Raw genomic sequence first — 115343 nt, 5'->3', positions numbered from 1 at the left:
TGTCCTTTTTCTTTAAAAAAATCTAAAAACATTTGACGTACTTGAGCTGAAGTTAAAGTTTTCATCATAAATCCTCCTTTTTTATTCCTCAATCTTCACACAAACGAAAAAACATCCCGCCCTATGCAAGCAAAAAACTACTTACACAGGGACGAGATGCTCTCGCGGTACCACCCTGATTATAGACATATGCGTCTATCACCTTCACATCCGATAACGCCGGAAGAGAGCGGCAGTGTTTATCTGCACTCGGGACTAGCTTCCGTTAAAGGTCTGATAAGGCTTTTCTCAGCAAACAAAGCCTCTCTCTGCAACAGCTTTTTAACGTACTCGGGTCCGTCATTGAATTCAATATGTATGAATCGAAATTATTATAGACAACTCGGCTCGTCTTGTCAATGAACGCTTCGTCTCATGTGAATATATTGCACAACGATGACCCTGATAATGGCTGCGGACGGCACGGCTAAAATCATTCCAATCAAGCCAAACAGCTCACCTCCAGCGAGTAGCACCAGCATGATCACGACAGGATGCATATGCAGGCTTCTCCCGACAATGATCGGACTCAGTACATTGCTTTCTAAAAATTGAAGCACGGCTACTGTAATTAGCACAATGATCACTGACTTCACTGAGATGGTAAAAGCGATGAAGACAGCTGGAATCGCTCCAATAATCGGGCCAAAATACGGAATGACATTCGTTGCGCCGATTAACATACCTAGTACAAGCGGATATGGAATATGGAACAGCCAAAGAACAATGGCAGCAGCTCCCCCAATTAAAGAACAGACAAGCAATTGCCCTCTAATATAATCCCCAAGTGAGTCATCCACTGCTTTCACAAAGGCATGTCCCCTTTTTCGAAAGCTTGGCGGGGTTAAATACCATGCTGCCCGCTTCATCGTGTTCATATCTTTTACCATATAAAAGACAAGAAAAGGAATAAGTGCAGCAACTAAGGCGTAATCAAGCAGTACTTTACAGCTTAGAATCATCCGCTCTGCCCCATTTGCGGCATACGTTTCAGATTGGACAATAAAACGATCCAGCCGTTCATGCAGTCCATCAGGCCAGTGGCTTGTATGACGATGAACATGTGATAAAGCACCATTATACGTTTCGGCAAGCATGGGAATTTGCTCCGACAATTCATTTAACTGAGCGATTAAAACCGGTGCCCCTTTATACACAGCCAAACCAATGCCGCCAAAAAACAGCACATATATCAATAAGAGACTGACCGTCCTCGGCAAACCTCGCTTATGTAGTCTTTCAACAATTGGATAAAGAAGATAAGAAATAAAAATAGCGATAAGAAGCGGGATCAAAACCGCTTTGAGCAATAAAAAAATAGGCATCCATAACTCGTCGAGCTGAACCAAAATGAGTAAAGACGCAAGGACAAGCAGTACACCTGCAGCATATATTAGAAACTCGATCGGACGTTTCTTCACCTTTTTCACCTCTCTTCTTATTGTTTAACCAACTTCTGCAATTATCCATGTAAATAAAATTTGTCCTAACTTTGTTAAAAATGAATACACATGAAACATACGGCTCCATCCAAAGTCACTGTTTGCTGTAAAATCTCGTTAGAAAATATTCCATTATTTTCTTATTTTTGCCTCATTTATGCTAGAATCCGCTTTAGCTCAATCTTTAGAAGAGGAGGTTCTTCATGATCACATTCGAAGAAGTCAACAAGCATTACGGCCAGTTCCATGTACTTAAGGACATTAACCTACATATTCAAAAAGGTGAGGTTGTTGTGATCATCGGTCCTTCAGGGTCTGGAAAAAGCACGATGCTCAGGTGTATCAATCGTCTTGAAAGCATTGATGAAGGAAAAGTCCTTGTCAATCAAGTGTCTGTTCAGCATCCGAAAACCAACATCAATCTCATCAGGCAAAATATCGGGATGGTGTTTCAGCACTTCCATCTTTATCCGCATAAGACGGTGCTTGAAAACATTATGCTTGCGCCGATGAAGGTTAAAAAAGTGAGCAAAGAAGAAGCAAAGGAAACAGCTGAATTTTATTTAAATAAAGTTGGCATTCCTGAAAAAGCAGACACCTACCCTTCTAGACTCTCAGGAGGACAGCAGCAGCGTGTGGCAATCGCAAGGGGACTTGCAATGAAACCTGAGGTCATGCTTTTCGATGAACCAACATCAGCTCTTGATCCAGAGATGATCGGTGAGGTGCTAGATGTGATGAAACAGCTGGCAAGGGAAGGAATGACAATGGTCGTTGTCACACACGAGATGGGGTTTGCCCGTGAAGTCGCGGACCGCATTGTGTTTATTGATGAAGGAAGAATTCTTGAAGAATCTACACCAGCTGCCTTTTATGAAAAACCGCGCGAGAAACGCGCTCAGCTCTTTTTAAGCCGTATTTTAAATCACTAGGGGGAATGAATTTGATGAAAAAAATGAAACGCTTTGGCCTATTACTGTTGATGACTTGCTGTATGATCGCTCTCGCTGCCTGCGGCTCTGCCGAGAAAGGCTCAACCGATGCAAAACAAAGCAGCTCATTAGAAGCCATTAAGAAAGACAAAAAAATCGTTTTCGGTGTAAAAAACGATACTCGTTTATTCGGTCTAAAAAATCCTAGTAGCGGGGATATTGAAGGGTTTGATATCGATATCGCAAAAGCGATCACTAAAGAAATGCTCGGTGATGAAGGAAAAGCAGAATTTAAAGAAGTGACATCTAAAACAAGAATTCCTTTACTGCAAAAAGGAGATATTCATGCCATTGTTGCCACAATGACGATCACAGAAGAGCGTAAAAAAGAGGTCAATTTCTCAGATGTTTACTTTGAAGCAGGACAATCACTGCTTGTGAAAAAAGGCAGCGACATTCAATCGATTGATGATCTTAAAAAAGGTACGAAGGTGCTTGCAGTGAAAGGGTCGACTTCTTCTCAAAACATTCGCGAAAAAGCACCAGAAGCATCCGTTTTGGAGTTTGAAAATTATCAAGAAGCCTTTACAGCCTTAAAATCAAATCAAGGGCAAGTTCTGACAACTGATAATGCAATTTTATTTGGCATGGCAGACGAAGATTCAAATTATGAAGTCGTTGGCGGAACATTTACCGATGAGCCTTATGGCATCGCTGTGAAAAAAGGCGATGAAGAATTGACAGAAGCCATTAATAAAGCGTTAAAGGCATTAAAAGACAATGGAGAGTATGACAAGATTCATAAAAAATGGATCAAAGAATAATCAATTGACTCGATCAACCTCAACACCCTCAGGAGAGCCGCTCGCTTGCCGGCTCCTCTGTTGATTAGGAAGGAAGTGAACTGATTGCTGCGGTTTTCCATTTTAACTGAGAACTTCCATCTTTATTTAGAAGGGTTTAAATATACGATTGGTGCAAGTGTCATTGCGTTGATTGGAAGCTTTTTCATCGGTACACTCATTGCCATTATGAGAATTGCGCCACTAAGGCCGCTCAACTGGTTAGGGACGGCTTATGTGGAATTTATTCGGAATATTCCGTTATTATTGATCACCTTTGTGTTCTTTTTTGGTTTACCGGTACTTGGCATTGTGGCAGATGGCTTTACAGCAGGAACCATTGCCCTCTCCATTTATACGTCTGCTTTTATCGCTGAAGCCATTCGTGCAGGTATACAAGCTGTACCGCTTGGACAAATGGAAGCTGCTAGAGCTTCTGGTCTGTCATATGGCGGAACGATGCGATATATTATTTTGCCGCAGGCCATCAAAATTGTCATTCCACCACTTGGGAATCAATTTATCAACCTTGTGAAAAACTCGTCTATTTTAGGTGTCATTGCAGGGTTTGATCTGATGTACCAAGGAGACCTTATCGCTTCGAGAACGTTTGTGACATTTGATGTATACATTTTTGTTGCCATGTTCTATCTTCTATTGACCATTCCGCTTAGTCTAGGCGTTGGTTATTTAGAAAAAAGATTAGCCCGAAGCCACTAGAAAGGAGGAAACACAATGGATTTTATAGGTGCCTACCAGCCCGATCATCTCGCCTTTTTACTTGAAGGATTTGCTGTCACCTTAAAAGTGGCTTTTATCTCCATCATTTTAAGCTTTATCATCGGATTAGTCGTTGGCACATTGAGGTTCGCACAAATCCCTACTTTATCAAAGGTGCTTGCGGTCATTGTTGAAACTGTTCGGAACCTACCGCTTTTGCTGATCATCTTTTTTACGTATTTCGCCCTTCCTGAAATCGGTATTAAGCTGAGCATCACGGCCTCTGCCATTGCGGCTTTAACCGTGTTTGAATCCGCCATGCTGTCAGAAATCATTCGCAGTGGGTTAAAATCAATTGATAAGGGACAAATCGAAGCGGCCAGATCCTCTGGTTTAACCTATATTCAAACATTAAAAATGATTATCATGCCACAGGCGTTACGCCGAATGGTACCGCCGATTGTCAGTCAATTTATTTCTCTTTTAAAAGATACATCGCTTGCCGTTGTGATTGCCCTTCCAGAGTTATTGCATCACGCGCAGATTTTAAATGGTCAAAGCCAATCTTATTTACTTCCTATTTTCCTCTTGGCGGCCATGATGTATTTTGTTGTCAACTTCAGCTTGTCTATACTTGCACGGAGATTAGAGTACAGGCAGGCATAAAAAAAGGACATCCGCTCATGGTGGATGTCCCTTTTTGTTTAAAGCATTCGCATAACTCGTTTTCTCATCTTTTTCATATCCCGCTTAGATGGCATATCATATCGACTTGCAAAGTGATATGCGAGTGCACCTGCACCAAGCGTTAATAGTGAAGAAGTCATTTTGCCCATTCGAAATTCCCCCTTAACACTTATAGTTGAATTGAACGTTCATCGTCACTAAACAGGTCGTCTAAACTGCTTAGTGTACCGTCTTCCTCCACTTGGTGAGTAGATATTTTGCCTTTTGACAGTGTCAATTCAATAAAACAGCCCCAGCAATAATATTGATTGACCCCAATTTTTCCGATGTCTTTACATTTGCAATTTGGGCAAATGAGCATATTAAGCACCTCTTTACGTTCGGTTTAGAACAAGTGCTTCCTTTTGAACATCCATCAAGGTTCCGGCAGCATGCAGCTGCTTTCGAATCCCTGATAGCTCTGTAAAGAAGCCGTCCGAGAGTTCATATGCTACGATTGTGCCCGAATTCATGCAAAAGTATACATCTTCCAAAACACCTAATGTTTCACCATCTGGCGTATGGATCATTTTCTTTTTTAATTTCGAAAAGAAGAAGGATGGGGCGGAGGTATCTATTTCGACTCCCTTCTGGCAGCTCACATATAGACCTTTGTCTGTCAGTTTGTCGCCAGCTGAGAATGGAATGAAAGCACAGTCTTTCTTTTTCCCATCTAATACATATCCTCCGCAGCTGCCGCCGGCTAAAAAGCAAATATCTTTGATCGATCCAAGTGAATGAGACAGCTCGTCTGTATAGATCGTCAGTCCTTCAAGCTCTCGACATGTTCTCAAAATGTGATCAACCACCTTTTCGGAACAGTCTTATCGTGTGCGTTTCCTCTATGACTCATACGAAGAAATGGCTTCCATGAAGGAAGCCATCAGCGTGTAGACAAACCCTCGCATTCGGTGTCAGTCCTGCGTGCTGGTGCTCACGAATGTCAAATTCGTTCCGCGCCAGTACTCGTCCTTCCTAGGGCTGCAAAGGTTTTCTTTCACGCTGAAAAAAACAAAGGGCTAAAATCAAGTTCATTTTAGCCCTTTGTTTAACAATATGATGGCTTCCATGGAAGCCATTTACTCTTGCATAAAATCAAACGGAGTGATTCCCTCCATGCCAATATTGGCATCGTGTACGCTGAAAGGAAGTTCTTTTTGGAGGGCTGCTAGCTCAGCATCCATGACTTCTTCCGTTTCAGTAAGACGCATAGTTAAAGACGTTTGTCTGAGGGAGTCTTCATTATTTTTTACGCCCCACTCTAATGCTGATTCCTCACCGCACAAAATTAAAAACTTTTTACTTCGTGTAATGGCAGTGTAAAGCAAATTTCTTCGAAGCATTCGATAATAACTTCTCACGACTGGCAGCACCACGATTGGGAATTCACTGCCCTGGGATTTATGAATCGAGCAACAATAAGCGTGTGTAAATTGATGAAAATCTTTTTTCGTAAACGTGATTTCATTTCCATCAAAGGAGATAACCGCCATATCTTCTTTTTCAGTGTTTTCTTTCGCATAAAAGATCGAGACAATTTCTCCAATATCTCCATTAAAAATGTTATTCTCGGGCTGATTGACAAGCTGAAGTACCTTATCACCTGTCCGGTAGACGACATCACCAAATGGAATTTCTCTTCCTTTTGGCTTTTTAGGATTCAAAATTTGCTGGAGCATTTTATTCAGTTCATTAATGCCTGCTTTTCCTTTATACATCGGGGCAAGCACTTGAATGTCCTTTGCTGAATAACCCTTTTGAGCAGCATTGCTGACCACTTTCTCGATGACTTCTTTCATTTGGTCACTAGAGCATTGAATAAAGGATCGATCCTTCGAGCGTGCAGTAATATCCTTTGGCAAAACACCATTTTTCATATCATGCGCAAGCTCAACAATTGTTGAACCATCTGCCTGCCGATAAATATCAGTTAGTGTAACTGCCGGTATAACTTGTGACGCAAGCAGGTCTCTTAACACTTGACCAGGTCCGACAGATGGAAGTTGATGTTCGTCTCCAACCATAATGACTTGAATATGATCTGGGATCGCCTTAAACAAATGGTTCGCCAGCCAAATATCCAGCATACTCGATTCATCAATGATGACAAGCTTTCCTTCAATCGGCTGGTCTTCATCATGTGAGAAGCCTTCTGATCCATTCCAGCCTAGCAGCCGGTGAATGGTCACAGCAGGAAGTCCAGTGGATTCTGTCATTCGTTTCGCAGCACGTCCAGTTGGTGCGGCAAGCACGAACGGAAATGCTTCATCTTTTTTATAATCACCCGGGTCAAGAGATACGCCGTGAAGATCGCTGTAAAGCTCGACAATCCCTTTAATGACCGTCGTTTTCCCTGTACCCGGCCCGCCTGTTAAGAGCAGCATCGGGGACATGAGTGCCTTTTGAATGGCTTCTTTTTGGGTCGGTGCATACTGGACACCCAGCCGTTCCTCCAATTCACCAAGTGCGAGCAGAAATTCTGATTCAGGAAATTGATCTGCATATTCTGTTTGAGAGACAATTTTTTGAATGCGTTTTGCCACACTTTGTTCCGCATAAAAGAGCGAAGGATGGTAACAGCGATCATCTTCAATGATCATGTCTTTCCCTTCACCAAGTGCAATGATCTGATTGGCAACGTCCATTTCAGTCACTTTGTAGTCATTGCCTGTTTGATTCAGCAATTTACGGGTTTCGATGATCAGATCTTTCGTTTGTATGTACGTATGACCGTCTTGCAGGCTTGCTGTCTCAACGGTATACAAAAGGGCTGCACGAATGCGGTCTGGATCATTTCCAGATATCCCTGTTCTAGCGCCGAGTTCATCTGCTTTAATAAATCCAATCCCCTCTACGTCTTTGACGAGCTGATAAGGATTTTCTTCAATTTTCTGCAACGTTTCACTCTCGTACACTTGGTAAATCTTCATGCTAAGCTGAGGACCAAAGCCATATTGATTCAGGCTGATCATAATTTGCTCAAGCCCTTGATGCTCTTGAAGTGCGGCAGCCAGCTTATCAGCCTTCTTTTTTGACAGGCGAGGGACGTCATACAACACAGACGGATCACGCATAATTTGATGAAGCGTCTGATTGCCAAGCTTGCCGACGATTTCTTCCGCCGTCTTTTTCCCAATCCCTTCAAACAAGTCACTAGAGAGATAATGAATGATGCCTTGCTTTGTTGTAGGGACTTCCTTTTGAAAATGAGTGGCTTGAAACTGCTCGCCAAACTTTGGATGACTTGTGACCTTGCCATAGAAGGTGTAGGTTTCCTCCTCATGAAGCGCTGGGAAGTAGCCTGTGACAGATGCTGTTTTTTCCTCTAAATTCTCTGATGTTTCAATGACTTTTACTTTTAACACCGAGTATAAATTACTTTCGTTATGGAAAATAACGGCTTGAACCGTCCCTTTTAAAAACGGTTCGTCTTCAAGCTTCATTTGATCTGGATGTTCCTGCACAGGTCTTCCCTCCTTCCGGTTATTCTGCCTCTTGAATCAGCTTTTGCGCATGCAATGCAAGCATATGATCAGGCTGCACGTCAATGGCTTTTCCTAGCATTTCAAGCGCTTCGTCCTTTTTCTCTAAATACGCATACGCAACGCCTGCATTATAAAAGGCGTCTGCATGCTGCGGATCTCGCGTAATCACTTCAGTAAAGACTGCGACCGCTTCCTCCAGCAGATGTTCATTCGCTAAGCACATGCCAAATTGAAATCTTGCTTCGTTATCTTCTTCGTTTAGCTCAACTGCACGCTGAAGATAAGGCATCGCAAGCTTTGGCTGCTCTAATTTCATCAGTGTCTGCCCTAACATATAAAACAAATCACTGTTTTCCATTCCAGCTTGTAGCGCTTGCTCAAAATAGTCTTTCGCTTTCATAAAGTCTTCTTTCATCGTATAGACATTTCCTGCTCCGTAATAGGCTGCAGCTGCTGTATGATCAAGTTCAATGGCTTTTTGAAAGAAGTTCAAAGCACGTTCAAATTCATGAACACTTGAAAGTAAATTCGCAAAGTTAATATATGGAACCGGGTCCTTTGGGCTTTCTTCAATGGCTTTCGTAAAAGCTTCAGCTGCCTGTTCGATGTTCCCTTGATTTAAAGCTTCAATACCGATTTCGTTATGATTCATTCGCTCTCTTCATCCTTTCATTAAAAAACCTCAACAGCGACGTTGAGGTTTTTAACACATGTTACACATACGACAGCTTTTGGCCATCTTTAAAGACATCGTCAATGGTCCCGCCGCCAAGACATTCTTCGCCATCATAAAAAACAACAGCTTGTCCTGGAGTGACAGCACGAACGGGTTCATCAAAGATCACCATTGCTTCCTGCTCACCTGTCATTTTGACTTTTACATGATGGTCTTCTTGACGGTATCGGAATTTTGCTGTGCATGTGAGTTCACCGTTTTCGCCGACAATATGAGGACGAGTCCAGCTGATGTTCACAGCTGAAATACTTTCAGAGTATAAAAGCGGGTTGTGGAAGCCTTGTTCAACAAATAAGATATTTTTCTCTAAGTCCTTCCCAACAACGAACCACGGATCACCGCTTCCGCCAATGCCAAGTCCTTGGCGTTGACCGATCGTGTAATACATCAGTCCATCATGTTCACCTTTTACTTCTCCGTCCATTGTCTGCATCACACCGGGCTGTGCAGGCAAATATTGGCTAAGGAACGTTTTAAAGTTTCTTTCCCCAATAAAGCAGATGCCCGTAGAATCTTTTTTCGTTGCTGTTGCGAGCTCTGCTTCTTTCGCTAATTCACGCACTCTTTTTTTCTCTAAATCGCCGATTGGGAACAACACTTTATCAAGCTGTTCTTGAGTCAGCTGATTCAAGAAATAAGTTTGGTCTTTGTTTGTATCAAGACCTCTTAGCATTTTGACTTCATCGCCGGTTCTGTCGACACGGGCATAGTGGCCCGTTGCCAAATAATCCGCTCCAAGCGACAATGCATGCTCAAGAAATGCTTTGAACTTAATTTCTTTGTTACACATGACATCTGGGTTCGGCGTTCTGCCTGCTTTATATTCATCAAGAAAATATTGAAACACTTTGTCCCAATACTGTTTCTCGAAATTCACTGCATAATATGGGATTCCAATCTGGTTACAAACACGAATGACATCCTCATAGTCCTCCGTTGCTGTACATACACCATTTTCATCTGTGTCATCCCAGTTTTTCATAAATATGCCGATTACATCATAGCCTTGCTCCTTTAACATGAGCGCAGCAACTGATGAATCGACGCCTCCGGACATACCGACCACAACTCTTGTGTCTTCAGGTCTTTTTGTCATCTTCATCAACTCCAATTTCAATGAAACAACGTGCGCGTTTCGTTCTTCAGGTGCCTAGCTGTTTCATTTTTCACACACGAACAAAAGGGAGCATTTATTTGGCTAGGCGTTTCACGACAGCCGCTATCTTACGCGCCGCCTGCTTCACATGTTCCTCTTCATTTCCAAGACCGAAGCTTATTCTGACTGAGGATGTCAGCTCTTTTGCTTCTTCACCATACATGGCGCTTAATACGTGCGAAGGAAGGACAGATCCAGCCGTACATGCTGACCCGCTTGAAACAGCAATCCCTTCCATATCTAAGTTCACAAGTAACGATTCAATAGAAACGCCCGGGAAGTGGACATTTAAAATATGCGGCAATGTCTCTTTCGGATGTCCATTGATAGAGAAATTGAGTGATTCCTCTTCGAATACTTGCAACATCGCTTCTTTGAGCTTACCATAATGCACTGCTTTTTCTCTTCTATTTTGCTTTGTTAATTGAACTGCTTCTGCAAGTCCAATGATCCCCGCCACATTTTCAGTGCCAGCACGGCGTTTTCTTTCTTGTTCTCCTCCGAATAACTGCGGAGAGAGCTTCACACGTTCGTTGACGTATAAAAAGCCTGTTCCCATCGGACCATTTAGTTTATGGCCAGAAGCAGATAAGAGATCAATATGAAGATCTTGTACATCAATTGACACTGTTCCAAATGCCTGTACAGCGTCTGTATGAAAATGAGCAGCGTGATCATGCAAAAGTTGACCAATTTCTTTGATTGGCTGGATCACACCTGTTTCATTATTGCCGTACATGATGGTCACCAGAATTGTATCGTCTCTTAATGCTTGTTTTAATTGGTCAAGATAAATCAATCCAGTGTGATCCACATCTAAATACGTCACATCAAAACCAAGCTTCTCTAAGCGTTCGCATGTATGCAGCACTGCATGATGCTCAGTTTTTGTTGTGATGATATGTTTTCCTTCATGCTGCCTTGCCATTGCCACACCTGTAATGGCCAAGTTGTCTGCCTCTGTTCCCCCGCTTGTGAGGATGATCTCCTGCTGCTTACAGTGTAATTCTCCTGCAATGACTTCCCTTGCTTCATCGAGCCACTTTCTTGCCTCGCGTCCATATGAATGAATACTAGAGGGATTGCCAAATATCTCTGTAAAGTAAGGCATCATCTTGTCCACAATTCGCTGATCCATCGGCGTTGTGGCTGCATGATCTAAATAGATACGTTCCATTTCCGGTACACCTCTGATCTAAATATAGAACATATACGCCTCTTGATCCTCGTCATCTTTATAGCTTGCCAAGTCTTCAAGAGTTGTATTGTCTAGTACGTCTTTTACTGCATCACGAATACGAATCCAAAGTGCACGCTTTGCTGGCTCTTCGTTTTCGATCACTTCAACAGGACTAATAGGTCCTTCTAATACTCGAATAATATCACCGGCTGTAATCTCGTTTGGCTCATGGGCAAGCACATAGCCACCATACGCTCCGCGGATACTTTTCACAAGACGAGCATTGCGAAGTGGTGATACAAGCTGCTCTAAATAATGCTCAGACAAATCATTGTTTTGAGCGATTGATTTTAATGATGTAGGGCCTTCGCCATGTTTTTTGGCTAATTCGATCATGATCGTCAGACCATATCTGCCTTTAGTAGAAATTTTCAAGTTAAACACCTCTGCGTTTTCTATTTCTATGTCATCAATTTTTTTCTGATTTCATATACGCTTATATAGACCAAAAGCAATTATATCATACTTTTAGCCAACTTTCATTTGCGGGTTCTGAGCTCAAAACGAGGACGCATCCCTTTTCTATTTGAAGAAATTTCGGTACTCTATACAAACAAGACATTGCTTTAGGAGAGATAATCATGAAACCTTTAGCGTATCGGATGCGCCCAAGTCATATTGGAGACATTATTGGGCAGGAGCATCTCGTTGGAGAAGGTCAAATTATTAGACGAATGGTCGAGGCGAAACATTTGTCCTCGATGATTTTATACGGGCCGCCGGGAATCGGCAAAACATCCATTGCAACTGCAATCGCTGGCAGTACAAGCATTGCCTTCCGTACATTGAATGCGGTGATTCATAACAAAAAAGATATGGAAGCTGTCGCCGCTGAAGCGAAAATGAGTGGTCAAGTCATCTTGATTTTAGACGAAGTCCACAGACTCGATAAAGGGAAGCAGGATTTCCTTCTTCCGTATTTAGAAAATGGCATGATTATTTTAATTGGCGCGACAACAGCTAATCCGTATCATGCGATCAACCCAGCCATCCGTAGCCGGACACAAATATTTGAGCTGAAGCCGCTGGAAACAGAGCAAATCAAAGCTGCATTATCTCGAGCTTTACAGGATGAACATCGCGGGCTTGGCGGTTATTCGGTCAAAGTTGATGAGGAGGCAATGAATCATTTTGCAAATGGATGCGGAGGAGATGTGCGTTCCGCTTTAAATGCGCTTGAACTAGCCGTCTTATCGACAAAAGCGGATGAATCTGGACAGATCACGATCACTCTAGCTGCAGCAGAAGAATGTTTACAAAAAAAGAGCTTCTCGCATGATAAAAACGGTGATGCCCATTATGATGTCCTCTCGGCTTTTCAAAAATCCATCAGAGGATCTGACGCAGATGCGGCGCTACATTACCTTGCAAGACTCATTGAAGCGGGAGACCTTGAAAGCATTTCGAGACGATTACTTGTGATGGCTTATGAAGATATTGGCTTAGCCAGTCCGCAGGCAGGGCCACGTGTGTTAAGCGCTGTTCAAACAGCTGAGAGAGTTGGTTTCCCAGAAGCACGAATTCCACTCGCTAATGCCGTGATTGAACTGTGTCTTTCTCCAAAGTCAAACTCCGCTTACCAAGCGATTGATGCGGCATTGCATGATATTCGCACGGGGAAAATCGGTGAAGTTCCCGTTCATTTAAAAGATGCCCACTATAAAGGGGCAGCAGCACTTGGAAGAGGCGCCGATTACTTATATCCGCACGATTATGAAAATGGCTGGGTGAAGCAGCAATATTTACCTGACCCGCTGAAAAACAAGCAATATTATGAACCAAAGCAAACTGGAAAATTTGAAGGTGCGCTAAAGCAAGTGTATGAAAATTTAAGAAGGCAAAAATAAAAACAGCCCCCTGCTCTAAGCAGGCGGGCTGTTTATTTATCTTTCACACGTGTAATCGGAATGTCTTTTAACAGTTTCATAATGACATGACCACCCATGATCAGGCCAGCCACAGATGGAACAAACGCATTGGATGATGGCGGCATTTGTGCCTTACGAATTTTCGCTTCATCATTTCCAACTTCTTTTCTCACATCTTCACGAATGACAATCGGACTTTCATCAGAGAAAATAACTTCAATTCCCTTACGAATGCCTTCCTTCCGCAGGCGTGTTCTAACGACTTTCGCAATTGGGTCTGTATGTGTTTTCGAGATGTCATCAATTTTAAAACGTGTCGGATCTGTTTTATTTGCAGCACCCATACTCGAAATAATGTTCACATCGCGTTTCAGGCACTCTTTCATTAAATGAATTTTATAATGAATTGTATCTGATGCATCAATGACATAATCAAGTGGATACTCAAAGAATTGTTCATATGTTTCTTCTGTATAGAACATTTTGAGCGCAACAACTTCACATTCTGGGTTAATGTCAGCAATTCTTGCCTGCATTAAGTCAACTTTAGGCTGACCAACCGTTGATAGCAAAGCTGGCAGCTGCCTATTTACATTTGTAATATCAATATCATCTTTATCAACAAGAACAATACGGCCAACACCTGAACGAGCAAGGGCTTCTACTGCAAAAGAACCTACGCCGCCTACTCCAAGCACTGCAACTGTACTGTTTTTTAATATATTTAAGCCTTCCTTGCCAATGGCAAGCTCGTTTCTTGAAAACTGATGTAACAAGTGCCTCACTCCACCTTTATTTAAAATGAATCGAAAGAATCATATCATATTCAGCGTTCTCCGTCATCCTTCTCAAATAGAAAAAAACACAAAAAAGTCCCGATCACGCCGCCAGCTTCTCCTTCGTTTTGAACCCCGCACCATGCAGGTGGGTGCTTTCTTCCTCACTTTATAAGTCCTCAGAAGAGGCATTTATGCAGAAAGGAAAGGCAAGCTCCCGTAGAAAAAAATGTTCGGTCAAAACTAGGTAACCACCGTACGTATCAGGACTTTATTTATTGGTTGATGAAAGCATATCATAGGCATGTCCCTTTTTCAAGCGTTTACATGCCTATAAACATGCGCCTATTTTACTGTTTTACTTTTGTTTTAATAGCCAAACTCAGTTCATCTAGCTGCGCTGCGCTTACAGTGCCAGGAGCATCTGTGAGAACACAGCTTGCACTTGCCGTTTTCGGAAACGCAATGGTATCTCTTAGGTTAGATCGGCCGGCAAGCAGCATCACTAAGCGGTCAAGTCCAAGCGCAATTCCGCCGTGCGGAGGCACACCATGCTCAAATGCATCAAGAAGGAAGCCGAACTGATCGTACGCTTCTTCTTTAGAAAAGCCAAGTAAACCAAACATTTTCTCTTGAATGTCCTTTTCAAAAATACGAATAGAACCTCCGCCAAGCTCATAGCCGTTCAGCACAAGATCATACGCTTGAGCTTTCATATCTTCTGGACTTGTTTCAATTAATTCAAGATCATCCCGAACTGGCATTGTGAAAGGATGATGGGCAGCATAGAAGCGGCCTTCTTCTTCATCCTTTTCAAGCAGCGGCCAATCGACAACCCATAAGAAATTGAAGACAGATTCATCGATGAGTTTAAGCTCTTTGCCAAGTTTTAAGCGAAGTGCGCCAAGCGCATCATGGACAACAGACGTCTTATCTGCAACAAAGAGTAAAAGGTCGCCTTCTTCAACTTGAAGCTGTTCTTTTAATTCTGCTTGTTTTGACTCATCAAAGAATTTAGCGATTGGTCCTTTTAACTCTGTCCCTTCAGCTTTTAGCCAAGCAAGACCTTTTGCACCATAGTTCGCTGCAAATGCACCAAGTGCATCGATGTCTTTTCTTGAGTAGTTTGCTGCAGCCCCTTTGACATTAATGGCTTTGACAGCTCCGCCATTGTTTACAGCACCGCTGAAGACTTTGAAATCTGAGTCTTTTACCGTGTCTGAAATGTTGACAAGCTTCATGTCAAATCGGGTATCTGGCTTGTCAGAACCATAGGAATTCATCGCTTCATCGTACGTCATACGAGGTAATGGCAATGTCAGGTCAACACCTTTGACATCTTTCATCACCTTTGCCATCATCTCTTCAGCAAGCGTCATGATGTCTTCTTGGCTCATAAAGGACATTTCAATATCGACTTGTGTAAATTCCGGCTGACGGTCAGCACGCAAGTCTTCATCTCTAAAGCAACGAGCGATTTGATAGTAGCGGTCCATCCCAGACACCATGAGCAATTGCTTAAATAATTGCGGAGACTGCGGCAGCGCATAGAATTCTCCTTCGTGTACACGGCTTGGCACAAGATAGTCACGCGCACCTTCTGGCGTACTTTTTGTTAAAATTGGCGTTTCAATGTCTAGAAAGCCGTGATCATCTAAGAAATGGCGGAATGCTTTTGTGACTTCATGTCGCATTTTCATCGTTTCAAACATCGCAGGACGGCGAAGATCTAGGTAGCGGTATTTTAAGCGCACATCTTCTGATACCTCATCTGCTTGATCAGAAATTACAAATGGAGGCGTCTTGGCTTCATTTAAAACAGTGACTGTGTCAACTTGAATTTCAATTTTGCCTGTTTTTAAATTTGGGTTGATCGTGGCTTCTTCTCTTGCGACCACTGTCCCTTTAATATCAAGGACATATTCATTCCGAATCGATTCTGCTGTCTCAAGAGCCTCTTTTGATTGGTCTGGATGAAAGACAACTTGCACAATGCCTGTACGATCACGCAGGTCAATAAAGATTAATCCGCCAAGGTCACGACGTTTTTGTACCCATCCTTTTAATACAACGGTTTGACCGATTTGGTCTTCTGTTACTTCTCCACAATAAAAAGTTCTACCAAACACAAACATTCCACTCCTTCTTTACGCTTTCTGGTGGGCTTTCATCATTTGAATCAGCTCATCAAGCTTCACTTCAATTTGTTCACCCGTTGTCGTATCTTTTACGTTTACAATTTGCTGCGCTAGCTCATCTTCACCAAGAACTGCAATAAACTTGGCTTTCAAGCGGTCTGCCGCTTTAAATTGTGCTTTTAGCTTTTTCCCTGTATAGTCCATTTCACTTGAAATGCCTTCTTTTCTTAGGCGATTCAATAAGCCAACAGCATAATCTTTTGCTTGATCTCCTAATGCCGCAATATATAAATCAATGCCGTCTTGAACAGGAAGCTCGATCTTCTCTGCATCAATCGCTGATAGGAAACGTTCAATACTCATCGCAAAGCCGATACCTGGTGATTCAGGACCGCCAATTCCTTCAACAAGTCCATCATAACGGCCGCCGCCGGCTAATGTTGTGATCGCACCAAAGCCTTCTGCATTACTCATAATCTCAAAGGCAGTGTGATTGTAATAATCAAGACCGCGCACTAAGTTCGGATCGACGACATATTCAATGCCTAGATCGGTTAAGTATTGTTTTACTTTTTCAAAATAAGTCCGTGATTCTTCATTTAAGTAATCTTGAATGGATGGTGCCGTTGCCATCAGTTCGTGGTCGCGGTCCTTTTTACAATCAAGAATACGCAATGGATTTTGATGCAAACGAATTTGGCAGTCATGACAGAATTCATCAATTCTTGGTTCAAAGTGCTCGACAAGTGCTTGACGGTAATCTGCACGGCTTTCTTTGTCACCAAGGCTGTTAATGACGAGTTTTAAGTTGGAAAGACCCGCTTTCTCATACACACTCATCGCTAATGAAATGACCTCTGCATCAATGGCAGGATCTTTTGAACCGATCGCTTCAATTCCGAATTGATAAAATTGACGATATCTTCCCGTTTGCGGACGCTCATAGCGGAACATTGGTCCAATGTAGTACAGCTTTGTAGGCTGTGCAGGCTGTGCAAACAGTTTATTTTCAACATAAGAACGGACAGTTGAAGCTGTTCCTTCTGGGCGAAGTGTGATGCTACGTCCTTTTTTGTCTTCAAATGTGTACATCTCTTTTTGAACGATATCTGTTGACTCACCTACTCCTCGTGCAAACAGTTCCGTATGCTCAAAAATCGGTGTGCGGATTTCTTTGTATTGAAAGGCTGCACATGTATCTCTCGCAATTCGTTCAACATACTGCCAGCGTTCTGATTCTCCCGGTAAAATATCCTGTGTGCCTCTTGGAATATTAAAACTCATTTTTCGTCCTCCTACGACCATCATTCATTTTTTATGTGGACATATAAAAAACCCCCGCCTCTACTATGTGTATAGTAGGGACGAGAGTTATACCCGTGGTGCCACCCTAGTTGGAACATGATCTAGCCATGTTCCCGCTCAAATCCTTAACGCAGATTCACGTTCTCCGCCTAATGACTCATTTTTTGAGTGTTCAGCAGGAAACCTACAGAGTGTTCTTTCGTGATAAATGCCATGCGGATTCGCTTTCAGCCTAAGGCGATTCCTCTCTGCTCACGCAATTTACCCTACTATTCTCTATCATCAGTTCCACATTTTAAATTTTCAAGTGTGTTGATTTATATTATAATAAGGTCGGTGCTGCCACTCTGTCAACCCTTGCCGTGTCTCTTTTTCTTTTCCAGCTCTTCTTTTGACGTGCATCCGTATTCAGATGCCGTTTCTTCAAGGAAACCTGGTTGATCCATTTCGTCGTGCTGCCAGCGGTCGATATCACGATGTCCATTATATTGCACTCGTCCTAATTTTCTGCTTAATCTCATGTTTGTACATCCTTTTATCACATTTTTATCTAGTATAAACAGATTGATTCAATTTTATTAGGGAAACTGCAAGGAATTCATCCATTACATAACGAATTAACATTCATCGGTTTTACAAGGGAGGGGAAAACACCGTTTTGAATCTGAAAACACACCATCACATGATGTTGCTGCTCACCTGTTTTGTCCTCATTGCCAGCACTTGGCCAATGACACATGCGACGGCTCAAACAGATCAAGCTGTCGTTGCAACAGATGAAATCAATGTGCGAACCGGACCTGGTTTAAGCTACGGGATCGCAGCAGTTGTGAAACGAGGAGAAAGCTACCCGATTCTCACTGAACAAGGAGAATGGGTACAGATCGGTCTATCGAACGGACAAAAAGGCTGGGTCGTCTCATGGCTGATTACTAAGTCATCTGATGCACAAAAGCCTGCTAAGCAAAAGACGCAAGGTCAAAGTACGCAAGGAAGCAGTTCAATTACGTCAACAGCCTCTGACCTTCGCATTCGGACAGGCCCAGGGACTTCCTATCAAGTCATTGGCACTTTCCCGCAGGGCGCTTCCGCTAAAAAGCTGGACACAAGCGGCGAATGGACAAAAATATCGTACAAACAAGCGGAAGGCTGGGTCCACTCTGATTATATTTCTGGCGGACAAAACGCTTCTTCATCCAGTTCAGCTGAGCCCGCTCGTTCCAAACAGTCCGGCACAGTTGGCGTATCAAGCTTGAATGTTCGAAAATCGGCGGCACCAAACGCACAAGTGGCCGCTTCACTTTCCCGCAACACTCAAGTCACCATTTTACGGGAGCAAAATGGCTGGTATGAAATCGAAGCAAAAGGCGTTAAAGGCTGGGTTGCAAGTTATTATATTGTCTCAAGCCAAGGAACAAGTGCAGCACCTGAAAAGAATTCATCCTCTTCGTCATCTCATCAGAAAGCGTACATCGTTTATGATGGAACGAATATTAGAAAAAGCGCTTCTACCTCTGCTGGTATTGCAGAAAGAGCAACAAAAGGAGCTGCTTATCAAATTGTTCGTACGCAAGGTGACTGGTACGAGGTGACATTATCAAACGGCGGAACAGGCTACGTGGCGAGCTGGGTCGTTCAAACAAAGAAAAATAGCAGCGAAGCACCAAGACCTCAGCAGGATTCATCGTCTGGCACTGGATCTTTAAAAGGCAAAACAATTGTTCTTGATCCTGGGCATGGCGGAAAAGACAGCGGCACGATCGGCGCAGACGGTGCATTTGAAAAGAATATCACGATCAAAACCGCGCATTTGCTGGCGGGTAAGTTAAGAGCTTCTGGAGCAAATGTCTATTTAACAAGAAGTGATGATACATTCATCAGCCTTCAATCGAGGGTTGCCACTTCACATTACCGAAATGCAGATGCATTTATTAGTCTTCATTATGATAGTTTTATGGACCCAAGTATCAGAGGGAGCACCGCATATTATTATCAGGCATCCAAAGATCAACGTCTGGCGACAAGCGTTCATACGGAAGTCGCAAAACGATCACAGATCCCTGATAAAGGAGTCAAATTTGGAGATTATTTTGTTTTAAGAGAAAACAAGCGCCCTTCCCTTTTATATGAACTCGGCTATTTAAGCAATCCTCAAGAAGAAGCGATCATTTATAGCGCCTCTTACCAAGAACGAGTGACAGAAGGAATGACAGAAGGATTAAAACAATATTTCCGATAGAAAAAAGAGGCCGCTGCGCCTCTTTTTTGTTTGATCGCAAAAGAAAAAGACTCTAAACAAACTCTCAGCAAGAGTTTATCTACAGTCTAATGTCTTTCTATTCTTTGCTGTCCATCAACATGGTGACAGGCCCCGAATTGGTCAATGAGACGTCCATCATCGCCCCAAAACGTCCTGTTTCAACATGGATGCCTTTTTCTCTAAGCGTTTCATTGAAGCATTCGTAAAGTGAATTCGCCACATCCGGTTTGGCAGCTTTCATAAAGTTCGGCCGTCTGCCTTTTCTCGTATCACCATAAAGGGTAAATTGAGACACAGACAGTACACTTCCTTTTACATCTAACAAAGAATGATTCATTTTCCCGTTTTCATCTTCAAAAATACGCAAGTGTGCGAGCTTTTCAGCTAAGTAATGCACATCTTCTTCTGTGTCTTCATGTGTAACCCCAACGAGCACCATATAGCCTTCATTGATGGCACCTGTGATCTCTTCTTCTACTTTCACAGATGCACTCGTCACACGCTGAACAACAAGCCTCATAGACGATATACTTCCTTTCTAATTCATAAATCGGCGAACTGAGTAAATGTCTTTGATTTGTTTGATACGTTCCACTACTTTATGCAAATGATTAATATTTTGGATAAAAATAGCCATATGGATCGTCGCCACTTTGTTCCGATCAGACTTACCAGAAACCGACGAGATGTTCGTTTTGGTTTCGTTGACTGCTTGAAGCACTTCATTAAGTAAGCCGCGCCTGTCATATCCTAATATTTCAATTTCCACATTGTATTCTTTACGGTTTCGAGCAGGCTGTTCATGCTCCCACTCAACCGGGATTAACCGTTCCTGCGCTTCTCCTGTCTTCACGTTCGGACAGTCATCACGGTGAACAGATACGCCACGTCCTTTTGTAATAAAGCCAACAATGCTATCACCAGGAACAGGATTACAACACTTAGATAAACGGACAAGCAAGTTATCAATGCCTTTCACTCGCACGCCAGCTTCCCGTTTTTTCCCGTGATATGGTTTTGACTCTACAGACACTTCTTGAACGGTTTTCTCTTGTTCTTCCTGATCTCTTTGTTTTCTTTCTTTTTCCGTTAAACGATTCGCCACTTGGAGTGCCGTAATTCCGTTATAACCAACAGCTGCATACATGTCCTCTTCATTTGAGAAATTAAATTTATCGGCCACTTTTTGCAGATTTTCAGCGGTCAAAATGTCTTTAACATCGAACTCAAGGTTTTTGATTTCTTTCTCCACAAGTTCTCGGCCTTTTTCGACATTTTCTTCACGGCGCTGTTTCTTGAAAAACTGTCTGATCTTGTGCTTCGCTTGGGAGGTTTGGGCAAGTTTGACCCAATCCTGGCTTGGTCCATAGCTATGCTTAGATGTCAGAATTTCAATAATGTCACCTGTTTTTAGCTTATGATCAAGTGTGACCATTTTACCGTTGACCTTGGCTCCGATTGTTTTATTCCCAATTTCCGAATGAATCCGGTACGAGAAATCAATTGGAACTGAACCAGACGGTAGCTCAATGACGTCTCCTTTTGGTGTAAATACAAACACCATATCAGAGAAAAGATCAATTTTTAACGATTCCATAAATTCTTCCGCATCTGTAGATTCATTTTGGAATTCAAGGATTTCTCTAAACCAAGACAGCTTCTTCTGGAAAACGGCTTCTTCCGTCGATTCTGCTGACTCTTTGCCTTCTTTATACGCCCAGTGTGCCGCAATTCCGTATTCCGCAATTTCGTGCATTTCCACTGTACGAATCTGAACTTCAAGCGGGTCCCCTTTTGGACCAATCACCGTTGTATGAAGAGACTGATACATGTTCGGCTTTGGCATCGCAATATAATCCTTAAATCTGCCTGGCATCGGCTTCCAGCATGTATGGATAATACCAAGTACCGCATAGCAGTCTTTAATGCTGTCAACCAAAATACGTACAGCCAGCAAATCATATATTTCATTAAATTGCTTATTTTGCATGACCATTTTTCGATAAATACTATAAATATGTTTCGGTCTGCCGGAGAATTCAGCCTTAATGTTCACCTCAGACACGCGGTCTTTTACTTCATTGACAACCTCGTCCAAGTATTCCTCACGTTCCGCTCGTTTGCGCTTCATGAGATTCACAATCCGGTAGTATTGCTGCGGATTTAAATAGCGGAGGGCTGTATCTTCAAGCTCCCACTTAATCTTTGAAATCCCTAATCTGTGCGCAAGCGGTGCAAAGATCTCAAGGGTTTCATTTGAAATTCTTCGCTGCTTTTCCTGCGGAAGATGTTTGAGTGTTCTCATGTTGTGAAGGCGGTCTGCCAGCTTAATTAAGATGACGCGAATATCCTGCGCCATTGCAACAAACATTTTACGATGGTTTTCAGCCTGCTGTTCTTCTTGTGATTTATATTTAATCTTTCCGAGCTTTGTCACACCATCAACAAGCATGGCCACTTCTTCATTAAAATGCTCTTTTAAATCTTCTAATGTCACATCCGTGTCTTCGACAACATCATGCAGGAAGCCGCCAGCAATGGTCGAAGGGTCCATTTCAAGATCAACAAGAATTCCCGCCACTTGAATCGGATGGATAATATAGGGCTCACCGGATTTCCGGTATTGCTCCTTGTGAGCATTTTCAGCATATTCGTATGCACGCTCTATAAATTGAATATGTTCAGCGGACAGGTATTCTCTTGCCTTATCAATGACCTGCTGCGCCGTTAAAACTTGTTCGTTCGCCATGGAATCACCTTTTTAAATGAAAACTGTATTGTAGTTTATTATCAAGAAAAATTCGATAGATGTAAAGAGAAGAAGTCCGCTAAAAGATTTTTGATAGGAAAAAAGCACCCTTCTTACTGAGTGCTTTTTGCGTAAAACTCCATTAGTATTGCATTAACGTCAAGATGTCGTAACCGTCAAGCTTCTTTCTGCCATCAAGATACGTCAGCTCAATTAAAAATGCAATCCCTGCCACAACGCCGCCTAATTCCTCAACCAGCTTGATGGATGCTTCAATCGTTCCACCTGTCGCAAGCAAATCATCTGTGATCAGTACACGCTGACCAGGACGAATTGCATCTTTATGAATCGTTAATACATCTTTACCGTATTCCAAACCGTAATCGACTTTGATGACTTCACGAGGAAGCTTTCCTTCTTTACGAACCGGGGCAAAACCTACACCAAGTGCGTATGCTACAGGGCAGCCAATAATGAATCCACGCGCTTCAGGTCCAACAATGAGATCAATGTCTCTTTCCTTCGCGTATTCAACGATTTGATCCGTTGCATAACGGTACACTTCGCCTTTATCCATTAACGTTGTAATATCTTTAAATTGTACACCTTCCTTTGGGTAGTCAGGTACAACTGTCACATATTGTTTTAAATCCATCTTTTCCTTTTCCTCCTCGTACGTCAAAGCACAGGTGAGACTTCGCTCATCATGCTATTCAGCCATTCCTTCAGCTCTTTGGCTGAGGAATATGTTAGTGTTTGATCGAGTTCCATCAATCGTTGTTTTGCTGTATAAGACGATGATGCGGTTAAATCTTTTTTAGGGGCATCACGCACTATTGACAGCACACCATTCTCTATTTTAACAAAACCGAGTTCAAAAAACACCTTTGTCATAAAAATGATTGTATCTTTTGTCCAACCTCTATGTTTGGCAAGCTCCATGCCTTGTTCTTTAATAGGAAAACTTCCCCGTTTGAACAAGAACCCATAAAACCATTTGAATTGATCACGGCTCGGGAATGAGGACATAAAGTGATCTTCTTTCCGCTGAAACACCGTATAAATTCTTGCTGGTTGTTGATTTTCTAAAAGCAGCTTGAGCAAGTGTTCGTCGGCAGGAACATCGGCAAAGATCACATACTTTTCCTGCACATTAAACGTGGATACATTTTCTGCATCAATAAGGTGAATCGGAATATCCACCAGCTCCGATTGCTTTTTTGTTTCTTCGTCAAAACAGAAGACCATCGTTTTTGCTGGATCAAGTGTTGATACTTTCTTTTCCCAATCTTTTTTCCCGCGTAAATCAAACAGCTGCCATTCATCGACTCTAGCGTCTTTTAGCATGAGCTGAGGTTTCTTTCGGTTATTCCATTCATTAATCGAGACCTCGCCAACGACAGAGATTTGACTCCCTGGGACAAGTTCTTCTTTTAGTTTGCCTTGATGAAAACCGACACAGTCGAGCAGCTTGTCTTCGTCTTTTAGTGACATTTTAATGTGATTTTGATTGGCCCCGATCGTTCGGATGTCTTCAAGCTGGGCGTCTTCAATCATAATGAACGGCTTAGGATTCTGCATGCCAAACGGGGACAGCAGTCCCACTTCTTCAATGGCTTGCACCGTCATTTCGTCCACTTTACATACTGCATCGACCCGTTGAATTGGAATAAAATCTTCTTCTGTCAACGTTTCATTTGCATATTGATTCAATCTTTCCCTAAGTAAAGGAACATCATCCGCTTGAAGTGTCATTCCTGCTGCCATCGGGTGTCCACCGAAATGCGGCAGGATGTCACGGCACTTGCTCAAATGGAAAAATAAATCAAAGCCAGGAATACTTCGGGCTGACCCTTTCGCCATCTGCGTTTCTTCATCTATTCCAAGCACAATCGCCGGACGAGAAAATGTATCCGTCAATTTTGAGGCAACAATGCCGACAACGCCTGGATTCCAGCCAGCTTTTGCTACGACGATAGCAGACTGGTCAGCACCTGTCTCTTCGACCATTTGAATGGCTTCTTCCGTGATCGTACTCACAATTTTCTGCCGTTCTTTGTTCAATTCTTGTACAAAACGAGCGAGTTCTTCTGCTTCATCCATATCCTCAGTCATGAGAAGATGAACAGCCGGATCTGCCTGCTCAATTCGTCCAACAGCATTCAGCCTTGGCGCAATTTGAAAGCCGACTGTTTCCTCATTTGCTTCTTCAAGAGTGGCGCCTGCTTCTTTTAATAACGCTTTTAACCCAGGCCGTCTAGACTGTCGAAGCTGCATAAGACCTTTTTTGGCAATCCATCTATTTTCATCATGCAGCGGGACAAGATCCGCAATGGTACCGATTGCAGCAAGATCTAATAATTCTACTGGGAGTTTACCGAGGAGTGCATGTGCCACTTTAAACGCAACACCGACACCCGCCAGCTCTTTAAACGGATACTCACACCCAGGCTGCTTAGGATGTACAATCGCAAGTGCCTCAGGCAGTTCCTCGCTTGGTTCATGGTGATCTGTGATGATCAGGTCTAATCCTATTTCTTTTGCAATACGTGCTTCATTTACAGCAGCGATCCCTGTATCCACAGTGATGACAAGCGATGCTCCTTGCTCTTTGATATATCGGAAAGCCTGTTCGTTTGGCCCATATCCTTCTTTAAATCGATCTGGAATATAAAAGTCTACCTTCGCAGATCGTTCTTTAAGTGTATGTAAAAGTACAGAAGTACTTGTCACACCATCTGCATCATAATCTCCGAAGATCACAATCGATTCCTGCTCTTCGATCGCTTTGTTGATGCGCTCTACTGCTTCTTTCATTCCTTTTAATAAGAATGGATCATGAAATTCGGCTTTTTGATCAAATAAAAAAGACCTCGCTTCTTCTACTTCTTCGAGCCCTCTTTGTACAAGAAGTGATGCAGTCAGCGCTGAAATATTCAGATTTTCAGAGAGTGATTTCACTTTTTCTTCGCTAGGATGTTCATATTCCCAACGCATTTTGGATAATAACATAAATTCACCCCTCAACCACACTATTATACTAGAGTGGACTGAGGGGTTTCAATTTTTATTTTATGAAATTGTACTGGAAGATTATTTTTCCTTCCGGTCAAAAGACGCTGGCTGTTCTTTTAAAGGTGTGACATTCGTTTTCTTTTGAACGTCTTTGTCTACCTTTTTTGGAGAAGCAGTAGGGGCAGTCACAGTGGCTGCACGTTCAGCTTTTAATGCTTTTAATTCACGTTTCAGTTTCACAATTTGGAAAATCCCCGCAAAAGCCACAATGAGTCCGCCCATCAGAACAGAACCGATAATGACAAGGATCAGCGGCCATTCAGCCGTTCCAAATAAGTAGTCTACCTGTACAGGCCGCACGTTAATAACAGCAAATACTGAGACAATTAATACGAAAATAAATGCGAGTATGATGGTCCATTGTTGTTTATTCATCTACAAATCCCCCAAGCTTTTTCTTTTATTCTTCCCTCTTTCTTGTCCTTTTTAAACACCGAAAGAACATGGTGGAAGGTTTTCTATCAGCATGGGCGCTTAGCTGCTGAGTTTTTCTTTAATAAGTCTCTTTAATTCTTTTCTTTCTCCAGAGATGACAAGGGTGTCTCCTTCTTCAATCACCGTATCTGGTCCTGGATTTAAAATTTTCTCATGTGATTTTCTTACAATGGCGATGACTGTTACTTGATAGTTTTGGCGAACACTCAGGTCTCCGATCGTCTGGTTAACAGCCGGTGCGTTCTTTTCAATCTTAAACCATTCAATGATGAGTTCATCAATGGCCACCTCCACTGTCTCAAGCGCTTTTGGTTTATAGACCATGCCGCCTAAAATAGCCGAGATTTGTCTTGCTTCTTCATCGCTAAGCAAGATACCAGAAATACATTCTTCGTGATCATCTTCTTGAAAATGATACATCTCTCTTCTGCCGTCATCATGTGTGATAATGGCAAGTTTCTCATTATTTCTTGTGATCATTTCGGCTTTGTGACCGATACCTGGCAGTTCAGTTTCCCGAACCTTCATAACAGCCCCTCCAATGAATAAAAGCCAAATGCCCCAAACGGACACTTGCTTTCTATACTGATCTAAACGTATGTCATTATAGCAAAAGACCATTTCAAGATCAATGAAACCCGAAATGTTTTTACATATCATCTTATTGTTGTGACGATGACAAGTATGATGCATGAAAAAAAGACTGCCAAGCTGGCAGTCTTTCTTGTTTAAATATCTTGTTCTGTGTCGATTTTAGCCGGCTTTTTCAGCTCACGACCTTTCCATATCAGCCAAATTTGTGCCGCAATGTAAAGGGATGAATACACCCCTGTTAATAGGCCGACAAGTAAGGCGATGGAGAAGTTTGTAATAGATGCTGAACCGAAAATGAGAAGTGCAATCACCACTACAAGTACGGTAAGCACAGTGTTCACAGAACGCGTAAAGGTTTGCTGTAAACTTAAATTCACAATGTACGATAAATCTTCGATCGTTTTCGGTTTGCGTTTCTTCATTTGCTCACGCACCCTGTCGAAGGTGACAATCGTGTCATTGATTGAGTACCCGATGACCGTGAGTATCGCTGCAATGAAGGTGACATCCACCTCTAAGCGCGTAATACTAAAGAAGGCAACGATAAAGAACGCATCGTAAAGCAGAGAGACAATGGCTGCAATCGCCATTTTATACTCAAATCGGACGGATACATATAAGATAATCCCGATAGAAGCAATGATGACAGCGTATAATGCGTTACGCGCAAGCTCTTTTCCGACCGTCGGAGACACTGTACTTACGTTAGGCTCCGTTCCGTATTTATCTTTGAAGTAATCTTTCACTTCAGCAATTTTTTCTTTATTCGGAACACCGACAAATCGAGCTGCTGCTTGATTTTCTTTTTGACCCGATAACACAACACTGTCTGTCTCAAGGTCTAGCTTTTTAAAATCTTGCTCCACCTGTTCTGTTGACAGTTTATGGTCACTTTGAATATCAACTCTAGTACCACTTGCAAAGTCAATACCTGCATTGAGCTTGAAGATTGACAGCACAATGATTCCAGCAATGGTAATGGCTGCTGAGAAAATCATAAAGCCTTTACGTTTGCTAACGAAATCCCATTTATCAAATGGTGTTTTCGGTTCAGTATTTTCAGTTGTTTCATGAATATCAATAATGTCTTTCTGACGAACCCCAAACCAGCCTTTTCTGCGGTCGAGATAACGGCTTTCTACAAGTAATCCAAGAAGGAATCTTGATAGGAAGACAGCCGTGATAAAGCTTGTCAAAATCGATAGGATAAGCATGGTTGCAAATCCTTTGACAGAGCTTGTTCCAAAGAAGAACAGAACCCCTCCGGCAATAATACTTGTTAAGTTTGCATCAAAGATCGTGGCAAATGATCTGCGGTTACCCGATCTGAAAGCAGAACGGACAGATTTACCGAGCTTGAGCTCTTCTTTAATCCGCTCATACGTAATAATGTTGGCATCGACAGCCATCCCTACCCCAAGAATCAATGCCGCGATTCCAGGCAGTGTCATGACCGCACCCATCCAGTCAAAGACTTGCAGTGTGATATAGATATAAGCTGACAGTGTAATGACAGCAACAAGACCTGGTAATCGGTAATAAAACAGCATGAATAAGAAGATAAATGCGATTCCTACAATTCCTGCGAAGACTGTTTCGTTTAGTGCTTGCTCACCAAACTGTGCACTCACAGATGTTGAATATTTTTCGGTTAATTTTACTGGCAATGCGCCGGCATTTAAAATGCTCGCAAGGTCTTTTGCCTCTTGAACCGTAAAGTTTCCTTCGATTTGTACGTCACTGCTGTTAATTTCTTGGTTTACATTCGGCGCAGATACATACTTATGATTTGATTTAGAGACTTCTTTTTTGAAGGAATCTCCCTTATGATAATCAAGCCAAATGACAAGCTGATTGTTTGGTGCCATCGCCGCTACTTTTTTTGTCACGTCACCAAACTTTTTCGCATCCTTTAGTTTGACCGTCACGATCGGCTCATTCGTTTGATTGAATGTTTGTTTTGCACCATTTTCAACAAGATCAGATCCGTTTAGAAGCTCTTTGTCATTCGTATCTCTGAAGGAAAGCTGTGCTTCAGTCGATAGAATCTCCCGTGCTCTGTTTTGATCTTTTACACCCGCAAGCTGTACGCGGATACGGTTGTTTCCTTCAATCGAAATGTTCGGCTCACTGACCCCAAGCACGTTGGCTCTTCGGTTTAAAGCCTCTACTGTACTGACGAGAACACCATTTGTGATCTTGTCTTCTTTTTTCACTGGGTGTACATCATACAGAACTTCAAATCCACCCTGTAAGTCCAGCCCTAGCGTCATATCTTTCGCAACGGGCTTCGTTAATAAGCCCACACCAGTTCCGATTAACAGAACCACTAAGAAAAACGCAAGTATGCGCCCTTTTTTCATTATGTATTTCCTCCTTAAACACCTGAATCCATTTAGATGGCTTATTTCAACAGTTCGTCCAGCATATTCTTGCCATCTTCACTGTCCAAAAAAGCAGACGTTTTAAACGACTGAACGGTTGCATAGTTCATAAATTCGCCAATTTTCACAGATAAAATATCTGCAACCATTTCATGAATCGGATACTCTTGTTTTTTCTTCCACTTCTTATTCTCTAAGTATGACCATAATTCCTCTAAATCTACATCTTTATAGCCCAAAACGATGAATTCTTCAAGCTTACTGAACAGAAAAGGCTTTAAATGGTCTTTGTATATAGCAGCCGGATGTTGTGTCAATGTGAGGCTCCCCCTTTTCAGTTTTTTATCGAGAGACTTGTCATGCTTGGACGATATACACGCATATCTTATTGTATATGATTCTATGTCGTTTGAGAAGGCAGGTGATCTGTGATTTGACGAAGCAAACGTTTTTAAAAGGGACGATTATTTTAATTTTAGCAGGTTTTATTACAAGAATATTGGGTTTTGTCAATCGAATTGTGATTGCAAGGTTCATTGGTGAAGAAGGCGTAGGGCTTTATATGATGGCAGCGCCTACCTTTTTTCTCGCCGTGACGCTGACACAATTCGGACTTCCTGTTGCGATTAGTAAGCTAGTCGCAGAAGCAGAAGCCCGTGGTGACAAACAGAAAACAAAACGCATTCTAGTGATGTCCCTTGCGATAACAGGAACACTCAGCCTGATTTTCACGCCGCTTTTTTTATGGTTTGCCCCTATTATGGCGGAAAATATGCTGACAGATCCTAGAACGGTCTATCCTCTGCTTGCCATTACACCAGTCGTACCCGTTATTGCGATCTCAAGTGTGTTAAGGGGCTATTTCCAAGGAAGACAGCAAATGAGCCCGCTTGCGATGTCGCAAGTACTAGAACAGGTCGCAAGAATTTCACTCGTAGCAGTATGTACAACAGCGTTCCTGCCTTATGGAATTGAATACGCAGCAGCAGGCGCCATGATTTCATCTGTCATTGGGGAAATGATTTCACTTGCTTACTTACTGATTGCCTTTCGTTATAAAAAGACCATCCGTATCCGAAAACGTTTTTTCAAGGCAATTCATGATGGGAAGGACACGTTTAAACAGCTCATGAGTATTGCCCTGCCAACGACAGGCAGCCGTTTCATCGGCAATATCTCTTGGTTTTTAGAACCGATTGTCGTCGCGCAAAGCCTTGCGATTGCCGGTTATGCAGCTGTGGAAGCAACAAGGCAGTACGGAGAATTGACAGGACTTGCGCTCACCCTTTTGACACTTCCTAGTTTTATCACGTATTCTCTCTCCACCGCACTAGTTCCAGCGATTAGTGAGGGGATGGAACAGAACAAACGCAAAACGGTCGAATACCGACTCAAGCAGGCGATGCGCCTTTGTTTATTAAGCGGGGGTATTTCATGTATTATCCTTTTCGTGTATGCAGAAAATTTAACCCTCTTCATGTATGGTTCATCTCATGCCGCTGTCTATGTAAAATTCATGGCCCCCTTCTTTTTGCTCTATTACTTTCAAGGGCCGTTGCAGGCTGTCCTTCAAGCATTAAATTTAGCGGGGGCAGCGATGACCAACAGTTTGATAGGTGCTGTTGTGAAAACAGGTATGATCTTTGTTCTTGCTTCACAGCCAAGCTTTGGCATTATGGGCGCAGCGCTTGCGATACTCATAGGCATCGTTCTTGTCACGTTGCTCCATGCGGCAACTGTCGGTAAAGTGCTGCCTATTCATTTACCATTAAAAGAATATGGACTTTGCGTCCTTGTGATCATCGGTACTGGGGCGGTCAGCTTATGGATGAAACATCAAGCGAGCGGACTCTTTTCCGCACCTTTAGAGCTTGTCATGATGATCGTTTTGACGTGCATGCTGTATCTCATTCTATTAATCTGTCTTGGGCTAGTGAAACGAGAAGAGCTACGCCGCATCCCGTTTATTGGGAAGCTGCTTTAGCTCATTCTTTCTTGATCACTTCATCTTTCAAATCAATATAAAAATCCTTCTGATTAAAGCTACAGTAGGAGATCTGCTCGATGTCATCATAGCCTCTTTTGGCAAGCTCCTTTATCAGCCACTGTTCATCATGGTTGATCTGCTTAAGATGATCATGCTGAACCACACCGTCTGCAATAAGAGGGAGCTCAAGCGCTGCATGTTTGCGCTTGTTTTCTTTTTCAACAACGGCGAGCTTCCCTGAAGGCTCTAAGATGGCATATGAGACATCCTGGATACTATCGATGTTATTTTCTCTTAATTGAATCAGCAAATCATCAAAATTGTATCGCTGTTTTCTCATCGCACCCTCATCTATTTTTCCGTTGATGATGAGCAGGGCTGGCTTACCGTCGAGAAAACGCCGGACACCTTGAAATTTTAATGACAAATAGGCAAGGGTGATTTGAATGAAGGTTAACAGCAGGATCGGCCATACTGTATGTAACATGTGATCCTCTACTTCTTCTATGGCGAGCACCGCAATTTCAGCGATCATCATAAAAATAACAAGATCTAAAATACTCAGTTCCCCAATCTCCCTTTTGCCCATTAAACGAAAGATAAACCAAATGAGAAAATATAAAATGATCGTTCTCATGGAGATAATTAAGATGTCCTGCATATGATGTAACCCCTCCTTCTCCACCATAGCTTGTGTCAAAACACTTTATTTATGTAGAAAAGAAAGCCTCGGTTTTTATCACGAGAAACATGTCTATTTTTTCTTCTCCGTGAATACATTTTAGTAAAAGACAAGCTTCGGTCAATTGGAGAGGAGACGAATCACATGCAGGAAACGAAACAAATAGGAAAAGGCATTTTATCTGGCTTAATTGCTATTTTTGTCGTGATGATTGTCACAAGCTTACTTGTATCACTGATGCTTACCTTCACAAGTATGCAGGAATCATCGTTTAAATGGATGATCATGATCTTGTCCTTTGCGGCACTTTTTCTAGGAGGAATGATTTCTGGAGGGAAAGCAAAGGAACGGGGCTGGCTCATTGGCGCCATGACCTCTTTTATCTTTTCACTCACTGTTTTTTTATTTCAATATTTAGGGTTTGGAGAAACCTTTTCACCAGAACAATTCATCTATCATGCAGCCTTTTTGGGAATTTGTATGCTAGGGGGAATGATTGGCGTTAATCTTCGGGGCAAATAAAAAAAGAGCGAATGATATCGCTCTTTTTTTATCGCTATGTATTGGAGGATTAACCTTTGTCAGCTAATTCTCTAATAGCACGTCGGTCAAAAGTTAAACGGTTGTTTTCGCTTGTTTTGATGACCACTTTTGATTCATCAATGTAGTCGATTTCACCGTGTAAACCACCGATTGTGACAATTTTATCGCCTTTTGATAAAGATTGCTGCATCTGACGCACAGCTTTTTGTTGCTTTTGCTGTGGACGGATTAACAAGAAGTAAAGCACAGCAAACATGACAACAATCATAATGATTGAACCCATACCACCATCCATTCTATCTCACCCCTTTCTAAAGCATTGTAAAGCTTTTCGTTTATGCGTTAAAAGTTTTTCGCATTCGGTTTGTTAAAGCCATAACGCTCAAAAAACTCTTCTCTAAAATCACCTAAACGATCCTCACGGATAGCTTCTCTCACTTGCTCCATTAATTTTAACAGAAAATGAAGATTATGATAAGTTGTTAATCGAATTCCGAACGTCTCATTTGTACGGATCAAATGTCTAATATAAGCGCGTGTGTAATTTTTACATGTGTAGCAGTCGCAGTTTTCATCGATTGGTCTGAAATCACGCTCATATTTAGCATTTTTCACAACAAGACGTCCTTCGCTTGTCATGAGCGTACCGTTTCTGGCAATTCGCGTCGGCAGTACACAGTCAAACATATCGACACCGCGAATCGCACCGTCAATTAATGAATCTGGCGAGCCGACACCCATTAAGTACCTTGGCTTGTCTGCCGGTAAATATGGCGTTGTAAACTCCAGCACACGGTTCATCACATCTTTTGGTTCACCAACAGATAAACCTCCAATGGCGTAGCCTGGGAAATCAAGTGAAACAAGATCTTTTGCACTTTGTTTACGAAGCTCTTCGTATTCTCCGCCCTGCACAATGCCAAACAGCCCTTGATCCTCTGGACGCTGGTGCGCTGTTAAGCAGCGCTCTGCCCATCTGCTTGTCCGCTCTACAGAACGTTTCATATAATCGTACTCTGCTGGATACGGAGGGCATTCGTCAAATGCCATCATAATATCTGAGCCGAGCGCATTTTGAATCTCCATCGCTTTTTCAGGAGAAAGGAACAACTTATCTCCATTTAAGTGATTACGGAAGTGAACGCCTTCTTCTTCAATTTTTCTAAATTCACTTAAAGAAAACACTTGGAAACCGCCTGAATCTGTTAGAATCGCTCGATCCCAGTTCATAAATTTGTGCAGGCCGCCTGCTTCTTTGACAATGTCATGCCCCGGGCGCAGCCATAGATGATACGTATTGCTTAAAATGATGCCTGCTTCCATTGCTTTTAACTCTTCAGGCGCCATTGTTTTCACTGTAGCCAGTGTACCAACTGGCATAAATACAGGTGTTTCAAAGGAGCCGTGCGGTGTATGAACGCGTCCAAGACGTGCACCTGTTTGTTTGCATGATTTAATGAACTCATAACGTATCGGTAATTGCGACAAAAATGAGCCCTCCTGTCTTTGTTGTATGATGTTATTGAATCAGCATGGCATCGCCAAAACTGAAGAATCGGTATTCCTCTTTTACAGCCTCATTGTACGCTTTTAGGACGTGTTCTCGTCCAGCTAATGCACTGACAAGCATAATTAAAGACGATTTTGGCAAGTGGAAATTCGTGATCATGCCATCAATTGCCTTAAATGTGTAGCCTGGATAAATAAAAATCGACGTCCAGCCGCTTGACGCTTTGAATTCACCATCATAAGCACTTGCAATGGTTTCAAGCGTTCTTGTCGAAGTTGTTCCGACTGAAATAATCCGTCCGCCTTCTTTGCGCACGCGATTAAGTTCTTCTGCCGTTTCTTCATTCATTTCGTAAAACTCTGCGTGCATTTCATGTTCTTCAATGCGTTCAGCACTGACCGGTCGAAATGTGCCAAGCCCTACATGGAGCGTAATAAACGCAATATGCACTCCTTTTGCTTTCAGTGCATCCAGCAGTTCATTTGTAAAGTGAAGACCGGCAGTAGGCGCAGCAGCCGAACCAACCTCTTTGGAATAAACGGTTTGATAACGCTCACGATCGTCAAGCTGCTCTTTAATGTACGGAGGCAGCGGCATTTCACCTAAGGATTCAAGTACTTCATAAAAAATGCCTGTATACTGAAACTCAACTTTTCTTCCGCCATGTTCCAGTTCTTCTGTACATACCGCTTTTAATCGTCCATCACCAAATGTAATGACTGTTCCGTTTTTCACACGTTTTGCTGGTTTCACGAGCGTTTCCCATTTGTCTCCTTCTTCTTGTTTCAAAAGAAGCAGCTCCACTTTAGCACCCGTATCCTCTTTCGTTCCAAACAGACGTGCAGGCAATACACGTGTATTGTTTAAAACGAGACAATCACCCTTTTGAAAGTAATCTGTGATTTGCGAGAATGTATCATGTGTGATGCCACCTGTTTGTTTATTTAAGACCATCAGTCTTGATGCATCTCGTTTTTCAAGCGGCACTTGTGCAATCAATCTTTCTGGTAAATCAAAATCAAATAGTTCTAACTTCATTTCCTTCACCTATTCTGTAGTTAACTAGTTAACGTTATTTCATCCGTCCGAAGACATTGAGTAAAATGGTTAGGACGATGCTAATGACAATGCATGTAATCACAGGAAAAAAGAACGTTACGTTCCCTTTTTTCACGAAAATATCGCCTGGAAGTTTCCCAACCAATTGAAACACTAAACCTGCGGCAAAAAGGACACCACCTAAAATCATCAACATTTTAGGGAATTCAGTCACGAATCGGAACCTCCATATGAAAATGTTCATACGCTTCTCTTGTGACGACCCGCCCTCTTGGTGTTCTTTGCAGAAAACCAATTTGCAGTAAATACGGTTCGTACACATCTTCAATCGTATGTGATTCTTCTCCAATTGTCGCTGAGATCGTATCAAGTCCAACAGGACCGCCTCTAAATTTTTCAATCATACTTAAAAGCAGCTTATGATCGATATGATCAAGTCCGAGTCTGTCAACTTGCAGACGCTCAAGAGCATCTTCTGCAATTTCTTGTGTGATCGCATGATTTCCAAGCACCTGCGCAAAATCTCTCACTCTTCTGAGCAGACGATTGGCGACCCTCGGTGTGCCTCTAGATCTTCTTGCAATCTCTTCAGCTGAACGAATGTCGATCCCAATCTCAAACAGCTCGGCTGTTCTTGCTACAATGTGAGCCAAATCTCTTTGCTCATAGTATTCCAATCTTGCATGAACCCCAAACCTATCACGAAGCGGCGCTGTTAAAAGCCCAACACGGGTTGTAGCACCTACAAGCGTAAATGGCGGTAAATCAAGCCGCACAGAGCGTGCTGTATCTCCTTTTCCAATCACGATATCTAGACAAAAGTCCTCCATCGCTGGATATAGCACTTCCTCTATTGAACGCTGCAAGCGATGAATTTCATCAATAAACAGAACATCGCCAGGTTCAAGAGATGTTAAGATCGCCGCCAAATCGCCAGGGCGTTCAATCGCTGGTCCAGACGTTGTACGCAGCTGAACATTCATTTCATTGGCAATGATCGACGCAAGCGTTGTTTTTCCAAGTCCCGGCGGTCCATATAAAAGAACGTGATCCAGCGTTTCCTGCCTCATTCGGGCAGCTTCAATAAATACGCTGAGATTATCCTTTACTTTCTGCTGGCCAATATATTGACTAAGCGTCTGTGGACGCAGACTTTGCTCAATGGCTGATTCATGGTTGTCTGCTTCAGTTGAGACGAGCCGTTCATCCATGAGACATCACCCTATTTCAACATTTTTTGTAAAGCTTTTTTCACATATTGATCGGTTGTAAGATTCTTCTCTTCTTTTAATAAAGGAAGAACCTTTTTGATTTCACGATCACCATACCCAAGGACACTTAAGGCTTCAACCGCTTCATCTAAAGCGCTTTGCTGCGTTTCAATCTGGATATGATCCTCGTGGTTAAATAAGTTTCCTATCATTTCAGGCACCACATCTGCGAGCTTCCCTTTCAGATCTAGAATGATCTGACGTGCTGTTTTTTTGCCAACACCCGGGAATTTAATGAGGAAAGCTTCATCCTCTCGTTCGATCGCTGAAATGACAGCGCCAGGGTCACCGGAAGCAAGAATCGCAAGCGCACCCTTCGGTCCAATCCCTGTGACATTTAACAGTTTTGTGAACAACGCTTTTTCTTCTCGTGTTTGGAATCCATATAACGAAAAAGCGTCTTCCTTTATGTAATGATACGTATAAATCGTTTCTTGTTTTGTTACTCGATAGATAAACGGATTTGGGGTATAGACTTGATAGCCCACTCCGCCGTTTTCAATGACAACATATTGCGGGCACACATAATCAATGGTCCCTTTTACAAACTCTATCACCGTTTTCACCTCTTTGACTGTTCTCCATTGTAACATAAATCGAAGAGAAAACCGTAATAAAAGTTAACATACGTTCGCTCAGCCTTTTTTCATCGTCAACCCATGAAAAAGAGCTTGCGGTCTTCACACCAGCAAGCTGTCATACGATTAAAACGATTGTTCATTTCGGTAAGGTTTCATGACTTCAAGCACATGCTCAAATTCATCTTTTGTTCGAAACGGAATGCCTTGTGCAAGCTGCTGCTCTACATGACTTTCCAAGCGGGACGTATCAATTTGAAAAAAGAGATGAATAGGCTCCGCCCACCCGTCAGGCCTTCCATGAAACGTAGAAATCACGCCGTCTTCTGATAATCCGATATATCCATTTGCTTTACTCAAAGGCGATATATCGTCAATTTGCTTTCTAAAAAGGGCAAAATCCTCTCGCTGTTCTACCAATGTCCAGCCCTTATACTGGGCCCAAAATGTGTCTTTGTCTTCTAATGATGCCCGCTGTCTTTCAATACTTACATCGCCGTCTAGATAGACCTTTTCAAGCTGAACGTTGATGGTTTTTGACTCTTTTTGCAAGTGTTCTGCTGCTTCCATATCAACAGCGAAAAAGAGTACACTTGTCATGATAAGTCCTGTAACGAAATACTTTATTTTCACTTTCACTATTTACACCTCTTTAGAACATAAGATCGATGCATGACATATGTAGTTTGACCCATTTTGCTAAACATTAACCAAATCGATGTCTTGACACATATTGAGCGTCTTTCGTTGTATCCTTCGTGCGTAAATGTTATGTTTTATACAATCCATTGCTCTACCGAATTACATGGTTTTTTCATCATTCGTTTTTCAGCCGCATAAACTGAAACCAAAGAAGGTGAAGTCAATGTCAGATGTCAAAAGATTAGCCGAATCGATTCAGTATCAAGAAGAAAAGCGTTTTAATAAGCTCGTCTTTAAACCGGCTGAGCTTGAGCTGTGCGGCAAAGGAAGAAGTGCCTATGTATTTTCATACAAAAAAGACGGCAAAAAAATGGCGTTAAAAGTCTTTTTTCCTTCTTATCGAAACATCGCCCGCAAAGAGGCTGCAATTTATGAAAAACTTTCCGGCTCCTCCTATTATCCTGAGATTTACGAGTCTGGGGATCAGTATATTTTAATGGAATATATTAAAGGTTATACTTTCTATGAATGCCTGACAAAAGGAATTCCGATCAAAAAACAAATGATTGAACAAGTAGATGATGCATTGGAAGAAGCACGCGCGAAAGGTTTAAATCCTTCTGATATTCATCTGCGGAATTTAATTTTAACAAAGGATGGCCGCGTCAGGGTCATTGACGTCGCCCGCTTCACGCAAACGAAAACATGTCATCAATGGGATGATTTAAAAGCTGCATACGCCTATTATCAAAAACCTTTTTTCCCTAAAAAAGCGCCGCGTCTATGGCTTGAAGTGATTGCCTATTTGTATAAGAAAAACTGGCTGTCTCGAGGTCAGCTGAACAATCGAAATGATTTTACTGCATAATGAAAGCCGCTCTCTTTGAGCGGCTTTCTGTTTTATTCTGTTTCTACATGGATACTATTCACATTTAATAGGTTAATGATTTCATTATTCAGCTTAAACCAATGATTGGCTTCCTCAATTTTTTTATACACATCATAGGTAGCTGGACGTTTCAGCTCGAAATCGAGCACTTCCCCATTGTTCATATGAAATGTTACCTTAAATACTTTCATCATAAGATCACCTTCCACTCTGTCTTGTTCACTAACCGAATCGGTCAGCTCTTTTCATTCATTCTCTATTCAATCCGTTTCCCCTGCTTCTTTCCTTCTAAACACAAGAAGTTTAAATTTTGTTTAAATTCGCACAACATATCTATCTAGATACGCTTCAAAAGAAGTATATTGAATGAAAAGGAGGCTGTCTTTATGAAACAAAAGAAAAAACGAACATCTCCAGAAAGACAAACAGTTCTATTTCATTTAACAGATGCCCTCATCCCAAGTGTTGAAACGATGGCGATTGCAGTAAGAGCATTTTTGCACCTCGTAAGAAAAGCCATTTCAGCCGTTTTATAAAACCCCGCACTAGAGGAGTGCGAGGTTTTTTTTAGGATTGATAGATTTGGCTGCCTTGATTGATAAACTCTTTTGCCTTCTTCTCCATCTCTCTTTTCACTTCTTCTGATTGGTTGCGGATGTCATGGGATATTTTCATACTGCAAAACTTTGGTCCACACATGGAACAAAAATGAGCGGTTTTAGCACCTTCAGCAGGCAATGTTTCATCATGGAATGCCAGCGCTCGTTCTGGGTCAAGTGACAGGTGAAATTGATCCCGCCATCTGAATTCAAATCTCGCTTTTGATAAGGCATCATCACGCTTTTGAGCAGCAGGATGTCCTTTTGCTACATCAGCTACATGTGCGGCAATTTTATAGGCGATGACGCCTTCTCTTACATCTTCTTTGTTCGGCAGACCTAAATGCTCTTTTGGTGTCACATAGCACAGCATGGCGGTTCCGTACCAGCCGATCATCGCCGCACCGATCGCGGATGTAATATGATCATATCCCGGTGCAATATCTGTTGTTAGAGGACCTAACGTATAAAAAGGTGCCTCTTTGCATATCTCCATCTGCTTATCGACATTCTCTTTGATTTTATCCATTGGAACATGACCAGGTCCTTCAATCATGACCTGTACATCATGTTTCCAAGCGATCTCTGTCAATTCCCCTAACGTTTCCAGCTCTGCAAACTGCGCTTCGTCATTTGCGTCCGCAATGGATCCAGGTCTGAGCCCGTCCCCAAGCGAAAAGGCAATGTCATACGTTTTCATGATTTCACAAATTTCTTCAAAATGGGTATACAGAAAGTTCTCTTGATGATGAGCGAGACACCATCTTGCCATAATGGCTCCGCCTCTTGAAACAATTCCAGTGACCCGGTCGACTGTGAGCGGAATATACCTTAAGAGGACGCCCGCATGAATGGTGAAATAGTCAACCCCTTGCTCTGCCTGTTCAATTAATGTGTCTCGGTATACTTCCCACGTCAAATTTTCTGCGATTCCATTCACTTTTTCAAGTGCCTGATAAATTGGAACCGTTCCTACTGGGACTGGGCAATTGCGGATAATCCATTCTCTCGTTGTGTGAATGTCCTTTCCTGTAGACAGATCCATCATCGTATCTGCCCCCCATCTAATTGCCCATGTCATCTTCTCTACCTCTTCTTCAATGGACGATGTCACAGCTGAATTGCCAATATTCGCATTAATTTTCACGTGAAAATTCTTCCCGATGATCATCGGCTCACTTTCAGGATGGTTGATATTCGCTGGAATGACCGCTCTTCCACTAGCCACTTCCTCTCTAACAAACTCAGGACTTAGCTGTTCTCTCAAAGCGATAAACTCCATTTCAGGCGTAATGATCCCCTTTTTTGCATAATGCATTTGCGTCACACAAGCACCTTGTTTCCCGCGGAGCGGCACATGATGAAAATCTGTATGGGCAGCTTGAAAGGATTCTTTCCCATTCAAGCGATATCCATTATCTTCTGGCTTTACTTGACGCCCTTCATAACTTTCAGTATCTTCTCTTTCCTTAATCCATGCTGATCTCAGGCGCTTTAATCCCTTTGTGACATCAATATGAGCCTCCTCATCTGTATACGGTCCACTTGTATCGTACACACGAATCGGTTCATTTTGGATATCACCTGCTTGTGTCACTGTATTTGTGAGCACGATTTCTCTTTTTGGCACCAAAATGTCAGGTCTCGAGCCTTGTTCATATACCTTTCGACTGCCTTCAAAGTTTGATAATAAAGATTGCGTTGATGGAACATTTGTCTTTTCATTCATTTGCTGTTCTCTCCTTCTTTTCGTGTGACCGGTCAGGATGGAATCAGCACCAGCAAAAAACCAGATTCTATGTAAAGAACCTGGTTTGTCGTCAGAAAAAAACATGTATGCCATTCATATGGCACATGTATCATCTTCAACTTCCCCACGCTGGTACGAGCCAGATCAGGTCCAAAGGGTTAAGAAGCTTGTCTTCTCTCTCAGCCCGCATTTCCGGGCACCCCTAGTCACTTATATTGATTTCCACAACAGTGTAGCATAGCTGAGAAATGAAAAAAAGAAGTTTTAGGAAAATAGTTCCTTTCCCCTACAATGAATACACGATCTTCACGATATACATCTTTCTATACACGATTTATCTCTCTCATTTCGATTAAATCAGAAATAATCATTGATCCTTTTCTCCTAATATGTATAATTAATCTAAACGGAGAATTTTTATACAAACATGATTCAAAGGAAGTTCTAGTCGATTGCAAACATTTCTTACATTTATCGTCGTTGGATTCTCAATTGCTCTACCTGTTGGAGCGATCACGGTTGAAATGACAAAGCAGGGATTAAAAAACGGATTCTTTCATGGATTAACTGTAGGCGCTGGTGGTATGACCATCGATATATTGCTCATCTTGGCTTTATATGCTGGATTTGCTCAATTTTTATCTTTGCCCTTTATCCAAATTCCGCTCTGGCTGATCGGTGCCATCTTTTTAATGATTCTTGCCTACGATTCGATTAAAAATGCGAATCAAGACATCCATTTAGCAGGAGAAAAAGTGAATAAATCATTCACCAAAACATACCGAAATGGGTTGCTCGTCGCGGTATCCCCTGGAAACCTTGTGTTCTGGGTATCTGTGTTTGGTGCTGTACTGGCAGATGCTTATACGAATACAAATTCATCTGAATTTATATTGGCTGCTGCGGGTATTTTGGCAGGGATTCTTCTTCATGACATCGGTCTTCTCACGATTGTTTCCCTAACAAGAAAAGTGATGAATCGAACAATGATTAAGTGGACATCCATTATTGCCGGTATTTTATTACTTGGATTTGGCTGTTATTTCTTTTATGAATTTTATATCGGGATCAAAGTTTATTTTTAAAGAAAGGCTAAAGTTCGTCATGAACTTTAGCCTTTTTTATTCCAGCCTATCGGGTCATGCCTGTCTGACCTGTTTCAAATTGCGTTTTTCTCATATCTCTGAAGCGTGTAAATGCGCCTTCGTCTTTAATGACTTGGACAGCTCTACCATCTGCATAACGATTCGCTGCTTCTTCTACTTGTGATACACCCTCTGATGTCAAGCGCCCATCTGTTTTAAGAGCAATATACACATTTTCATCCGTCACCATGACTTGTGAGTCTGTCACATGGTTCATTTTGTTCACTCGGTTGGCAATTTTTCTTGAACGCTGGATGTTCTCTTGTTTATCGTAGCCAGAGAACGACATTTGGTTATGATAGTTCATATCTCCATGACTGTAGCGTCCATCTCCACCAGTAAGTGGCATTCTCACTTGATCCTGTGTAGGGCGTGAACGATCATCAACATTCGTTGTATTTCTTCCATTCATTCCCTCCATAAGCTCAGAAACCGGTCCTTGATGATCTTGATTGTTGTCTGTTGCCTGTTGATTGGAGTGGTATCCAACTGGCTGGCCAGATTGATTATGACGTGTATCTACACCCGCATTGTTATTTGTACCACATGCCGTTAATCCAATAGGTAGAAGCACTAAGGCGATTGTTTTTTGCCATTTTTGTCTCAAACGAAAAACCCCCTGTACAAATTGAATCTCATGAGCGCAAAACAGGCTCTGTATTAGCATGTACAGTTGAGGACAAAAACAAGCTGTCAGTTATAAACAAAAAAAGGAACGATTGAGATCGTCCCTTGTGTCATTAATCTTCTTCGTCTTCTTCTGGTCTTGCAAAAACAGATGGGTTTTGATAAGGCTGCTGCATATAAGGCTGAGCTGGATAAGCACCCATTTGACCATATGGAACAGGATTTGGATAATGTCCAGGCCATGGCTGATGATGCTTCATCCCATCATCGCATCCGCAGTCTTCCTTGCCATATGCTTCATTTGGAGCGCTTGGATAAAAGCCTTGATTGACATTGGCATTCACATTCGCGCCTGCATTTGGATGCATATGGTGGTGCCAGTGATGCCCGTCGTTTGCATGATGCTCATGATTTTCACCGTAATAAGCCGGTGCTTGATACGCAGGATAATACGGCTGAGCCGCCGGGTAAGGGTACGGCATCATGTGATGGTGATAATACGGCTGTACCGGATAACAAAGGCCTGATCCCGGTAAAATAGGAGAAACGGGTACCATTTGTTGCGGATATGGATACATTGCTGGCATGTAATGACCATAACCATAATAAGGATCATATGACTCTTGATGATGGTGGTGATGCTCTTTATTTTCAGCCATGCCCCCTACTGCTGCCCCTCCAACATTCGGCATTTGCGGGAAATTAGGAAGGTTTGGGTAATTACTATGCTCCATTTCTTTTCCCTCCTCTTTTTGATGTGGGATATGAATGAATGGATCATATCCCTTTGCCACTTCATCTTTGAAATGATCCTTATTTTCATGATGAAAATGGTCCTTGTGATCTTTATGATCCTTTTTCTCATGAACATGATCTTTCTTTTCATGAACGTGATCTTTTTTCTCATGATGTTCTTTTTTGGGAGGAGGCGTGAATGGCTGGTAGAGATTCGTCTGATAATAGTTTACATCAACTTGTGGAAAAACTGGCTGCTCAATCTTTGGTACTGGTGGCACATAAGGTACCGGTTCATTCGGTTTTTCCTTCGGCTTCGTATCTTGAACTTGCACGACATCCTTTGGCTTTTCTTTTACATACGGGTGTTCTTTTGCTTTTGGCATTTCTTTTGCTTTGTGATGATCGGTTTTTACAGGAACACCACTAGATGGAATTTTGATTTTCATTCCTGGCATGATCAAATCTGGATTACTGAGCTGTGAATTTAATTTTTTCAATTCTTGAAAGTCGACTCCGTACTTCTTTGAAATTTTCCAAAGGGAGTCTCCTTTTTGCACAATATGAATTTTCAACGTTTTCCCCTCCTATGCAAAACGTGAACGTAGCGGTTATGTCAGAAGTACAATATGTTTCAACATAAATTTATGCCTATTTACAAGCCGATATGATAAAAACTTGTTTTCTGATAGGAGGGGACACTTCATTATTTAATGGTCAGCATCTTATTTAAAGCGAGCAATGCCTCTTTTGTCGTCTCTTCATCCACTTGAATCAAACCGACTGGCTCCCCTTTTTCAATGCTTTCAAGTGACCATAGTAGATGAGGCAGGTCAATACGGTTCATTGTCAAACATGGACACATATCTGGATTGAGGGATTCAATTTGTTTGTCAGGGTGCTGGTCAATGATGCGTTTCACTAAATTCATTTCTGTTCCAATGGCCCACTTGCTTCCTGCTGGTGCCTGCTTGATCGTATCAATAATAAATTTTGTTGAACCAGCTAGATCAGATGCCTTTACGACTTCATGCGTACACTCTGGATGAACAAGAATCTGTATGTCACGGTCACGTTTTCTCATTTGTTCAATATTCTCAATGGTAAATTTCTCATGAACAGAGCAATGACCTTTCCATAAAATCATTTTGATTCGATGAAGCGGTTGGTCGGTGATGAGCTTTTCTTCTATTTGATCCCAGACAGCCATTTCCTCTAGCGGAATCCCTAAATCATAGGCCGTGTTACGCCCTAAATGCTGATCAGGAAGAAAAAGAATCCGCTCTTTTTGGGTCAGCGCCCACTCCAATACTTTTTTAGCGTTTGAAGATGTGACAGTCGATCCGCCATGTTTGCCGACAAATGCTTTAATATCAGCCGTTGAGTTTACATAAGTCAGCGGAAGGATCGTATCTCCAAACAGCTCAGTGAGCTGATCCCACGCCCTGTCTGTTTGTTTCATATTCGCCATATCTGCCATTGAACAACCTGCTCTCATATCTGGCAAAAAGACGTGCTGATTCTTTTTTGATAACATATCGGCCGTTTCTGCCATAAAATGAACCCCGCAAAATACAATGTATTCTGCTTCGTGATTGTCAGCAGCAATTTGTGCAAGCTGCAATGAATCACCTGTCACATCAGCAAATTGGATGACTTCATCTTTTTGATAATGATGACCCGGTATAAAAAGCTTTGATCCAAAAGCGCGTTTAATCTCTAATACTCTCTCTTTCATTTCATCATAAGAGCGCTGTTTATATTCATCTGGCATCATGGCTGTATGCTGCGCTGCTAACACATCAAGCATGGACATGAGTCGTTCCCCCTTTATGGCTGAATTCCATATTCATACTAAAATCGAATGATGGAGCAGAATGTGTGAGAAATCCAAGTGAAATAAGGTCTACACCTGTCCCTCGGTAGTTAGCCACATTCTCTAACGTGATGCCGCCTGATGCCTCTGTCAATATAGTTTCAGGGGTCATTTGTTTAAAGCGCTTCACTTCGTCTGGAGAGCAGTTGTCAAACATGATGACATCTGCTTTGGCTTCAATGGCTTCCATCAGCTGTGCTTCTGATTCAATTTCCACTTCAATTTTCACCATATGACCGGCGTATGCTCTTGCTTTCTCCACAGCTTCCCTGATAGAACCACAAGCCGCAATATGATTATCTTTAATCATCACCCCATCGGATAAGCCGAAACGATGATTCTTTCCGCCTCCAACTTTTACTGCGTACTTCTCCAGCATGCGCAGACCGGGTGTCGTCTTTCTCGTATCACAAATCGTAATAGACGGATCAGCTAATCGCTCTACTGCTTCATGCGTTAGTGTAGCAATCCCTGTCATTCTTTGCAGGATATTCAACACCACCCGCTCCCCTTTCAGCAAGTCGTTGACGGGACCAGTTATTTGTGCCAGTACAGCCCCTTCATGAATCCAATCACCTTCCTGGAAAAACAGCTCAGTTTGAACTTGTTCATTCAGCAGTTTGTATCCCATATCAATGACTTGTGTCCCGGCCAATACGCCTGATTGTTTCGCCATGATGTAAGCTGTTCCTTTCTTGTCTCCAAAGATGGCATCAGCGGATACATCTCCAAACCCAATATCTTCTTTTAAAAAATGAGTGAGCATTTGCTTTAACTGTAAACGTTCCATTTGGCACCAATCCTTTCATTTTTTACGGTATAAATATGGCCCTGTTCATGTACAATCTGTTTTGCTCGCCACGAAGCATCGTGCCGATTTGGATAATCGGTGCGATAATGACCGCCCCTGCTTTCTGTTCGGAGTAATGCGGATTTGACAAGGCATATGGCTAAAGCCCATTGATTCGTTATTTCGATCTGTTCATTTGTGATATTCTTCACATTGATTTGCTGAAAAGAGACTTGTTCTAAATGATCGAGCAAAGTCTGTAAGCCTTTCTCATCTCTCACAATTGCGGCATATGCTGTCATCCATTTTCTGAGCTGAGCCTGTGACACCGTTGGGACAGACCATACTTCTTGAATGGAAAGAGCAGGGTTTTTATCTTGCTGGGCTTGCAACCGCTCAACATACCGTGCCGCCTTGTTTCCTAAAACGAGACCTTCTAAGAGCGAATTACTTGCCAGTCGATTGGCGCCGTGTAAACCTGTACAAGCTACTTCACCAATGGCGAAAAGTGATGGAACAGTTGTTTCTCCATGTTCATTCACCTTAATTCCACCCATTAAAAAGTGCATACCGGGTGAAACTGGCAGCCTTCCGCTTGCCATATCAACTCCCGCACGCTGACACATCGAAGCAATCGCAGGAAAACGTGCAGAAAAATGCGGAATATCACGGATGTTAAGATAAATGGAATGACCGAGTTGCTGCTCATGGAAAATGGTCCTTGCCACCACATCTCTAGGCGCTAAATCGCTCTGCGGGTGGATTCCTTTCATGATCCGCCTGCCTGATTCATCTTCTAAATAGGCGCCCTCTCCCCTGACTGCCTCTGATACGAGACCGATCGCTTTACCTGAAGTGGTCAAAAGGGTCGGATGGAATTGCACAAATTCGAGATCTACTAGCTGTGCCCCTGCGCGATAGGCCATCATCAGACCATCTCCTGTCACAGACGGATCATTTGTGTTTGTTTCATATAAGGATCCACAGCCGCCAGTGGATAATACAACTGCATCCGCGGTCATTGTATGTACATGACCTTTTTCGTCTTTCCACACAACACCGGTACATACCCCTTCATGAACTAATAGATCCATGACATGATGATTTTCGTATACATGAATGTGTGAGCCGAGCTTCCCTTTCAAAAACTGCACGAGGGTTTTTCCCGTTTGATCTCCTCCTGCATGCAGAATACGATGGGTCGTATGGGCTCCCTCTTTACCTAACTGCGGAATTCCCGTTTCATCTCGATCAAATGGGCAGCCCTCTTCTACGAGCTTCTTTACAAGATCTTTTCCATGATGGACGATCTCCTGTACAGTTTTGTCATCATTGTGACCACACCCCGCAGCTAAAGTGTCTTGCACATGCTGATCGACAGAATCATGTGCGGAAAAGGCTGCAGCGATTCCCCCTTGTGCGAGCATGGAATTACTAGAGGAAAATTGTTTTTTTGTCATCATGATGACTTGGCAGTTCTCTGAGATCGTATTCACAAAGGAAAGAGCCGCAATGCCCGACCCCACCACAATGACTTTTTTGATAGATGACACAATTGCCCCTCCTGTCATTTACACCTGTCTTGACACATATCATTACACAACACTACAATAAATACAAGAAAAAATTTTCACACAGGAGATGGATGGATTTGATTTATTTAGATTATGCAGCTTCTACACCTGTTTCTGAGGAATCACTGCATGTATTTCAGCAGTTGAGCAAAGAATGTTACGGAAATGCGAGCAGCCTGCATGATGCAGGAGGAAAAGCAAATGAAATCTTGGCTTACAGCAGACAATCACTTGCAGCGATTCTAGGGGGCGAACCTGATGGCATTTACTTTACAAGTGGCGGAACTGAATCCAATATCCTTGCGATTCAATCGATCATAAATGGGCTGCCTCCACATAAACAGCATGTCATTACCACATCAGTAGAGCACCCTTCCGTTCATCATGCGGTCAATGCCTTACAGCGTCTCGGTGTGAAGGTGACGGTCATAGAACCGAATCAAGAAGGAATTATCACAAAGGAGATTCTCAAACAGGCTCTATTGCCTGAAACCGGACTAGTATCCATCCAGCATGCCAACTCAGAAACTGGGATTATTCAGCCATTAGCTGAATTAGCAACGCTCTTAAAAGAAAGAGATATTCTTTTTCATACAGATGCAGTGCAGACATTCGGAAAAATGCATGTGTCGATTAAAGAACTTGGGGTTGATGCCCTCTCCATTTCGAGTCATAAAGTTTATGCACCTAAGGGCGCCGGTGCTGTCTATATGGGGGCACATGTCCCTTGGAAGCCTATATATCAAGATACTGTACAGGAAAATGGTCTACGCCCAGGGACAGTGAACGTTCCATGCATCGGTGCTTTTGTTGCCGCGAGCGAGCAAATCATGTTGAAAATAGATCAACAGCAGCAGCTGGATATTCAGCTTCGTGATTATTTTCTTCAGCAGCTAAAAAAACGGAAGCTGCCTGTCCGCATGCTGCAAGAAAGTGACCAGCGCCGCATGCTGTCTCATATTATTGGTTGTTTTTTTGAAGGGTTTGAAGGACAATATGTAATGTTAGCTTGTAACCGGCATGGGATTTGTATATCCACAGGAAGTGCATGCGCTTCTGGTTATCATCACCCTTCCCCTGCTGTAAAGGCATTACATGTATCAGATCGTGATGCCCTTCAATTCATTCGACTATCATTTGGACGAGGATCATCAAAGGATGACATCGATCAGCTTTTGCATACATTTGAAAGCTTGCAAAAGGAGAAGAAAGGAGCATAAACGTGGAACAAGAGAGAAAACTCATTGGCGAAGAAAGAAGAAACGCCATTTTAAAGTGGCTACAAGAGACTGATACACCACTCACCGGAAGTTTTTTAGCTAAAAAAGCCGCTGTCTCACGACAAGTCATTGTACAAGATATTTCATTACTCAAAGCAAAAAACGAACCCATTATTGCCACAAGCCAAGGCTATGTGTATATGGCGCAGCATACACCGGAAACTGAAATTGAACAGATTATCGCTTGCAAGCACGATCCTCATCTTACAGAAGAGGAGCTGACACTGATTGTAGACTACGGTGTAACGGTGAAAGACGTGATCATTGAGCACCCTGTCTACGGGGAGCTGACGGCCTCTATTCGAGTGAGTACGCGCAAACAAGTGGCTGACTTCGTTCATCATATTTCTAATACGGGCGCCTCCTACTTATCAGAGCTGACAGACGGCGTACACTTACATACCCTTACTTCATACAGCCAAAAGCAGCTTGACCAAGCCATTCAAGCGCTTGATGACGCTGGATTTCTCATTAAAGACTAAAAAAATAGTGTCCCCAAGAGGACACTATTTTTCATTCGTTAATTCATATGTTTGATAGCTGCCGAGTAGTTTCACTTCACAGCCAATCGCTTCTAATTCTTGAATGGCCCCAGGGACAAGTACATCATCCATCTCTTTTTCGATATCAATGATAAATAAATAGTGTCCAAGGCCTGTTTTTGTCGGACGCGATTCAATTTTGGACAAATTGAGATTCCGCCATGAAAAAGCTGATAACACGCGGTGCAATGCACCAGACTGATCATCCTTTGGCAGGCTGACAACAATGGTCGTTTTTGGCTTTGAAGAAAAACCAGAATTCATTGGGAACGATGCCTTCGCCTCTTTATGTAAAATAACAAAACGTGTATGATTGTGCGGATAATCATGAATGTCTTTTTTCGCAATCGTCAATCCGTACGTTTTTGCGGCGATTTCATTCGCAATCGCACCAACAGCTTCATCTGGATGCTCACTGATGTATTTTGCTGCATAGCCTGTTGATTCCACTGGCCGATGCGGGATATTAGGAAACTGTCTCTTCAAAAATTGATGACACTGCGCAATGGCGTGCGGATGTGACTGAATCACATCTAATGTCTCCCAGCTCTCCGCTCTCGATGGATGGACAAGCAGGTGCTGGCGAATCGGTGCTGTCATTTCGCCCACAATGGACAAAGCGTCCTCATGAATTAAATAATCAATTGTTAAGTTCACAGATCCTTCGAGTGCATTTTCAAGTGGAACGACCGCCAAATCTACTTCTCCCTTTGACACGGCATCCATACATTGCGGAATGGTTGCATAAGCCCGCTGCTCTGCATCTTTTGGAAAACAAGAACAGACAGCCAAATGAGTAAATGTGGCCTCTGGTCCAAAGTAACCTACCGTTAATTGCTTCATCTGCTATGATCTCTCCTTTTACGCCCCAGAACCTAGAATTTCAACTTTTTCGACAAATTCAAGTTTTCTTAATTGATTCATGACTGTATTGATATCATCTGCCATGCCGGCCGTACTGATCGACAGGGTAACATTCGCTCTTCCTTGCAGCGGAATCGTTTGGTGAATGGATAACACATTACAACCAGAGTCAGCCACAATTTGCAGCAGCCTAGACAAAGCCCCAGACCGATCCTCCAGGTGGAAAAACAATGTGATGATCTGCTCTTTGACCATTGTATAAAATGGAAAAACAGCATCTCGATATTTATAAAAAGCACTGCGGCTTAAATCCGCTTTTTGAACAGCATCGGCAACTGAATCCGCTTTTTTGCGATCGAGAAGCTTTTTGACTTCAAGCGTTTTTCGCATCGCATCCGGAAGTACATCCTCTCTTACTAAATAGAACGTTTCTTCTTTCACCTGTTTTCTCCCCTTTTAAAAACGGGAGAGCCCATGAACTGGACCCTCCTTTTGATCAATCGATAAATTCAAATTCAAATTCAAGCAGACGAATGATGTCTCCATCTTTTGCACCACGTTCACGCAGGGCATCATCAACGCCCATTCCGCGCAGCTGTCTAGAGAATCGTTTCACTGACTCGTCTCTTGAGAAATCTGTCATCTTAAACAGTCGCTCAAGTGCTTTACCAGTTAAGACAAACGTACCATCAGGATCTCTTGAGATCTCAAATGCTGCTTCTCCTTCATCAAACTTGTACATCACACGGTTATCAGAGAGCTCTTCTTCATTGTAGAGCGGGAATTCCGGTGTTGTTTCAAGCTGATTGGCGATTTCAAATAAGAGCTCACGAAGCCCTTCTCTTGTGATCGCACTAATTGGGAACACTTTATAGTCATCTGTTAATTTTTCTTTAAATGCCGCTAGATTGTCAGCTGCATCCGGCATGTCCATTTTGTTCGCTACAATGATTTGCGGACGCTCTGTCAATCTCATATTGTATTGCTCAAGCTCTTCGTTAATCGTCACGTAATCTTCGTATGGGTCACGCCCTTCAAGTCCAGACATATCAATGACATGGACAATGACACGTGTACGTTCAATGTGGCGTAAAAATTGATGACCTAAGCCAACACCTTCGTGCGCTCCTTCGATCAGTCCTGGCAGATCCGCCATGACAAAGCTTCGGTTATCGTCGGTTTCAACAACTCCGAGGTTTGGCACAAGCGTTGTAAAATGATAATCCGCAATTTTTGGTTTCGCAGAAGAGACAATCGAAAGCAGCGTTGACTTCCCGACACTTGGGAAACCAACAAGTCCAACATCTGCAAGTACTTTTAATTCTAAGATGACGTCACGTTCTTTACCTGGCTCACCGTTTTCAGACAGCTGTGGTGCAGGGTTTGCTGGTGTTGCGAAGCGTGAATTTCCACGTCCGCCACGTCCACCTTTGGCAATCACAGCCCGCTGTCCATGCTCTGTCAAGTCAGCTAGTACTTGTTCCGTCTCAGCATCTGTCACAACTGTACCCGGCGGAACTTTAACAATCATTTCTTCCGCATTTCGACCATGCTGGTTTTTACTCATTCCATGCTCACCGCGGTCCGCCTTGAAATGACGCTTATAACGAAAGTCCATTAACGTTCTGAGTCCTTCGTCTACTTCAAATACTACATCTGCACCATTTCCGCCGTCGCCGCCTGCTGGCCCGCCTTTTGGCACATATTTTTCACGACGGAACGCCACCATACCGTTTCCGCCGTCACCGCCTTTAACATACACTTTAACCTGATCTACAAACATAACTTCCTCCGTTTCTCTGCATCACATATCTCGTTCTTGCCTCAAACAAAGCTCAATCATGGACTCATGATTCGTCACATGAAATTGCGTTATACTCATACATGGATAGTTTGCGTCATGAAACGCATTTAACGCATCCAAACTTGTTAATTTTCCTTTGAAATCAAAATATAAGATCACATCATTCTCTTCATGATCCGTTTGGAAAGTGACCGTTAAATGATTTTCAGTTTTTTGGCAAACTGATTGATCGAATATCGAAAACAACTCCCGTGATACCGTTAGCAGCTGCGATTCATATGCTGATAAGTCTCGGGTTTCACCAAGCACTTCATATTCTAGGGTGATAAAATGCGACTCCCAATTAAAGGTTAGAAAGTAATAGGCCAATTGGGGAATTTTTAAATTTGAGAGTTTGGATTCATGCTGTGCTTCAATGACCATTTCTTCTATTATTTCAAACACTCGGTCATATTTTTCTAATGTCAAGTTGCCTTTGATTAACTGCAATTTATTCATCCAGTCGTGTCTTGAACGACTAAGCAGATGGATCAATTCATTCGTTAATGCAACGTGAGTTAATTTTTCGTTTTGTTTACTTGGTATCTCTTCCATTATCGCACTCCCAATCGTTTGGTCTCTCTTTTAGGAGTCTTATCATCAATATGTCTCCCTGAATTATAACAGAGAAGACAGCTTAGAAAAACACTAGTTATGTGAGGAAAGGTTGTTTTTTCTGATCGTATAGGAGAAAATGAGGCAAAGTCAGCAAACGTTCTTTGATATTTATGGAGTGCATCTTCTTTTATCATCTTCGGTACTGCTTGTAAAAGTGAAAAAAACTCCAGTCAATGACCGGAGTTTTTAGCAATTATTGTGCCGCAGGATATACGCTCACTTTTTTACGGTCACGACCGAAACGTTCGAATTTAACCGTTCCGTCGATTTTAGCGAAAAGAGTGTCGTCGCCTCCGCGTCCAACGTTTTCACCTGGATAGATTTTCGTTCCACGTTGACGATAAAGGATAGAACCACCAGTTACGAATTGACCATCAGCACGTTTAGCGCCTAAACGTTTAGACTCAGAGTCACGTCCGTTCTTTGTAGAACCTACCCCTTTTTTAGATGCGAAAAATTGAAGATCTAATCTAAGCATGAAGTTCACCTCCTATTTTTTTGTAGATTCTCACATAATCGTGATAATCTCGTTCAATTGTTTCTAAGGAAACGACCATGCCTTCTAAAAGCAACTGGGCTTTTTCAAAGGTGACTGGATCTGTATCAGCTGGCAGTTCAAAAGAGAAATACCCGCCTTCATCTCCAATATCAAGCAGTGGATCCATTCCTGTCAGTGCAATAATTGAATTGACTGACCCGAAAACAACAGCAGATACACCTGCACAAACGAGATCCTGACCTTTTTCAGCAAACTCGGCATGTCCAGTCATTTGAAAAGACGTAATGCTTTCATCTGCTGGCGACCGAGTAATGGTTGCTTTGATCATATCACTCACACGCCTTAAGCGTTGATTTTTTCGATAACAACTTTAGTGTAAGGTTGACGATGACCTTGTTTCTTGTGGTTGTTTTTCTTCGGTTTGTACTTGAACACAGTAATTTTCTTACCGCGACCTTGTTTTTCAACTTTAGCCGTTACTGTTGCTCCAGCAACTGAAGGGTTACCCACTTTGACAGTGTCTCCGCCGACAAACAATACGTTTTCGAAAGTAACTGTTTCACCTGCTTCAGCAGCTAGTTTTTCAACATAAACAGTTTGACCTTCTTCAACTTTTACTTGTTTACCACCAGTTTCGATAATTGCGTACATCTCTGCACCTCCTAATAAACTCAGACTCGCCGAATACAGGGGGCCAATAGGCACTTTACACCTGCTCCGCGCGGTTGTAGCACGGGTGCTACATATCCATAACATTAAAAAATATATCAAATTAGACGCTGAATGTCAATGTATTTTCACCATTAGTACGGTAAAAGAAGATCTTCCATGGAAGAGGTGGTTCTTCGATCTGAAAAATAAGCATGGAGCAATTCATTTTCATCGAGCTGGCTCATTTTCACACCATTCCGTTCGATAATAATGGGATGCTTACAGCCCCTTTGGAATCGCGCCATCACTTCATATATTTTCTCCTCAGCACCCGCTCTCAGTGGAATGAGTTTCTCTACCTTTTGCTCTTTTTTACCATAATAACGTTCTAGTAAAAAACGTACCCTGATATAATGCCGCTGCCGGTGTTCCATCACAAGCGAGTAGGCTAAAAAAGTGAGCAGGATCCAGCCGTTGAATTGCAGCGGAGCAAAACAGAGCAACCCTGCTGTCAAAAGACCGAAAAAAATGAGAGAGCCTTTTATTGCAAGGGCATGTGCCTGTTGAAAAGGGTAAAAAACAGATAAGAGCAAAAAGAATAATTTCCCGCCATCAAGTGGCCAAATGGGCAAAAGGTTCACTAGAAAAATCGCTACATTATAAAAAGTAAACATCGTAAAGACGTCATATGAGATAAGTGAGGCTTCCATGAGAAGCCAGGCGACGAGCTGGAGCGGGACATGCTGAAGCGGTCCGCATAAAATGACCGCCAGCTCTTCTTTTAGCGGACGGTTCCCGTGCTCTTCTACTTCTACCGCCCCGCCAAATGGCAGTAAAAAAATCCGCCGAATCCGCCAGTGATAATAACAAGCAGCCGCTGCATGTCCAAGCTCATGGACACAGACGATAATGAGCAGACAAAGCAGCGGCTTAATTTGACCTGATAGCATGGCAAATGCCATGACTATCCAAAGGAGCGGGTGAACATGGACCTTTGTCAGCATGAGCAGCCATCTATTCAAAGGTCATCACCTGAATGGGATCAATAAACTGTTCATTTTGCTTAATGGCAAAGTAATATGTCCCCTTGCCTTGTTCATCAAGCGCAATTTGACCAATTTTTTCCCCTTTATCGACAAAATCGTATAAAGCCACATCAGCTTCTTTTAGTTGGCCGTACCAGCTGTAGCTGTTATCTGCATGCTGCACCACGACGGTGAGCCCTGTATCACTTTTCTTTTTCACTTCTACGACATAGCCTTCTTTCATACTATCGATGGCTTCAGCAGATGTTTCAACTTTGACTCCGGCACCATTTTGCGTGAAGGATTCCTGTACTTTTCCAGAGGCAGGGACAGCCAGTTCTTGATTGGCTTGTACGTCCTTTTGCCCTTCTTTTCTATCGGTTAAAAAGGCAAGTGGGTTTCCGACAGTTTTCTCAAACCACCGGTTGGCGGCGGCAAATTGAAAATCTTGTTCAAAGGTTTGACTGATCATCGGCTTCAGCTGCTGAAAAGGCCCCGCCTGCCCTTTAAATGAAATAGCGGCAATCAGTACAAGAGAGGCAGAAAGTAAACATTTAAGCACAAACGTATTTGAATGAAATAACGGATGGCGAAATTTTTTCGTTTGGTGAGACGTTGACTCGTAGGAAGCCGAGCCAGAATGCTTTTCTTCTTCTGTTAACATGACCCATGGCGGAATATCATCTTTCTTCTTGAAAGCTGCCTTCTTAGGGGCAGCAGCTGGCTGCTTCATTTTGCGGCGCTGCGCTATTTTCTTTCGATACTCGTCCACTCTTTTCATAAGATCACCCTTTACATACAAACAGTTTGTACATTTTATGTGGCGACCTCATATGATATGCAACAAAAAGACCGATTCTCATCGAATCGGTCTCATCTCACGTGAATCATTATGCTCTTACACCGAAAAATGCTTTCAGCTTTGCAAACATCCCTTTGTTTTCTTCTTCAAAGGATTGAAGAGGAACAGATTCACCTAGTACGCGGCGAGCAATATTGCGATACGCAATGGAAACTTTATTTTTAGCATCCATGACAATCGGTTCACCATTGTTTGAAGCCTTAATGACATCATCATCATCGGCTACAATGCCGAGAAGATCAATTGATAAATGATGGACAACTTCATCCACATCCATCGAATCGCCATTTTTCGCCATGTGTGTACGAATGCGGTTCACAATCAAACGAGGCGGTTCAATATCCTCTTGTTCTAGCAAGCCGATAATTCGGTCTGCATCTCTCACAGCTGAAATTTCAGGTGTCGTGACCACAATCGCTTTGTCAGCACCTGATACAGCATTTTTAAAGCCTTGCTCAATTCCAGCAGGGCAATCAATGACAACATAATCAAAGTCTTGTTTCAATGATTGAATTAATTCTTTGATCTGCTCCGGCTCTACCGCCGTTTTATCGCTTGTTTGAGCAGCAGGTAAAAGATACAAAAGATCCTCGAACCGCTTATCCTTCACAAGCGCTTGGTGAATCTTGCATCTTCCTTCTACTACATCGACTAGATCATAAATAATGCGGTTTTCAAGCCCCATCACGACATCTAAATTCCGAAGGCCGATGTCGGTATCAACTAGACACACTTTTTTCCCTTGAATTGCTAGTGCTGTGCCTAAGTTTGCAGATGTTGTTGTTTTGCCAACGCCGCCTTTTCCTGAGGTAATCACAATAGCCTCGCCCAATTTCACATTCCTCCCTCAAGCCTTGTCAGATTAGGTCTTATATGAGCCAATTGCTGCAGGCGTTCAATGATCATATTGCCATCTATATCTAAATAAGCACATTCCATTTCATTTCCATCTTCTTTTTGATCCGGTGCACGGTTAAACACTTGTGCGATGCGAAGCTGGGTTGGAATCATATGAGATGCCGCAATCACAGCTTGTTTGTTTCCATTACATCCAGCATGCGCTACACCTTTTAATGCACCGAGCACAAAAATATTCCCCCCTGCACGAATGGTTCCGCCAGGGTTGACATCTCCTATTAATAAAAGATCCCCTTCGACATAAAGCACCTGTCCAGAGCGTACAATTTTTGCTACAGAAGTAATCTCAGCCTCTGCTTTTAAACGTCTCGCCTCTTCAGTTGACATGACGTCACTTTCAATAGAGTGAATGACGAGATGTTCATTTTCAGACACCGCTTCAGTTAAACGCGCCTCTTGATCCTCTGTTAAATATCGAAAACCAAGTTTAATATGCACATTGACTTTATGTCCTTCTCTTCCGTCTGTATATTGCTCAAGTAAAAGAACCTCTCGCAAGCCAGAAAGAAGGTCTTCAAACGAACAGTCATCATTTAACTGTAATGTTAATCCGTTTTTTGTACCTTTTATTGTCACATACTGCTGTTTTTGAGTTTTCAAGATGCTCACCTCAACAACATACTCATTTCGCCGTAATTGGACAAACTCCTGCTTTTATTCGTCGATCAGTCCTTGTTTCACATTGATGAAAAAGAGCCTAAGCGGCACAACAAGTATGAGAGACGCAGCAGTATTTAAAAGAATCGTTGGAATAAAGCGTTCGATGACATACGTATTAAAAGGCATAATACCTGGTTGAATCGTCGCTTGAACGCCGTACACATAAAACTCCATCACTGCAACAGCAATCATCGATAGAAAGACAACGACTAACATATTCGTTTGGAGGACTTTGAAGGCTTTTGCTAACAAATAGCAGAGCGCACCAAAGCCAAACATATGAACACCAAGTATACCTGTATACGAAATATCATATAAAAGTCCAAAGATAAATCCATAAATCACACCATATTTTTGATTCACAAAAGCTGTCATAAATACAAGTGCGAGTAAGATGAAATGAGGTGCTAAAATTTGATTGTCTGAAACAAATGGGAGCTTCACTAAATCGACAAAAATACTGTCAAATACGAAAATAAACAACATGACGAAAGCAAGAAGGACACGTTTCACGAGCCTTCCTCCTTCGTTAATTGAGATGCATCTGCCGTACTTGTGCTGCGATTCACAACAATCACGCGGTCTAAATTATTGAGTTCAGCAGCTGGTTCTACATAAATAATTTTTGTCAGTCCGTAATGGTCCGGCTCAATTTCGCTTACCTTCCCAATCGTCAAGCCCTGCGGGAATACGCCCCCTGCTCCAGATGTTTCAACAAGATCTCCTTTTTTGACATCCCCATCAGCATCGGATTTTAAAATGTTCATTGTCAGCATTTTTTTCTTGCTGTCATAACCGTTAATAATTCCATTGAGTTCTTCTTTGCCCTTTTTTGCAAAAATTTTCGTTGAAATTCTATTATTTTGATCTGTAGAGCTTAGCAACCTTACAGTCGACGTAAAATTGTTGAGCTTATCACTTTCAATTTTCCCAATTAACGCACCACTCTCATTGGTGACCGCCATATCTTTTTCAACGCCTTGTTTTTTCCCTTTATCAATCATGACAAAACTATCCCAAAGGGACGGGTTTCTCGCAATGACTGTTGAAAGAATGGGCGTGTAATCACGAATAGAGTTCACATATCCGAGCTGCTTGCGAAGCTTTTTGTTCTCATCTTCTAGTTCTTGAAGTTTCGCCTCATATTGGGTTTGTCCATCAAGTTTTTTTCGAAGACGCTCGTTTTCATCATATGTGTTCTTTAAATCTTGTACGTTCCCATAAATACCGGCAATAAATTGTGATGGTTTATGAAAGACACCTTGAAAAAAGCCTGTCGTATCCCCCACTAATTTTTCCGGCCATGAAGCACCTCTGCCGCTTTTCACTGAAAAACCAATCATGGCCACCAGTACGATGACACAGACAAGGAGCAACATTAATCTTTTATTCATAAAAAACTGCGGCATGTCTTACACCTCTTTATTTACGCCCAATTATCGATTATCTTTAGATTTTCCTTTGAACAAGTGAATATGTTCTAGTGCTTTCCCTGTTCCGATCGCCACACAGTCAAGCGGATCTTCAGCAATAATGACCGGCATTTTTGTTTCATCACTAATGACTTTGTCAAGATTACGTAGCAATGCACCGCCGCCTGTTAACACAATTCCACGGTCCATAATATCTGCTGCTAGCTCAGGTGGCGTTTTTTCAAGTGTCATTTTGACCGCATCGACAATTGTTTCCACCGTATCGCGAAGCGCTTTTGCAATTTCTTCTGCCGTAATAGAGATCGTTTTTGGCAGACCTGTTAAAAGGTCACGGCCGCGAATGTCCATCTCATCATGTACGTCAGGCTGCGCAGAACCGATTTCCATTTTAATTGCTTCTGACGTGCGATCACCAATCATAAGATTATACGTTTTACGAATGTAGCTGCTGATCGCATCATCCATCTCGTCTCCTGCAACACGGATCGATTGAGATGTCACAATACCGCCAAGTGAAATAATGGCTACTTCTGTTGTACCGCCGCCAATATCTACAACCATGCTTCCAGTTGGCTCCCATACAGGAAGGTTAGCACCGATTGCCGCAGCAAATGGCTCTTCAATAGGGTATGCGTCACGAGCACCAGCTTGTCTTGTTGCATCAATGACTGCACGCTCTTCTACTGCTGTAATACCAGATGGTACACACACCATCACGTACGGTTTACGAGCAAAAAGCCCTTTACCTTTTAATGCTTGATTAATGTAATATTTCATCATTGTTGCTGTCGTCTCGTAGTCTGCAATGACTCCGTCTTTCATTGGGCGCAGTGCCACAACATTACCAGGTGTACGACCGATCATGTTTCTAGCGTCATTTCCAACCGCCACTATAGACTTCGTATCAGTTTCCAAAGCTACGACCGAAGGTTCTCTCACAACAATGCCTTTTCCTTTAATAAAAACAAGCGTATTCGCTGTTCCAAGATCTATTCCAAGGTCTTTTGTACCAATTCCAAACATATGTATGTATCTTCCTTTCTTAAACCAAAATTCCCTTTAGGGAAAAACTCATAAACTCTATTATATCGTAAAACATTGAAAAAAAAAGTGTTACAAATACCCTTTTTCCTTCAAACTCACAAATTTTTGATCACCGATCACTAGATGATCAAGCAGCTGTATTCCAATCAGCTTCCCACATTCAAAAAGTCGCTGTGTGACTTCAATATCTTCCCTGCTGGGCGTCGGATCTCCAGATGGATGGTTGTGCACACATATAAATGAAGCGGCCGAACGTTTAAAGGCCTCTTTAAAAATTTCGCGCGGGTGAACAATCGACGAATTTAGACTTCCGATAAACACAGTATGTTTATGAAGAACTTGATTTTTGGTATTGAGATAAAGACAAACGAAATTCTCCTGCGTCAAAAATCTCATATCTTCCATCACAAAATTCGCACCATCCTCCGGCGTGCGGATCACATAACGATTGTCCGTCGTTTGATGGTGTAATCTAGTGCCGAGTTCTAAAGCAGCTAAAAGAGAGATCGCCTTCGCTTTTCCAACTCCTCGAATCTTTGACAATTCTTCAATCGAAGCTTCCTTCACAGAACGAAGACCACCAAATGTTTGTAAAAGTCTTGCGGACACTTGAAGAACTGATTCCTTTTTTGTGCCTGTTCTCAAAAGAATCGCGACAAGTTCATGGTTTGATAAGCTGCTTGGGCCATATTTGACAAATCGTTCGCGCGGCTTTTCATCATGAGGAAAATGCTTCAGCAGCATAGGGAAATGATTCAAGATCTACACTCCTTTTTTGATTCCTTCCCGTCATCAAAAAGGGGTGATACCAAATGTTTCAAGCACTCTGACTGTTTTAGCAATAGGGAGTCCTACAACGGAAAAATAATCACCGTCTATTTTTTGTACAAACAGGGCACCTTTTCCTTGAATGCCGTAGCTTCCAGCTTTATCAAGAGGCTCACCGGTTTCAATATAGCGGTCTATTTCATCTTGTGTAAGCGGCCAAAATGTCACGTCTGTCTGTTCATAAAATGTTTCTTTTCTATTCTCTGATTGAATCGTGACACCAGTCAAGACTTGATGTGTCTTACCTGACAATAATTGAAGCATTGAGGCTGCATCTTCCTTGTCTTTTGGCTTTCCAAGACATTTGCCATCAATTGCAACAATTGTATCTGCACCAATGATCACAGCTTTGGGATGTATTTTTTGAATATCATTTGCTTTTTGTTCTGCCAACCATTGGACGTTCTCAGCAGGAGAAAGGTTTCGATTTATTTCTTCTTTTAAATCACTTGCTTGAATGTCATAAGAAAACCCTGCTAAATCAAGCAATTCTTTTCTTCTAGGTGATTGAGATGCGAGTATTAACTGGTTCATGTTTGTTCATCCTTTCAGGGTTTAGCCTAAGAGGTAAGATACCCATTCATCCTATCAAATGAATATCTTACCGACAATTGACGAAAATGCAATTTTCATGTTCCTCCATCATTATGTTGGAAGCAAAAGAAAAAAACTAGTCATTTTTTGACTAGTTTGGCTGTTAAAAACATGATTTTACGTATTTAGTTGATCTAATAGCGCTTGCTGAGATTTCCAGCCATTTTCAGCAGATGGGTCATTTAAAAGCTGTACAGCTTTCAGCAAACTGCTTTTAGCTGGTGCATCGGTTGTTTTGGCATTTTCGAGTTCAGAAATCAGCTGAGTGACTTCTTTTTGATCCACATCATCTCCTGCAATCATCTTAGAGGATAAGACAGATGCCTTCTCTATTAAACCTGTCAGCTCATCCGGCACTTGAAACGAGAGCTCTTTTCCTCCCCATGCTTCAAAGTGCTGATCGATCAATTTTTTCCCAACGGCACTTGTCATCCCTTGTTCTGTGGCAAGTCCGGCAATCACATAATATCCATCATCCATTGATACCTTTTTACCTGCATATCCTGCCTCTTTTAAACTGTCCACTAAGTCATCTGCTCCTTTTTCAGAAGAAAACTTTCCAGCCTGCACCACAAAGGTTGAAAAATGACCTGATGCACTTTTTTCACCTTCATTGTCCTTTGACGTATCTGCAAGATCAGCCGGTGGCGCATCTCCCCCAGCTTTCGCCGAAGGTCCGCTTCCAGATGCTGAGACGCTGATATGATCGCCTCCTGATGGATTGGCAGACCCATCTTTACTTAAACTTAATGCAAATACACCGAGGCCTGTCCCTAGAACGACTGCAAACACAATCGTAGTCATCACTCGTTTGAAGGGACCGCGATTTTTACTGAACTTCTGGTCAAAAGAACCTTTTTTCTTTTGATAAGGTGTGACGACCTTTGGATCCGAATGGTAAATGTGATCAGCTGCATCGTCCCATTGAAAATCTTCTTCTTTCGGTTTGGACGGTTCCTCCTCGGAAGCGGCTGTCTCCTGTTCCGACTGCCTCTTTTCCTCCCAGTTCGAAAACGTCACTTGATCCTCTTGCTGTTTTTGAGGTTGATGCTCTTCTCCATGCAGCATTTCTTCCTTGCCATTAATATTGACCTTTAACCCTTGTTTTTTTGCCTGCCTTTTTTTCACTGTCATTCCCCGCTTTCTGACATTGTTTGTAAGAAAGACCTTTCTGTCCAATGAAATAGCGCGAATGTAACCCGTCCTTCTTTCTGTTTCACACTTTAACATAGCCAATAAAAAAAAGAACAAGACTTTTGTCGGCAGGTTCAAAAAGTGTTCGCCAATTTTCTCATCCAAAAAAATCGCGAATTGGGTTTAACAGATCACCACAAAAAAGATAAAGCCAGAAAGAACAAGCGATGGCAGGAACAAAAGGAAAGGGTTCATTTGCCTTGTAAGAAAACACCTTTGCGTAAACCATTCCCGTGACAGACGAAAGAAAAAGAATGATCAGAAACGGCTTAAATCCGAAGCAAAATGCAAGCACACCAAATAGTTTGACATCCGCTCCCCCCATACTATTTGGCTTGAAATGTTCTAAACTATAAAACAAAAGAAGACAAATAAGAAGGGATGCCGCTCCTTCCCGCCAAATAAAAAGCGGTTCTTGCGTGCGGTATATGACGAAAAGAGGAAAAAAGAAGAGAAAGAGCTCGTTTGGTACTCTCATATAAAAAAGATCGCTCACGACAGCAATCACGAATAAACTACATAGACTCACAAGAAAAAAGCCCTCAAAAGAGAAACCAGCATGTCTATAAACGAGTAAAAAAAGGCCGCCTGTCAACAGCTCAACCAGTGGATAAAGCAAAGAGAGCCGGGTTCCACAATGCTTACATGACCCTTTCAATACAACATAAGAAACAAGCGGGAGCATGTCGTGAAAAGAAAGCGGCTCTTTACAAGCTCCGCAGTGTGAACGAGGAAAAAGAATAGACCGCTTCATTGGAAGCCTCTCACCAACTAGGTGAAGAAATGACCCCATGACCATGCCTGTGAAAAACATAAAAAAATCGATCAAATTAGGTGACTCCTTCCGGAAATAGAATAGACCGGATTGTACCATAGCGATTCACCCTTGATCACCTTGCGAAAAAGTGAATTTCCCCCTCTCCTACATATCAAAAGAAAAAAGACGCACACTGCATAGAAGCAATTTGCGTCTTTTCCTTACTGTAAAATACGACTTCGTACATCTGAGATAAAATAAAGCGAACCTGTCACCAGAATCATTGCTGCAGGGTCAGCGCTTTTTTTCTGAATAAAGTCAAGCACTGTACGAGGGTCTTCATCAAACGATTTTGCTTTTAAATGGCTGCAAGCATAAAGCTTTTCCGCTGATTCAGCTCTTGGAAAGTCAAAGGAAACAAAATGAATCGATGAACTAATCCTTTCAAGCTTTTCGATCATTTGTTTGTAAGGTTTATCTTTTAACGCACTAAAACATACATGAACCTGTTTACTAGAAAAATGAGCTTGTACAGTTTCGATTAAACGGTCCATTCCTTCTTCGTTATGAGCACCATCTAAATAAACAAGAGGCTCATCTTGGATCTTTTCAAATCTTCCAGCCCACACCGCTTGCCGAATTCCTTCATACACTTGCTCATCTAGCACATGGATATATCCTTCTTGCTCCAGCCATTCGATCATTAGAACGGCAAGGGAGGCGTTCTGCATTTGATGCGTTCCGATTAACCCTGTCTCTAGCTGCGAGTACTCCCTTTTTGGGGTAGTGAATGTGAAACGTTCACCTGTTTCTGTCGGCTGCTGGTCCTTAAAGGTACAAGTATCATATAACGAGATAAACGGCGCATTCTTTTCTTCGGCTTTGTGTTGAATCACAGTAAGAGCATCCGCTTGATGAACGGCCGTGATCATCGGAATCCCAGTTTTAATAATGCCAGCTTTTTCTGCTGCAATCTGATCAAGTGTGTCGCCTAAAATGGCCATATGATCGTGACCAATCGACGTAATTGCTGTTAAGATGGGCGCTGCCACATTTGTAGAATCAAGTCTTCCGCCAAGCCCTGTTTCCAAGAGGACAAAGTCTACTTGGTGCACATGGGCAAAATAAGCAAACGCACATGCTGTAATGATCTCAAACTCTGTTGCTGCACCAAGCTCTGTATCATCTAATTCATCAACTAAAGGCTTGATTTCGTTCACCAAACTCAGCCACTCTTCGTCCAAAATCGGCTCCCCATTAACACTAATTCGTTCATTGAACGTTAAAATAAATGGTGAGGTGAAGGTTCCAACTGAATAGCCCGCTGACTGTAAAATGGATCGAGTAAATGCAATCGTTGATCCTTTTCCATTTGTTCCAGCTACATGCACCGCTTTTATTTTTTGTTCAGGATGGTCTAGTCTGTCCATCAGCCATTTCATTCGTTCAAGTCCCGGTTTGACACCGAAAGCGAGTCTGCTATGAATCCATTCAATGGCTTCATGATAGGTTGTAAACAATGTCATCTCTCATTTCATACGAAATTTTCAAAAAAGACGACTCCAATTCATTAGGAGCCGTCTTTTCACTCTTATGCTTTCAGCTCTTCAATACGCTTTTGAACAGCCTCGCGTTTTGCGACATAATCACGTTCTTTCGCACGCTCTTCTTCTACGACACTTTCAGGCGCTTTTTTCATAAAGCCTTCATTGCCAAGTTTTTTCTGTACGCGTTCAACTTCTTTTGTCAGTTTATCAAGCTCTTTTTGCAGACGGGCAATTTCCTCGTCTAAATTGATTAAACCTTCAAGCGGCAGAATGAGTTCTGCTCCAGAAATAACTGCTGTCATCGCTTTATCACTAGCTGGGACATCTGTGCCAATTTCAAGCACACTTGGATTCGTGAAGCGTTCAATATATGAACGGTTCTTCTCTAAACGTTCCTGTACATCAGATGTGGATGCTTTGATATATAGCTCGACTTGTTTGCTCATTGGTGTGTTGACTTCACTGCGAATGTTACGAACAGAACGAATCAGTTCAACAAGCAGCTTCATATCAGCAGAAGCTTGTTCGTTGGAAAGCTCCGGCTTCACTTCAGGCCATGCCGCTACAGTAATGGACTCACCTTCATGAGGTAGATGTTGCCAGATTTCTTCTGTTAAGAACGGCATAAACGGATGTAGAAGTCTCATCGTTTGATCTAATACATACGCAAGGATCGAACGAGTCGTTTTCTTCGCTGCTTCATCTTCTCCATAAAGCGGAAGTTTCGCCATTTCAATGTACCAATCACAGAAATCATCCCAAATGAAGTTGTATAAATGTCTGCCCACTTCACCAAATTCATACTTATCAGCAAGCTGTGTGACACTTTCAATCGTTTCATTTAAGCGTGTTAAAATCCATTGATCAGCAACTGATTTTTCTCCTGTTAAATCAAGCTCATCGTACGTTAAACCATCCATATTCATGAGAGCAAAACGGGATGCGTTCCAAATTTTGTTCGCAAAGTTCCAAGTGGATTCAACCTTTTCAAAGCTAAAACGTAAATCTTGACCCGGAGAGCTTCCAGTCGCTAAGAAATATCTCAATGAATCCGCTCCGTACTTGTCGATGACCTCCATTGGATCAATTCCGTTGCCAAGTGACTTACTCATTTTACGCCCTTGTTCATCGCGAATAAGACCGTGAATGAGGACATCTTTAAATGGTTTTTCTCCTGTGAATTCAAGACCTTGGAAGATCATACGGGATACCCAGAAGAAGATGATGTCATAGCCTGTAACAAGCAGGTTTGTTGGATAGTAGCGCTTGAAGTCTTCACTATCTGCATCCGGCCAGCCCATTGTAGAGAAAGGCCAAAGCGCTGAACTAAACCATGTATCAAGCACATCGTTATCCTGTTCCCAGTTCTCTATATCTTCTGGCGCTTCTAGTCCAACGTATACCTCTTTCGTTTCTTTATGGTACCAAGCTGGAATGCGGTGTCCCCACCATAGCTGACGAGAAATACACCAGTCACGGATATTTTCCATCCAGTGTAAATACGTCTTTTCAAATCGGTCTGGAACAAATTGAACTTGCTCATCACCTTTTTGCAGATTGATGGCTTCATCTGCAAGCGGCTGCATTTTCACAAACCATTGTGTTGATAAATATGGCTCCACTACAGCGCCACTGCGCTCACTGTGACCAACTGAATGCATGTGGTCCTCAATTTTGAACAAAATGCCTTCTTCTTGAAGATCTTTCACAAGCTGTTTACGACATTCGAAGCGGTCCATTCCTTTGTATTGAAGTGCGTTTCCATTCATTGTGCCATCTTCATTCATCACAAGAATGCGCTCTAGGTTATGACGGTTTCCAAGCTCGAAGTCATTCGGGTCATGAGCCGGCGTAATTTTTACAGCTCCTGATCCAAATTCCATATCGACATAGTCATCCCCGACGATTGGAATCTCTCGGCCTGTAATTGGTAAAACAACTGTTTTCCCAATCAAATGCTGATAGCGTTCATCTTCAGGATGTACAGCGACTGCCGTATCTCCCAGCATCGTTTCAGGTCTTGTTGTCGCAATTTCAATCGAACCGGATCCATCTGCAAGCGGATATCTCAAGTGATAAAACGCACCTTGCACATCTTTGTAGATGACTTCAATATCAGAAAGGGCCGTTTTTGTTGCTGGGTCCCAGTTAATGATGTATTCTCCGCGATAGATCAATCCTTTTTCATACAATTGAACAAACACTTGGCGGACTGCTTTATTCAAGCCTTCATCTAATGTAAAACGCTCACGCGAATAGTCTAGACCTAGACCCATTTTCGCCCACTGGCTGCGAATAAAATCGGCATACTCTTCTTTCCACTTCCACGTTTCTTCTACAAATTTTTCACGTCCGAGATCATAGCGGCTCACGCCTTCTTCGCGAAGCTTCGCCTCTACCTTTGCTTGTGTTGCAATACCCGCATGGTCCATTCCTGGTAGCCATAAAACATCATAGCCCTGCATCCGTTTCATACGAGTCACGATGTCTTGAAGGGTTGAATCCCAAGCATGCCCTAAGTGTAATTTTCCTGTCACGTTTGGTGGAGGAATGACGACTGTATATGGATCTTTCGTTTTGTCATTTTGTGCTTCGAAGAATTTCCCTTCAAGCCAGTACGTATAGCGGTCTTTTTCAATCGCATTTGGATCGTACTTTGTTGGCATTTCTTGATTATTTGTTTCCATTTGTGTTACCTCCACATTTTTTCGGCTGATGAAACATAAAAAAAGCCTTCTCATCCTTATAAAAGGACGAAAAAGCTTTTTCGCGGTACCACCTTTTTTCACGAAACACTTAGACGTGTCCCGTACTCTCTAAAGGATAACGGGGATCTCCCGAATTTCTCTACTACATGTTTCAAGAAATTAAGCTCACAGGCGACCTTCCAAACAAGTGCATCCTAGAAAACCTTTCAGCTATTGGTTTCCCTCTCTTTAGGGTCTTGCTCGTACTCTTCCTGATCCACGCTTACGATATATCACGTTCATCAGCTTATACTCATCTTTTATTAATATTACTAAATGCCTTTTGTTTTCGTCAATCATCTTTTCCGCTTTTCTTCTTCTTTATACAAATTGGGCAGGCACCCTTTGCCTCTTTGCCCATATGATAATAACAAAATAAAGAAGGAGGGCGTTTTATTTTGAAAAAGATCAATCCTTACACACTCCCCCCATGGCTTAGACAAATTCGGGCAGTTGCCTCCCAAGTCGTTCTCCCGATTGCCATATTTCAAGGCTTTCGCACGATCATTTTTCCCACAACATTTGACGTCCTCATCTTAGGAATTCTTATATTTCTCGCCTGTGCCTTTCACCTTGATTGGTTTTAAGAGAGCTGAAAGCTGCAGGCTCACTCTTATGTATAGGTCCCTCGCTAGACATTTCATAGCGCAACAGCAAACAACCTCGTCACTCTTCTGATGACGAGGCATTTTGTTCTTCTTCAAGGCGTCTAGCCTGCTCAATTTCGTGTATTTTCATGACGGTCGGCTCAGAATTTTTCATTTGCCAATACGCCCTTAACAGCTCCTGACAACTTTCCATCTCATCCTGTCCGCCTGCTTCATAGGCTTTCACCGTATCAAACAAACCCTGCGGATAAGCGAGGTAGCTCAAGAACAAATGAATCTCTTCCTCACGAAGTTTATTTCCCTTTTGATACGTATAAAACAAGGATGTGCATTCAGGACAAGGAGTAGGGTAGGTTTTGAATGTACGATAGTAAAAGGTCAAAAGGTCATAAATGGGGGCAGCCTTTTTGGACCGCTCAAAATTGGTGAAATGTCCTGTACCTACATCATTGTACAAAAAGTGATGGATCGACAATTGCCCATGGTTTAACACAATACGTGTCGTCTCTTGGTCTTTCATTTCCTCATGCCAATCCTCTAAACGTTCAAGTGCAAATTCACTTGCAGACATCGCTTCTGAAAAATACATAGCAGCAGCCAGCTCAAATGGCGACATATACCATGTTTGTTCTGCCCGCTCGATAAATCGTTCATACATGTCTTTCTCTGTTTCCCATTTGCTTTTCATTTGGGTGTAGTGAGCTTCTATTTCCTGCTCAGTAATGTCCATCATGACTTCTGTTCGTTTATGAAGTCTTGCAATCTCTTGAAATAAATATTCATGTTTATCGTCCTGCTCTTCTCTCTTTTCATTCGTCAGCCACGGCATAAGGTAATACGTGTACTGGCTTTCTCGTTGATTTGAGAAAAAGGAACCGCTCTTCGTGCGATAAATCGGCACAAAGGAGCGATAGCCTTTTGATTCTAGTTCAAGCATTTGCTCTGTAAATTGCATTTGTCGATGGGGTTTTACTCGCTTTAGTGCAAATACGCCCTGCTTTGTATACACTCTAACGACAGCTGGACTGACAGGTTCGATATATTCAGCCTCAAGCCCATATTCGTATAGGACAGATTGGATTTCATCCACGTTCTCTCACCACATTTTCTCGGTCCATCATCTCATACTATGTTTTGATATTCAGGAATATAAAGAATCTGCCCTTCTTCAAGCTCTGCATCCACCGACAATGAATTCGTTCGAAGGAGCTGCTGCACATTCAACTGATATCGCTCACAAATACGATCGACCGTATCTTCTTGCTGAACTATACATATTTTCATGCGAGAAAAATCTTCCTCCTCCTGCTTAGCGAACAGCTTCGTTAAATAAAGAGAATTCTCACTGCCAGACGCTTCTCTCTGGTCATGTTCAAACTCCTCAGCTTCTTGAGCTGATTCATACACCTTTGGTGCTTCACGTTCATATAATCGTTCGAACTGATAGCTGTCATCCCGCTCTTCCTGCGTCTGTTCCATCTGATAAGCAGGTGATTCAAAGGCTGGATAAGCTGGCGGCTCTTCTTCTTCCTTGCTCTCTGCTTCAGGGTCTTTCCTCACTTCCACCTCAAAGAACGTATCATCCCGCTCCTCTTCTTCTAACAGTTTAGGCGGGTCAAAGAATGGCGGCTCTTGTACTTGAGCTTCTGGGAAGGAACGATACCCAAGCGTCACGGCTTCTTCTTCCTCATATTCCTCCTCTTCTTCTGCTTCTTCCACCATCACCGTCTCGATGTCTATTTCATCCTCTTCTTGTTCAGTTCGCGCTTCATGTTGCAAAACGGCCTGCTGTTCTGCATTTTCTTCATGCTCTTCACGTGGCAGCATTTCTTGCTCTTCATACTCAGACTGCGCCTGATATTCATAAGTGACATCGCCATATTCCTCTTCAGCACGATGGACAAATTCATATGGCTCTTCTACAAGCGGTTCAGGCGTTCCTTCATCTAACAGACCTTCAATGGCCAAATCAGCCTGAATCGTGAGCAAACGGCTTTCTGTCAGCTGGTAATCAAATGCATCAATAAACACAAATACATCATTTAAATGACTAATTTTGTTCTTGGGGATCGTGATATCCACCGGAAATTGATGCAGCAGCTCAGCCGTTCCGTCCTCTCTTACCTTCACCTCATCAGCCTGCCTGTATGATGCATAGGAACTGGATTCACCCATTAGCTCCTCTTGATTTATGTTGTATTCTCCTGTTAGCTCGAGTGAACCTCTAATGGAAACATAATCATTCACTTCTTGAACGAGAATGTCAGGATCGAGAGAAATTGACAGCAACTCACTGACTTCCTGTCCGTTTTTGAAATAAATGGACTCTTCTACCGAAAACTGTAATCGATTGTTTTGAGACAAGTCGGTGTCCTCCTTTCATCTAATCCTTCAAAATAAAATTAGATGTCAATACAGGTGTATGAAAGAGGCGGTGAAAATATGATTGGTTTTATGCAAAGCAAAAAGCCGATATGTCTCCATATCGGCTTTTGGTTACTGAGCTAATTTTTGAAATACCTTTTCAACTGTCTCAATCGTATACTCGATGTCTTCATCCGTATGAGCAGTTGATAGGAACAGCCCTTCGAATTGTGAAGGTGGAAGGAAGATGCCGTGATCAGCCATTTCCTTGTAGAATTCAGCGAATAAAGCGAGGTCAGCTGTTTTCGCTGTATCGTAATTGACGACTTGTTCGTTTGTAAAGAAGAATCCAATCATGGAACCTGCACGGTTAAATGTTAATGGAATCCCATGTGCTTTCGCCGCTTTTGAAATACCTTCTTCCAAACGATCTCCTTTGCGTCTAAACTCTTCATAAGACTCAGGTGTCAGCTGTTTTAATGTTTCAAGACCTGCTGTCATCGCAAGCGGGTTACCGGATAACGTTCCTGCTTGATAAATCGGACCGCTTGGCGCAATTTGTCTCATAATGTCCGCTCTACCGCCATAAGCACCAACTGGCAGACCGCCTCCGATGACTTTACCAAGACATGTCAGATCAGGCGTAATGCCAAAATAGCCTTGGGCACAATGATAATCCACACGGAAGCCTGTCATGACCTCATCAAAAATGAGTAAAGAGCCATATTGCTCAGTGATGTCTCTCAATCCTTGCAAGAAACCTTCTTGCGGAGGGACAACCCCCATATTTCCTGCAACTGGTTCTACAATGACACCTGCAATGTCGTCTCCAAATTCTTCAAAAGCGACTTTGATGCTTTCTAAATCATTGTACGGAACGGTGATCGTATTGCTTGCTGTACCTTCAGGGACACCAGGGCTATCCGGAAGTCCAAGCGTTGCCACACCCGAACCAGCTTTAATAAGCAAAGAATCACCGTGGCCATGATAACAGCCTTCAAATTTCACAATTTTGTTTCTGCCTGTAAAACCACGTGCTAGACGAAGCGCACTCATCGTCGCCTCTGTTCCAGAGCTGACCATACGAATGACCTCAATAGAAGGAACTCGTTCTGATACAAGCTTAGCTAATTCATTTTCAACTAAAGTAGAAGCACCGAAGCTTGTACCATGTTCAGCTACTCGCTGAATGCTTTCAACCACACGGTCATTCGTATGCCCTAAAATAAGCGGTCCCCACGATAAGACATAATCAATATATTCATTTCCGTCAATATCGTATATTTTTGCGCCTTTTCCTCGCTCCATAAAAATCGGGTCTGTATTGACTGATTTAAATGCGCGCACAGGGCTGTTCACACCACCCGGCATTAACTGCTGCGCTTCTTTAAATGCTTGCTTTGACTTTTCATAGCTACGTCCCATTTCAATGTCCTCCTGTCTATCCGTTCTTTATTCTGAGAGCCATTTTGCTGCATCTTTTGCATGATACGTAATGATTAATTCTGCGCCTGCACGTTTCATGCTAGTCAGCATTTCAAGAACAAGCTCTTTTTCAGAAATCCAGCCATTTTGAGCTGCTGCTTTCACCATTGCATACTCTCCGCTCACATTGTACGCAACAACAGGAAGTGTAAATTCATTTTTCACATCACGCATGATATCTAAGTATGAAAGTGACGGCTTCACGATCAGGAAGTCAGCGCCTTCTTCTACATCAGACTGCGCTTCTCTCAGTGCTTCTAAGCGGTTTGCAGGGTCCATTTGATACGTTTTACGATCTCCAAACTGCGGTGTGCTATGCGCCGCATCACGAAACGGACCGTAAAAAGCACTTGCATATTTAACAGCATATGACATCACAGGCACATGAACAAAGCCGGCCTCATCAAGCGCCTCACGTATTGCGATAACAAAGCCATCCATCATGTTTGATGGAGCAATGATATCTGCACCTGCACGAGCCTGACTGACAGCGGTTTTCGCTAAGAGCTGAAGAGATTCATCATTTAAAATTTCTCCATCTTCAACGATTCCGCAATGTCCGTGATCTGTATATTGGCATAAGCAAGTATCAGCAATAACCACAAGCTCAGGGAAATGCTTTTTGATTTCAAGCGTTGCTCTTTGAACAATCCCATGATCGTGATAAGCTTCACTGCCTACATGGTCTTTATGGTCTGGTACCCCAAAAACAATGATAGATTTAATCCCAAGGTCAACAAGCTCTTGGACTTCTTCTTTCACAAGATCAACTGAAATGTGATAGACACCCGGCATTGAAGGGACTTCTTTCCGGACATTCTCTCCCTCTACAAAAAAGATGGGATAAATGAAATCAGAGGATCTTAAAAATGTTTCTCTCACCAATTCTCTCATTCCTGCGCTTGTACGCAATCTGCGGTGTCTGTTAAATTTCATCATTGGTTCAACTTCCTTTCAGATAAACGGCACATCAAATCAAGCATCCCGTCTATCGTATAAGTATCTGGGGTTTCAGAAGAAATCCCGTATTGAAGCAGCGCCTCTTGTGTAAGAGGACCGATGCTCACAAAACATGTGTCTGATGCAGCTAATCTATCGATATCAGCCTCCATGGCGTGCATAAAAGAATGAACAGTGGAGGAGCTTGTAAATGTAATAAAATCAAATGATTGCTCCATCATTGCCGACTTGAGTGCGATAATTCCGTCCTCATCCTTCACTGTTTCATATATAATCCACTCTTTTACGTCAATACCAAGCGGAACGAGGGTATTCTTCACCACATCTCGTGACAGGTGGCCTTTTGCTACAAAGACACATTCTTCGGGGTGTACATGTTCAATTAAAGCATCTGCCAGTTCTTCTGCTATAAAACGTTCTGGAACCACATCCACTTTTAGGCCGTGCTGCATCAGGTAGGCAGATGTTTTTTCACCTACAGCCGCCACTTTCAAGTGGGATAAGCTTTGATGTAATTGATGCTTCTCTATATAACTGAGAAAAAAAGACGCACCATTTACACTCGTAAACACAAGCCAATGGCTTGCTTCTAAGTCTTCTAAAAATGCCTTCGCTTTTTCTTTTGTCAGCGTTGGCTCAAACCTGATAAGAGAGGTTAAAACAGCATGGCCGTTCAGCGCTTCAATTTTCTGCTGAAACGCACCCGCTTGACGTTCATTTCGAGTGACAAGCACCGTCTGTCCGTAAAGCGATTTGGCTATCGTCATTGGGAAGACAGATCCTTTTTCACCTTGTCGATCAAATCCTTTGCTCCCTTATCAGCCATCTGCTTCGCACATGCTGTTCCGATTGTCTCAGGGTCAGTACCTGTTACGGTTTCTCGAATAATCGTATGCCCATCCGCAGATGCCACAAGACCTGTCAATTCAATTTCATCACGCTCATTCATCGTTGCGTAACCAGCGATCGGCACTTGACAGCTTCCATCCATTTGCTTAAGGAAGGCTCTTTCAGCAAGGACCGTTTTCTTTGTATACTCATTTGTGAATTGAGCTAACAGCTGCAAGAGCTCTTCGTCATCTCCGCGGCATTCTATCGACAATGCGCCCTGCCCCACAGCAGGAAGGCAAGTATCAGGAGATAAAAATTCCGACACGACTTCTTGACTCCAACCCATTCTAGACAATCCGGCAGCCGCTAGAATAATCGCATCATATTCTTCATTTTTCAGTTTTTCGAGTCTCGTATCAATGTTTCCACGGATCCATTTAATCTCAAGATCTGGTCTCTCCTGAAGAAGCTGAGCACTGCGCCGTAAGCTGCTCGTTCCCACAATCGCTCCCTTTGGTAGTTCATGAAGACGGAGATGATCCTTTGAAATCAATGCATCCCGCACATCTTCACGCTCAGGAATACAGCCGATGACTAAACCTTCTGGAAGAGAAGCCGGCATATCTTTCATGCTGTGTACTGCCATATCGATATCATGGTTCAGCATTGCTTGTTCAATCTCTTTAACAAACAGACCTTTTCCGCCAACCTTTGATAAGGTCACATCTAAAATTTGATCACCCTTTGTCACAATCTCTTTAATTTCAAAAGAATAAGAAGGGTTTAGTTCAGACAACTTTTGAATGACCCATTTTGTTTGTGTAATCGCAAGTTTGCTTCGTCTAGAACCTACTTTAATTGTACGCATTACGTCTTCCTCCCGACAATGCCCTTAAGACTCATCATTATTGAAACCAATGAAAGGTTGATAAGCTACCAAGCAGAAAATAATTGATCATCAGCACAAGAAATGAAGCGACATTCCATCGCGCCACGATTTTGCCCTGCATATTTCTCACCAGTCTAATGTATAAGTAAAAGCCGTATAAAAACAGCATAATAAACGAACCGAGCACCTTTGCATCTGTCCAGTACAACGTATCATACGAGATATATGCCCATATAATGCCAAGAATTAAACTAAGCAAGAGCATCGGCACGCCAATAATATTTAAGACATACGCCATGTGATCAAGCTTTGATAAGTCTTCAATTCTCAAAAGCCATTTTCCCCACTTTTTCTTTTTCAGCAAACGATATTGAAATAGATAGAGGAGTGAAAAAGCAAATGAAAGTGAAAAAGCGCCGTATGATAAAATGGCCATCGTAATATGAATGACGAGCAGCTCACTCGTCAGCTTTCCCGTCAGTTCGGCAGAATGAAGATCGGATGGTGTAAAGGTGTGAATCGCCATCATGGAAAAACCAATCACATTTGTAAAAAACACAATAAATTCAACACGTAATACTTTTGTCAAAACAAGTGACAATGTCACAAGCACCCACGTATAAAAATATAACCCCTCTGCTACATTCAACACAGGGAATCGGTCTGTTTCCATCATAATATAAAACATGTAGACTGTTTGCAGCAGCCAGACAATAGAAAGCAACCAGAAAGCCATTTTTCCAGCCTTCCGGTTGTGTTGAAGAAAATCTATGAAATAGAACAAGACACTGAGTGCATAGATCAAGATCGTCGCTTCACCTAGTCTCGCTACAATGGATTCCATCATCGCCTAATCACTCACTGGCAACTGTAGCAAGGCCTTGTGCCATATTTGTTTTAAACAGCTGAAATGCCCCTTGCTCCACCTGCATCGGCTCTGCCTTTTGCTCTTCATCTTCAACCTGTAAATCAAAGATTTCTTTAAAGAGTAAAAGTTTTTCCTCTGCATTCGGCTCCCCGGCAATTTCTTTGGCCTTTAAGATAGGATCTTTCAGCATTTGATTGATGATGCTTTTCGTATGTTTATTTAACAGCTTCATTTCACGATTTGTGAGGTTTGGAAGCTTTCGTTCGATGCTTTGCATCGTATCCGCTTGAATTGAGAGTGCTTTTTCTCTTAAAGCAGAAATCACAGGAACCACTCCGAGCGTATTAAGCCATTGCTTAAATTCCACAATTTCAGCTTCGATGAGAAGCTCCACCTCTTCAGCTACTGCACGTCGCTCTTTCAGGTTGGCTGCCACAATCCCCTCAAGGTCATCAATGTCATACAAAAAAGCACCTTCTACTTCAGAAATAGCTGGATCTAAATCACGCGGTACTGCAATATCCACCATGAATAGAGGTCTGCCTTTTCTCTGTTTGTTCGCTTTTTCGACCATTTCTTTTGTAATCACAAATTGTTTAGCCCCAGTAGAGCTAATTAAAATATCCGCTTCAGATAATGTCTTTTCTAATTGATTCAAGCTCTTAGGCTCTCCTGAAAAACGGCCGGCCAGTTCTTTGGCCTTTTCGAACGTTCGATTGATGACTGTTACCTGGCCAATCCCTTGACCTTGAAGGTTTTGAGCCGCCAGCTCGCCCATTTTACCCGCACCAAGAATAAGGACATGCTTATCAGAAAGACGTCCAAAGATTTTTTTGGCAAGTTCCACTGCCGCATAGCTGACAGATACAGCATTAGACGCAATATCTGTTTCCGCATGAGAGCGCTTCGCAACTGTTACCGCCTGCTTAAATAAATAATTGAAAACGGTACCAATGGTCTTCTCCTCTTGAGCAACTTTAAAGCTTGAGCGCACTTGACCGAGTATTTGTGTTTCACCAATGACCATAGAATCAAGTCCACAGGCAACCCGGAATAAATGCTCAACCGCTCCATCATTTTCATAAAACTTCAAATATGGAGAGACATCTTCTTTTTCTAAACCGAACCAATCTGCTAAAAATCTTTTTATATAAAACCGACCAGTATGAAGCTGATCTACAACTGCGTAGATCTCTGTTCGATTACATGTTGAGATGACGATATTCTCTAGAATGCTTTTTTCTTCTTTAAGCTTGGACATCGCTGTTCCGAGCTCGCTCGGTTCAAAGCTCAGCTGTTCCCGTATCTCAACAGGGGCTGTTTTATAATCTAAACCCACAACAAGAATATGCATAACTTCAGCTTGCACCCCCAACGCCCTGTCTAATTTATAATAATTACAATATAGAATTTATTATTTATAATGATTATAACATATATTCATTTTTAACTGGATAAAAATTGTGAACAGATTTCAAAAATGTTGTGATATAGTAGAAAAATGTTCGACATCGAATGCCATATCATCACTTCAAGCAATTTACCAGATTTGGCGCGTGCGGACAAATGATCTGCTTATAAGAAGGTGACATCTTTGAAGAAGAAATCTATTTTGCTACCGCTCACTTTGCTGGCTGTAGCGCTATATGCCATTCTCTCAGGAGATCAATTTGACATTTGGAAAGATCAGGAGAAATGGTATACACTTGTACTGCTTTTTGGCCTTGCTTTCTTATATCAAGGAAAGAAGGAGCAGGAAACCTCTCATGTGTTTATCGGTATGCTCATGACAGGCCTTGCGCTACACTTTATCCTTCAGCCGAAATTAGAACACTGGCCAGATACATTTACGATGATTGTGTTCATCATCGGCCTCGCACTTTTGATGAAATCATCACAGAAAAAGGAATATCAAATAGAAAGTGTTGTTCTCATCACACTCGGTCTATTCCTTTATTTCTTTCAACAAATTACGAAGCAACTTAGCACACTTTCCATCCCTACTTCCGGTTTTGAATTGTACTGGCCATATGTATTGATTGCCGTCAGTCTCCTCTTATTATTTTTAAAAAGGAAATAACTTATACAATAAAAAGGCATCTGCATATAGCAGATGCCTTTTTTTAGCTGTTAATCTTCGCAAGGATCGCATTCCAGGCTTCGTCTTTTCCCTTTTTTGTTTCAGAAGAGAAAAGGATTAATTCATCTGAAGGGTCAATGTCGAGTGTCTGTTTGACGACTTTCGCATGCTTTTCCCATTTGCCTTTTGGAATTTTATCGGCCTTTGTCGCAATAATGATCACAGGAACTCCATAATATTTAAGAAATTCATACATGTTCACATCATCTGCGGATGGCTTATGACGCAGATCCACAATTTGAACGACTGCTTTTAACTCTTCACGCATTGTAATATACGTTTCGATCATTCTCCCCCATGCTTCGCGCTCTGTTTTTGATACTTTCGCAAAGCCATAACCTGGGACGTCCACAAAATGGAGCATATCATTAATAATGTAAAAATTAAGCGTCTGGGTCTTTCCTGGTTTAGAAGACGTACGCGCTAAATTTTTCCGATTAATCAATGAGTTAATGAACGAGGACTTTCCAACATTTGATCGTCCAGCAAGTGCGATCTCAGGCAGTCCCCCGCTCGGGTACTGCTCTGGTTTCACCGCACTAATGACGATATCTGATTTTGTTACTTTCATCTTCCCTCTCCTACTAACGCTTTCTCAAGCACCTCATCTAAATGTGAAACCGGAATAAAAGTTAATCCTTCTCTCACACTTTCAGGAATATCATCAATATCCTTCTCATTGTCCTTTGGAAGAATAATCGTTTTCAGTCCTGCACGATGTGCGCCTAATGCTTTTTCTTTTAATCCGCCAATCGGAAGCACTCTTCCTCTTAACGTAATTTCTCCTGTCATGCCAACCTCTTTTGAAACAGGACGTCCTGTGAGTGCTGATACAAGAGCCGTCGCAATGGTAATACCAGCTGATGGCCCGTCCTTTGGAACCGCACCCTCTGGAACATGGATATGAATATCTTGCTTTTCATTAAATTGAGGATCAATGTTCAGTTCATCTGCTTTTGAACGGATATAACTGAATGCCGCCTGCGCAGATTCTCTCATGACATCACCGAGCTTACCTGTTAGCAAAAGCTTGCCTTTACCCGGCGAGAGTGAGACCTCAATGGACAAGGTGTCTCCGCCAACTGTGGTATATGCAAGGCCTGTGACAACGCCGACCTGATCGGTCGTTTCCGCCTGACCATAACGGTAAAGTCTTTTTCCGAGGAATTCAGATAAGTTCTTTTCCGTCACTGTGATGCGTTTGCGGTCTTCAGCCACAATTGCTCTTGCCGCTTTTCGGCAAATCGCCGCAAGCTGACGCTCTAATCCGCGGACTCCTGCTTCTCTCGTGTAATAGCGAATCATATCGTAAATCGCTGCTTCACGAAGCTGCAAGTTCCCTTTCTTTAATCCGTGCTCCTTTAGCTGCTTCGGCAGAAGGTGATCTTTCACAATTTCTGCTTTTTCAACTTCCGTATACCCTGCAATCGTGATAATCTCCATTCTATCACGAAGTGGACCCGGAATGGTTGCTAAATTGTTGGCAGTTGCGATAAATAAGACTTGAGACAAATCAAATGTCTCTTCAATATAGTGATCGCTAAAGTTATGATTTTGCTCTGGATCTAACACTTCAAGCATCGCAGAAGACGGATCTCCTCTAAAGTCAGAAGACATTTTATCAATTTCATCTAAAAGAAAGACCGGATTCATCGTGCCCGCCTTGCTCATCCCGCGAATGATACGGCCAGGCATCGCACCTACATAGGTTCTTCGATGACCACGGATCTCAGATTCATCACGTACACCGCCAAGAGAGATACGGATAAACTTTCGATCGAGTGATTTGGCAATGGATTTAGCAAGTGACGTCTTCCCTACCCCAGGAGGTCCTGCCAAGCAAAGAATCGGTCCCTTTAATGAATTTGTTAGTTTTTGAACAGCAAGATATTCGAGTACCCGCTCTTTTACTTTTTCAAGCCCGTGGTGCTCGTCATCTAAAATTTCGCTTGCAAGCTTTAAATCTAGACGATCTTCTGTATAAGTGCCCCACGGCAGATTGATCAACCAATCAATATAATTGCGAATGACAGAACTCTCAGCAGAGCTTGAAGGGATTTTTTCATAACGGTTCAGTTCTTTTAAAGCCGTTTCACGAACGGAATCTGGCATGCCGGACTCTTCAATTTTAGCCATAAGCGTACTGACTTCGCCTGTTTTCCCCTCTTTGTCTCCAAGCTCCTTTTGAATAGCTTTCATTTGTTCGCGCAAATAATATTCTTTTTGCGTTCGCTCCATTGAACGTTTGACACGCTGGCCAATTTTCTTTTCAATCTCTAGCACTTCTTTTTCATTGTGAATGAGACTGATGACCCGGTTCAACCGTTTTTTGACATCGACTGTTTCCAGCACTTCTTGCTTGTCTTTTAATTTCAAAGGCAGGTGGGAAGCGACGATATCCGCCATTCTTCCAGGTTCTTCAATATCCGTCACCGTTGCATATGTTTCAGCTGAGATTTTTTTTGAAATTTTTATGTACTGATCAAAGTGATCTAACAAAGTGCGCATGAGTGCTTCTGCTTCTGCGTCCTTTAATTCTTCTTCTGTCAACTCTTTAATATCGACTGACGTATAGTCTTCTAGCTCCATGTAGGATTCGATCTGCGCTCGATTTAAGCCTTCGACAAGCACACGGATCGTTCCATTTGGCAGCTTCAGCATTTGTTTAATTTTTGTGTAGGTGCCGACTTTGAAAATTTCCTCTTCACCTGGTTCATCTATTGAAATTTCCCGCTGTGTTGCTAGAAAAATCATATGATCGTTCATCATGGCCTGTTCTAATGCTTGAACAGACTTTTCGCGCCCAACGTCCAAATGCAAGACCATTGTTGGATAAACAAGCAAGCCTCGCAGCGGAAGGAGCGGAACATTCTTTTTGATTTCATCTGCCATGTTGATAGACACCTCCGTCACTAGTATGAATCATTATAATATACCTGTTTCAGTCTTGTACAATGTAAAAGACTTGAGAAATGATGATCTTACCGTAGTATACCCTTTCTTTTTATCTTGAAAAAGAAAAAAAGATCTATTTCACTAAAAAATCCCCATATGAGATGGGGATTAAACAGATTTCCTTTTCATTTCTTCTTCTAGTCCATCTTTCTTCTCATCTGGCGGATTGACCAAACACTGATCCAGCACTTCTTGGAAGTGCTTCACAGGCACAATCGTAACCCCTTCAATCTCTTTTAAGATCGACTGCTGATTGTCATAAGGGATGATCACTGTTTTGACACCTGCTTGTTTGGCTGCCTTGATTTTTGGTATGACACCGCCGATCGGCTTCACCTGACCTTGTAATCCAATCTCACCGGTCATCGCCGTTAAATGATCAATCGGGATTTGATGAATGGCTGAGAAAATGGCTGTGGCCATCGCAATTCCAGCAGACGGCCCATCAATCGGGGCACCCGCCGGAAAATTAATGTGGATATCATATTCATTTGTTCGTATGCCTAAGTTTCGAAGCACGGTTAATACATTTTCAACTGAGCCCTTCGCCATACTTTTCCGTCTGATCGATTTAGACTGATTGCCGATGCTTTCTTCTTCCGCAATACCTGTAATATTGATACTGCCTTTTTCAAGCGCTTTACAAATGTTCACTTCAATTTCAAGCAGAGCCCCGCTGTTCGGTCCATACACGGCAAGACCATTTACTACTCCTACCTTTGGCTTTTCCGGTACTTTTTGTTCATATCTTGGTGTCAGCTGGCTTGAATGAATGACCCATTCTACATCGGCGATCGTAATATCTTTTCGGTTTTCAGTGACAGCCATACCTGCGGCGATCTGTACCATGTTGACCGCTTCACGTCCATTTTTCACATAAGATGTTAACAGGTTCAGTCCTTCGTCACTTAATTCCTTCTGTATTTTCTCGACTGCTTTAGCTGCAACAATTTTCAGCTCATGCTGATCCAAATCCTTGAAGAAAATCTCCAAACATCTTGATCGAATAGCCGGAGGAATTTCGTCTGGTGTTCTTGTCGTGGCACCAATCAGTCGAAAATCAGCGGGTAACCCATTTTGAAAAATATCATGGATGTGATTCGGGATTTGCGTATTTTCTTCACTGTAATAAGCACTGTCTAAAAACACTTTTCGATCTTCTAGCACTTTGAGCATTTTGTTCATTTGAATCGGATGGAGTTCTCCAATTTCATCGATAAAGAGAACGCCGCCATGAGCATGTGTGACGGCTCCTTGTTTCGGCTGCGGAATGCCTGCCTGTCCCATGGCCCCAGCTCCTTGATAAATGGGATCATGTACGGAACCAATTAAGGGATCTGCGATGCCTCGTTCATCAAATCTTGCCGTTGTGGCATCAAGTTCAACAAATACTGCATCTTTTTTAAATGGTGAATCAGCGTGACGCTTCGCCTCTTCCATTACTAGACGAGCAGCAGCTGTTTTTCCAACACCAGGCGGCCCGTAGACGATGACATGTTGCGGGTTCGGTCCACACAGGGCAGCTTTAAGTGCACGTATACCGTCTTCCTGCCCTACAATATCTTGAAACCCCTTTGGCCGGACTCTCTCTGATAAAGGTTCACTCAGTTTAATGGATCGCATCTTTCTGAGTGCTTCCATTTCTTTCTTTGATTCTTTATCGATCGTCACCTTTTGTGTGCGCTGATTTTTCAGTAAGTTCCAAAAGTACAACCCGATGACGATACCAAAGAACAGTTGTATGAATAATACGATTCCTGTCCAGCTCAATCGGTGCTCCCTCCTTCATCTATCGTTATGTATTGGTTTCTGTCTGCTAGTATTTCCTAGAGCTGGACGGAATAAACACAACTTCCACGATAAATAAAAAACTCCTGAATCAAAAGATTCAGGAGTCATTCAAATGGGCTTATGCTGATGTTTTTGTATCTTTATTCACGACTGTACCGTCTTTTAAGACAAGACGAGGCGGCTCACCATCAGCAACCGTTTCACCAGTAATGACACATTTCTCAATATCATCACGAGATGGAAGATCAAACATCACATCAAGCATGATGCCTTCAATGATGGAGCGAAGACCACGAGCTCCTGTTTTACGCTCAATTGCTTTTTTCGCAATTTCGCTAAGAGCATCTTCTTCAAACTCAAGCTCAACATCATCAAGCTCAAGCATTTTTGTATATTGCTTAACGAGCGCATTTTTAGGCTTCGTCAAGATTTCTACAAGTGCTTTTTCATCTAACGGCTCTAGGCTTGCAATAACCGGAAGACGACCGATGAATTCTGGGATTAAACCGAAGCGAAGTAAGTCTTCTGGCAGAACTTTTGATAGAAGGACTTCTTTTTCAAGATCTTCAACTTTATTTTCCGCACCGAATCCAATGACTTTTTGACCTAGGCGGCGTTTAATGATTTGCTCAATGCCGTCAAAGGCTCCACCACAAATGAAGAGGATATTTGTTGTATCAATTTGAATGAATTCTTGATGAGGATGCTTACGTCCACCTTGAGGCGGTACACTAGCGACCGTTCCTTCAAGAATTTTCAAAAGGGCTTGCTGTACACCTTCCCCAGATACATCACGAGTGATAGAAGGGTTTTCTGATTTTCTTGCTACTTTATCGATCTCATCAATGTAGATAATGCCTTTTTCAGCTTTTTCTACATCATAATCTGCTGCTTGGATCAGCTTTAGTAAAATATTCTCTACGTCTTCCCCAACGTAACCTGCTTCCGTTAAAGACGTCGCATCTGCAATCGCAAATGGAACATTTAAAATACGTGCAAGCGTTTGAGCAAGTAATGTTTTACCGCTTCCTGTAGGTCCAATCATAGAAATGTTACTTTTCGAAAGCTCAACATCATCAATCTTACTGTTGGAATTAATCCGCTTGTAATGGTTATAAACCGCTACAGCTAAGGATTTCTTCGCATTCTCTTGTCCGATGACATATTCATCAAGAATTTCCCGGATTTCATGAGGTTTCGGAACATCCTTGAATTCAACTTCTTCCTCAGTACCGAGCTCTTCTTCAACTATTTCCGTGCAAAGCTCGATACATTCATCACATATATATACGCCAGGTCCTGCGACCAGTTTACGCACTTGATCTTGCGTTTTTCCGCAAAACGAGCATTTTAATTGACCTTTTTCCTCGTTGAATTTAAACATTCTTTCACCCCTTATTCTTCTTCACTTGCCTGTAGCTAACAGTCAGCTACCCTTCTGGGTCCAGTATGTATGCATTTTACCATACTTTCCTAAAAGACGGTAATGATGTGTTTGTAACACTGCACATTGAGATATGTATGACAGAAAGATGCGACTTACACTATCGTTTCCAAAAGAAGCGATGATAAGTCAAAAATTGTACAAAACAAGGCACGAGTCACTCGCGCCCTGTTTTATTATTATGCACCATATTAACGGTTTTCTACAAGAAAATCAATTGCTTTACGAACTTTTAAATCTTCTTTCATTGCTTCAGTAGAACCGATCGCTTGTTTGATATTTTCAACTGGCATGTTGTATGCTTCAGCCATTTTTGAAAGTTCTTCTTCCACTTCTTCATCAGACACTTGTAGGTCTTCTGCAGCAGCAATTGCTTCAAGAGTAAGATTAGATTTTACGCGTTTAGCAGCATCTTCTTTCATTTGCTCTTTTAGCGCATCTTCATCTTGTCCAGAGAACTGGAAGTAAAGCTCAAGGTTCATCCCTTGCATTTGAAGACGTTGTTCGAATTCTTTCATCATGCGGTCTAGCTCAGTGTCAACCATCGCTTGAGGAACGTCAACTTCCGCATTTTCAGAAGCTTTTGCTACTAGCTCTTCACGAAGTTTGCCTTCTGCTTCGTTTTCTTTTGCTTCTTCAAGACGTTTCTTCGTTTTTTCAGTTAATTCAGCAATCGTTTCTACTTCTTCATCAACATCTTTAGCGAACTCATCGTCAAGTGCTGGAAGTTCTTTTGCTTTGATTTCATGAATTTTCACTTTGAATACAGCTGGTTTACCTGCAAGGTCTTCAGCATGATATTCTTCTGGGAATGTCACTTCAACGTCTTTTTCTGCACCTGCTTCAAGACCAACCAATTGCTCTTCGAAACCAGGGATGAATGAACCAGAACCTACTTCAAGAGAGTAGTTCTCAGCTTTTCCACCTTCGAATGCTTCTCCATCAACGAATCCTTCGAAATCTAGAACAACTGTATCGCCGTTTTCGATTGCGCCTTCTTCTTTGACAACAAGCTCAGCTTGACGGTTTTGCATAGCTTTTAACTCTTCTTGGACATCTTCATCAGATACAGATGTGTCGTCTTTTTCTACGTTAAGACCTTTGTAGTCACCAAGTTTTACTTCTGGCTTCACTGTTACTTTTGCAGTGAAGATTAAGCTTTCGCCTTTTTCGATTTTCTCAACATCGATTTCAGGGCGGTCAACCGGCTCGATACCAGCTTCGTCGATTGCTTTCGGATATTCAACTGGAAGAAGAATATCTAGTGCATCTTGATAAAGAGATTCTACTCCAAAACGCTGCTCGAAAAGACCACGTGGTACTTTCCCTTTACGGAATCCAGGGATTGATACTTGCTTAACTACTTTCTTAAATGCATCATCAAGTGCTTTGTTAAATGTTTCAGCGTCAACTTCTACTGTTAAGACACCTTCGTTACCTTCTTGTTTTTCCCATTTTACTGACATGTGTGTTTCCCTCCAAAAATCTATTCAGATTGTGCGTTGTTACATTCTAAAGCATCATAAAGACTTCGTCCAATCAAAAACCACGCACTCCGCTAAAGAAGCGGTCTTATGTATACAACATTTGACTTGATTATACATAACGTCTTTCAACCGTTGGAATCTTACAACCGCACGATATATGCACAAATACAACCATTATATTATAACATAACAAGTCCGTCTTTCAACTAAATCGACAAATTACAAATAAGAAATTTCTTCAATATCTTTCAGCATTGTACAAGCTTCTCTCAGCTCTCGTTCGTTAAAATCATACAATAAATGCAATTCTTCGAGGTCAATCTCGATTCCATGCATTTCATAGCCGACTTTATGAAGTGCCGCAGCCCAAAGACTCGGATCCGTATATTTAGGAAGAAATGGATATAGCACAAATAAGTGCCGGCGCCATAACTCTTCAACTCCTTGGTAAAGGGTTGGGTTCTCATTACCGAGTGTGTCATCGAGCTTTCGAAGGACTTGCTGAAGCAGTGGCATTTGCTCTGGCTTGACAGCCTCAGAAGGAACAAGCGTTAATGAATCACCGAACTTCGTCACATGAACCGGCTTTGCCACATCATGATCTGACAGAAGTTGCAGGATCAATGATTTGACCAAAGGGTTTCCATCAGGCTTTTGTAGGATCGTATTTAATAGACCCATATGCGGCGTGATGTTTCGGTCTTTCAGCGAATGGATGAACTGCACCTGCTCTTCTGGCCGCTCGAGCATTTCATCTATATTGATTTCTCCGCTGCCTTCCTCTTCTTCGTCTAAAATCTCTTCTGGTGATTCAATCATCTTTCTGCTAAATTCAAGCAGCTTATAAAAATGCTCCGCACTTTCTGCTGGAAGGTGATTTTCTTCAAGGACAGCCTCAATTGTTTGTTTGACTTCCTCGTACTCTTTCAGCTGAATTAAGATGGTCATATATACTTGAAGCACAGTGAAATAGTGTCCATATCCTTCATGTAGCATCTTTTCACAGACTCGCTTTGCATCCTGCAGCTCACCAAGCTCTAGAAAACAAATCGCCATACCGAGATGAATATCGGATTCTTCATCGTCATCATACGATTTCGCTTCTGAAAATAAGTGAAGCGCCTCTTGATACTGTTTATCTTTTAATGCTGCCATTCCTTTTTCAATCAGTCTTTCTTTCAGACCAGGAAACAAAATGACATTATCTTTCTTCTTGTCATGTTTCATGCTTACGTTCCTTTCGGGCGCATATTTTTTATCAGTTTACCAACGAAGGTTAGTAAACACAAGTAACGAGAGGTTTTCATGCAAAAAAGAAGCCGTCACACCACGGGGACGGCTTCTCGTTGTTTATGCACGCAGCCAGCTGCTACGTTTTTCTTCAAATGCTTGAATCTCATCTTCTAGTAACAATGTTAATGAAATCTCATCATAGCCATTCAGGAGCATTTCTCTCCAGTGTGGATCTACATCGAAAGGAGTAACATTCCCTTCATGGTCTTGAATCTGTTGTTTTTCCAGATCAACTGTCATTTCATATCCTTTGTTTTCATATGATGCAGCAAACGTTTTCCACACATCATAATCAAGGCGGATTGGAAGCATCCCGTTTTTAAAACAGTTTTGATGAAAAATATCGGCGAAAGATGGGGCAATGACAATTTTGAAACCATAATCATCAAGTGCCCAAGGCGCATGTTCCCTTGATGATCCGCAGCCAAAGTTTTCGCCTGCGATCAAAATAGAGGCTCCTTCATAAATCGGCTGATTGAGTTCAAAATCTGGATTCGGACTGCCATCTGCTAAATATCGCCAGTCGAAGAAGGCAAATCGGCCATATCCTGTTCGTTCGATTCTTTTCAAAAACTGTTTCGGAATGATTTGATCTGTATCTACATTTATACGGTTAAGCACAGCGGCTTTTCCTTTATGAGTGACTAAAGGCTCCATCTATGACACAACTCCTTACACGACTGTTTTCTCTTGATTAAACTTCCTGACATCGACAAATCGGCCATGTATGGCTGCCATCGCAGCCATTGCCGGGCTGACTAGATGCGTTCTTGCACCCTTCCCTTGACGTCCCTCAAAGTTACGGTTTGATGTAGATGCACAGCGTTCACCTTCTGGCACCACATCGTTATTCATGCTGAGGCACATACTACAGCCAGATTCTCTCCATTCAAATCCTGCTTCTAGGAAAATTTCATGAAGACCTTCTTCTTCTGCTTGCAGTTTGACACTTTGTGAGCCAGGAACCACAATCGCTCTGACATGATCAGCTACTTTTTGTCCTTCAATCATAGAAGCGGCTTGGCGTAAATCAGTCATTCTTGAGTTCGTACATGAGCCAATAAACACATGCTCAATCGTAATATCTTCAATACGCTGATGCGGGTGAACCCCCATGTATTCATAAGCACGTTTTGCTTCTTTTTGGTCATCTTCTTGTGCAAAATCTTCAGGTCCTGGAATTGCCGCATCCACAGGGAGCACCATTCCTGGGTTAATTCCCCACGTGACCATTGGTGAAATATGATTTCCATCTAAAACAATGGTTTTATCATAGGTCGCACCCGGATCTGTTCTTAGTTCTTTCCATTCTTTGATCGCTGCTTCAAAATCTTCACCCTGCGGTGCGTATTTGCGTCCGCGGCAATATTCAAAGGTCACTTCATCAGGTGCGATCAATCCTGCTCTTGCGCCTGCTTCAATTGACATATTACAAACGGTCATCCGCTCATCCATTGACATGTTTCTGAATACTTCCCCAGTGTATTCAATGACATAACCTGAACCGAACTTCACGCCATGTGCGCCAATGACTGCTAAAATGACATCTTTGGCTGTTACCCCTTTTTGAAGCGTTCCGTCTACTCTAATTTCTAGTGTCTTCGGACGCTGCTGCCAAAGTGTTTGTGTGGAAAGCACATGCTCAACCTCACTTGTGCCAATCCCAAAGGCAAGTGCACCAAATGCGCCATGAGTAGATGTATGACTATCTCCACACACGATTGTTTTCCCCGGAAGTGTTAAACCAAGCTCTGGTCCAACGACATGAACAATTCCTTGGTCTACACTGTGAAGGTCAGCTAGACGGACCCCGAATTCAGCACAGTTGCGCTCTAGAGCACTGACTTGCTTCTTCGCAATCTCATCTTTGATCACAAATCGATTCACAGTCGGAATGTTGTGATCCATCGTCGCAAATGTGTTTTGTGGTCTTCGCACCTTGCGCCCTTTTTGTCTTAATCCTTCAAATGCTTGAGGTGACGTCACCTCATGCACCAAGTGCAGATCAATATATAAAAGGTCTGGTTTTCCCTCGCCATTTTTAACAACATGCTGATCCCATATTTTTTCGATGATTGTTCGAGGCATAACCCTTTTTCCTCCCTCTACCTAATTCAACAAGATTTCTATTTATACAATTGTTTTCGTACGTTGTTTGAGTGCATCTACAACGGCTTTCGTGATATCATCAGTTGTTTCATACGTTCCCTCTTTTGATGCTAGGTCCTTTGTTCGTTTGCCAGAGGCAAGAACAGCTTCCACAGCTGCTTCAATTGCGGCCGCTTCTTCTTCTAAAGCAAAGGATGTTCTAAGCAAGCTGGCTGCTGACAATATAGTAGCCAGAGGGTTTGCGACATTTTGCCCCGCAATATCGGGTGCTGAACCATGAATCGGCTCATATAAATGAAGGCCGGTGCTTGATAAACTAGCAGATGGCAGCATGCCGAGTGAGCCAGTAATCATAGATGCTTCGTCACTTAAAATGTCACCAAACATATTCTCTGTCACGATGACATCAAATTGAGCGGGCTTATAAATCAGCTGCATCGCGGCATTATCGACGAGCATGTGCTCATATGCGACATCTGGATATTGTGATGCAACTTCTTCTACCGCATCCCGCCATAGTTTACTCGAAGCGAGAACATTTGCTTTATCCACAGACGTTACTTTTTTCCGTCTCGTTAACGCCATGTCGAACGCTTCTTTTAATACACGAACAATCTCTTCCTTTGTATAAAGAAGTGTATCAACCGCAGCTTCTTTTCCTTCATCATCCGTGTAGCGCTCACTTGGTTCGCCAAAGTAGAGGCCTCCAGTTAATTCACGAACGATGACGAAATCTACTCCGCTAATGTGATCTTGTTTTAACGGTGAAGCCTCACTCAAGCTATCAAATACTTTGACAGGACGGATGTTCGCAAATAAGTCCAGCTGCTTGCGAATGGAGAGCAAGCCTTTTTCTGGGCGAAGTTCTGGCGGGTTTTGATCCCACTTTGGTCCGCCAACGGCTCCTAATAAAATCGCATCTGCGCTTTTGCAAACTTCTACTGTTTCTTTAGGGAGCGGATTGTTTTTTTCATCTATCGCTATACCGCCAATGAGAGCTGTTTCGAATTCAAATTCGTGTTGAAATTGAGCCGCTGTCTCTTTCAGGACAGCGACGGCTGATGTGACGACTTCCGGTCCGATTCCATCGCCGGGCAAAAGTGCAATTTTCTTTTTCATGAGTCCCTTCCTCCTTTCTTATGAGATGGCGTGATGTTTCTCAATTTCTATTAGGTTTGATTTAAAGATTAAATGTCTATTCACTGCATTGACGTAAGCTTTAGCCGATGCTTCCAGCACATCTTGCGCTACACCGCGTCCTGCTGTTTCTTTTCCTTCTATTGAAACAGTGACATATACTTCCGCTAGTGCGTCTCTGCCTTTTCCATTTGATTGAATACGATAGTCTAGCAAATGAATTCTTTCCTCCATACAGCGCTCAAGCGTGTTGTACACAGCTTCTACACTGCCTGCACCTGTAGCTGCTTCTTGAATGACTTCCTGCGTTTCTTGATTTTTAAGAGAGACTGTTGCTGTCGGCATTTGCTCTGTCCCATAATGAACTTGAAGACTTTCAAATTCATAGCCAATTTTCCGGTCTGCTACTTTTTCTTCTAATATAATAGAGATCAAATCATCATCTGTGATTTCTTTCTTCTTCTCTGTTAAGTTCTTAAAAGTTTCGAAGAACTTATTGATTTCTTCTTCAGTCAATTTAAAGCCGAGTGTTTTTAAGCGGTCTTTAAACGCGTGTCTTCCGGAGTGTTTACCAAGGACAAGCACATCTGTTGTGACGCCTACAAGCTCTGGAGAGATAATTTCATAGGTTGTTTTTTCTTTGAGGAATCCATCTTGGTGAATACCTGATTCATGAGCAAATGCATTGTTTCCAACGACTGCTTTATTACGCGGTACAATCATACCTGAGTATTTGCTCACTACATCACTTGTACGCTTAATTTCATTCAACTGAATGGTTGATTCGACTTGGTAAAAGTCTTTGCGAATATGAAGGGCAACTGCAATTTCTTCTAAAGCAGCATTCCCTGCGCGCTCTCCAATACCGTTGACAGCCGTTTCAATTTGATCTGCTCCATTTTCAATGGCAGCAAGTGAGTTCGCTACAGCCATTCCTAAATCATCATGACAGTGTGCTGACAAGATGACTTGATCGATATTTGGAACGTGTTCCTTCATATATTTAAAGATATTTCCGTACTCTTTTGGTGCTAGGTATCCAACAGTGTCAGGCAAGTTAATGACACTTGCGCCTGCGTCGATCACTTTTTCTACAATTTCTGCTAGGAAAGAAAGATCTGTCCGGCATGCATCTTCTGCTGACCACTGAACAACTGGGAAGCGCTCTTTCGCATATTTCACCATTGAAACAGCTTGTTCAACCACTTCTTCACGTGTTTTCTTTAGTTTATGCTTGAGGTGAATGTCAGAAGTCGCAATAAAGACGTGTATTCTTGGTTGAGCTCCATCTTTTAATGCGTCCCATGCAGCATCGATGTCACCTTTCACACATCGTGCAAGTCCTGCAACTGAACAGTTCTTAATCGTTCTTGCAATTTCTTGTACGCCTAAGAAATCCCCTCGGGATGAAGCGGGAAAACCCGCTTCAATGATATTAACCCCAAGGCGCTCAAGCTGCTTAGCAATGATTAGCTTTTCTTGTGCATTTAAGTTCACTCCTGGTGATTGCTCTCCATCTCGAAGTGTTGTGTCAAAAAAATTAATTTTTCGCACCGACGCTCACCGCTTCCTTTTTCTTTCCTTGTTTAACGAAAGGCATCATTTCACGAAGCTTTCTTCCGACGATTTCAATTTGGTGCTCATTTTCATTTGCATTGATCGCATTGAAACGTGGACGATTCACTTGGTTTTCAACAATCCATTCTTTTGCGAATGTTCCGTTTTGGATGTCAGTCAAGACTGCTTTCATTGATTCTTTTACTTTTGCATCCACAACGCGTGGTCCTGATACGAAGTCACCCCATTGCGCTGTATCAGAGATTGAATATCTCATACCTTCTAATCCTTCTTCATACATAAGGTCAACGATCAATTTCAGTTCATGCAGACACTCGAAGTATGCAAGCTCTGGCTGATAACCAGCTTCTGTTAATGTTTCAAAACCTGCTTTTACTAATGAAGTAAGACCTCCACAAAGAACTGCCTGCTCACCGAATAGATCCGTTTCTGTTTCTTCTTTAAATGTTGTTTCAAGAACGCCCGCTCTTGCTCCGCCGATTGCTTTTGCATAAGCAAGTGCTTTGTCTTTCGCTTGACCTGATACATCTTGATAGATAGCAAATAGTGCAGGTACACCAGCGCCTTGCTCATATGTTCTTCTTACAAGATGTCCTGGACCTTTTGGAGCCACAAGATACACATCTACGTCACTTGGAGGAACAATTTGATGGAAGTGAACGTTGAATCCGTGTGCGAATACAAGTGAATTACCTGCTTCTAATTGATCTTTGATTTCTTCATCATATACTTTCTTTTGCTGCTCATCTGGAAGTAATACCATGACGACATCTGCTTGTGCTGCTGCTTCTTTTACTGTGAATACTTGATGGCCGTCTTCTTGTGCTTTTGTATAAGATCCGCCTTTTCTCACACCGACAATCACATCTACGCCGCTCTCTTTTAAGTTCAATGCATGTGCATGACCTTGTGATCCGTAACCAATGATAGCTACCTTTTGACCATTTAATACGTTTTCTTGAATATCACCGTTATAATATACTTTTACCATTTGACTCTCTCCTTTTGTTTAGACAATTGAAATTGTTTTATTTGTTTGCGGCTTTTGCTGATTATCTCTCGCAAAGGCCGTGGTGCCAGTTCTGGCGACTTCTTTAATGCCGTATGGCTTAAGTAATTCAATGAGTGCTTCAATTTTTGAAGACTCACCTGTCACCTGAATGACGACACTCTCTCTGCTCACATCTACAATAGAAGCTCTAAAAGGTTCAATGACCCCTGTGATTTCCATTCTAGATGCTGGTGCAGATACGACTTTTATCAAAGCCAGCTCTCGCTGAACGATTGATTGGTTTGTAATATCCGTTACTTTGAGGACATCGATTTGTTTGTTCAGCTGTTTTGTCAGCTGTTCGATGTCTTTCTCCTGGTCTACATGGACGACGAACGTGATGCGTGATACATCTTGAATCTCAGAATGGCCGACCGTAATACTTTCAATATTGTAGTGTCTTTTCGTAAAAAGGCCTGTGATTCTGTTCAGTACGCCTGATCGATTTAATACAGTCAACACAATAATTCTTTTCAAGGTTTCACCCCCACCATCTCATGAAGTCCTTTCCCCGGTGCTACCATCGGGAATACTTTCTCATCTCTCGCTACATTGACATCGATGAAAACAGGCTCTCTAGAGGTTAAGGCTTCTTCGAGTTTTTCTTGCGCCTCTTCGTCTGATGAGATTCTGATCCCTTTAATGCCATAAGCTTCAGATAATTTCACGAAGTCTGGCTGCTCTGAAAATTTAGAATGTGAGTAGCGTTCTTCGTAAAAAATTTCTTGCCATTGTCTTACCATTCCAAGACTGTGATTATTCAGAACAATCACTTTCACTGGAAGGTTCAGCTCACGGATAACGGCAAGTTCTTGCAGGGTCATTTGAAAACCTCCGTCTCCTAAAATCGCCACAACCGTTGCCTCTTGATCAGCTAGCTGCGCGCCAATCGCTGCCGGTAAACCAAATCCCATTGTGCCAAGCCCACCAGATGTCACCCACTTATCGGCATTTTCAAATGGATAGAACTGTGCAGCCCACATTTGGTGCTGTCCGACATCAGTTGCCACAATGGCTTCACCTTTTGTAAATTGATGAATGTATTCGATCAGCTTTTGAGGTTTAAAACCTTCAGCTTCGTTTTCAACGTACCAGAGTGGATATTCTTCCTTCCACTGATTTAGCTGGCTCTTCCACTCGTCTGATTCACCTTGTTTCCCGTCCTGCTTGATCAGTTCTTGAAGCACTAGCTTACTGTCACCAACAACTGGGATATGGGTGTGAATGTTTTTACCAATTTCCGCTGGGTCGATATCAATATGAGCCACCTTCGCATGCTTTGCAAAATGATTGAGGTTGCCGGTTACCCTGTCATCAAATCTCGCTCCGATTGAAATGAGTAAGTCACATTGATGTAGTGCCATGTTCGCTGCATATGTGCCGTGCATACCCGCCATTCCTAGGAATAGAGGATGCTTTGCCGGGAATCCACCAAGCCCAAGCAATGTATGGGCGACAGGGATTTGCTGCTGCTCTACATATTGCCTTAATTCTTCCGACGCTTTGCCATGAAGAACGCCAGCTCCTGCTAGAATAACTGGTTTCTTTGCTCTGCTTACAGCTTCTACTAACTTGCGAATTTGCAAATAATTCGGCTCAATTTTCGGCTGATAACCAGGCAAATCGATTGGCTGATCGTATTCAAATGTCCCTTCAATACCAGCGACATCTTTTGGAATATCAATCAAGACTGGACCAGGTCTGCCGGTTGTTGCGATGTGAAATGCCTCTTTAATGACACCCGGTAACTCTTCTGGACGTCTCACTTGATAGCTGTGTTTTGTGATTGGCATTGTGATACCAAGTACATCTGCTTCTTGGAATGCATCTGATCCAATGACTGAGGTTGCCACCTGTCCAGTGAAGATAACCATAGGTAGTGAATCAATCATCGCATCTGCAATTCCTGTGACTAGGTTTGTTGCCCCCGGTCCTGATGTGGCAATAACAACGCCTGGTTTACCAGATACTCTTGCGTATCCCTCCGCTGCGTGAATCGCTCCTTGCTCATGTCTTGGCAGAACATGAAATAAACCAGAATCGTAAATTTTATCGTAGATTGGTAAAACGGCTCCGCCAGGATAACCAAAAATGACTTCTACTTTTTCTCTTTTGAGTGCTTCAATTAACATGAGTGCACCGTTCATCGTTTGTGGTGCATTTGATTTTTCCGTCTCCATTTGTACATTTGTCCCCATTTGATTTCCTCCTCTTTGTCTTGCTTCAGTCAAGTCCTTTCACCCTTTTCCATTCAAGATAGAGATATGAGACCATATAAAAAAGCCTTCTCACCCCACAATGACACTACTTTTCACTAGGTCAAAGGGGCGAAAAAGCTTTGTTTTTCGCGGTACCACCCTTGTTCACGGCAAATCATGCTGCCGTCTCATGGACATCTTTCATCCATTTTGGTAACGAGTGATGCAATGTCACTCGGTCTGCCCTACTATCATTTCAAGCAGACACTCAGAGGTGAGTTCACTTTAGAAAGTAACACCGGTTTCCAGCTAGCACCGGCTCTCTGTAGATACTGACTCTAAAGCTACTAGTCCTCTTCAACGTTTATCGATATCTATTTAGCTTGCGTGAATGTTCTCATCGGTAAAGACTACTTTTTCTCCTTCTTCAACGACTCGCTTGCGGAATTGTTCAAGAAGTTTGTTTGTGTGGAACCCTGGCTTTCCTTCGCCAATGATACGGCCGTCAACTTTTACAACAGCGATGACTTCGGCAGCGGTTCCTGTCAGGAAGACTTCTTCAGCTGTATACACATCATGTCTTGTGAAAGGTTCTTCTTTCACTTCGTAGCCTAAGTCTTCTGCAATCTCCATGATGGCATTTCTTGTGATGCCTTCAAGAGCGCCGATATAACCTGGCGGTGTATAGAGCTTACCTTTTTTATAAATAAACACATTGTCTGCAGAACCTTCTGCCACGTACCCTTGATCGTTCAGCATCAGCGCTTCACTCACACCGGCCATATGGGCTTCGATTCGGACAAGAATGTTATTCAAATAGTTTAATGATTTCACTTTTGGACTTAGTACGTCAGGACGATTTCGCCTTGTCGGTACTGTCACAATATCAATACCTGTTTCATATAGGTGCTTTGGAAAGATGGCCAGCGGCTCTACAATGATCACTGTGTTGGCTCTCCCGCAGTTGTTTGGATCTAAGCCAAGATCACCGGCTCCTCTTGAGACAACAAGGCGGATATAGGCATCTTTTAGGCCGTTCCTTTCAACTGTATGAATCATTTTTTCAGTGAGCTCCTCAAGTGAATATGGAATGTTCAGCATAATGGATCTAGCGGAATCATACAGGCGATCTAAGTGTTCTTTCATTCGAAAGATATTTCCGTTATATACACGTATTCCTTCGAACACACCGTCACCATATAAGAAGCCATGATCATAAACTGAAATTTTCGCATCCTCTTTTTTCACGAGTTCATCGTTTAAAAAGATCCACTGTTCCTTTTGGTCTTCCATCTTCAGTGAGCACCCTCTCTTTCAAACAAAAAGTAGTTGAATTTTCAGACACTTTATATTGAAGTGTCTCACGCTTACTCTGCGTGTCTGTTTGCTTTTGTTGAACCCATCTTACGCCGCTTTCCATACAGTGTCAACAGCATTTTTAAAATTATTAGACAATTTAGACTAATCAAAATAAAATGTATACGCTTACACCTTTGCTAGACAAGGAATGAAAAAACTTAAAATTTTTTGTATTTTTTCTTCAATTTATTTACTCTACATGAACGGTTTTCTTTTGAACAAGCTTTTGTAATATTTTTTCACACGGTTTTTGAAGAATATTGTGAGATTTCATTGCGTTTGTTTTTTCCTTCAGCATGCCTTTCTAAAGCGTTTTCCTATGAATTTGTGATAGAATGAGAGCATCTAATAGAAGGAGGGCAATACATGGCTAACATCAGAGGTTATATCGGAACGTATACAAAGGGAGACAGCAAAGGAATCTATTCTTTTACTTTAAATACGGACAAGCAGCAGATTGAACAAGTAGAAGTGGCTGCAGAACTTGAAAATCCTACATATTTAACTGTCTCAGATTCTCAAAAGTTTGTGTATGCTGTTGTGAAAGAAGGAGCACAGGGCGGTCTTGCTGCGTATCAAATTGATGCCGACACCGGCGCACTTCGTTTCATCAACCAAGAGCTTGCCGATGGGGCTTCTCCTTGTCACGTCAGCGTGGATAGCCAAACGAAAACGGCGTTTACGGCAAACTATCATAAAGGAACAGCAGAGATGTACGAAATTGATGCTGAAAACGGCTCAGTGATCCGCACGCTGTCACAGGCGCAACATGAAGGCACTGGACCAAACGAAGACCGTCAAGAAAAACCGCACACTCACTTTATGGGTTTGACACCTGATGAACAATTTGCAGTAGCTGTTGACCTTGGCACAGACGGAATTTATACGTATAAGAAAGAAAACGGCAAACTTGAGCTTGCCCATACATTTGAAACAAAACCAGGCAGCGGCCCTCGTCATATCACATTCCACCCAACGAAACCTGTGGCCTATGTCATGACAGAGCTCAGCTCAGAGGTCATTGTACTTCGTTACTTTGAAGATGGTCATTTCGAAGAGATCCAAACGATCGCAACCATTCCTAATGACTTCACAGAGAATAATCAAGGCAGCGCCATTCATGTGTCTTCTGACGGTCAATTTGTGTATGCAGGAAATCGTGGACATGACAGCATTGCCATTTTCAAAGCAGATGATGACGGCAAACTAAGCCTCGTTGACATTGCTTCATCTGAAGGAAATTGGCCTAGAGACTTTGTCCTTGATCCAACAGAAGAATTTCTCGTCGGCTCAAACCAAGAATCTAGCAACCTTGTGTTATACAAACGTGACAAAGAAACCGGTCGACTCACTGTCTTACAATCAGACATCACCGTTCCGCATCCGGTTTGTGTGAAATTTTTAGGATAATGAAAAAAGCCTCCGTTTAGGAGGCAATAGATTGTTGACAAAGGGCTAAAATGAACTTTATTTTAGCCCTTTGTCTTTTTTTCAGCGTAGTTGAAAACCCTTGAAGTCTAGGAAGAACGAGCACCGGAGCGCAGGACTGACAAAGAATGCGAGGGTTTGTCTACACGCTGAAGCCTCCGTTTAAGAGGCTTTTCTTTAAGCAGACGGCATACCGCCATCTTCAAGCTTTTGATCAATGAAAGACGTATCGCTTTTTTCACCGAACCATTTTCCCAGCCTGTCTTTCGCTTTTCCTTTGACATCGTCATCAATGTACATTGCCACTTGAAGCAGAGCAAATGTGATGGCGCCTAGATCATCTGTGTAGCCGATCCCCACCAATGTATCAGGGATCAGATCAATCGGAAGGATAAAGTACCCTAGCGCCCCAATAATGAGGGTCTTCGCTTTAACCGGTACTTCGGGTTTTTGCAATGTATAATAAAGTAATAACACAGCATAGACAAGAGAAACTCCAGCTTTTTGTGCCGTCTTTTTTAACTTTTCCCAAAAGGCATGATCATTAAAATGCTTCTTTGAACGCTTTAATAGTTCTTTTTTCTCAGAACGATTCATCGTATCGCCTCCATATTCAGCATAGCCCTTCCACCTTATTTATACAAGAAATCCACTCATTCGACAAACAAAAAGCAGCAGAAAGCTGCTGCGTTCTACTGCTCTTTGTAAAATTTTTCGATCGCCTTATCGATATATACCCATCCTTTATACGACACATGAATCGTATCCTTAAAGAAATATGGGTCATACTCATGAGAAGTCAAATCTGCGACTTCATACCCATTATCTCGAATTTGACGATTGATTTTTTGATAATAATCTGTACGTCCCTCTTTCGGAAAACCAGTGTAATCATACCATTTTCCGTTGACGGGAATCGTCACGAATAAAGGCTTCGCCCCTGCCTGTTTTAAAATATCCAGCATGATCTGGAAATCTTTATATTCAGGTGATGCTGCATAAGAATTGTCACGACGAGAATCCTTCATCTTTTTCATGATCGGCTTCAGCTTTCGATCAAACAATCTCTGATCAATATAAAACGGGTTGTCCCCTGCTTTTTCAGATCCTAAGACGCTTGCTTCTTTTTCAAGCTCAGTCCATGTTTTCCCTTTCACTGAAGGAGACGGACGATGCTTGCGCTCATGCCCAGACCCGATCGTATAGTACATGTCTTTCTTTTGAAGCATGCCATAATACATTTTTGCAATAGGAGAAATCGCGCCATAAGCGAATTTGTTCCCAGAAAGCTCTGCTTTAAAAAGCTCTGTGATGACCATGTCGTTCTTTACTGCCTTAAACTTCATGATTCTTTTGATAAGCTCTTTTTTCACAGCTGGATCAATTTCTTTATTATAAGCGAGATCAAGCGCCTGAAGCGCTGAATAGTTAGGAGCAAAGTGATTCTCGTCTGATCCCCCTTTGACAAACCACTGCGGGGACACGATAAACACAAGCTTTTTCCCTTTTAACTCATCCATATGCGCTGCAAAGTTCATGGCATGAATTAATGATTGCGATCCACCTTTTCCAACAAGATAAGGTGTAAACCCTTGAGGATTTTCATGAAAGAAATTCGAAGGGTGATATGGATCAAAACGGGATAGTTCAGAAGATCCATAGATCGGCAAATAAGTTGGATCTTTTAGCATTTCATCTTGTAAATAAAGCCCTTGGAACATCCCTGGATCTAATTCTGTGGCTGACTTTTGTAATTTGTCTTTTGGGATCAGATGTGAGAGCCATGCATTTGGTACAAGAAGAACACCAATGAATAGAACAGCCGCTAAAATAAGCGGCCCAAAAAAACGCTTTTTCATTACTTCATCTCTGCCAGCTGCTCAGCAATGTGATTCGGTGTATCCCACACATCACGATCAAACTCTGTGATCGGAACAGTAATTCCAAGTTGACTTTCAATTGCCATAAGTAGTTCTACTGTACCAAATGAATCTAGAAGACCTTCGTCAAAAATTGCAATCTCTGGATTTTCTTTCACAACGTCGTCCTGACAAACCTCTGCAATAATACCGTATACTTGATTTTTAAATTCCATAATTTTCTACTCCCTTAATCATTAATGATGAAATGGTTTTCCTGAAAAAATATAAAATCCGAAACAAATCACATGGAATGTAATGATGATCGACACAACCATTGTGACCTTATTATCCGGCCACCACTTGTGCTTTTTATTCCACTTCTCAAATAAATTGTAACCGGACATCACAACTGCATGGTATAGTCCGTAAATAATGTATTGAAGGGCGAGACCATGCCAAGCACCCATCAATAGAAAGAGGACAAAGTACCCAATATTTGATACAGCCATTCGGTTCTTGATCCACTTCTTCTTTGTCATAAAGAACACAAATCTCATAAACACATAATCTCTGAACCAGAAGGATAGCGACATGTGCCAGCGATTCCAGAAGTCTTTAATATTACGGCTGATAAACGGTTTATTAAAGTTTTCTGGTGATTTAATGCCCATGATATAACTCACACCTACAGCAAATGCTGTATATCCAGCAAAGTCAAAGAACAAATACATACTGTACGCATACATATACGTTAACTGTTGAACAAAGTGACTGCTGCTAATGTGATGAATATTCATGAGAATATACGTGTGAATGAGATAACCAATAATGAACTTATATAAGAACCCAATAAAAATTTTATGAATTCCGGCGTATAAAAGATCACTGTAAGCTTCCTTTTCAGGCGGTGTATCCATATCCTTTTCAAACCGGCGGTAACGATCAATTGGACCTGATGAAATCGTCGGGAAAAAGACAATGAAATAAACCAAACGGTGAATCGGGATTTTCTTTTTAATCAAGCCGTCTCTTGTCTCGATAATTAACTGAACACCTTTAAATGTTAAGTACGAGATCCCCAAAAAGCTCAGCCAGTTCATTGGCGGCGGTTGATGCGGCTGATGAGTTAAAAAGAACGGTAAAATCTTTGATAGCACAAGCGGCAAAATCGATGCCACCACTGCCATATAGAAGACAGACGCACGGTTCGCCTTCAGCCGGTACGCAAGGTATAGGCGGATGATCAAGACTTGCCACACTGTAAACAAGAACAGCAACAAAGCGCCATGTGCATCCTTTGAGAAAATAAGCGCGAGTGCCACAACCGTTGCAAACATGTTGTAGCCCTGCATTCTTTTGCCGCGTAGACCAAGAATCATCGTCGGCAAAAGAAGAATACCAATTAGAATGAAGAAAAAGAATGAACTAAACGGGATCATAGAAGAACCTCTTTCGCGATTCTTTTACGGTCAACCTTCCCGTTTGGCGTCATGTACAGCTGCTCAAGATAAACAAACTTTCTTGGAATCATGTACGCAGGAAGTGAATCCGCCATTTCTTTCTTAATCGCACTTGTCAGCTGATATTCTTTTTCAAAGGAATGCGCTGCTGGAACAATGGCTGCAATCAAGTACTCCACATGACCGTTTGGCTGGAATGGCACAATCACACAAGCATTGACATACGTTGTCTCGCTCACATGATATTCAATTTCTTCAAGCTCCATCCGGTATCCATGTAGCTTAATTTGATAGTCCAGACGACCGTGGCACGTAATCAAACCATCCTGCGCCACACCTGCGTCACCTGTGCGGTAAGCAGGGCGTCCTTCGTATTCAAAGAACACTTTATCCGTTAAGGCTTGTTCACCTAAGTAGCCTCTCGTGACGCTTGGCCCCACGATGACAATTTCCCCTTTTTCCCCATCAGGGAGTGTCTTGCCTTCTTCATCTAATATGACGATTTCTGTATCCGGTTTGGCATAACCCACTGGTAAAGAATCGTGCTGATCAAGAATCTCCTGCGTGACTTCAATCGATGTAATTGCAACAGTTGCTTCAGTTGGACCATAAGTATTAAAGACCTGCGCCTTAGGAAAACGCTCAAGAAGCGCGCTTGCTACAGAGACAGGAAGTGCCTCTCCGCAGAACAAGAAAACTTTCAACTCTGGTAAAAGCTCCCCTGTAAAGGAAGGATCCATTAAGCACATTTGGACAAAGGAAGGTGTTGATGTCCACACTTCAACGTCAGATTGACCAAGCGCTGCAAACATATCCTTTGGCTTATTCACAAGATCTTTCACTAAACAGTACAGCGTGCCGCCTGATTGAAGCGCTGGATATAGATCCATCACTGATAAGTCAAAAGAAAATGGCGCTTGATTTAAGAACGTGCGCCCCTCACCAATTGGGAAGTCGCGGCACATCCACTCTGTAAAACTTTCTAAATTATTGGCTGTTACCTGAACGCCTTTCGGTTTTCCTGTACTGCCAGACGTATAAATAATGTAGAAAACATCATCTTGTTGAACCCACTGCGTGGACGGCGGTGCTTCTTTTTCAAGTGCTAAAAGCGATGCCGCACTCTTCACTTCAATGTGTTCTTCTACACCTGGTACAGCCTGCTCATTTGCACAAATCAATAGACTGGCTTTTGAGCTTTCAATGATTGAGACGATGCGCTCGACAGGTATTGAGATGTCGACCGGAATATAAGGTCTGCCTGATTTCACAGTACCTAAAAAAGAAATCAGCATCTCTGGCTCCATATGACCGTAGACAATGACAGGTGCACTGTCAGTTGCGACTGGATCGATCGCACCAGCCATTTGGTCTGATAGACGCCAAAGCTCATCATATGTGATCGAAGCATGTTGAGAAACAAATGCTGGCTGTGTCGGTTTCGTTTGTTGGTATTCATGAATCGTGTGTAATAGTTTCATAGTTTAATCTCCAATTAAAAATCGTTGTAAATGAATGATCCCGTATTTGCTGTATGGAATCCGTAAATAAAGAACAATAATAGCAAAATAAGTAAGTAAAAGCTTGTATATCCTATCCATTTTACAGACTTATTTTCTGATAGCTTTTTGAATAGCATATTGATAACCTCTTTTCTTTTGACACTTATAAAGACGCATGGATCATCAAAAGAGTTTCATATCAAAACATAAAAATTTTAAGAATTGATGAAAAAAAGATGTCCAAAGTATGAACGTGTCTTCGGGCAAAGCTGTCTTATTGTAACAAAGATTTAATGTAATTGAAATGAAATGGAAGCTTAAATTTGCCTTAAAATTGGTGAAAACTGTCGAACAAACGTAAAAGCCACCTAGTTTGACTAGATGGCTTTGATGTTATTTACTTTTTATATTTATTCACTTCGAACATGAGAATGTTGTTGAATACCACATAGTCCTTTTTACTTTCAAAAGGACCTTTGTTGTTGTCATGCTCGTCAATTTCATAAAACCCTGGACCTTCGCCAGCATCACGTTTTTTGTACCATGATAGGAAGGCGTTGACTTCTTTCATTGAAAGGTCATACTCCTTTTGCAAACCATTGACCATTGTGATGATGAGAAGAGCATCGCCGTCTTCATCGGTTGCATTATCGTCTTTAGGCGGTGTGGTTGGTTCTGGGTCTTTGTCGCCTGGGGTTTCGGTGTTGTTTTCTTGAGGTAATGCTTCTTTTAGAGAGATTGATAAGACAGATTTAAATTTCTCTCTTGCACGAGGCACATCACCATTTGTGTTTTCTTCTCCCCCAATGATATAAAGGTTATCATTGACAATGGCAGCGGAGTGTCCCTTTCTATAAAAGGTTTTAGGTGTTTGAACACTATACCATGTTCCTAAAATTACATCATGTACCGATAATCTAGCAGTTCCACCTGTAAGTAAAACTTTATTATTGTAAACAGCTGTCGCATAATACCCCGCTGACCAACCACCTTGCTTTTTCATCCACCTATCTGTGTCAGGGTCGTATTCACCAACCATTTTATTTAAACCCTCTGTTCCCCCAGATAAATATAACTTACCATCTATCTCATTTAACGTTCCGGCAGTCACAATATAATCTAAAGAACTTTTCTTTTCCCACTTTTTCGTATCTGGGTCATAGCTGTATGTTTTCATTTGATAGTTACCTTCTTTTGCGACAACTAAAATTTTCCCTTTTACACTGCTCGCATATATTCTATATGGTGAGACTTTTGTTTCCAGTGGAATATCTTCAAGCTTTTCCCACGAATCATTTTTAGTATTATAAACTTCTACTGTCTTTACTACTCCATCTGTAGACATTCCACCTATGACATATATTTGGTCATTTAAAATTGCCGTAGCAGCCCCATATCTAGGAGTTGGCATTGATGTTTTACTTGACCATTCATTTTTCTCAGGATCATAAACAAAAGTTTGATCTGCACCTTGTCGTTGAGTTGGCCCCTGACCTCCTATGATATATATCTTGCCGTCAACTACTCCACTACTAGCACCAACACGTGCCTCGGGCAAATCTGCTTGATCTTTCCACTCTACTGTTTCCGCTTGTACCGAATGTAACGGATAAATTAATGACGAGATAAATAAGAAGAATATTAATCCTAATTTTTTCAAGAAAATCACTCCTTAAAATTGTGTACCCAACATTTATCGGTTTTTTCATGACTTTCTTCATACTTTTGTTATATTTTTAATAATTTAGCACTTTATTATCTAATACCGATTCACTAATCATTGTATGTTTATCTATTTTTCTTCCGTTCAAATTTTATTTATTTCAATTTTATGTCCTTCACGATTTCTATAAAGACACTATCATCAGAAACAAATAAAAAACCCATAGTTTCATGGGTTTTTCTCATCAGTTCATTATAAGAAAATCCGTCACAAGGCAAGCAGGTTCTCCGTTTTCATCCAGCCCCAAAAGCTTGGGTACATCCCGTCACCGAAGCCTGTTGTAAACATGGCAATGTCCACCTTGTCATGAAATCGGGCGACAAGCCAGTCCCATGTGTGCTTGTAGTTTTTCTCAAGCGCTTCTGCAAATTCCTCATAGAAATAAAAATCATTCTCCTCTTTATAGCGCTTATCCCCATAAGCTTGTAAATATAATGCAGCCTCAGCATCCATGAAACAGCCCATCCCCAGTATTTACACCGTAACCGTAAAACTCGTCTTCTTTCAAATGTTTGAGTTCCTGCCCCGCTCTTGTAGCAAGCTCCCATTCTATTGCTTGCTCGTTTGTAAACTTGATCATTGCATAGGCTATGCGTTCGTCTCCGCTTTCTAACCGCTTAACTAGAAGTAGAATAGGATATTTCCCTTGAGCAACCTTCCTCGTAAAAGATTGGTCACCTTCTGAAACAAAAGGATCACAGGCAACGATTTGACCGCTCGTGATCTCGATATAGCCTAACTGTTTTGAAAATAGTTGATCATCTTCTGAGCTGATAGATGTCTCTCGCGTTTCATATAATAGGTTTTTTGGGTTGATATTGTACAAGTAATCATTCCTTTCATTGTTTTTCTGTAGCGTTTGGGATTATGTAGTTTTCTCTGCTATGTCTTTTATTCCTGTTTTATTTTCCTAATTTAATCCTTCAAAAGAAAACCTGTAACGAGACAAGCGTCCTCTCCATTCTCATCAATCCCACAAAACCAGTAGAAAAGATCGCTAAATCAACTTTCTCCTGAAAGCACGCGACTAACCAGCTTCTTGTATCCTCATAACGTTTCTCCAATTCCTCATTACCCTTTTGGCTTTGTTCGGAAAGTATAAATGTCAGTCAAAGCATGATCATCTATAAAATAACCATTTCTAGTATCAACGCCGTAACCATAGAACTGCTCCCTCTATAAATCACCTTCTATCTGCCCGATAACGCAAGCTCACTTCACACTACTTTTGCTACTAAACTTTATAGTCACATATGCAAATACGTTCATCTTTATTTTTAATATTTAATAGCACTGAATACTTTCCTGATTAAATAGTTGTTTAAACGGTTCTATTTAAAATAAAATAAAAGAATAACAAGTAACTATTTATTAGTAGGAAGCTCTATCTCTCTAATATACTTACAATACATTTATTCTTCATCCTGAAAGGTTTAAAACTTTTTGAGATAAAAAAGCATTACTCAGTATCAAGAGCCACAATAAAAAGCATCATAAATGGAAATTACAGGAGTTATTTTTATTAGGCTTACATCGAATACAAAGAAAAACATCCTAGAAAGGTATAGAAATTATTTGAAAATCAGATTAATTTCTAGAAGTTCAATTTTAATACCATAACTTATTAACTATAATAACAAAATAACAATTTAACTAAATATATGTTGCATAGCAAAGCTAAAGGCTTACATAATAGAAATATACAAAAATATATTTGTAGAGGAGAATACAACATGGATAGATTAAAGCTCATGATTTTGAAAAATATCAAAGCATCATGAAAAAACAGCTAGGAGACAGGTATATCTTTCCTCAGCAGGTATTTCAGCATACCTTTATTGTACAAAATATTATTAGTTATGATGAAAATTTAGATGAGGTTATTTATATTCCCTATGTTGCTACTAACATTCATGATTTTTACATGAGTGGCTATCTTAAAGGTTTGTCAAATGGCTTAATTACATTGATGGAGGCTATAGTTTCTCATAATGATAAAGAAGGATTTGCTTTTCCATATCAGTATTACACAGATTCTCATCTGCTTTTTATAGCTTTCTGTAATGTCAGCATTATACATGCGTAATCATATTCCCTTATAAACCAATAAAAAAATACATCACAAGTAAATAAATGCAGACAATAGTCTGTGGAATGTAGTTGGCCAATATTAGAAAATATTGTATGAAGGAGGTGATACATTTTGCCCTTAGAAGAGAATCTTGGTTCCTTAATAAGAGAATACAGAAAAGAAAAAGGAATATCTCAAGAGAAATTAGCAGAGCTTTGTCAGTTAGACCGAACATACATAAGCCTGATTGAGAGAGGATTAAGAAGTCCAACTGTTAATACAATGATTAAGGTTACAAGGTCATTAGGATTAAATGTATCTGAATTCTTCAGCAAAATAGAAGAGATTGATAAAAATCTAACAGACAGGATGAAGAATAAGATGCATAGCTATATAGTAAGTGACAATGATGTGATTTATGAAGACACTTTAATTTTGACAAAAGAACAAATTGTGGAAGCAATTATGGCTACAAATGAAAATCTAAAAAAACTCCATCAAATAACAATTGAATCGGGTGTACAGGTTTTTGAAGCTTTAGGAATGAGAAATCTTAGTGGTTTTATTGGTGAATTTTTTGTAAGTAGCCTAGAATTAGTAGCAAATAAAAAGCTGTCAAAAAACCCACATCAAGATGGTTATCCTGACTTATTAATGACAGACTCAAGGGAGGCATATACATATTTTGAATCAATAGTTGATTATATTGATGGAAAAATGTACCCCAAACAAAAAAGTTTATTTAGTCCTTTTAAATATGGAGGATTAGAGGTTAAGGCAACATGTGGTTCTACTCCACCTGCAAAAAAAGTTCCAAAACCTTTAATTGGTGAACAAAGAATTGGTCTTTTAACTGGATTTGATTGGAAGGCACATCACAGAGAAACTAACAATCTTATCGGAATTTACTGGGATTTCCTACATGGTCTCCCTACAATTTGTGCAGTATTCTATAGAAATGACCTATCAGAAAATGACTGGGGGAATATTGTGAAACCTAAAGAAGGAGGGGGTAGGACTACAAGTGTATCAATTATGAATTCAAAGGGTGTTAAAAAAATGTGTGAAAATTGGATAGCAGTAATTGATAATGATGAATATACTTCAAAATTATCAAATTCAAAATGGATTGGATACAATGTTAAATAATTTGATCTATAAAGAGAGCCCAGTTTTGGGCTTCTCTTATAAAAATGTTAGTTGCTTATATGAATTCTTAAATCTATCATGAGCTCCTTTTTCAATAGAAATTAAGTTTCTACATATCAGGTCAATTAACTTTGGAGGGACACTTTCGCCAATAGAATCTCGAATAAGCCCAGTGTTGGCCATCTTTCCATTGATTTCAAAAGAATAATCATAGTCACTAATACTCTGTATAATTGTTGCTTCATAAATAGATAATACTCTATTCTGCTCAGGATGTAATTTATTATCAGAACATGCATATTGAAAATTTTGTGTTAAGGTACTCGCAGGCTCATCCCACTTCATCCTCTTGTAAGCACTTGTATAACCCTTCATCAACCGCTTTTCCCCAGTTTTATTGTCAAATACATATGGTCTAGGAAGTAAAGATCCGCACATTTCACAGTAGAGGGGTGTATCAGTATTGAATTTATTTATTCCATCTTTCTTATTTTTAGTAGCTCCATGCCTTCTATTCCCATCATACTCACACTCTGGATTAATACATTGATTGTTAAATGCTGTTTCTCCTTCTGGAGTGTGCTTAACCCAAGTATATTTCTTTTCGTCAAGTGTATTTACAAAATGCAATTCATGAAAATCTTTATCCTTTTCTTTGCCTTTCTGACCATCTAATTTTGGCAATCCAAATATAGCCTCTCTAACAGTCACCCATTTTTGCTTACCTTCTTCCCCTAATTGTGAATGTGTTGTTTGAGGAAGAAAACTCTTATTAATCCCAAAGAAGTCTTTTCCATTTTCTGACCGAGTAAAGATTGTAATTAGCCTTTTTCTATTTTGAGGGACCCCATAATCTGCTACATCAACAACTTCTGCAGTTCCAACATAATCCTCACCTAATCGAAACCTTATATAATCGATAATGTTTACCATTCTATCTCGCTCATCTAAAATAACAGTATTTCTCATCTGCGGAACATTTTCAAAAATAACCCACTTAGGTCTAAGTGCAGTTATTATATCTAAGGAAGGTATAATTAACCGATTCCTCTCATCTAACTTTGGTCTTAATCCTTTTCGAAACTCACTTAACAGTTTACCAGCACCATTGGGAGACATCCCTTGACAAGGAGGTGTCGCCATAACTAAAAATAACTCTTCTTCAAAGTTATCATTATAGTAATTTATAATATCATTTTTCAATTCATTTATGTCTCCAAGAAAATTACAGCTTTCAGTATGGTTAGCAGCAAAAAGTTTCATTCTATCTGGCAATAATTCGCAGTTTGCTACAGTATGAATGTTGTTTTTTCTTAAACCTAAATCCCCTATTCCCGATGAACTAAAAAGACTAATTGCATTCAATAATATCACCTCTAACATATTTATCAGAATTTCATTAAATAAACTTTGTTAACTAAGGATTTTAATACTTCTATTGAAAAACCCTGAAATTATAACATTTAGGTTGAGCATACTAAGTGTATATTTGTTTCTACATTGTGTAAAGAATTGAATTTGGATAGGCATTAATATTAAACATGGATTGATACTTTTTAATGTTCAGTTATATTCAATACCCCTTTCCCTAGCTATGCTGTACAGAGAGGCTCTACTGACCTTTGTTATCTCACATATTTCTTTTACAGTCTTTCCATTCTCAGCTCTATTAGCAAGCCAATCTAATGCTTGATTCATTGATTTATTCTTTTCAGTGTATTTCTTAGGCTTACCTTTATACTTTCCTTGAGCTCTGGCTAGTGCAATTCCTTCCCTCTGCCTCTCCAGTATTTCTTTTTCCCATTCAGCTACAGAGAGCAGGATATTTCTCAAAAGTTTAGATGTAGCTGTACCATCAAACAGCCCCATATTAAGTACATGGAGCTTTATGCCCCTCTCTGTAAGTTCCTCAAGAAGGGCAATACCCTCCTTTATATTTCTTGCAATCCTGTCAAGTTTAGTTACTACAAGGGTATCTCCTGTCTCAAGAATGGTCAACAGAGCCTGTAGACCTACTCTATTACCGTTTTTGCCTGTTGCCTTATCTTTATATATTTTATTTACTCCTACCTGAGTGAGAGCCTGTAACTGTACTTCTAGGCTCTGTTCTGCTGTTGATACCCTTGCATATCCATATTGTTTAGCCATGTAACCTCCTGCAGACCTATTAAAATAGACACTACACTACTAAACCAGTATAATCAATGTCAACCAAATTGTCTATTTTAAATAGAGTCTAAATAGACACATCATAATACTAAGAAATTGTTACTATCAACATCAGTAAAAGGAAAGAAACTCAAAAGATTACATCTGTCGAGTGAGCCTGTTTTACCTCCTACCTATGGCGCTACCCCCTATGAAAAGATGGGAGAACTGCACAGAAAATGCAAATAATAAAATTTACTTTATTTTATATTTATTTCCATACGATTTGCACCATTAATAAATAAAGAAAACCTTATACCGTTTAAAGCAGAGGCTCAAGATATTTATAGATATTCCCTTAGATTATCGGCAACATCCTCGACTTCTAAATCAAGATACTGAGTGGCAACAGCTAAATTAGAATGTCTCAGAGCTTTTTTAGATATTAAAGCACGATTAACCCTCTTATCTCATAGACTCTTGGCATATCCCCTTCTTAGAGCATAAGGATCACTGTTATTTAAGGCATATCTTTTAAAGTATTTGTGGAGTTGCTTGGAGATGACATTATTTGTAGACTTATTATCAAATGATGTCCCTTTGTAGCTGATGAACAGATAAGAGTTTTTCTCTGTCTATAATACTCTCTTATCTTGTTATTCTGCATAATTAATATTTTCAACAAATTCAGTAGTTCATCATCAAGAGGCAACCTTAAAAGTTTATGTTTTTTAAAATTGTGCTATTCATACAAAACAGCTTATTCCTAAAATCAATACGTTTTTCTTGAAGCTAACCCAATGTATTATTCTGACTCCACTTCTATAAAGAATTAGGACTGACACTGCATTATTAATGCAATGCCAAAACTTAGAATTAACCTAGCCATTATTGAAACACTTCACCAACATAGATTTGAGGCACTTTAGTCTGGTCAGTTTTGTCTCGCTAGATACACCTATTGAGTTGAGCCATGAATAGGTGGTATCTGTCTGTTGTAATACCCTCAAGGTACTTTAAATTTGCAGCTTTTCTAAACTGTGCCATGTAGTTTATATATAGCCAGGGATTGTTCTATCCCTGTAGCCACTACCACTAACTTTCATTTAGTGAATGATATTTCCCATTACATTGTCTAAGTCTCTACCATCTTCCTTATTTGATGCTGTTACTGTGATGGATGGCTCAGAGAACTTTTTAGTTAACTCAGTGAGCTTATCCTTTACCCCTATGCCTATTTCCTGTTTATAAAGGTTAATACCTGCTCCTACCTCAAAGATACCTTTCTTCTTTTCATATTATCTGCTCCAGTGAAATTAAATTTGGAGGCAATAGAAAATTGCAGGGGTATTATAGGGATAAAAAAAGAGATGCTTCCACAGTGTTCTAAATTGTGTTAGCATCCCTTATCTGGTCAAAAATTATATCATATTAAGTTTTAAACTGCTATATAATGACGTCCCAGGAGAGATTCGAACTCCCGACCGACGGCTTAGAAGGCCGTTGCTCTATCCTGCTGAGCTACTGGGACATGTTGTTATGTAGTGTGCTTTGGCGTATTACCTCAGCGACAAGATTTATTATATTACTATTGTTCTTTAAAGTCAACGGTTTTTCGAAAGTTTTTTCATAAGGGGGCAAATGCTGCACCCTTATGAAATACCTTCCAATGTGACAGTGTTTTCGAGGTCTTGTATGACGTGACCTTCGTCCGTGAAAAACTGTACGTTTGCTTCGCTTCCATCTAGTGTCAGTATAGCATAGCTGCGCTCTTTGCGCACTCTTGGCAGGTGCACGCTGCCTGGGTTAATGAGCAGTTTTCCTCTTAGCAGCTCACTGCCAGGGATGTGCGAGTGGCCAAAGCAGATAATGTCTGCGCCTAGCTCTTCTGCACGGTAGTAGACTTGGAGCAAGGATTGTTTGATGCCATGCAGATGTCCGTGAGTGAGAAATAGTTTTCCGCCTCCGTCGAGTGGGAGCAGGAGCTCTTCTTCAAAATCGCCCATAAAGTCACAATTTCCTTTGACGACTTTGTATCCTTCGAGTGCTGGGTGGTTCGTTTCGAGTTCTGAATCTCCGCAGTGAATCATCATGTCCACTTCAGCCGCATGCCGTTTGGCAATGGTTTGAAGTTCGTCTGTGAGTCCATGACTGTCACTAATGATGAGTATCTTCATGGCTTCATTCCCCCTTATTCATTTGCGTCTAGCAGTGATGAAAGCTTTTGAAGCGCGACCGCTCGATGGCTGATCTTGTTTTTCTCCTCTGGTGATAACTCGGCCATCGTCTGGTCTTTGTCTTTGACGATGAAAATTGGGTCGTATCCGAAGCCGTTTTCGCCGATCGGTTCTTCGGCGATGAAGCCTTCTACTGATCCTTCTACCGTTTGAGTCTCTTTGCCCGGTATACTGACAGCCAGGGCACATCTAAATCTAGCAGTGCGGTCTTCTTTTTCGATGCCTTGTAGCTCATTTAGCACCTTTTCCACGTTCTCGGCATCGTCTTTATGCTCGCCCGCGTACCTCGCTGAATAGACGCCAGGCTTTCCGCCAAGGTAATCAATCGACAGACCCGAATCGTCTGCAATCACCATTTCACCTGCTTTGGCTTGAATGGCCTCGGCTTTGATGATCGCATTTTCTTCAAAGGTATGTCCTGTTTCTTCGATCTCTTCCGTAAATCCGATGTCCGCTAGTGTTTTGACCGTGAATCCTTTTGGCTCAAGAATGGCTTTGAATTCTTTCGCTTTGCCCGCATTGTGCGTTGCGATGATGGCAGTTTTCATCTTGATCAAACCCTTCTCTTTATTCGATAACTTCTCCTGTCACTGCTTTTTGCTTTTCAATTAATTCTTTGATGCCTTTTTCGGCTAAATCAAGCAGTCCGTTTAGTTGTTCTCTTGAGAATGTCGCTTCTTCGCCAGTACCTTGAAGTTCAACAAAGCGTCCAGCACCTGTCATAATGACATTCATATCCACTTCAGCTGAAGAATCTTCTTCATAATTTAAATCTAACAGAAGTCCCTGTTTAGAATCAATTCCGACGGATATCGCAGCTAAATAATCAGTGATCGGATTTTCTTTCAAAACGCCTTCTGATCGAAGCTTTTGAATCGCTAGTGTCATGGCAACAAATGCACCTGTAATAGAAGCTGTGCGTGTTCCACCGTCTGCTTGAATAACATCACAATCAATCCAAATGGTGCGTTCACCAAGCTTTTCTAAATCAACGACTGCGCGTAGAGCTCGTCCAATTAAACGCTGGATCTCCATTGTACGTCCTGTGACTTTTCCTTTAGATGATTCTCTTATCGTTCTTTGAGCTGTTGCTCTTGGAAGCATGCTATATTCTGCTGTAATCCAGCCTTTTCCTTCTCCTCTTAAAAAAGGAGGTACGCGGTCCTCGATAGATGCGTTACAAATCACCTTCGTATTTCCCGCTGAGATTAAGACAGAGCCTTCTGGGTGCGTAATGTAGCCTGCCTGTATTTCAATTTTTCTTAATTCGTCGTATTGTCTTTCATCTAATCTCATGTTTTACCTCCGTTACAATATACATTCCACGCGGGTGTCAGCGGGGTTCTCCTATTAACTTTGACAACCTCGATCCGTTCTAATCGCTTGGAATAAAAAAGAGGCAGCGAATGTGCATGCCTCTTTTTCTCCATTATATCAATGTGTGACGTTAAAAACTACCTGTATTCACTTGTTCTGGTCTTGAAACTGGCTTTGTGAGCTCTGCTCCTTTTTCATTCACAAGCTCTGCCTTTCCGTTTACCTTCACAGACACGCTTTTCACATCTGGCAGCTCTGTTAATGTCAGCACAATGCTATCAAGAACTTTTTGTGATATGACCTTTTTCTTTTCATCTGCACTGCCAAAAATAGATTCATTGAAATCTAGTGTCACATGACCGTCTTTTACTTTCGGGACATCATTCAGCTTCACATCTTGATCAAAGTCTGTCAGCAATTGGCTTGTTTTGCTTGGTCCAGAGACGAGCTCATCAATGGCTGCTGTAATTGGATCATCCTCGTCTTTTGGTGCTCTTTTGGTCACCGGGACATAGTACGTCTGTTCATCAGATTCAGCTAAATAGTAGACGGTCACAGGCTTTGTCGATGTCATATCAGCCGCAGCCTCGTGCTGAATATTAATGCCGTCCTCTCTGCTTAAATCATCTGAAATCGGCGTCCCATTCACAGGCATCTCTTTTAATTCATGGCCATTCATCTTTAATTTGACTTTCGCTACCGAATCAAACTGCGTTAATGTCCAAGTGACTGATTGCAAAATGCGCTGTTCGTCTTCTTTTTTATAGTTTTTGAATTCATTTGAGAAATCAACAACCGCGGTGCCATCTTTAATATCGACAGATACGCTCGTGTCCGCCGGCAGCACGGCTCTGAATCCATTTGGCATCAGGTTAGAAATCGGTCCCCCGTCTACGAGGTATTCAAGTGTTTGTTTCGCACTTCCTTCGTTTTTCGGCAGCGGAATGGATTGAGACACAACATATCCATTTTTATCAATTAAATATAATTCTCTCATGACGGTATCTGCTTGCTTCTCTTCTTTTCCTTCTTTCGCTGTTTGTTTCTCTTCTTTATTTTCTTTCACAAACGTGACATTTTGTGGTGGATCAATCTCTGTTTTCGCTTGGTCTGTTTGAAACAATCCGCATCCTGATAAAAGCATGGCTGACGCAATACACGTAACAGCTGCTGTAGTTCCTTTTTTCAGCATACTTCACCCTCCTCTAGTGGTTTGTACTAGTATGTATACGAGCTCCCTCAGAGGATTAGACCCTTTTCATAAAAAAATAACCCACTTCCATGAGAAGTAGGTTATTGCTGATATACGTGTTCAAGCGAAACCGTTTCGACCTTTCCTGGCAGGTAGCCGAACCAGTCTTGAGCGATGTTTTGAAAGTTTTGTTGCTGCCCTGTTGTATAAATCGTATGAACAGGCTCTTCCTTCGAGTCATTTAACAGCCCTTTATATGAAAGAATTGTGCTCGCTTCTCTCGCTGTCTCATCTCCTGATGAAATGATATTGACGCCACTGCCCATAAAGCGCTGAATCGGTTCTTTTAAAATCGGGTAGTGTGTGCAGCCAAGAATAAGCGTATCAATGCCTGTTTCTTTCATCGGTTCAAGAGAAGCTTTTACGACTTCATCTGCTGTATGATCTAAAAACGTACCACTTTCCACAAATGGCACAAGCAATGGACATGCCAGACTTTGAACAGTTAGTCCTGCTTTTAAAGAAAGCAGTGCTTCTTTATAGGCCTCACTTTTGATCGTATTGACTGTGCCGATGACGCCAATATGCTGATTGTTTGTCACCTTGATCGCTGTGCGGGCTCCGGGCTGGATCACACCAATGACCGGGATATCAAGTGTTGCTTTAATTTCATCAAGTGCTATCGCCGTCGCAGTGTTACACGCAATGACTAGCATTTTAATATGGTGATGTCTTAATAGGTAGTGCGCCATTTCCCATGTATATTGAAGAACCTCTTCTTCTGCTCGAGGGCCGTATGGACATCGTTTTGTGTCGCCTACATAAATAATTTTTTCTTTTGGCAGTTGTCTCATGATTTCCTTCGCAACGGTTAAACCGCCTACGCCGGAATCAATCACGCCGATGGGTTGATCCAACAAAATCGCCTCATTTTCTTTTCATTTGCTGCTGTAGTTTCGTTAAAGATTGGTTGAAAACGATGGCTTCTTCTTCTGAGAAAGCCCCTAGAAGTTCACTGACGTATTCTTGGCGTTTGACAATCACTTCTTGAATGATCCGCTCACCTTCAGGTAATAAATGAATGCGAACCACGCGGCGGTCAGACGGATCTTTCACCCGTTCAACAAGTTCACTTTTTTCCATTCGGTCAATTAAATCGGTTGTCGTGCTGCAAGCCAAATACATCTTTTGTGATAGCTCACCTATTGTCATATCTCCGAATTCATAAAGCCACTGAAGCCCTACAAATTGAGGAGGTGTAATCGTATATTGATTCAGAATTTCTCTACCTTTTTGCTTAATGATTGCAGCAATATGGCGCAATGATTTTTCAATTTCTGCAACATGGCCTGACTCATTCGTTTCCATTTCATTGATACCTCACTATAGCATCTCACTTTGATTAAAACGTACATTCCTATTTTCCTCGTTTTTCAAAGAAATTGCAAGAAGAGACTCATGGAAACGATATAGAAATAACCGGCTCCTCCCTGGTGCGGAAGGAAAACCGGCTGACGTTAGAGCTCTAGCTCACCCATACGCAGAAGCTCGACTACGGCCTGTGAACGACCTTTGACTCCTAGCTTTTGCATGGCATTCGAAATATGATTTCGAACAGTCTTTTCGCTAATAAAAAGCTCGC

General features: G+C 41.7%; 114 protein-coding genes, 1 tRNA gene, 1 other RNA gene, 1 pseudogene, 1 riboswitch and 5 other annotated features (2 of these 123 cut by a window edge). Of the genes and pseudogenes, 18 read left to right on the top strand and 99 right to left on the bottom strand.

Annotated features, from left to right (window positions below; genetic code table 11):
• Together alaS and FBF75_RS11875 are read right to left on the bottom strand one after the other, a co-directional pair.
• Positions 1-65, bottom strand: the 5' end (the start) of a protein-coding gene (alaS, locus tag FBF75_RS11880; protein WP_079920073.1) for an alanine--tRNA ligase. Its footprint begins 2572 nt before the window's first position; only the first 65 of its 2637 coding nucleotides appear in the window; it begins with the start codon at positions 63-65; its stop codon lies beyond the left edge, outside the window.
• A 79-nt stretch (positions 66-144) separates the two neighbouring features.
• Positions 145-352 (bottom strand) — a binding site (T-box leader).
• A 43-nt stretch (positions 353-395) separates the two neighbouring features.
• The gene (locus FBF75_RS11875) at positions 396-1460 is read right to left on the bottom strand and encodes an AI-2E family transporter (protein WP_017367697.1); all 1065 of its coding nucleotides are present in this window, start codon (positions 1458-1460) and stop codon (positions 396-398) included.
• Between the two features lie 224 nt (positions 1461-1684).
• Between FBF75_RS11875 and FBF75_RS11870 the strand changes: the two genes are divergently transcribed.
• The 4 genes from FBF75_RS11870 to FBF75_RS11855 all read left to right on the top strand — a co-directional run bounded on the left by FBF75_RS11870 (position 1685) and on the right by FBF75_RS11855 (position 4641).
• Positions 1685-2413: an amino acid ABC transporter ATP-binding protein gene (locus FBF75_RS11870; RefSeq protein WP_007501456.1), complete on the top strand. Its 729-nt coding sequence runs from the start codon at positions 1685-1687 to the stop codon at positions 2411-2413.
• 14 nt (positions 2414-2427) lie between these two features.
• Entirely contained in the window at positions 2428-3237 is an 810-nt protein-coding gene (locus FBF75_RS11865) for a transporter substrate-binding domain-containing protein (protein WP_017367698.1), read from the top strand.
• 84 nt (positions 3238-3321) lie between these two features.
• A complete protein-coding gene (locus FBF75_RS11860; protein WP_007501460.1) occupies positions 3322-3975 on the top strand; it encodes an amino acid ABC transporter permease in 654 nt (217 codons plus the stop codon).
• A gap of 15 nt (positions 3976-3990) precedes the next feature.
• Complete coding sequence (locus FBF75_RS11855; protein WP_136944774.1) at positions 3991-4641, top strand: amino acid ABC transporter permease; 651 nt, start codon at positions 3991-3993, stop codon at positions 4639-4641.
• 38 nt (positions 4642-4679) lie between these two features.
• Here the strand turns inward: FBF75_RS11855 and FBF75_RS11850 are convergent, their stop codons facing one another.
• From FBF75_RS11850 to cymR, 8 genes are all read right to left on the bottom strand, one after another.
• A complete protein-coding gene (locus FBF75_RS11850) occupies positions 4680-4811 on the bottom strand; it encodes a YrzQ family protein (protein WP_008342695.1) in 132 nt (43 codons plus the stop codon).
• Positions 4812-4831: 20 nt separating this feature from the next.
• A complete protein-coding gene (locus FBF75_RS11845) occupies positions 4832-5023 on the bottom strand; it encodes a hypothetical protein (RefSeq protein ID WP_003216308.1) in 192 nt (63 codons plus the stop codon).
• Positions 5024-5036: 13 nt separating this feature from the next.
• The gene (locus tag FBF75_RS11840; RefSeq protein WP_017367700.1) at positions 5037-5495 is read right to left on the bottom strand and encodes a PRC-barrel domain-containing protein; all 459 of its coding nucleotides are present in this window, start codon (positions 5493-5495) and stop codon (positions 5037-5039) included.
• Positions 5496-5780: 285 nt separating this feature from the next.
• Positions 5781-8165: an SF1B family DNA helicase RecD2 gene (gene recD2, locus FBF75_RS11835; protein WP_136944773.1), complete on the bottom strand. Its 2385-nt coding sequence runs from the start codon at positions 8163-8165 to the stop codon at positions 5781-5783.
• A 19-nt stretch (positions 8166-8184) separates the two neighbouring features.
• Positions 8185-8838: a tetratricopeptide repeat protein gene (locus FBF75_RS11830; protein WP_008342707.1), complete on the bottom strand. Its 654-nt coding sequence runs from the start codon at positions 8836-8838 to the stop codon at positions 8185-8187.
• Between the two features lie 61 nt (positions 8839-8899).
• Entirely contained in the window at positions 8900-10018 is a 1119-nt protein-coding gene (gene mnmA / locus FBF75_RS11825) for a tRNA 2-thiouridine(34) synthase MnmA (protein WP_008342709.1), read from the bottom strand.
• Between the two features lie 94 nt (positions 10019-10112).
• On the bottom strand, positions 10113-11255 hold the full coding sequence (locus tag FBF75_RS11820; protein ID WP_017367703.1) for a cysteine desulfurase family protein: 1143 nt from the start codon (positions 11253-11255) through the stop codon (positions 10113-10115).
• An 18-nt stretch (positions 11256-11273) separates the two neighbouring features.
• Entirely contained in the window at positions 11274-11693 is a 420-nt protein-coding gene (gene cymR, locus FBF75_RS11815; RefSeq protein WP_008342713.1) for a cysteine metabolism transcriptional regulator CymR, read from the bottom strand.
• A 206-nt stretch (positions 11694-11899) separates the two neighbouring features.
• Here cymR and FBF75_RS11810 point away from each other — a divergent pair, with 206 nt between their 5' ends.
• Positions 11900-13165 (top strand): replication-associated recombination protein A, encoded by a 1266-nt coding sequence (locus FBF75_RS11810; RefSeq protein ID WP_008342715.1) that lies wholly within the window; start codon positions 11900-11902, stop codon positions 13163-13165.
• 32 nt (positions 13166-13197) lie between these two features.
• Here the strand turns inward: FBF75_RS11810 and FBF75_RS11805 are convergent, their stop codons facing one another.
• From FBF75_RS11805 to FBF75_RS19675, 5 genes are all read right to left on the bottom strand, one after another.
• Entirely contained in the window at positions 13198-13962 is a 765-nt protein-coding gene (locus FBF75_RS11805; protein WP_008342718.1) for a tRNA threonylcarbamoyladenosine dehydratase, read from the bottom strand.
• A 92-nt stretch (positions 13963-14054) separates the two neighbouring features.
• A non-coding RNA gene (gene ssrS / locus FBF75_RS11800) (6S RNA) lies at positions 14055-14235 on the bottom strand.
• A gap of 77 nt (positions 14236-14312) precedes the next feature.
• Positions 14313-16091 (bottom strand): aspartate--tRNA ligase, encoded by a 1779-nt coding sequence (aspS, locus tag FBF75_RS11795; RefSeq protein ID WP_026050119.1) that lies wholly within the window; start codon positions 16089-16091, stop codon positions 14313-14315.
• Between the two features lie 18 nt (positions 16092-16109).
• Positions 16110-17384 carry a histidine--tRNA ligase gene (hisS, locus tag FBF75_RS11790; protein ID WP_056705826.1) on the bottom strand — a complete coding sequence of 425 codons (1275 nt, stop codon included), beginning with the start codon at positions 17382-17384 and terminating at the stop codon, positions 16110-16112.
• A gap of 73 nt (positions 17385-17457) precedes the next feature.
• Positions 17458-17697 (bottom strand) — a binding site (T-box leader).
• A gap of 58 nt (positions 17698-17755) precedes the next feature.
• Positions 17756-17926: a YrzK family protein gene (locus FBF75_RS19675; RefSeq protein WP_003216250.1), complete on the bottom strand. Its 171-nt coding sequence runs from the start codon at positions 17924-17926 to the stop codon at positions 17756-17758.
• Between the two features lie 161 nt (positions 17927-18087).
• On the opposite strand from FBF75_RS19675, the gene FBF75_RS11785 reads away from it, so the two are divergent.
• Positions 18088-19644 carry an N-acetylmuramoyl-L-alanine amidase family protein gene (locus FBF75_RS11785; RefSeq protein ID WP_428004190.1) on the top strand — a complete coding sequence of 519 codons (1557 nt, stop codon included), beginning with the start codon at positions 18088-18090 and terminating at the stop codon, positions 19642-19644.
• Between the two features lie 97 nt (positions 19645-19741).
• Here the strand turns inward: FBF75_RS11785 and dtd are convergent, their stop codons facing one another.
• The 8 genes from dtd to FBF75_RS11745 form a co-directional block, all read right to left on the bottom strand.
• Positions 19742-20185 (bottom strand): D-aminoacyl-tRNA deacylase, encoded by a 444-nt coding sequence (dtd, locus tag FBF75_RS11780; protein ID WP_008342725.1) that lies wholly within the window; start codon positions 20183-20185, stop codon positions 19742-19744.
• Between the two features lie 18 nt (positions 20186-20203).
• Complete coding sequence (locus FBF75_RS11775) at positions 20204-22414, bottom strand: RelA/SpoT family protein (RefSeq protein WP_008342726.1); 2211 nt, start codon at positions 22412-22414, stop codon at positions 20204-20206.
• Positions 22415-22556: 142 nt separating this feature from the next.
• On the bottom strand, positions 22557-23069 hold the full coding sequence (locus FBF75_RS11770) for an adenine phosphoribosyltransferase (RefSeq protein ID WP_008342729.1): 513 nt from the start codon (positions 23067-23069) through the stop codon (positions 22557-22559).
• A 23-nt stretch (positions 23070-23092) separates the two neighbouring features.
• Positions 23093-25426 carry a single-stranded-DNA-specific exonuclease RecJ gene (recJ, locus tag FBF75_RS11765; RefSeq protein WP_136944772.1) on the bottom strand — a complete coding sequence of 778 codons (2334 nt, stop codon included), beginning with the start codon at positions 25424-25426 and terminating at the stop codon, positions 23093-23095.
• 81 nt (positions 25427-25507) lie between these two features.
• The gene (locus FBF75_RS11760) at positions 25508-25864 is read right to left on the bottom strand and encodes a LapA family protein (protein ID WP_025207709.1); all 357 of its coding nucleotides are present in this window, start codon (positions 25862-25864) and stop codon (positions 25508-25510) included.
• A 99-nt stretch (positions 25865-25963) separates the two neighbouring features.
• Positions 25964-26452 carry a cation:proton antiporter regulatory subunit gene (locus FBF75_RS11755; RefSeq protein ID WP_046344113.1) on the bottom strand — a complete coding sequence of 163 codons (489 nt, stop codon included), beginning with the start codon at positions 26450-26452 and terminating at the stop codon, positions 25964-25966.
• Between the two features lie 200 nt (positions 26453-26652).
• Entirely contained in the window at positions 26653-28881 is a 2229-nt protein-coding gene (gene secDF / locus FBF75_RS11750; protein ID WP_017358118.1) for a protein translocase subunit SecDF, read from the bottom strand.
• Between the two features lie 41 nt (positions 28882-28922).
• Positions 28923-29219 (bottom strand): post-transcriptional regulator, encoded by a 297-nt coding sequence (locus FBF75_RS11745; protein WP_003216788.1) that lies wholly within the window; start codon positions 29217-29219, stop codon positions 28923-28925.
• Between the two features lie 116 nt (positions 29220-29335).
• On the opposite strand from FBF75_RS11745, the gene spoVB reads away from it, so the two are divergent.
• On the top strand, positions 29336-30886 hold the full coding sequence (spoVB, locus tag FBF75_RS11740) for a stage V sporulation protein B (RefSeq protein WP_136944771.1): 1551 nt from the start codon (positions 29336-29338) through the stop codon (positions 30884-30886).
• Between the two features lies 1 nt (position 30887).
• Here the strand turns inward: spoVB and FBF75_RS11735 are convergent, their stop codons facing one another.
• A complete protein-coding gene (locus FBF75_RS11735; protein WP_019743031.1) occupies positions 30888-31550 on the bottom strand; it encodes a DUF421 domain-containing protein in 663 nt (220 codons plus the stop codon).
• A gap of 165 nt (positions 31551-31715) precedes the next feature.
• Here FBF75_RS11735 and FBF75_RS11730 point away from each other — a divergent pair, with 165 nt between their 5' ends.
• The gene (locus tag FBF75_RS11730; RefSeq protein ID WP_007501492.1) at positions 31716-32093 is read left to right on the top strand and encodes a TIGR04086 family membrane protein; all 378 of its coding nucleotides are present in this window, start codon (positions 31716-31718) and stop codon (positions 32091-32093) included.
• A gap of 49 nt (positions 32094-32142) precedes the next feature.
• On the opposite strand, the gene yajC is transcribed toward FBF75_RS11730, so the two are convergent.
• The 7 genes from yajC to FBF75_RS11695 all read right to left on the bottom strand — a co-directional run bounded on the left by yajC (position 32143) and on the right by FBF75_RS11695 (position 37171).
• Positions 32143-32409, bottom strand: a complete 267-nt coding sequence (gene yajC, locus FBF75_RS11725) for a preprotein translocase subunit YajC (protein WP_003216659.1) — start codon at positions 32407-32409, stop codon at positions 32143-32145.
• 47 nt (positions 32410-32456) lie between these two features.
• Positions 32457-33602, bottom strand: coding sequence for a tRNA guanosine(34) transglycosylase Tgt (gene tgt, locus FBF75_RS11720; protein WP_007501495.1), 1146 nt, complete (start codon positions 33600-33602; stop codon positions 32457-32459).
• A gap of 31 nt (positions 33603-33633) precedes the next feature.
• Positions 33634-34662 carry a tRNA preQ1(34) S-adenosylmethionine ribosyltransferase-isomerase QueA gene (gene queA / locus FBF75_RS11715; RefSeq protein WP_046344118.1) on the bottom strand — a complete coding sequence of 343 codons (1029 nt, stop codon included), beginning with the start codon at positions 34660-34662 and terminating at the stop codon, positions 33634-33636.
• A 34-nt stretch (positions 34663-34696) separates the two neighbouring features.
• A complete protein-coding gene (locus FBF75_RS11710; RefSeq protein WP_008342752.1) occupies positions 34697-34897 on the bottom strand; it encodes a DUF2905 domain-containing protein in 201 nt (66 codons plus the stop codon).
• Positions 34890-35894 (bottom strand): Holliday junction branch migration DNA helicase RuvB, encoded by a 1005-nt coding sequence (ruvB, locus tag FBF75_RS11705; protein WP_136944770.1) that lies wholly within the window; start codon positions 35892-35894, stop codon positions 34890-34892. The genes FBF75_RS11710 and ruvB overlap by 8 nt, the downstream gene beginning before the upstream one ends.
• An 11-nt stretch (positions 35895-35905) precedes the next feature.
• On the bottom strand, positions 35906-36511 hold the full coding sequence (gene ruvA, locus FBF75_RS11700) for a Holliday junction branch migration protein RuvA (protein WP_017358123.1): 606 nt from the start codon (positions 36509-36511) through the stop codon (positions 35906-35908).
• A gap of 147 nt (positions 36512-36658) precedes the next feature.
• On the bottom strand, positions 36659-37171 hold the full coding sequence (locus tag FBF75_RS11695; RefSeq protein ID WP_008342756.1) for an intercompartmental signaling factor BofC: 513 nt from the start codon (positions 37169-37171) through the stop codon (positions 36659-36661).
• 226 nt (positions 37172-37397) lie between these two features.
• Between FBF75_RS11695 and FBF75_RS11690 the strand changes: the two genes are divergently transcribed.
• Complete coding sequence (locus tag FBF75_RS11690) at positions 37398-38042, top strand: serine/threonine protein kinase (RefSeq protein WP_017367714.1); 645 nt, start codon at positions 37398-37400, stop codon at positions 38040-38042.
• A gap of 32 nt (positions 38043-38074) precedes the next feature.
• Here FBF75_RS11690 and FBF75_RS11685 read toward each other — a convergent pair whose 3' ends face one another.
• Positions 38075-38257, bottom strand: coding sequence for a hypothetical protein (locus tag FBF75_RS11685; protein ID WP_008342761.1), 183 nt, complete (start codon positions 38255-38257; stop codon positions 38075-38077).
• Positions 38258-38449: 192 nt separating this feature from the next.
• Here FBF75_RS11685 and FBF75_RS19670 point away from each other — a divergent pair, with 192 nt between their 5' ends.
• Complete coding sequence (locus FBF75_RS19670; protein ID WP_017367715.1) at positions 38450-38599, top strand: hypothetical protein; 150 nt, start codon at positions 38450-38452, stop codon at positions 38597-38599.
• 31 nt (positions 38600-38630) lie between these two features.
• Here FBF75_RS19670 and thiC read toward each other — a convergent pair whose 3' ends face one another.
• Entirely contained in the window at positions 38631-40391 is a 1761-nt protein-coding gene (thiC, locus tag FBF75_RS11680; protein ID WP_136944769.1) for a phosphomethylpyrimidine synthase ThiC, read from the bottom strand.
• 125 nt (positions 40392-40516) lie between these two features.
• Positions 40517-40626: riboswitch (TPP riboswitch) on the bottom strand.
• 238 nt (positions 40627-40864) lie between these two features.
• Here thiC and FBF75_RS11675 point away from each other — a divergent pair.
• A complete protein-coding gene (locus FBF75_RS11675) occupies positions 40865-41497 on the top strand; it encodes a LysE family transporter (protein ID WP_136944768.1) in 633 nt (210 codons plus the stop codon).
• A gap of 46 nt (positions 41498-41543) precedes the next feature.
• On the opposite strand, the gene FBF75_RS11670 is transcribed toward FBF75_RS11675, so the two are convergent.
• The 5 genes from FBF75_RS11670 to nadB all read right to left on the bottom strand — a co-directional run bounded on the left by FBF75_RS11670 (position 41544) and on the right by nadB (position 47138).
• Complete coding sequence (locus tag FBF75_RS11670) at positions 41544-42164, bottom strand: YhcN/YlaJ family sporulation lipoprotein (RefSeq protein WP_035701734.1); 621 nt, start codon at positions 42162-42164, stop codon at positions 41544-41546.
• Between the two features lie 133 nt (positions 42165-42297).
• Positions 42298-43494 (bottom strand): SafA/ExsA family spore coat assembly protein, encoded by a 1197-nt coding sequence (gene safA, locus FBF75_RS11665; protein ID WP_136944767.1) that lies wholly within the window; start codon positions 43492-43494, stop codon positions 42298-42300.
• A gap of 131 nt (positions 43495-43625) precedes the next feature.
• A complete protein-coding gene (nadA, locus tag FBF75_RS11660) occupies positions 43626-44735 on the bottom strand; it encodes a quinolinate synthase NadA (RefSeq protein WP_017358128.1) in 1110 nt (369 codons plus the stop codon).
• Positions 44722-45585, bottom strand: coding sequence for a carboxylating nicotinate-nucleotide diphosphorylase (gene nadC / locus FBF75_RS11655; RefSeq protein ID WP_017358129.1), 864 nt, complete (start codon positions 45583-45585; stop codon positions 44722-44724). The genes nadA and nadC overlap by 14 nt, the downstream gene beginning before the upstream one ends.
• Positions 45567-47138, bottom strand: a complete 1572-nt coding sequence (gene nadB, locus FBF75_RS11650) for an L-aspartate oxidase (protein ID WP_080995739.1) — start codon at positions 47136-47138, stop codon at positions 45567-45569. The genes nadC and nadB overlap by 19 nt, the downstream gene beginning before the upstream one ends.
• A 92-nt stretch (positions 47139-47230) precedes the next feature.
• On the opposite strand from nadB, the gene FBF75_RS11645 reads away from it, so the two are divergent.
• Positions 47231-48379 carry an IscS subfamily cysteine desulfurase gene (locus FBF75_RS11645; RefSeq protein ID WP_136944766.1) on the top strand — a complete coding sequence of 383 codons (1149 nt, stop codon included), beginning with the start codon at positions 47231-47233 and terminating at the stop codon, positions 48377-48379.
• A 2-nt stretch (positions 48380-48381) separates the two neighbouring features.
• Positions 48382-48921, top strand: a complete 540-nt coding sequence (locus FBF75_RS11640; protein WP_136944765.1) for a transcription repressor NadR — start codon at positions 48382-48384, stop codon at positions 48919-48921.
• 24 nt (positions 48922-48945) lie between these two features.
• Here FBF75_RS11640 and pheA read toward each other — a convergent pair whose 3' ends face one another.
• The 20 genes from pheA to FBF75_RS11540 all read right to left on the bottom strand — a co-directional run bounded on the left by pheA (position 48946) and on the right by FBF75_RS11540 (position 67005).
• A complete protein-coding gene (gene pheA / locus FBF75_RS11635; RefSeq protein ID WP_017358133.1) occupies positions 48946-49824 on the bottom strand; it encodes a prephenate dehydratase in 879 nt (292 codons plus the stop codon).
• Positions 49825-49842: 18 nt separating this feature from the next.
• Positions 49843-50286: an ACT domain-containing protein gene (locus FBF75_RS11630; protein WP_008342790.1), complete on the bottom strand. Its 444-nt coding sequence runs from the start codon at positions 50284-50286 to the stop codon at positions 49843-49845.
• Positions 50287-50341: 55 nt separating this feature from the next.
• Positions 50342-51628, bottom strand: a complete 1287-nt coding sequence (gene obgE / locus FBF75_RS11625; RefSeq protein WP_007501521.1) for a GTPase ObgE — start codon at positions 51626-51628, stop codon at positions 50342-50344.
• Between the two features lie 21 nt (positions 51629-51649).
• The gene (locus tag FBF75_RS11620; protein WP_007501522.1) at positions 51650-52243 is read right to left on the bottom strand and encodes a sporulation initiation phosphotransferase B; all 594 of its coding nucleotides are present in this window, start codon (positions 52241-52243) and stop codon (positions 51650-51652) included.
• Positions 52244-52499: 256 nt separating this feature from the next.
• A complete protein-coding gene (rpmA, locus tag FBF75_RS11615) occupies positions 52500-52784 on the bottom strand; it encodes a 50S ribosomal protein L27 (RefSeq protein ID WP_003216586.1) in 285 nt (94 codons plus the stop codon).
• Positions 52777-53133 carry a ribosomal-processing cysteine protease Prp gene (locus FBF75_RS11610; RefSeq protein ID WP_136944764.1) on the bottom strand — a complete coding sequence of 119 codons (357 nt, stop codon included), beginning with the start codon at positions 53131-53133 and terminating at the stop codon, positions 52777-52779. The genes rpmA and FBF75_RS11610 overlap by 8 nt, the downstream gene beginning before the upstream one ends.
• Positions 53134-53147: 14 nt before the next feature.
• Entirely contained in the window at positions 53148-53456 is a 309-nt protein-coding gene (rplU, locus tag FBF75_RS11605; protein ID WP_003216781.1) for a 50S ribosomal protein L21, read from the bottom strand.
• A 12-nt stretch (positions 53457-53468) separates the two neighbouring features.
• Positions 53469-53542 (bottom strand) — a sequence feature (ribosomal protein L21 leader region).
• Positions 53543-53608: 66 nt separating this feature from the next.
• Entirely contained in the window at positions 53609-54478 is an 870-nt protein-coding gene (locus FBF75_RS11600; RefSeq protein WP_041506793.1) for a M50 family metallopeptidase, read from the bottom strand.
• Positions 54471-55262: a M23 family metallopeptidase gene (locus tag FBF75_RS11595; protein WP_050827517.1), complete on the bottom strand. Its 792-nt coding sequence runs from the start codon at positions 55260-55262 to the stop codon at positions 54471-54473. The genes FBF75_RS11600 and FBF75_RS11595 overlap by 8 nt, the downstream gene beginning before the upstream one ends.
• 109 nt (positions 55263-55371) lie before the next feature.
• A complete protein-coding gene (gene minD / locus FBF75_RS11590; protein WP_017358134.1) occupies positions 55372-56175 on the bottom strand; it encodes a septum site-determining protein MinD in 804 nt (267 codons plus the stop codon).
• Positions 56176-56177: 2 nt separating this feature from the next.
• A complete protein-coding gene (gene minC / locus FBF75_RS11585; RefSeq protein ID WP_007501533.1) occupies positions 56178-56861 on the bottom strand; it encodes a septum site-determining protein MinC in 684 nt (227 codons plus the stop codon).
• Positions 56862-56915: 54 nt separating this feature from the next.
• A complete protein-coding gene (mreD, locus tag FBF75_RS11580) occupies positions 56916-57434 on the bottom strand; it encodes a rod shape-determining protein MreD (protein ID WP_008342803.1) in 519 nt (172 codons plus the stop codon).
• Complete coding sequence (gene mreC, locus FBF75_RS11575) at positions 57431-58330, bottom strand: rod shape-determining protein MreC (RefSeq protein WP_007501536.1); 900 nt, start codon at positions 58328-58330, stop codon at positions 57431-57433. The genes mreD and mreC overlap by 4 nt, the downstream gene beginning before the upstream one ends.
• 27 nt (positions 58331-58357) lie before the next feature.
• Positions 58358-59377: a rod shape-determining protein gene (locus FBF75_RS11570; RefSeq protein ID WP_007501538.1), complete on the bottom strand. Its 1020-nt coding sequence runs from the start codon at positions 59375-59377 to the stop codon at positions 58358-58360.
• Positions 59378-59467: 90 nt separating this feature from the next.
• Positions 59468-60142 carry a RadC family protein gene (gene radC, locus FBF75_RS11565; RefSeq protein WP_026050121.1) on the bottom strand — a complete coding sequence of 225 codons (675 nt, stop codon included), beginning with the start codon at positions 60140-60142 and terminating at the stop codon, positions 59468-59470.
• Positions 60143-60190: 48 nt separating this feature from the next.
• Positions 60191-60760 (bottom strand): Maf family protein, encoded by a 570-nt coding sequence (locus FBF75_RS11560; protein ID WP_007501543.1) that lies wholly within the window; start codon positions 60758-60760, stop codon positions 60191-60193.
• Between the two features lie 177 nt (positions 60761-60937).
• Positions 60938-61954 (bottom strand): SPOR domain-containing protein, encoded by a 1017-nt coding sequence (locus tag FBF75_RS11555; protein WP_076822503.1) that lies wholly within the window; start codon positions 61952-61954, stop codon positions 60938-60940.
• Between the two features lie 157 nt (positions 61955-62111).
• On the bottom strand, positions 62112-62843 hold the full coding sequence (locus tag FBF75_RS11550) for a prepilin peptidase (protein ID WP_108611470.1): 732 nt from the start codon (positions 62841-62843) through the stop codon (positions 62112-62114).
• 149 nt (positions 62844-62992) lie between these two features.
• Entirely contained in the window at positions 62993-64297 is a 1305-nt protein-coding gene (locus tag FBF75_RS11545; RefSeq protein WP_136944763.1) for a bifunctional folylpolyglutamate synthase/dihydrofolate synthase, read from the bottom strand.
• 65 nt (positions 64298-64362) lie between these two features.
• Positions 64363-67005, bottom strand: coding sequence for a valine--tRNA ligase (locus FBF75_RS11540; RefSeq protein ID WP_025207725.1), 2643 nt, complete (start codon positions 67003-67005; stop codon positions 64363-64365).
• Positions 67006-67064: 59 nt separating this feature from the next.
• Positions 67065-67294: a binding site (T-box leader), on the bottom strand.
• Positions 67295-67463: 169 nt separating this feature from the next.
• Here FBF75_RS11540 and FBF75_RS11535 point away from each other — a divergent pair.
• Positions 67464-67652 carry a hypothetical protein gene (locus FBF75_RS11535; protein WP_003216497.1) on the top strand — a complete coding sequence of 63 codons (189 nt, stop codon included), beginning with the start codon at positions 67464-67466 and terminating at the stop codon, positions 67650-67652.
• Between the two features lie 79 nt (positions 67653-67731).
• Here the strand turns inward: FBF75_RS11535 and ysxE are convergent, their stop codons facing one another.
• The 8 genes and pseudogenes from ysxE to hemA all read right to left on the bottom strand — a co-directional run bounded on the left by ysxE (position 67732) and on the right by hemA (position 76424).
• On the bottom strand, positions 67732-68763 hold the full coding sequence (gene ysxE / locus FBF75_RS11530; RefSeq protein ID WP_056705873.1) for a spore coat protein YsxE: 1032 nt from the start codon (positions 68761-68763) through the stop codon (positions 67732-67734).
• A 794-nt stretch (positions 68764-69557) separates the two neighbouring features.
• Positions 69558-70037: pseudogene (locus FBF75_RS20045) on the bottom strand (LysM peptidoglycan-binding domain-containing protein); the annotation flags it as partial.
• A 132-nt stretch (positions 70038-70169) separates the two neighbouring features.
• On the bottom strand, positions 70170-71462 hold the full coding sequence (hemL, locus tag FBF75_RS11520; protein WP_008342821.1) for a glutamate-1-semialdehyde 2,1-aminomutase: 1293 nt from the start codon (positions 71460-71462) through the stop codon (positions 70170-70172).
• Positions 71463-71489: 27 nt separating this feature from the next.
• The gene (hemB, locus tag FBF75_RS11515; RefSeq protein WP_052320728.1) at positions 71490-72461 is read right to left on the bottom strand and encodes a porphobilinogen synthase; all 972 of its coding nucleotides are present in this window, start codon (positions 72459-72461) and stop codon (positions 71490-71492) included.
• Positions 72458-73249: a uroporphyrinogen-III synthase gene (locus FBF75_RS11510; RefSeq protein ID WP_008342826.1), complete on the bottom strand. Its 792-nt coding sequence runs from the start codon at positions 73247-73249 to the stop codon at positions 72458-72460. The genes hemB and FBF75_RS11510 overlap by 4 nt, the downstream gene beginning before the upstream one ends.
• The gene (gene hemC / locus FBF75_RS11505) at positions 73246-74181 is read right to left on the bottom strand and encodes a hydroxymethylbilane synthase (protein ID WP_136944761.1); all 936 of its coding nucleotides are present in this window, start codon (positions 74179-74181) and stop codon (positions 73246-73248) included. The genes FBF75_RS11510 and hemC overlap by 4 nt, the downstream gene beginning before the upstream one ends.
• Positions 74182-74218: 37 nt before the next feature.
• Complete coding sequence (locus FBF75_RS11500) at positions 74219-75049, bottom strand: cytochrome c biogenesis protein (RefSeq protein WP_008342830.1); 831 nt, start codon at positions 75047-75049, stop codon at positions 74219-74221.
• 7 nt (positions 75050-75056) lie between these two features.
• On the bottom strand, positions 75057-76424 hold the full coding sequence (gene hemA, locus FBF75_RS11495; protein ID WP_024718410.1) for a glutamyl-tRNA reductase: 1368 nt from the start codon (positions 76422-76424) through the stop codon (positions 75057-75059).
• A gap of 240 nt (positions 76425-76664) precedes the next feature.
• On the opposite strand from hemA, the gene FBF75_RS11490 reads away from it, so the two are divergent.
• Positions 76665-77150 carry a hypothetical protein gene (locus FBF75_RS11490; RefSeq protein WP_136944760.1) on the top strand — a complete coding sequence of 162 codons (486 nt, stop codon included), beginning with the start codon at positions 76665-76667 and terminating at the stop codon, positions 77148-77150.
• Positions 77151-77193: 43 nt separating this feature from the next.
• Here FBF75_RS11490 and yihA read toward each other — a convergent pair whose 3' ends face one another.
• The 14 genes from yihA to ilvE all read right to left on the bottom strand — a co-directional run bounded on the left by yihA (position 77194) and on the right by ilvE (position 95546).
• On the bottom strand, positions 77194-77781 hold the full coding sequence (yihA, locus tag FBF75_RS11485) for a ribosome biogenesis GTP-binding protein YihA/YsxC (protein WP_007501562.1): 588 nt from the start codon (positions 77779-77781) through the stop codon (positions 77194-77196).
• A complete protein-coding gene (lon, locus tag FBF75_RS11480) occupies positions 77778-80102 on the bottom strand; it encodes an endopeptidase La (RefSeq protein ID WP_057079240.1) in 2325 nt (774 codons plus the stop codon). The genes yihA and lon overlap by 4 nt, the downstream gene beginning before the upstream one ends.
• Positions 80103-80273: 171 nt before the next feature.
• Positions 80274-81935, bottom strand: coding sequence for an ATP-dependent protease LonB (lonB, locus tag FBF75_RS11475; RefSeq protein WP_007501566.1), 1662 nt, complete (start codon positions 81933-81935; stop codon positions 80274-80276).
• A 139-nt stretch (positions 81936-82074) separates the two neighbouring features.
• Positions 82075-83340, bottom strand: coding sequence for an ATP-dependent protease ATP-binding subunit ClpX (gene clpX / locus FBF75_RS11470; RefSeq protein ID WP_060781248.1), 1266 nt, complete (start codon positions 83338-83340; stop codon positions 82075-82077).
• Between the two features lie 251 nt (positions 83341-83591).
• The gene (gene tig / locus FBF75_RS11465; RefSeq protein WP_017358146.1) at positions 83592-84866 is read right to left on the bottom strand and encodes a trigger factor; all 1275 of its coding nucleotides are present in this window, start codon (positions 84864-84866) and stop codon (positions 83592-83594) included.
• A gap of 240 nt (positions 84867-85106) precedes the next feature.
• Positions 85107-86114, bottom strand: a complete 1008-nt coding sequence (gene ddcA / locus FBF75_RS11460; protein ID WP_136944759.1) for a DNA damage checkpoint antagonist DdcA — start codon at positions 86112-86114, stop codon at positions 85107-85109.
• Between the two features lie 123 nt (positions 86115-86237).
• Complete coding sequence (gene leuD / locus FBF75_RS11455; RefSeq protein WP_008342843.1) at positions 86238-86837, bottom strand: 3-isopropylmalate dehydratase small subunit; 600 nt, start codon at positions 86835-86837, stop codon at positions 86238-86240.
• A gap of 15 nt (positions 86838-86852) precedes the next feature.
• Positions 86853-88268, bottom strand: coding sequence for a 3-isopropylmalate dehydratase large subunit (gene leuC / locus FBF75_RS11450; RefSeq protein ID WP_007501575.1), 1416 nt, complete (start codon positions 88266-88268; stop codon positions 86853-86855).
• 42 nt (positions 88269-88310) lie between these two features.
• Positions 88311-89408 (bottom strand): 3-isopropylmalate dehydrogenase, encoded by a 1098-nt coding sequence (gene leuB, locus FBF75_RS11445; protein WP_039166990.1) that lies wholly within the window; start codon positions 89406-89408, stop codon positions 88311-88313.
• 18 nt (positions 89409-89426) lie between these two features.
• Complete coding sequence (locus tag FBF75_RS11440; RefSeq protein WP_008342850.1) at positions 89427-90980, bottom strand: 2-isopropylmalate synthase; 1554 nt, start codon at positions 90978-90980, stop codon at positions 89427-89429.
• Entirely contained in the window at positions 90967-91995 is a 1029-nt protein-coding gene (gene ilvC, locus FBF75_RS11435) for a ketol-acid reductoisomerase (protein ID WP_007501581.1), read from the bottom strand. The genes FBF75_RS11440 and ilvC overlap by 14 nt, the downstream gene beginning before the upstream one ends.
• A gap of 18 nt (positions 91996-92013) precedes the next feature.
• Positions 92014-92532 (bottom strand): acetolactate synthase small subunit, encoded by a 519-nt coding sequence (gene ilvN, locus FBF75_RS11430; protein WP_007501584.1) that lies wholly within the window; start codon positions 92530-92532, stop codon positions 92014-92016.
• Positions 92529-94253 carry an acetolactate synthase large subunit gene (ilvB, locus tag FBF75_RS11425; protein WP_008342854.1) on the bottom strand — a complete coding sequence of 575 codons (1725 nt, stop codon included), beginning with the start codon at positions 94251-94253 and terminating at the stop codon, positions 92529-92531. Before ilvB ends, ilvN begins: the two co-directional genes overlap by 4 nt.
• A gap of 122 nt (positions 94254-94375) precedes the next feature.
• Positions 94376-94623, bottom strand: a binding site (T-box leader).
• Positions 94624-94631: 8 nt separating this feature from the next.
• Positions 94632-95546 (bottom strand): branched-chain-amino-acid transaminase, encoded by a 915-nt coding sequence (gene ilvE, locus FBF75_RS11420; protein WP_008342856.1) that lies wholly within the window; start codon positions 95544-95546, stop codon positions 94632-94634.
• A gap of 432 nt (positions 95547-95978) precedes the next feature.
• Between ilvE and FBF75_RS11415 the strand changes: the two genes are divergently transcribed.
• Positions 95979-97022 (top strand): lactonase family protein, encoded by a 1044-nt coding sequence (locus FBF75_RS11415; RefSeq protein ID WP_046527132.1) that lies wholly within the window; start codon positions 95979-95981, stop codon positions 97020-97022.
• 195 nt (positions 97023-97217) lie between these two features.
• On the opposite strand, the gene FBF75_RS11410 is transcribed toward FBF75_RS11415, so the two are convergent.
• The 9 genes from FBF75_RS11410 to FBF75_RS19925 form a co-directional block, all read right to left on the bottom strand.
• Entirely contained in the window at positions 97218-97637 is a 420-nt protein-coding gene (locus FBF75_RS11410) for a YkvA family protein (protein WP_008342863.1), read from the bottom strand.
• 95 nt (positions 97638-97732) lie between these two features.
• Positions 97733-98899 carry a D-alanyl-lipoteichoic acid biosynthesis protein DltD gene (dltD, locus tag FBF75_RS11405; RefSeq protein ID WP_048003354.1) on the bottom strand — a complete coding sequence of 389 codons (1167 nt, stop codon included), beginning with the start codon at positions 98897-98899 and terminating at the stop codon, positions 97733-97735.
• Positions 98899-99135, bottom strand: coding sequence for a D-alanine--poly(phosphoribitol) ligase subunit 2 (dltC, locus tag FBF75_RS11400; protein WP_003216498.1), 237 nt, complete (start codon positions 99133-99135; stop codon positions 98899-98901). Before dltC ends, dltD begins: the two co-directional genes overlap by 1 nt.
• Positions 99136-99156: 21 nt before the next feature.
• Positions 99157-100341: a D-alanyl-lipoteichoic acid biosynthesis protein DltB gene (gene dltB, locus FBF75_RS11395; protein ID WP_035391213.1), complete on the bottom strand. Its 1185-nt coding sequence runs from the start codon at positions 100339-100341 to the stop codon at positions 99157-99159.
• On the bottom strand, positions 100338-101843 hold the full coding sequence (dltA, locus tag FBF75_RS11390; protein WP_136944758.1) for a D-alanine--poly(phosphoribitol) ligase subunit DltA: 1506 nt from the start codon (positions 101841-101843) through the stop codon (positions 100338-100340). The genes dltB and dltA overlap by 4 nt, the downstream gene beginning before the upstream one ends.
• Positions 101844-101857: 14 nt before the next feature.
• Positions 101858-102007: a teichoic acid D-Ala incorporation-associated protein DltX gene (locus FBF75_RS11385; protein ID WP_024427820.1), complete on the bottom strand. Its 150-nt coding sequence runs from the start codon at positions 102005-102007 to the stop codon at positions 101858-101860.
• Between the two features lie 254 nt (positions 102008-102261).
• Complete coding sequence (locus tag FBF75_RS11380) at positions 102262-103524, bottom strand: Kelch repeat-containing protein (protein WP_136944757.1); 1263 nt, start codon at positions 103522-103524, stop codon at positions 102262-102264.
• 270 nt (positions 103525-103794) lie between these two features.
• Entirely contained in the window at positions 103795-104040 is a 246-nt protein-coding gene (locus tag FBF75_RS19930; protein ID WP_167403829.1) for a DUF4241 domain-containing protein, read from the bottom strand.
• Complete coding sequence (locus tag FBF75_RS19925) at positions 104030-104413, bottom strand: DUF4241 domain-containing protein (protein ID WP_136944755.1); 384 nt, start codon at positions 104411-104413, stop codon at positions 104030-104032. Before FBF75_RS19925 ends, FBF75_RS19930 begins: the two co-directional genes overlap by 11 nt.
• A 951-nt stretch (positions 104414-105364) precedes the next feature.
• On the opposite strand from FBF75_RS19925, the gene FBF75_RS11365 reads away from it, so the two are divergent.
• Positions 105365-105673 (top strand): hypothetical protein, encoded by a 309-nt coding sequence (locus FBF75_RS11365; RefSeq protein WP_052321127.1) that lies wholly within the window; start codon positions 105365-105367, stop codon positions 105671-105673.
• Between the two features lie 117 nt (positions 105674-105790).
• On the top strand, positions 105791-106807 hold the full coding sequence (locus tag FBF75_RS11355; RefSeq protein ID WP_205826476.1) for a helix-turn-helix domain-containing protein: 1017 nt from the start codon (positions 105791-105793) through the stop codon (positions 106805-106807).
• A gap of 36 nt (positions 106808-106843) precedes the next feature.
• On the opposite strand, the gene FBF75_RS11350 is transcribed toward FBF75_RS11355, so the two are convergent.
• The 10 genes from FBF75_RS11350 to gerE all read right to left on the bottom strand — a co-directional run.
• Positions 106844-108172: a DNA cytosine methyltransferase gene (locus tag FBF75_RS11350; RefSeq protein ID WP_205826475.1), complete on the bottom strand. Its 1329-nt coding sequence runs from the start codon at positions 108170-108172 to the stop codon at positions 106844-106846.
• Between the two features lie 198 nt (positions 108173-108370).
• Complete coding sequence (locus FBF75_RS11345; protein ID WP_052321061.1) at positions 108371-108955, bottom strand: recombinase family protein; 585 nt, start codon at positions 108953-108955, stop codon at positions 108371-108373.
• Positions 108956-110412: 1457 nt separating this feature from the next.
• A tRNA-Arg gene (locus FBF75_RS11335) sits at positions 110413-110486 on the bottom strand.
• A 121-nt stretch (positions 110487-110607) separates the two neighbouring features.
• Positions 110608-111132, bottom strand: coding sequence for a YfcE family phosphodiesterase (locus tag FBF75_RS11330; protein WP_008345914.1), 525 nt, complete (start codon positions 111130-111132; stop codon positions 110608-110610).
• 14 nt (positions 111133-111146) lie between these two features.
• On the bottom strand, positions 111147-111749 hold the full coding sequence (locus FBF75_RS11325) for an XTP/dITP diphosphatase (protein WP_164071365.1): 603 nt from the start codon (positions 111747-111749) through the stop codon (positions 111147-111149).
• Between the two features lie 10 nt (positions 111750-111759).
• Positions 111760-112488, bottom strand: coding sequence for a ribonuclease PH (gene rph, locus FBF75_RS11320; protein ID WP_017358165.1), 729 nt, complete (start codon positions 112486-112488; stop codon positions 111760-111762).
• Between the two features lie 151 nt (positions 112489-112639).
• Positions 112640-113701 carry a GerMN domain-containing protein gene (locus FBF75_RS11315; RefSeq protein WP_007501601.1) on the bottom strand — a complete coding sequence of 354 codons (1062 nt, stop codon included), beginning with the start codon at positions 113699-113701 and terminating at the stop codon, positions 112640-112642.
• 101 nt (positions 113702-113802) lie between these two features.
• Entirely contained in the window at positions 113803-114621 is an 819-nt protein-coding gene (gene racE / locus FBF75_RS11310) for a glutamate racemase (RefSeq protein WP_108611299.1), read from the bottom strand.
• A gap of 7 nt (positions 114622-114628) precedes the next feature.
• Entirely contained in the window at positions 114629-115069 is a 441-nt protein-coding gene (locus FBF75_RS11305; protein WP_007501606.1) for a MarR family winged helix-turn-helix transcriptional regulator, read from the bottom strand.
• Between the two features lie 149 nt (positions 115070-115218).
• Positions 115219-115343: the 3' portion of a spore germination transcription factor GerE gene (gene gerE, locus FBF75_RS11300; RefSeq protein ID WP_003184172.1), read on the bottom strand. It continues 100 nt past the right edge of the window; 125 of the gene's 225 nt are visible here — the last part of the coding sequence; the start codon falls outside the window, past its right edge — the gene reads right to left on this strand; its stop codon occupies positions 115219-115221.

The sequence above is a fragment of the Bacillus sp. S2(2019) genome (assembly GCF_005144805.1).
Taxonomy (GTDB): Bacteria; Bacillota; Bacilli; order Bacillales; family Bacillaceae; genus Bacillus; species Bacillus altitudinis.
This window is presented reverse-complemented; position numbering and strand designations above follow the sequence as displayed.

Bases quoted from the DNA above. Each gene is read 5' to 3' on its own strand.
- FBF75_RS11870 (WP_007501456.1), top strand. From the start codon at position 1,685: ATGATCACATTCGAAGAAGTCAACAAGCATTACGGCCAGTTCCATGTA.
- FBF75_RS11865 (WP_017367698.1), top strand. From the start codon at position 2,428: ATGAAAAAAATGAAACGCTTTGGCCTATTACTGTTGATGACTTGCTGT.
- FBF75_RS11855 (WP_136944774.1), top strand. From the start codon at position 3,991: ATGGATTTTATAGGTGCCTACCAGCCCGATCATCTCGCCTTTTTACTT.
- FBF75_RS11850 (WP_008342695.1), bottom strand. From the start codon at position 4,811: ATGGGCAAAATGACTTCTTCACTATTAACGCTTGGTGCAGGTGCACTC.
- FBF75_RS11845 (WP_003216308.1), bottom strand. From the start codon at position 5,023: ATGCTCATTTGCCCAAATTGCAAATGTAAAGACATCGGAAAAATTGGG.
- FBF75_RS11830 (WP_008342707.1), bottom strand. From the start codon at position 8,838: ATGAATCATAACGAAATCGGTATTGAAGCTTTAAATCAAGGGAACATC.
- mnmA (WP_008342709.1), bottom strand. From the start codon at position 10,018: ATGACAAAAAGACCTGAAGACACAAGAGTTGTGGTCGGTATGTCCGGA.
- FBF75_RS11820 (WP_017367703.1), bottom strand. From the start codon at position 11,255: ATGGAACGTATCTATTTAGATCATGCAGCCACAACGCCGATGGATCAG.
- FBF75_RS11810 (WP_008342715.1), top strand. From the start codon at position 11,900: ATGAAACCTTTAGCGTATCGGATGCGCCCAAGTCATATTGGAGACATT.
- hisS (WP_056705826.1), bottom strand. From the start codon at position 17,384: ATGAGTTTTAATATTCCAAGAGGCACACAGGATATTTTACCGGGAGAA.
- FBF75_RS19675 (WP_003216250.1), bottom strand. From the start codon at position 17,926: ATGAGATTAAGCAGAAAATTAGGACGAGTGCAATATAATGGACATCGT.
- FBF75_RS11785 (WP_428004190.1), top strand. From the start codon at position 18,088: ATGATGTTGCTGCTCACCTGTTTTGTCCTCATTGCCAGCACTTGGCCA.
- dtd (WP_008342725.1), bottom strand. From the start codon at position 20,185: ATGAGGCTTGTTGTTCAGCGTGTGACGAGTGCATCTGTGAAAGTAGAA.
- FBF75_RS11775 (WP_008342726.1), bottom strand. From the start codon at position 22,414: ATGGCGAACGAACAAGTTTTAACGGCGCAGCAGGTCATTGATAAGGCA.
- FBF75_RS11770 (WP_008342729.1), bottom strand. From the start codon at position 23,069: ATGGATTTAAAACAATATGTGACAGTTGTACCTGACTACCCAAAGGAA.
- recJ (WP_136944772.1), bottom strand. From the start codon at position 25,426: ATGTTATTATCCAAAATGCGTTGGGAATATGAACATCCTAGCGAAGAA.
- FBF75_RS11760 (WP_025207709.1), bottom strand. From the start codon at position 25,864: ATGAATAAACAACAATGGACCATCATACTCGCATTTATTTTCGTATTA.
- FBF75_RS11755 (WP_046344113.1), bottom strand. From the start codon at position 26,452: ATGAAGGTTCGGGAAACTGAACTGCCAGGTATCGGTCACAAAGCCGAA.
- secDF (WP_017358118.1), bottom strand. From the start codon at position 28,881: ATGAAAAAAGGGCGCATACTTGCGTTTTTCTTAGTGGTTCTGTTAATC.
- FBF75_RS11735 (WP_019743031.1), bottom strand. From the start codon at position 31,550: ATGCAGGACATCTTAATTATCTCCATGAGAACGATCATTTTATATTTT.
- FBF75_RS11730 (WP_007501492.1), top strand. From the start codon at position 31,716: ATGCAGGAAACGAAACAAATAGGAAAAGGCATTTTATCTGGCTTAATT.
- yajC (WP_003216659.1), bottom strand. From the start codon at position 32,409: ATGGATGGTGGTATGGGTTCAATCATTATGATTGTTGTCATGTTTGCT.
- queA (WP_046344118.1), bottom strand. From the start codon at position 34,662: ATGAAGTTAGAACTATTTGATTTTGATTTACCAGAAAGATTGATTGCA.
- ruvB (WP_136944770.1), bottom strand. From the start codon at position 35,894: ATGGATGAACGGCTCGTCTCAACTGAAGCAGACAACCATGAATCAGCC.
- FBF75_RS11690 (WP_017367714.1), top strand. From the start codon at position 37,398: ATGTCAGATGTCAAAAGATTAGCCGAATCGATTCAGTATCAAGAAGAA.
- FBF75_RS11685 (WP_008342761.1), bottom strand. From the start codon at position 38,257: ATGATGAAAGTATTTAAGGTAACATTTCATATGAACAATGGGGAAGTG.
- FBF75_RS19670 (WP_017367715.1), top strand. From the start codon at position 38,450: ATGAAACAAAAGAAAAAACGAACATCTCCAGAAAGACAAACAGTTCTA.
- thiC (WP_136944769.1), bottom strand. From the start codon at position 40,391: ATGAATGAAAAGACAAATGTTCCATCAACGCAATCTTTATTATCAAAC.
- nadA (WP_017358128.1), bottom strand. From the start codon at position 44,735: ATGTCCATGCTTGATGTGTTAGCAGCGCAGCATACAGCCATGATGCCA.
- nadC (WP_017358129.1), bottom strand. From the start codon at position 45,585: ATGGAACGTTTACAGTTAAAGCAAATGCTCACTCATTTTTTAAAAGAA.
- FBF75_RS11645 (WP_136944766.1), top strand. From the start codon at position 47,231: ATGGATTTGATTTATTTAGATTATGCAGCTTCTACACCTGTTTCTGAG.
- pheA (WP_017358133.1), bottom strand. From the start codon at position 49,824: ATGAAGCAATTAACGGTAGGTTACTTTGGACCAGAGGCCACATTTACT.
- obgE (WP_007501521.1), bottom strand. From the start codon at position 51,628: ATGTTTGTAGATCAGGTTAAAGTGTATGTTAAAGGCGGTGACGGCGGA.
- FBF75_RS11620 (WP_007501522.1), bottom strand. From the start codon at position 52,243: ATGGAAGAGATACCAAGTAAACAAAACGAAAAATTAACTCACGTTGCA.
- rpmA (WP_003216586.1), bottom strand. From the start codon at position 52,784: ATGCTTAGATTAGATCTTCAATTTTTCGCATCTAAAAAAGGGGTAGGT.
- FBF75_RS11610 (WP_136944764.1), bottom strand. From the start codon at position 53,133: ATGATCAAAGCAACCATTACTCGGTCGCCAGCAGATGAAAGCATTACG.
- rplU (WP_003216781.1), bottom strand. From the start codon at position 53,456: ATGTACGCAATTATCGAAACTGGTGGTAAACAAGTAAAAGTTGAAGAA.
- FBF75_RS11595 (WP_050827517.1), bottom strand. From the start codon at position 55,262: ATGAAAAGAGTGGACGAGTATCGAAAGAAAATAGCGCAGCGCCGCAAA.
- mreC (WP_007501536.1), bottom strand. From the start codon at position 58,330: ATGCCGCAGTTTTTTATGAATAAAAGATTAATGTTGCTCCTTGTCTGT.
- FBF75_RS11570 (WP_007501538.1), bottom strand. From the start codon at position 59,377: ATGTTTGGAATTGGTACAAAAGACCTTGGAATAGATCTTGGAACAGCG.
- radC (WP_026050121.1), bottom strand. From the start codon at position 60,142: ATGCTGCTGAAGCATTTTCCTCATGATGAAAAGCCGCGCGAACGATTT.
- FBF75_RS11560 (WP_007501543.1), bottom strand. From the start codon at position 60,760: ATGAACCAGTTAATACTCGCATCTCAATCACCTAGAAGAAAAGAATTG.
- FBF75_RS11555 (WP_076822503.1), bottom strand. From the start codon at position 61,954: ATGACAGTGAAAAAAAGGCAGGCAAAAAAACAAGGGTTAAAGGTCAAT.
- FBF75_RS11545 (WP_136944763.1), bottom strand. From the start codon at position 64,297: ATGACATTGTTTACAACCTATCATGAAGCCATTGAATGGATTCATAGC.
- FBF75_RS11540 (WP_025207725.1), bottom strand. From the start codon at position 67,005: ATGGAAACAAATAATCAAGAAATGCCAACAAAGTACGATCCAAATGCG.
- hemL (WP_008342821.1), bottom strand. From the start codon at position 71,462: ATGGGACGTAGCTATGAAAAGTCAAAGCAAGCATTTAAAGAAGCGCAG.
- hemB (WP_052320728.1), bottom strand. From the start codon at position 72,461: ATGATGAAATTTAACAGACACCGCAGATTGCGTACAAGCGCAGGAATG.
- FBF75_RS11510 (WP_008342826.1), bottom strand. From the start codon at position 73,249: ATGACGATAGCCAAATCGCTTTACGGACAGACGGTGCTTGTCACTCGA.
- hemC (WP_136944761.1), bottom strand. From the start codon at position 74,181: ATGCGTACAATTAAAGTAGGTTCTAGACGAAGCAAACTTGCGATTACA.
- FBF75_RS11500 (WP_008342830.1), bottom strand. From the start codon at position 75,049: ATGATGGAATCCATTGTAGCGAGACTAGGTGAAGCGACGATCTTGATC.
- hemA (WP_024718410.1), bottom strand. From the start codon at position 76,424: ATGCATATTCTTGTTGTGGGTTTAGATTATAAAACAGCCCCTGTTGAG.
- yihA (WP_007501562.1), bottom strand. From the start codon at position 77,781: ATGAAAGTAACAAAATCAGATATCGTCATTAGTGCGGTGAAACCAGAG.
- lon (WP_057079240.1), bottom strand. From the start codon at position 80,102: ATGGCAGATGAAATCAAAAAGAATGTTCCGCTCCTTCCGCTGCGAGGC.
- clpX (WP_060781248.1), bottom strand. From the start codon at position 83,340: ATGTTTAAATTCAACGAGGAAAAAGGTCAATTAAAATGCTCGTTTTGC.
- tig (WP_017358146.1), bottom strand. From the start codon at position 84,866: ATGTCAGTAAAATGGGAAAAACAAGAAGGTAACGAAGGTGTCTTAACA.
- ddcA (WP_136944759.1), bottom strand. From the start codon at position 86,114: ATGAAACATGACAAGAAGAAAGATAATGTCATTTTGTTTCCTGGTCTG.
- leuD (WP_008342843.1), bottom strand. From the start codon at position 86,837: ATGGAGCCTTTAGTCACTCATAAAGGAAAAGCCGCTGTGCTTAACCGT.
- leuC (WP_007501575.1), bottom strand. From the start codon at position 88,268: ATGCCTCGAACAATCATCGAAAAAATATGGGATCAGCATGTTGTTAAA.
- leuB (WP_039166990.1), bottom strand. From the start codon at position 89,408: ATGAAAAAGAAAATTGCACTTTTGCCCGGCGATGGAATCGGACCGGAA.
- ilvC (WP_007501581.1), bottom strand. From the start codon at position 91,995: ATGGTAAAAGTATATTATAACGGTGATATTCAAGAAAACGTATTAAAT.
- ilvB (WP_008342854.1), bottom strand. From the start codon at position 94,253: ATGGGGACAAATGTACAAATGGAGACGGAAAAATCAAATGCACCACAA.
- ilvE (WP_008342856.1), bottom strand. From the start codon at position 95,546: ATGGAAGACCAAAAGGAACAGTGGATCTTTTTAAACGATGAACTCGTG.
- FBF75_RS11415 (WP_046527132.1), top strand. From the start codon at position 95,979: ATGGCTAACATCAGAGGTTATATCGGAACGTATACAAAGGGAGACAGC.
- FBF75_RS11410 (WP_008342863.1), bottom strand. From the start codon at position 97,637: ATGAATCGTTCTGAGAAAAAAGAACTATTAAAGCGTTCAAAGAAGCAT.
- dltD (WP_048003354.1), bottom strand. From the start codon at position 98,899: ATGAAAAAGCGTTTTTTTGGGCCGCTTATTTTAGCGGCTGTTCTATTC.
- dltC (WP_003216498.1), bottom strand. From the start codon at position 99,135: ATGGAATTTAAAAATCAAGTATACGGTATTATTGCAGAGGTTTGTCAG.
- dltB (WP_035391213.1), bottom strand. From the start codon at position 100,341: ATGATCCCGTTTAGTTCATTCTTTTTCTTCATTCTAATTGGTATTCTT.
- dltA (WP_136944758.1), bottom strand. From the start codon at position 101,843: ATGAAACTATTACACACGATTCATGAATACCAACAAACGAAACCGACA.
- FBF75_RS19930 (WP_167403829.1), bottom strand. From the start codon at position 104,040: ATGGATGCTGAGGCTGCATTATATTTACAAGCTTATGGGGATAAGCGC.
- FBF75_RS11365 (WP_052321127.1), top strand. From the start codon at position 105,365: ATGAAAAAACAGCTAGGAGACAGGTATATCTTTCCTCAGCAGGTATTT.
- FBF75_RS11345 (WP_052321061.1), bottom strand. From the start codon at position 108,955: ATGGCTAAACAATATGGATATGCAAGGGTATCAACAGCAGAACAGAGC.
- FBF75_RS11330 (WP_008345914.1), bottom strand. From the start codon at position 111,132: ATGAAGATACTCATCATTAGTGACAGTCATGGACTCACAGACGAACTT.
- rph (WP_017358165.1), bottom strand. From the start codon at position 112,488: ATGAGATTAGATGAAAGACAATACGACGAATTAAGAAAAATTGAAATA.
- FBF75_RS11315 (WP_007501601.1), bottom strand. From the start codon at position 113,701: ATGCTGAAAAAAGGAACTACAGCAGCTGTTACGTGTATTGCGTCAGCC.
- FBF75_RS11305 (WP_007501606.1), bottom strand. From the start codon at position 115,069: ATGGAAACGAATGAGTCAGGCCATGTTGCAGAAATTGAAAAATCATTG.